The sequence below is a fragment of the Pseudomonas sp. GL_135 genome (assembly GCF_057834665.1).
The window spans coordinates 1,782,931-1,898,273 of record NZ_CM174408.1 but is presented as its reverse complement, the minus strand read 5'-3'; the positions used below and the strand labels follow the sequence as shown (position 1 = coordinate 1,898,273).

106 protein-coding genes, 1 other RNA gene and 1 pseudogene (2 of these 108 only partly in view) are annotated in these 115,343 nt (G+C 60.9%); 31 read left to right on the top strand and 77 right to left on the bottom strand.

The genetic code is table 11. From position 1 onward, the window contains the following. Nucleotides 1-617, bottom strand: partial view of a DNA polymerase III subunit gamma/tau gene (gene dnaX, locus AC3ISG_RS08645; protein ID WP_489298999.1) — the 5' end (the start) only. 1,531 nt of this gene lie to the left of the window's left edge; the window shows 617 of its 2,148 coding nt (coding positions 1-617); its start codon is at nucleotides 615-617; its stop codon lies off the left edge, out of view. Between the two features lie 222 nt (nucleotides 618-839). Between dnaX and AC3ISG_RS08640 the strand changes: the two genes are divergently transcribed. Together AC3ISG_RS08640 and AC3ISG_RS08635 are read left to right on the top strand one after the other, a co-directional pair. Beyond that, complete coding sequence (locus AC3ISG_RS08640) at nucleotides 840-1,589, top strand: substrate-binding periplasmic protein (protein WP_489298998.1); 750 nt, start codon at nucleotides 840-842, stop codon at nucleotides 1,587-1,589. A gap of 323 nt (nucleotides 1,590-1,912) precedes the next feature. Then, entirely contained in the window at nucleotides 1,913-3,619 is a 1,707-nt protein-coding gene (locus tag AC3ISG_RS08635) for an acid phosphatase (RefSeq protein WP_489298997.1), read from the top strand. A gap of 46 nt (nucleotides 3,620-3,665) precedes the next feature. Here the strand turns inward: AC3ISG_RS08635 and AC3ISG_RS08630 are convergent, their stop codons facing one another. The 3 genes from AC3ISG_RS08630 to coaA all read right to left on the bottom strand — a co-directional run bounded on the left by AC3ISG_RS08630 (nucleotide 3,666) and on the right by coaA (nucleotide 6,257). Continuing rightward, entirely contained in the window at nucleotides 3,666-4,862 is a 1,197-nt protein-coding gene (locus AC3ISG_RS08630; RefSeq protein ID WP_489298996.1) for an MFS transporter, read from the bottom strand. A gap of 100 nt (nucleotides 4,863-4,962) precedes the next feature. Further along, entirely contained in the window at nucleotides 4,963-5,331 is a 369-nt protein-coding gene (locus tag AC3ISG_RS08625; RefSeq protein WP_122537289.1) for a Rap1a/Tai family immunity protein, read from the bottom strand. Further along, nucleotides 5,331-6,257, bottom strand: a complete 927-nt coding sequence (gene coaA / locus AC3ISG_RS08620) for a type I pantothenate kinase (protein ID WP_122537290.1) — start codon at nucleotides 6,255-6,257, stop codon at nucleotides 5,331-5,333. The genes AC3ISG_RS08625 and coaA overlap by 1 nt, the downstream gene beginning before the upstream one ends. Nucleotides 6,258-6,571: 314 nt before the next feature. Between coaA and AC3ISG_RS08615 the strand changes: the two genes are divergently transcribed. The 7 genes from AC3ISG_RS08615 (at nucleotide 6,572) to AC3ISG_RS08585 (ending at nucleotide 11,206) form a co-directional block, all read left to right on the top strand. Further along, on the top strand, nucleotides 6,572-6,787 hold the full coding sequence (locus AC3ISG_RS08615; protein ID WP_489298995.1) for a hypothetical protein: 216 nt from the start codon (nucleotides 6,572-6,574) through the stop codon (nucleotides 6,785-6,787). Nucleotides 6,788-6,827: 40 nt separating this feature from the next. Next, entirely contained in the window at nucleotides 6,828-6,950 is a 123-nt protein-coding gene (locus AC3ISG_RS08610; RefSeq protein ID WP_489298994.1) for a hypothetical protein, read from the top strand. A gap of 3 nt (nucleotides 6,951-6,953) precedes the next feature. Then, nucleotides 6,954-7,550, top strand: a complete 597-nt coding sequence (locus AC3ISG_RS08605) for a recombinase family protein (RefSeq protein WP_489298993.1) — start codon at nucleotides 6,954-6,956, stop codon at nucleotides 7,548-7,550. 379 nt (nucleotides 7,551-7,929) lie between these two features. Continuing rightward, nucleotides 7,930-8,889 carry a DUF2971 domain-containing protein gene (locus tag AC3ISG_RS08600; RefSeq protein ID WP_489298992.1) on the top strand — a complete coding sequence of 320 codons (960 nt, stop codon included), beginning with the start codon at nucleotides 7,930-7,932 and terminating at the stop codon, nucleotides 8,887-8,889. A gap of 27 nt (nucleotides 8,890-8,916) precedes the next feature. After that, nucleotides 8,917-9,693: a hypothetical protein gene (locus tag AC3ISG_RS08595; RefSeq protein ID WP_489298991.1), complete on the top strand. Its 777-nt coding sequence runs from the start codon at nucleotides 8,917-8,919 to the stop codon at nucleotides 9,691-9,693. 1 nt (nucleotide 9,694) lies between these two features. Further along, nucleotides 9,695-10,342, top strand: coding sequence for a hypothetical protein (locus tag AC3ISG_RS08590; RefSeq protein ID WP_489298990.1), 648 nt, complete (start codon nucleotides 9,695-9,697; stop codon nucleotides 10,340-10,342). A gap of 111 nt (nucleotides 10,343-10,453) precedes the next feature. Continuing rightward, the gene (locus tag AC3ISG_RS08585) at nucleotides 10,454-11,206 is read left to right on the top strand and encodes a hypothetical protein (RefSeq protein ID WP_489298989.1); all 753 of its coding nucleotides are present in this window, start codon (nucleotides 10,454-10,456) and stop codon (nucleotides 11,204-11,206) included. A gap of 155 nt (nucleotides 11,207-11,361) precedes the next feature. On the opposite strand, the gene ffs is transcribed toward AC3ISG_RS08585, so the two are convergent. Further along, an RNA gene (gene ffs, locus AC3ISG_RS08580) (signal recognition particle sRNA small type) lies at nucleotides 11,362-11,458 on the bottom strand. A 235-nt stretch (nucleotides 11,459-11,693) separates the two neighbouring features. Here ffs and AC3ISG_RS08575 point away from each other — a divergent pair. Further along, the gene (locus tag AC3ISG_RS08575) at nucleotides 11,694-12,188 is read left to right on the top strand and encodes a GNAT family N-acetyltransferase (RefSeq protein WP_489298988.1); all 495 of its coding nucleotides are present in this window, start codon (nucleotides 11,694-11,696) and stop codon (nucleotides 12,186-12,188) included. Between the two features lie 3 nt (nucleotides 12,189-12,191). Here the strand turns inward: AC3ISG_RS08575 and AC3ISG_RS08570 are convergent, their stop codons facing one another. From AC3ISG_RS08570 to AC3ISG_RS08545, 6 genes are all read right to left on the bottom strand, one after another. Further along, nucleotides 12,192-13,997: a putative bifunctional diguanylate cyclase/phosphodiesterase gene (locus AC3ISG_RS08570; RefSeq protein ID WP_489298987.1), complete on the bottom strand. Its 1,806-nt coding sequence runs from the start codon at nucleotides 13,995-13,997 to the stop codon at nucleotides 12,192-12,194. 172 nt (nucleotides 13,998-14,169) lie between these two features. Continuing rightward, entirely contained in the window at nucleotides 14,170-15,336 is a 1,167-nt protein-coding gene (locus AC3ISG_RS08565) for a putative zinc-binding metallopeptidase (protein ID WP_122622647.1), read from the bottom strand. A gap of 959 nt (nucleotides 15,337-16,295) precedes the next feature. Then, on the bottom strand, nucleotides 16,296-18,644 hold the full coding sequence (ligA, locus tag AC3ISG_RS08560) for an NAD-dependent DNA ligase LigA (protein ID WP_489298986.1): 2,349 nt from the start codon (nucleotides 18,642-18,644) through the stop codon (nucleotides 16,296-16,298). Between the two features lie 74 nt (nucleotides 18,645-18,718). Further along, nucleotides 18,719-19,570, bottom strand: a complete 852-nt coding sequence (gene zipA / locus AC3ISG_RS08555; protein ID WP_122537306.1) for a cell division protein ZipA — start codon at nucleotides 19,568-19,570, stop codon at nucleotides 18,719-18,721. 274 nt (nucleotides 19,571-19,844) lie between these two features. Next, complete coding sequence (smc, locus tag AC3ISG_RS08550; protein WP_489298985.1) at nucleotides 19,845-23,333, bottom strand: chromosome segregation protein SMC; 3,489 nt, start codon at nucleotides 23,331-23,333, stop codon at nucleotides 19,845-19,847. Between the two features lie 3 nt (nucleotides 23,334-23,336). Beyond that, a complete protein-coding gene (locus AC3ISG_RS08545; RefSeq protein WP_122537308.1) occupies nucleotides 23,337-23,996 on the bottom strand; it encodes a GntR family transcriptional regulator in 660 nt (219 codons plus the stop codon). Between the two features lie 317 nt (nucleotides 23,997-24,313). On the opposite strand from AC3ISG_RS08545, the gene xdhA reads away from it, so the two are divergent. From xdhA to guaD, 4 genes are all read left to right on the top strand, one after another. After that, complete coding sequence (gene xdhA / locus AC3ISG_RS08540; RefSeq protein ID WP_489298984.1) at nucleotides 24,314-25,783, top strand: xanthine dehydrogenase small subunit; 1,470 nt, start codon at nucleotides 24,314-24,316, stop codon at nucleotides 25,781-25,783. Continuing rightward, on the top strand, nucleotides 25,776-28,229 hold the full coding sequence (xdhB, locus tag AC3ISG_RS08535) for a xanthine dehydrogenase molybdopterin binding subunit (protein ID WP_489298983.1): 2,454 nt from the start codon (nucleotides 25,776-25,778) through the stop codon (nucleotides 28,227-28,229). Before xdhA ends, xdhB begins: the two co-directional genes overlap by 8 nt. A gap of 70 nt (nucleotides 28,230-28,299) precedes the next feature. After that, nucleotides 28,300-29,139, top strand: a complete 840-nt coding sequence (xdhC, locus tag AC3ISG_RS08530; RefSeq protein WP_489298982.1) for a xanthine dehydrogenase accessory protein XdhC — start codon at nucleotides 28,300-28,302, stop codon at nucleotides 29,137-29,139. A 24-nt stretch (nucleotides 29,140-29,163) separates the two neighbouring features. Beyond that, complete coding sequence (gene guaD, locus AC3ISG_RS08525) at nucleotides 29,164-30,480, top strand: guanine deaminase (RefSeq protein WP_489298981.1); 1,317 nt, start codon at nucleotides 29,164-29,166, stop codon at nucleotides 30,478-30,480. 456 nt (nucleotides 30,481-30,936) lie between these two features. Here the strand turns inward: guaD and AC3ISG_RS08520 are convergent, their stop codons facing one another. Then, entirely contained in the window at nucleotides 30,937-31,701 is a 765-nt protein-coding gene (locus AC3ISG_RS08520) for a GntR family transcriptional regulator (RefSeq protein WP_192174191.1), read from the bottom strand. A 358-nt stretch (nucleotides 31,702-32,059) separates the two neighbouring features. Here AC3ISG_RS08520 and AC3ISG_RS08515 point away from each other — a divergent pair, with 358 nt between their 5' ends. Further along, nucleotides 32,060-33,406, top strand: coding sequence for an NCS2 family permease (locus tag AC3ISG_RS08515; protein ID WP_489298980.1), 1,347 nt, complete (start codon nucleotides 32,060-32,062; stop codon nucleotides 33,404-33,406). A gap of 110 nt (nucleotides 33,407-33,516) precedes the next feature. Then, entirely contained in the window at nucleotides 33,517-34,143 is a 627-nt protein-coding gene (locus AC3ISG_RS08510) for a LysE family translocator (protein WP_122622641.1), read from the top strand. Nucleotides 34,144-34,243: 100 nt separating this feature from the next. Here AC3ISG_RS08510 and uraH read toward each other — a convergent pair whose 3' ends face one another. Next, entirely contained in the window at nucleotides 34,244-34,597 is a 354-nt protein-coding gene (gene uraH, locus AC3ISG_RS08505) for a hydroxyisourate hydrolase (protein WP_272633870.1), read from the bottom strand. A gap of 398 nt (nucleotides 34,598-34,995) precedes the next feature. Between uraH and puuE the strand changes: the two genes are divergently transcribed. The 8 genes from puuE to AC3ISG_RS08465 all read left to right on the top strand — a co-directional run bounded on the left by puuE (nucleotide 34,996) and on the right by AC3ISG_RS08465 (nucleotide 43,123). Beyond that, a complete protein-coding gene (gene puuE, locus AC3ISG_RS08500) occupies nucleotides 34,996-35,922 on the top strand; it encodes an allantoinase PuuE (RefSeq protein ID WP_489298979.1) in 927 nt (308 codons plus the stop codon). Continuing rightward, a complete protein-coding gene (gene uraD / locus AC3ISG_RS08495; protein ID WP_205482748.1) occupies nucleotides 35,919-36,434 on the top strand; it encodes a 2-oxo-4-hydroxy-4-carboxy-5-ureidoimidazoline decarboxylase in 516 nt (171 codons plus the stop codon). The genes puuE and uraD overlap by 4 nt, the downstream gene beginning before the upstream one ends. A 41-nt stretch (nucleotides 36,435-36,475) precedes the next feature. After that, a complete protein-coding gene (gene alc / locus AC3ISG_RS08490; protein ID WP_489298978.1) occupies nucleotides 36,476-37,471 on the top strand; it encodes an allantoicase in 996 nt (331 codons plus the stop codon). A gap of 157 nt (nucleotides 37,472-37,628) precedes the next feature. Beyond that, complete coding sequence (locus AC3ISG_RS08485) at nucleotides 37,629-38,132, top strand: ureidoglycolate lyase (RefSeq protein WP_346626677.1); 504 nt, start codon at nucleotides 37,629-37,631, stop codon at nucleotides 38,130-38,132. A 48-nt stretch (nucleotides 38,133-38,180) separates the two neighbouring features. Beyond that, nucleotides 38,181-39,515 (top strand): urate hydroxylase PuuD, encoded by a 1,335-nt coding sequence (locus tag AC3ISG_RS08480; RefSeq protein ID WP_489298977.1) that lies wholly within the window; start codon nucleotides 38,181-38,183, stop codon nucleotides 39,513-39,515. Between the two features lie 145 nt (nucleotides 39,516-39,660). Next, nucleotides 39,661-41,016 (top strand): nucleobase:cation symporter-2 family protein, encoded by a 1,356-nt coding sequence (locus AC3ISG_RS08475; RefSeq protein ID WP_272633859.1) that lies wholly within the window; start codon nucleotides 39,661-39,663, stop codon nucleotides 41,014-41,016. Nucleotides 41,017-41,365: 349 nt separating this feature from the next. Beyond that, nucleotides 41,366-42,154 carry an outer membrane protein OmpK gene (locus tag AC3ISG_RS08470; protein ID WP_122622634.1) on the top strand — a complete coding sequence of 263 codons (789 nt, stop codon included), beginning with the start codon at nucleotides 41,366-41,368 and terminating at the stop codon, nucleotides 42,152-42,154. Between the two features lie 210 nt (nucleotides 42,155-42,364). After that, nucleotides 42,365-43,123 carry a COG4705 family protein gene (locus tag AC3ISG_RS08465; RefSeq protein WP_489298976.1) on the top strand — a complete coding sequence of 253 codons (759 nt, stop codon included), beginning with the start codon at nucleotides 42,365-42,367 and terminating at the stop codon, nucleotides 43,121-43,123. A gap of 111 nt (nucleotides 43,124-43,234) precedes the next feature. On the opposite strand, the gene AC3ISG_RS08460 is transcribed toward AC3ISG_RS08465, so the two are convergent. After that, the gene (locus AC3ISG_RS08460) at nucleotides 43,235-43,459 is read right to left on the bottom strand and encodes a hypothetical protein (RefSeq protein WP_065988731.1); all 225 of its coding nucleotides are present in this window, start codon (nucleotides 43,457-43,459) and stop codon (nucleotides 43,235-43,237) included. A gap of 224 nt (nucleotides 43,460-43,683) precedes the next feature. Between AC3ISG_RS08460 and AC3ISG_RS08455 the strand changes: the two genes are divergently transcribed. Beyond that, nucleotides 43,684-44,292 (top strand): TetR/AcrR family transcriptional regulator, encoded by a 609-nt coding sequence (locus AC3ISG_RS08455; protein WP_489298975.1) that lies wholly within the window; start codon nucleotides 43,684-43,686, stop codon nucleotides 44,290-44,292. A 2-nt stretch (nucleotides 44,293-44,294) separates the two neighbouring features. On the opposite strand, the gene AC3ISG_RS08450 is transcribed toward AC3ISG_RS08455, so the two are convergent. Beyond that, nucleotides 44,295-44,693, bottom strand: a complete 399-nt coding sequence (locus AC3ISG_RS08450) for a response regulator (protein ID WP_489298974.1) — start codon at nucleotides 44,691-44,693, stop codon at nucleotides 44,295-44,297. Nucleotides 44,694-45,235: 542 nt separating this feature from the next. Between AC3ISG_RS08450 and AC3ISG_RS08445 the strand changes: the two genes are divergently transcribed. The 4 genes from AC3ISG_RS08445 to AC3ISG_RS08430 all read left to right on the top strand — a co-directional run bounded on the left by AC3ISG_RS08445 (nucleotide 45,236) and on the right by AC3ISG_RS08430 (nucleotide 50,064). Further along, complete coding sequence (locus AC3ISG_RS08445) at nucleotides 45,236-46,867, top strand: methyl-accepting chemotaxis protein (protein WP_489298973.1); 1,632 nt, start codon at nucleotides 45,236-45,238, stop codon at nucleotides 46,865-46,867. Between the two features lie 267 nt (nucleotides 46,868-47,134). Next, entirely contained in the window at nucleotides 47,135-48,016 is an 882-nt protein-coding gene (locus tag AC3ISG_RS08440) for an urea transporter (protein ID WP_489298972.1), read from the top strand. A gap of 45 nt (nucleotides 48,017-48,061) precedes the next feature. Further along, a complete protein-coding gene (locus tag AC3ISG_RS08435; protein ID WP_489298971.1) occupies nucleotides 48,062-48,928 on the top strand; it encodes an ion transporter in 867 nt (288 codons plus the stop codon). Between the two features lie 134 nt (nucleotides 48,929-49,062). Continuing rightward, nucleotides 49,063-50,064: a sulfate ABC transporter substrate-binding protein gene (locus tag AC3ISG_RS08430; RefSeq protein ID WP_489298970.1), complete on the top strand. Its 1,002-nt coding sequence runs from the start codon at nucleotides 49,063-49,065 to the stop codon at nucleotides 50,062-50,064. A 1,033-nt stretch (nucleotides 50,065-51,097) separates the two neighbouring features. On the opposite strand, the gene AC3ISG_RS08425 is transcribed toward AC3ISG_RS08430, so the two are convergent. The 10 genes from AC3ISG_RS08425 to ccmA all read right to left on the bottom strand — a co-directional run bounded on the left by AC3ISG_RS08425 (nucleotide 51,098) and on the right by ccmA (nucleotide 58,942). Continuing rightward, nucleotides 51,098-51,526, bottom strand: coding sequence for a hypothetical protein (locus AC3ISG_RS08425; protein ID WP_122622861.1), 429 nt, complete (start codon nucleotides 51,524-51,526; stop codon nucleotides 51,098-51,100). A 30-nt stretch (nucleotides 51,527-51,556) separates the two neighbouring features. After that, complete coding sequence (gene ccmI, locus AC3ISG_RS08420; RefSeq protein WP_489298969.1) at nucleotides 51,557-52,762, bottom strand: c-type cytochrome biogenesis protein CcmI; 1,206 nt, start codon at nucleotides 52,760-52,762, stop codon at nucleotides 51,557-51,559. Further along, entirely contained in the window at nucleotides 52,759-53,229 is a 471-nt protein-coding gene (locus AC3ISG_RS08415) for a cytochrome c-type biogenesis protein (protein ID WP_489299477.1), read from the bottom strand. Before AC3ISG_RS08415 ends, ccmI begins: the two co-directional genes overlap by 4 nt. 296 nt (nucleotides 53,230-53,525) lie before the next feature. Next, a complete protein-coding gene (locus AC3ISG_RS08410; protein ID WP_122536814.1) occupies nucleotides 53,526-54,062 on the bottom strand; it encodes a DsbE family thiol:disulfide interchange protein in 537 nt (178 codons plus the stop codon). Then, nucleotides 54,059-56,032, bottom strand: coding sequence for a heme lyase CcmF/NrfE family subunit (locus AC3ISG_RS08405; protein ID WP_489298968.1), 1,974 nt, complete (start codon nucleotides 56,030-56,032; stop codon nucleotides 54,059-54,061). Before AC3ISG_RS08405 ends, AC3ISG_RS08410 begins: the two co-directional genes overlap by 4 nt. Before the next feature lie 3 nt (nucleotides 56,033-56,035). Then, entirely contained in the window at nucleotides 56,036-56,509 is a 474-nt protein-coding gene (ccmE, locus tag AC3ISG_RS08400) for a cytochrome c maturation protein CcmE (RefSeq protein WP_122622857.1), read from the bottom strand. Beyond that, nucleotides 56,506-56,682 carry a heme exporter protein CcmD gene (ccmD, locus tag AC3ISG_RS08395; RefSeq protein WP_122536811.1) on the bottom strand — a complete coding sequence of 59 codons (177 nt, stop codon included), beginning with the start codon at nucleotides 56,680-56,682 and terminating at the stop codon, nucleotides 56,506-56,508. The genes ccmE and ccmD overlap by 4 nt, the downstream gene beginning before the upstream one ends. Next, nucleotides 56,679-57,458, bottom strand: a complete 780-nt coding sequence (locus AC3ISG_RS08390; RefSeq protein WP_272635130.1) for a heme ABC transporter permease — start codon at nucleotides 57,456-57,458, stop codon at nucleotides 56,679-56,681. The genes ccmD and AC3ISG_RS08390 overlap by 4 nt, the downstream gene beginning before the upstream one ends. Before the next feature lie 180 nt (nucleotides 57,459-57,638). Further along, on the bottom strand, nucleotides 57,639-58,310 hold the full coding sequence (ccmB, locus tag AC3ISG_RS08385; protein ID WP_489298967.1) for a heme exporter protein CcmB: 672 nt from the start codon (nucleotides 58,308-58,310) through the stop codon (nucleotides 57,639-57,641). Further along, the gene (gene ccmA / locus AC3ISG_RS08380; RefSeq protein ID WP_489298965.1) at nucleotides 58,307-58,942 is read right to left on the bottom strand and encodes a cytochrome c biogenesis heme-transporting ATPase CcmA; all 636 of its coding nucleotides are present in this window, start codon (nucleotides 58,940-58,942) and stop codon (nucleotides 58,307-58,309) included. The genes ccmB and ccmA overlap by 4 nt, the downstream gene beginning before the upstream one ends. A gap of 161 nt (nucleotides 58,943-59,103) precedes the next feature. Between ccmA and fliK the strand changes: the two genes are divergently transcribed. After that, nucleotides 59,104-60,723: a flagellar hook-length control protein FliK gene (gene fliK / locus AC3ISG_RS08375; RefSeq protein WP_489298964.1), complete on the top strand. Its 1,620-nt coding sequence runs from the start codon at nucleotides 59,104-59,106 to the stop codon at nucleotides 60,721-60,723. Then, the gene (locus AC3ISG_RS08370; RefSeq protein WP_122536808.1) at nucleotides 60,723-61,043 is read left to right on the top strand and encodes an EscU/YscU/HrcU family type III secretion system export apparatus switch protein; all 321 of its coding nucleotides are present in this window, start codon (nucleotides 60,723-60,725) and stop codon (nucleotides 61,041-61,043) included. The genes fliK and AC3ISG_RS08370 overlap by 1 nt, the downstream gene beginning before the upstream one ends. An 857-nt stretch (nucleotides 61,044-61,900) precedes the next feature. Here AC3ISG_RS08370 and AC3ISG_RS08365 read toward each other — a convergent pair. From AC3ISG_RS08365 to pseG, 52 genes and pseudogenes are all read right to left on the bottom strand, one after another. After that, on the bottom strand, nucleotides 61,901-62,299 hold the full coding sequence (locus AC3ISG_RS08365) for a DUF2802 domain-containing protein (RefSeq protein ID WP_122536806.1): 399 nt from the start codon (nucleotides 62,297-62,299) through the stop codon (nucleotides 61,901-61,903). Next, the gene (locus AC3ISG_RS08360) at nucleotides 62,300-62,779 is read right to left on the bottom strand and encodes a chemotaxis protein CheW (RefSeq protein WP_122536805.1); all 480 of its coding nucleotides are present in this window, start codon (nucleotides 62,777-62,779) and stop codon (nucleotides 62,300-62,302) included. A 72-nt stretch (nucleotides 62,780-62,851) separates the two neighbouring features. Further along, a complete protein-coding gene (locus tag AC3ISG_RS08355) occupies nucleotides 62,852-63,796 on the bottom strand; it encodes a CheW domain-containing protein (RefSeq protein WP_489298963.1) in 945 nt (314 codons plus the stop codon). A 112-nt stretch (nucleotides 63,797-63,908) separates the two neighbouring features. After that, nucleotides 63,909-64,697, bottom strand: coding sequence for a ParA family protein (locus AC3ISG_RS08350; protein WP_122536803.1), 789 nt, complete (start codon nucleotides 64,695-64,697; stop codon nucleotides 63,909-63,911). Nucleotides 64,698-64,734: 37 nt separating this feature from the next. Then, nucleotides 64,735-65,616, bottom strand: a complete 882-nt coding sequence (gene motD, locus AC3ISG_RS08345) for a flagellar motor protein MotD (RefSeq protein WP_122536802.1) — start codon at nucleotides 65,614-65,616, stop codon at nucleotides 64,735-64,737. Between the two features lie 7 nt (nucleotides 65,617-65,623). Beyond that, nucleotides 65,624-66,364 carry a flagellar motor protein gene (locus tag AC3ISG_RS08340; protein WP_122536801.1) on the bottom strand — a complete coding sequence of 247 codons (741 nt, stop codon included), beginning with the start codon at nucleotides 66,362-66,364 and terminating at the stop codon, nucleotides 65,624-65,626. Further along, nucleotides 66,364-67,521: a protein-glutamate methylesterase/protein-glutamine glutaminase gene (locus AC3ISG_RS08335; RefSeq protein WP_489298962.1), complete on the bottom strand. Its 1,158-nt coding sequence runs from the start codon at nucleotides 67,519-67,521 to the stop codon at nucleotides 66,364-66,366. The genes AC3ISG_RS08340 and AC3ISG_RS08335 overlap by 1 nt, the downstream gene beginning before the upstream one ends. A 389-nt stretch (nucleotides 67,522-67,910) precedes the next feature. Continuing rightward, nucleotides 67,911-70,229, bottom strand: a complete 2,319-nt coding sequence (locus tag AC3ISG_RS08330; protein ID WP_489298961.1) for a chemotaxis protein CheA — start codon at nucleotides 70,227-70,229, stop codon at nucleotides 67,911-67,913. Nucleotides 70,230-70,373: 144 nt separating this feature from the next. After that, entirely contained in the window at nucleotides 70,374-71,162 is a 789-nt protein-coding gene (locus AC3ISG_RS08325; protein WP_122536798.1) for a protein phosphatase CheZ, read from the bottom strand. 19 nt (nucleotides 71,163-71,181) lie between these two features. Next, entirely contained in the window at nucleotides 71,182-71,556 is a 375-nt protein-coding gene (locus AC3ISG_RS08320; RefSeq protein WP_172612850.1) for a chemotaxis response regulator CheY, read from the bottom strand. A 240-nt stretch (nucleotides 71,557-71,796) separates the two neighbouring features. Continuing rightward, a complete protein-coding gene (gene fliA, locus AC3ISG_RS08315; protein ID WP_122536797.1) occupies nucleotides 71,797-72,540 on the bottom strand; it encodes an RNA polymerase sigma factor FliA in 744 nt (247 codons plus the stop codon). After that, nucleotides 72,537-73,370: a flagellar synthesis regulator FleN gene (gene fleN, locus AC3ISG_RS08310; RefSeq protein WP_062385964.1), complete on the bottom strand. Its 834-nt coding sequence runs from the start codon at nucleotides 73,368-73,370 to the stop codon at nucleotides 72,537-72,539. Before fleN ends, fliA begins: the two co-directional genes overlap by 4 nt. A gap of 118 nt (nucleotides 73,371-73,488) precedes the next feature. Continuing rightward, a complete protein-coding gene (gene flhF, locus AC3ISG_RS08305; protein WP_122536796.1) occupies nucleotides 73,489-74,832 on the bottom strand; it encodes a flagellar biosynthesis GTPase FlhF in 1,344 nt (447 codons plus the stop codon). 11 nt (nucleotides 74,833-74,843) lie between these two features. Next, complete coding sequence (gene flhA / locus AC3ISG_RS08300; protein ID WP_065987309.1) at nucleotides 74,844-76,973, bottom strand: flagellar biosynthesis protein FlhA; 2,130 nt, start codon at nucleotides 76,971-76,973, stop codon at nucleotides 74,844-74,846. A 1,064-nt stretch (nucleotides 76,974-78,037) separates the two neighbouring features. After that, nucleotides 78,038-78,769, bottom strand: a complete 732-nt coding sequence (locus AC3ISG_RS08295; RefSeq protein ID WP_489298960.1) for an anti-sigma factor — start codon at nucleotides 78,767-78,769, stop codon at nucleotides 78,038-78,040. Next, the gene (locus AC3ISG_RS08290; RefSeq protein ID WP_489298959.1) at nucleotides 78,766-79,329 is read right to left on the bottom strand and encodes a sigma-70 family RNA polymerase sigma factor; all 564 of its coding nucleotides are present in this window, start codon (nucleotides 79,327-79,329) and stop codon (nucleotides 78,766-78,768) included. The genes AC3ISG_RS08295 and AC3ISG_RS08290 overlap by 4 nt, the downstream gene beginning before the upstream one ends. Before the next feature lie 111 nt (nucleotides 79,330-79,440). Beyond that, nucleotides 79,441-79,983, bottom strand: a complete 543-nt coding sequence (locus tag AC3ISG_RS08285; RefSeq protein ID WP_489298958.1) for a DUF3455 domain-containing protein — start codon at nucleotides 79,981-79,983, stop codon at nucleotides 79,441-79,443. A gap of 257 nt (nucleotides 79,984-80,240) precedes the next feature. Continuing rightward, complete coding sequence (locus tag AC3ISG_RS08280; RefSeq protein WP_122536792.1) at nucleotides 80,241-80,798, bottom strand: fasciclin domain-containing protein; 558 nt, start codon at nucleotides 80,796-80,798, stop codon at nucleotides 80,241-80,243. Between the two features lie 74 nt (nucleotides 80,799-80,872). Then, a complete protein-coding gene (locus tag AC3ISG_RS08275; protein ID WP_489298957.1) occupies nucleotides 80,873-81,571 on the bottom strand; it encodes an anti-sigma factor in 699 nt (232 codons plus the stop codon). 11 nt (nucleotides 81,572-81,582) lie between these two features. After that, nucleotides 81,583-82,161, bottom strand: a complete 579-nt coding sequence (locus AC3ISG_RS08270) for a sigma-70 family RNA polymerase sigma factor (RefSeq protein ID WP_205902647.1) — start codon at nucleotides 82,159-82,161, stop codon at nucleotides 81,583-81,585. 1,458 nt (nucleotides 82,162-83,619) lie between these two features. Next, a complete protein-coding gene (gene flhB / locus AC3ISG_RS08265) occupies nucleotides 83,620-84,759 on the bottom strand; it encodes a flagellar biosynthesis protein FlhB (protein WP_172612856.1) in 1,140 nt (379 codons plus the stop codon). Nucleotide 84,760: 1 nt separating this feature from the next. Then, nucleotides 84,761-85,546: a flagellar biosynthetic protein FliR gene (fliR, locus tag AC3ISG_RS08260; protein WP_489298956.1), complete on the bottom strand. Its 786-nt coding sequence runs from the start codon at nucleotides 85,544-85,546 to the stop codon at nucleotides 84,761-84,763. 7 nt (nucleotides 85,547-85,553) lie between these two features. Then, on the bottom strand, nucleotides 85,554-85,823 hold the full coding sequence (gene fliQ, locus AC3ISG_RS08255; protein ID WP_065987304.1) for a flagellar biosynthesis protein FliQ: 270 nt from the start codon (nucleotides 85,821-85,823) through the stop codon (nucleotides 85,554-85,556). Nucleotides 85,824-85,848: 25 nt separating this feature from the next. Then, nucleotides 85,849-86,592: a flagellar type III secretion system pore protein FliP gene (gene fliP / locus AC3ISG_RS08250; RefSeq protein WP_489298955.1), complete on the bottom strand. Its 744-nt coding sequence runs from the start codon at nucleotides 86,590-86,592 to the stop codon at nucleotides 85,849-85,851. A gap of 119 nt (nucleotides 86,593-86,711) precedes the next feature. Beyond that, nucleotides 86,712-87,194: pseudogene (fliO, locus tag AC3ISG_RS08245) on the bottom strand (flagellar biosynthetic protein FliO); the annotation flags it as partial. After that, nucleotides 87,195-87,653, bottom strand: coding sequence for a flagellar motor switch protein FliN (gene fliN, locus AC3ISG_RS08240; RefSeq protein ID WP_122534885.1), 459 nt, complete (start codon nucleotides 87,651-87,653; stop codon nucleotides 87,195-87,197). Between the two features lie 62 nt (nucleotides 87,654-87,715). Beyond that, nucleotides 87,716-88,684, bottom strand: a complete 969-nt coding sequence (gene fliM, locus AC3ISG_RS08235; protein WP_074892976.1) for a flagellar motor switch protein FliM — start codon at nucleotides 88,682-88,684, stop codon at nucleotides 87,716-87,718. 9 nt (nucleotides 88,685-88,693) lie between these two features. After that, a complete protein-coding gene (gene fliL / locus AC3ISG_RS08230; protein ID WP_122534884.1) occupies nucleotides 88,694-89,200 on the bottom strand; it encodes a flagellar basal body-associated protein FliL in 507 nt (168 codons plus the stop codon). Nucleotides 89,201-89,437: 237 nt separating this feature from the next. Then, nucleotides 89,438-90,862, bottom strand: coding sequence for a flagellar hook-length control protein FliK (locus AC3ISG_RS08225; RefSeq protein ID WP_489298954.1), 1,425 nt, complete (start codon nucleotides 90,860-90,862; stop codon nucleotides 89,438-89,440). 139 nt (nucleotides 90,863-91,001) lie between these two features. Continuing rightward, nucleotides 91,002-91,394 (bottom strand): Hpt domain-containing protein, encoded by a 393-nt coding sequence (locus AC3ISG_RS08220; RefSeq protein ID WP_489298953.1) that lies wholly within the window; start codon nucleotides 91,392-91,394, stop codon nucleotides 91,002-91,004. Between the two features lie 29 nt (nucleotides 91,395-91,423). Beyond that, a complete protein-coding gene (locus AC3ISG_RS08215; protein ID WP_489299476.1) occupies nucleotides 91,424-93,130 on the bottom strand; it encodes an ATP-binding SpoIIE family protein phosphatase in 1,707 nt (568 codons plus the stop codon). A gap of 2 nt (nucleotides 93,131-93,132) precedes the next feature. Beyond that, nucleotides 93,133-93,438: an STAS domain-containing protein gene (locus AC3ISG_RS08210; RefSeq protein ID WP_122534881.1), complete on the bottom strand. Its 306-nt coding sequence runs from the start codon at nucleotides 93,436-93,438 to the stop codon at nucleotides 93,133-93,135. 898 nt (nucleotides 93,439-94,336) lie between these two features. Further along, complete coding sequence (gene fliJ, locus AC3ISG_RS08205) at nucleotides 94,337-94,786, bottom strand: flagellar export protein FliJ (protein ID WP_122624330.1); 450 nt, start codon at nucleotides 94,784-94,786, stop codon at nucleotides 94,337-94,339. A 6-nt stretch (nucleotides 94,787-94,792) separates the two neighbouring features. Beyond that, the gene (gene fliI / locus AC3ISG_RS08200; RefSeq protein ID WP_122534879.1) at nucleotides 94,793-96,151 is read right to left on the bottom strand and encodes a flagellar protein export ATPase FliI; all 1,359 of its coding nucleotides are present in this window, start codon (nucleotides 96,149-96,151) and stop codon (nucleotides 94,793-94,795) included. Next, nucleotides 96,141-96,956, bottom strand: a complete 816-nt coding sequence (gene fliH, locus AC3ISG_RS08195) for a flagellar assembly protein FliH (RefSeq protein WP_122534878.1) — start codon at nucleotides 96,954-96,956, stop codon at nucleotides 96,141-96,143. The genes fliI and fliH overlap by 11 nt, the downstream gene beginning before the upstream one ends. Nucleotides 96,957-96,971: 15 nt before the next feature. Continuing rightward, the gene (gene fliG, locus AC3ISG_RS08190) at nucleotides 96,972-97,988 is read right to left on the bottom strand and encodes a flagellar motor switch protein FliG (RefSeq protein ID WP_122534877.1); all 1,017 of its coding nucleotides are present in this window, start codon (nucleotides 97,986-97,988) and stop codon (nucleotides 96,972-96,974) included. Continuing rightward, nucleotides 97,981-99,759: a flagellar basal-body MS-ring/collar protein FliF gene (fliF, locus tag AC3ISG_RS08185; protein WP_122534876.1), complete on the bottom strand. Its 1,779-nt coding sequence runs from the start codon at nucleotides 99,757-99,759 to the stop codon at nucleotides 97,981-97,983. Before fliF ends, fliG begins: the two co-directional genes overlap by 8 nt. A 14-nt stretch (nucleotides 99,760-99,773) precedes the next feature. Continuing rightward, nucleotides 99,774-100,103, bottom strand: a complete 330-nt coding sequence (gene fliE / locus AC3ISG_RS08180; protein WP_065987290.1) for a flagellar hook-basal body complex protein FliE — start codon at nucleotides 100,101-100,103, stop codon at nucleotides 99,774-99,776. 317 nt (nucleotides 100,104-100,420) lie between these two features. Beyond that, entirely contained in the window at nucleotides 100,421-101,827 is a 1,407-nt protein-coding gene (locus AC3ISG_RS08175; protein ID WP_489298952.1) for a sigma-54-dependent transcriptional regulator, read from the bottom strand. After that, on the bottom strand, nucleotides 101,824-103,077 hold the full coding sequence (locus AC3ISG_RS08170) for a sensor histidine kinase (RefSeq protein ID WP_489298951.1): 1,254 nt from the start codon (nucleotides 103,075-103,077) through the stop codon (nucleotides 101,824-101,826). Before AC3ISG_RS08170 ends, AC3ISG_RS08175 begins: the two co-directional genes overlap by 4 nt. Nucleotides 103,078-103,198: 121 nt before the next feature. Beyond that, nucleotides 103,199-104,674, bottom strand: a complete 1,476-nt coding sequence (fleQ, locus tag AC3ISG_RS08165) for a transcriptional regulator FleQ (protein ID WP_122534873.1) — start codon at nucleotides 104,672-104,674, stop codon at nucleotides 103,199-103,201. A 169-nt stretch (nucleotides 104,675-104,843) separates the two neighbouring features. Beyond that, nucleotides 104,844-105,140, bottom strand: coding sequence for a flagellar protein FliT (gene fliT / locus AC3ISG_RS08160; protein WP_122624327.1), 297 nt, complete (start codon nucleotides 105,138-105,140; stop codon nucleotides 104,844-104,846). An 11-nt stretch (nucleotides 105,141-105,151) separates the two neighbouring features. Further along, nucleotides 105,152-105,547, bottom strand: coding sequence for a flagellar export chaperone FliS (gene fliS / locus AC3ISG_RS08155; RefSeq protein WP_122534871.1), 396 nt, complete (start codon nucleotides 105,545-105,547; stop codon nucleotides 105,152-105,154). Between the two features lie 121 nt (nucleotides 105,548-105,668). Further along, nucleotides 105,669-107,108, bottom strand: a complete 1,440-nt coding sequence (gene fliD / locus AC3ISG_RS08150; RefSeq protein ID WP_122534870.1) for a flagellar filament capping protein FliD — start codon at nucleotides 107,106-107,108, stop codon at nucleotides 105,669-105,671. A gap of 77 nt (nucleotides 107,109-107,185) precedes the next feature. After that, on the bottom strand, nucleotides 107,186-107,575 hold the full coding sequence (locus AC3ISG_RS08145; RefSeq protein ID WP_122534869.1) for a flagellar protein FlaG: 390 nt from the start codon (nucleotides 107,573-107,575) through the stop codon (nucleotides 107,186-107,188). Nucleotides 107,576-107,647: 72 nt separating this feature from the next. Further along, nucleotides 107,648-108,496, bottom strand: a complete 849-nt coding sequence (locus tag AC3ISG_RS08140) for a flagellin domain-containing protein (RefSeq protein WP_037011586.1) — start codon at nucleotides 108,494-108,496, stop codon at nucleotides 107,648-107,650. A 295-nt stretch (nucleotides 108,497-108,791) separates the two neighbouring features. Further along, nucleotides 108,792-109,802 carry a flagellin N-terminal helical domain-containing protein gene (locus AC3ISG_RS08135; RefSeq protein WP_122624325.1) on the bottom strand — a complete coding sequence of 337 codons (1,011 nt, stop codon included), beginning with the start codon at nucleotides 109,800-109,802 and terminating at the stop codon, nucleotides 108,792-108,794. A gap of 288 nt (nucleotides 109,803-110,090) precedes the next feature. After that, nucleotides 110,091-110,339 (bottom strand): hypothetical protein, encoded by a 249-nt coding sequence (locus AC3ISG_RS08130; protein WP_485620469.1) that lies wholly within the window; start codon nucleotides 110,337-110,339, stop codon nucleotides 110,091-110,093. After that, nucleotides 110,336-111,631 (bottom strand): motility associated factor glycosyltransferase family protein, encoded by a 1,296-nt coding sequence (locus AC3ISG_RS08125; protein ID WP_489298950.1) that lies wholly within the window; start codon nucleotides 111,629-111,631, stop codon nucleotides 110,336-110,338. Before AC3ISG_RS08125 ends, AC3ISG_RS08130 begins: the two co-directional genes overlap by 4 nt. A 101-nt stretch (nucleotides 111,632-111,732) precedes the next feature. Then, nucleotides 111,733-112,665 (bottom strand): ketoacyl-ACP synthase III, encoded by a 933-nt coding sequence (locus AC3ISG_RS08120; protein ID WP_489299475.1) that lies wholly within the window; start codon nucleotides 112,663-112,665, stop codon nucleotides 111,733-111,735. A 599-nt stretch (nucleotides 112,666-113,264) separates the two neighbouring features. After that, entirely contained in the window at nucleotides 113,265-114,317 is a 1,053-nt protein-coding gene (pseI, locus tag AC3ISG_RS08115) for a pseudaminic acid synthase (protein ID WP_489298949.1), read from the bottom strand. Between the two features lie 70 nt (nucleotides 114,318-114,387). Continuing rightward, a protein-coding gene (pseG, locus tag AC3ISG_RS08110) for a UDP-2,4-diacetamido-2,4,6-trideoxy-beta-L-altropyranose hydrolase (protein WP_489298948.1) crosses the window boundary here: on the bottom strand, nucleotides 114,388-115,343 show its 3' portion. The gene runs 133 nt beyond the window's last position; only the last 956 of its 1,089 coding nucleotides appear in the window; its start codon lies off the right edge, out of view; its stop codon occupies nucleotides 114,388-114,390.

Below are 115,343 nucleotides of genomic sequence, written 5' to 3'. Positions count from 1 at the left end.
AGCAGCCACAGCGCGTCGTCTTCGAACGGGACGTTTTCCACGCCAAGGACGTGGGTCAAGTGCTCGACCACACGCTCAGGCGTCATGTTTTTCAGGGAGAACTGCAGACAGCGCGACAGAATGGTCGCGGGCAGTTTCTGCGGATCGGTGGTCGCCAGGATGAATTTGACGTAGGGCGGCGGCTCTTCCAGCGTTTTGAGCAACGCATTGAACGAGTGGCTGGAGAGCATGTGCACTTCGTCGATCAGGTAGACCTTGAAGCGGCCGCGACTGGGCGCGTATTGCACGTTGTCGAGCAGCTCGCGGGTGTCTTCGACCTTGGTGCGGCTGGCGGCGTCGATCTCGATCAGGTCGACAAAGCGGCCTTCGTCGATTTCGCGGCACACCGAGCATTCGCCGCAGGGCGTTGACGTGATGCCGGTTTCACAATTAAGGCACTTGGCGATGATCCGCGCGATGGTGGTCTTGCCGACCCCCCGCGTGCCGGTGAATAAATAGGCGTGGTGCAGGCGCTGACTGTCCAGCGCGTTGATCAAGGCCTTGAGCACATGGGTCTGGCCGACCATTTCGCGGAACGAGCGCGGACGCCATTTACGTGCAAGAACCTGATAACTCATTGAAAACCGTCGCGACTGGGTTGCGGAAGACCGCCAATGCTAGCGGAGCAGGGGCAAAATTGCATCTGATGTCCGCTGCTTTCGCTTTATGATGGCTGGCCTGGCTCCGCAAAACGGTCCTAAGTAAGGTCTCCACCACGGGAACCCTGACCGGACGTCGCGAAGCGACAGCAGGCCTTGATCGTCGCGCTGTTATTTCGAGGGATCCGGATGCGAGTGTGGATGATGAGTGCCGTGGGCTTGTTGAGCGCGTCTGCGGCGGCAGATGGTCCGCCGCTGCGTTTTGCGGTGGCCGACAGCTGGTCGATGCCGCTGATGCAGGTGGGCCCCAACGGACCCGAGGCCGGTATCCTTTTCGAGATCATGGAAAGCCTGGCCCGGCAGATCGGCCAGACTGCCCAATACCGCGTCTATCCGCGCCTGCGTGTGCAGGCGGCCACCGAGCGCGGTGAAGTCGATGTGCGCTGTTACGCCGCGCAATCCTGGTTGCCGGACATGTCGGGCGACTACACCTGGAGCCTGCCACTTCTGACCCAGCGCAACGTGCTGGTCGCCAGCGCCTACGACACCGCGCCTTTTCAGTTGAGCGCGATTCTCGGCGACCACATCGGCACCGTGCTGGGCTATGCCTATCCGGTGCTGGACCCGCTGTTCGCCACCCGCGACCTGATCCGCGAAGACGCCAGGCTGCAGGAGCAGGTGCTGCCCAAGCTTTCGGCCCACCGCTACCGTTACGCCGTGGACACCCAGTGGTCGCTGGACTGGTACAACCGCGACCGGAAAGCCGACGAGAAACTCAAGGCCGTCTGGGTCATCGATGAGCAGCCGGTGGGATGCGTCGCCCGTAACGACCCGAGCGTGCCGGCGCAACGCATCATGCGCACGCTGCTGAGGATGAAGATGTCCGGGGAAATCGAGCGGATCACCGAGCGTTATCAGGCGCATTCGGGTAATGCAGCAGACCCGTATTGAGCCTGTGCCGTTTTCCTATCGTGGGACCGGCTGCGACTTCCTATGTGGGACCGGCTTTAGCCGGGAAGGCGTCATGCGCAACGCCGCAAGACTGATGGCGTTCCCACTGGCCTCTTCCCGGCTAAAGCCGGTCCCACTAATTAGATCGCGCACACTCAATGGGCCCGGCTGCGACTTCCTGTGTGGGACCGGCTTTAGCCGGGAAAGCGTCATGCGCAACACCGGAAGTTTCAAGTCGAATCGCACTGTAGCCATCCCGTCATATTCCCTCGCTAGGCTCCGGCGACACATGTTGTAACAATTCGACCTGCGAGCGCCCCGCCATGAGCAAAAAACCGGAAGATCCCGCACAGGCTTCGGCCCCACAGGCGCCTGTGGACGGCAGCCGTCGACGCTTTCTGGGCGGCGTTGCGGTACTGGGCGCAGGTGCGACCCTGAGCGGCGTGGTAGGCGCGGCCGAAGCAGCCGTTGAAGGCAAGCCAGCGGCTGACACGATGCTGACCGGCCCGGCGCTGGACCAGGCGCTGAAAGACAACGTCAAAACCATCGTGGTCATCTATGGCGAAAACCGCAGCTTCAATAACCTGTTCGCCAACTTCCCCGGCGTCGAGCATCCGCTTTCCGCCGTGAAAGCCGACCAATATCGCCAGCGCGACCGCGACGGCAAGGTCCTCGACAGCCTGCCGCAGTGCTGGGGTGGCGTCTGCCAGATTGGCCCGCAAAGCGTCGACGGCGTGACCTACGCCACGGGCGTGCAGTACCAGGAAAACCTGCCCAACGCGCCTTTCCCCCTCAAAGGCCCGGGCGGTGAAGACCTGCCATTGAGCGTCGTCACCCGTGACCTGTGGCACGTGTTTTATCAAAACCAGATGCAGATCAACGGCGGCAAGAACGACGCTTTCGTAGCGTGGGCGGATTCCGGCCGCCTGACCATGGGCTACTACGCCCAGACCCAATATTCCCTGCGCTTGTGGGACGTCGCCAGGGAGTTCGTGCTCTGTGACAACTTCTTCCAGGGCGCATTTGGCGGCTCGTTCCTCAATCATCAATACCTGATCTCGGCCCGAGCGCCCTTCTACCCGGACGCGGCAAACTCCCCGGCGAAGTCGCAGATCGCCGTGCTGGAGAGCAGCGATCCTCTGGACTATCGCCTCAAACCCCTGGAGAAATCACCGGCCAGCGCCATGACCGGCCCGCCACAATTCGGCCCGAGCGCGCTGACGCCGGACGGCTACGGCGTCAACACCATGGCCCCGCCCTACTGGCCGACCTGGCTCCGTGACAAGGAAAAGCCGGACTATTCGCAGCCGGGGCTGGCCAACGTGCTGGTGCCGCAGACCCATGACCACATTGGCGACAAGCTGTCGAAGAAGAACGTCGACTGGGCCTGGTACGCCGGCGCCTGGCAGGTGACGCTGGACGAGTACAAGGACTCGACCGGCATCCCGAAAATCCCGAATTTCCAGTATCACCATCAGCCGTTCAATTACTTCAAGCAGCAAGGCCCGGAGAACCCGGGCGAGCGCCACAAGCGTTTGCGTGACGGCGGGCTGGGGGATGAGTCGAGCACCAATAAATTCCTGGCCGACGCCGAGGCCGGCAAGTTGCCGGCGGTGACCTTCTACAAACCCCAAGGCAACCTAAACATGCACGCCGGGTATGCCGACGTGGCTGCGGGGGATCGACACATCGATCGCGCGATCAAAGTGCTGCGCAACAGCCCGCAGTGGAAGAACATGGTGATTGTGATCACGGTCGATGAAAACGGCGGCTGGTGGGACCACGTTGCGCCGCCGAAGGGCGACCGCTGGGGACCGGGCACGCGGGTGCCGGCGATCGTGATCTCACCCTTCGCGCGCAAGGGCACGGTCGACCACACGGTGTACGACACCGCCTCGATCCTGCGTCTGATTACGCGGGTGCATGGTCTGGAGAAGCTGGACGGATTGACCGAGCGCGACAACGCCATGGCCGCGCGCGGGCAGACGCCGATGGGGGATCTGAGCAACGCGTTGCAGTTTCCGGCGTAGCCAGGCGCGCAACCATCGCGGGCAGGTGAGCTGATCTTATGTGTAATCAAGCCGCCTGCCGACCGCCGCGTTCGTTGGGCAAGCAAACCGTCAACACCGCCAGCACCACCGCGACCCCCGCAATCACCCCATACACCGCAACGAACGAACCGCTGACGCTCGCCAATAGCCCGGCGCAGTAATTGCCGAGCATGCCGCCCACGCCCTGCATGATGTTGGCGATGCCGAAGATGGTCACGGCCAGCGCCGCGCCCCTTGCCATTTTCGACACGTAGGCAGGGATCAGTCCGAAGATCGGGTAGAACGCCACGGCGAACACGACCCCTGCCACCATCGGCCAATAGCCGGTCGGCGCGATGACCAGAATCACCGCTGCCGTTGCCACGCAGACGTACACCATCAGCATCGCCCCACGCAGGCCGATGCGGTCCGATAGCGCGCCAAGCGCCAGGCCGCTGAACATCCCGACGAAGCCGATGCTGGCCCAGATCTGCGCGGTGTACTCGACACCGAAATGCAGCTCCGTGCGCAGGTAGGACGACAGGTAGTTTTGAAACGGAAAGGTCGAGAAGCCGATCAGAAAATTCATCGACCAGACGGTGTACACCCAACCCTGTAGCGCCTCACGCAGTACGCCTTTGCGTGGTGCGCCATCACTGTCGTCCTCGGGTTCGCGAACAAGCAACCGCGCGCGCTTGAATACCAGAAAGACCCCGGCCACCAGCACCAGGGTGATCACCCCGACGATCCACCACACCGTGCGCCACTCGCCTTGTGGCGCATAAAAAGGCACCAGCAGGCTGTTGATGAACACCCCATAACTGGTGCCGCTCGACACCAACCCCATGGCCATGCCGCGGTATTTGTAAGGCACGGCGCGGGCGATCACGTCGACCATCGGCACGAACACGGTCGCCGCCGTGCCTGCCAGAATCGTCAGCAGCAGACCGATCAGCACCACGTTCTGCGCCAGGGGCATAAGCAGCAAGGCCAGCGCGCAGACGGCGCCCGACCCGAAGATCACCCAGCCGCCGCCAACACGAGGCGTCAGCCATGCCGCCAGTAACGCGCTGGCGAGAAACCCGGCCTGCCCCGCTGCGGTAATGGTGCCCACATAGGCGATGTCGAAGCCCAGGCTGGCACGCATGTCCGGCACCAATTGGGCAAAAAGGTAGATTCCGAAACCGTAAGTGGCGGCCACGAGTCCGGTGAGCAGCAGCACAATCAGTGCATTGACACGCATTGTCGGCATCCTTGCTGATGGCCGTCGCGGGCGCGGCGGCGCAGGTCGCCCCCTAGAATCACTTCTGGGTCAAGCAACAGGCTAGCTGAGAACTCGAGGGTTACTGGCAGGGAAAGGCGTTTTTCAACGCCGCGACGACCAGCACTGATTCGTTCAGATGCAAGCTCTCGGGATGAGCCTGCAGGGACTGCACAATGATGCGCATCGACTGAATCATCGGAATGCCGCCTTCGGGCACGCACACCAGCCGGGGCAGTCCGCCCGCTTCGTGGAACAGGTCCAGGGTGTCCATCGTCGCTTGCAGCACCCCGACGCAATGCCCGACACCCACGCCATTCTGCGCCACGCCGCCGCTCATGCTGTTGATGCCGTCCTGGCATTCGAGCAGCAACTTGTTGCCGTCCGCCAGAGCGCCAGCGCTGACGCACAGCGCGAATAACGCCGACGCGCCCGCGATCGATTTACCCATCAGCGTAGCCACAATTCCTTCACCGAATGGTCCGACGCTTTCCGCACCACTAGGCTGGCGCGCTCGCGGGTCGGCAGGATGTTTTCCAGCAGATTGGGCCGGTTGATGTCGTGCCAGATCTTGCGCGCCGCGTCAGGGGATTTCTCCGGCGGCAGGTCGGCCAGTTCGCGGAAGTAGGCGCCTCGCGCGCGGAACGCGGTGCGTTGCAGCATCAGAAAGCGCTCGACGTACCAGCGCTCGATGTCGCCTTCTTCGGCGTCCAGATAGATTGAAAAATCGAAGAAGTCCGAGACGATGCTGCCCGGCTTCTGCCCGTCATTGCCCTCGGTCTGCAACACGTTCAGCCCTTCGAATATCAGGATGTCCGGCTGGCTGACCTTGAGGAACTGGTCGGGAACGATGTCGTAGCTGATGTGGGAATAGACCGGGGCGCTGATTTCCGGCGTGCCGGCTTTGAGGTCGGAAAGAAACTTGACCATGCGCTTGCGATCGTAGCTTTCCGGAAAGCCCTTGCGGTGCATGATGCCGTCGGCGACAAGCCGGGCATTGGGGTGCAAAAAGCCGTCGGTGGTGATCAGGTCGACCCGGGGATGATCCGGCCAGCGCGCCATCAGCGCCTGCAGCACCCGGGCAAAAGTGCTCTTGCCGACCGCGACGCTGCCCGCCACCGCGACCACGTAGGTCTGACGTTTGGCGGGGCGCCCGAGAAAGGTGTCCTTGATGCTGTCCAGATTGCGCGCCGCGCTCACGTGCAGATTGATCAGGCGCGACAACGGCAGGTAGATGTTGGCGACATCCTCCAGCGAAATGTCCTCGTTCACCCCGCGCAACGCGGCGAGGTCTTCTTCGGACAACGTCAATGGCGTACTGGCGCGCAGCCCCGCCCACTCCGCGCTGCTCATTACCAGATAGTCATCAGGGGCCATCAATCGCGTTCCAGTCAGGTGTCCATATCGACAATGGTGCGAAGACTATCGTATTGATCCAAATGGAGGGCAGATTTATTTGGGGCTGCCGGGGCGATTGAGTGACCTCCCCGTGTCCAAAGCCAGACGATACGCTGCCGGGTCCGGTTTGCAGAATCCGGCTACAACGTCCGAAATCGCTTTAGAAACACTTAATGGCGTTCCCCACCGCAGACCATGACGTCAGCGCCGGCAGGTTCCTTGAATTCGTCCCGGAAAACCTGCCTCAGGCTAGGCTGTACGATGAGATTTCCAACTCAAGAGGAGAAAACCGTATGAAATTGCTATCAGCTGAAATCAAGCTTCTGCTCGCCATTCAAGCAGGACAGTCTGTGGTCAAGGGTGACGAGGCGCACACACTTCGCCAGTTGATCACTAAGGGGTATGCAGCGGGCAAGGACGCTTCTGATGAAAACGGGGACGCGTTCATCGAAGTGCGTTTGTCGCCATCAGGCCGGGAGATTGTGAGCGACCTTTATACAGACGAATAAAAGTCCAGTGGACTAAGCGCACAGGGCGGAGCCACCGACCATGACCCAGCCGCTGAAAGTCGTCGCCTACTACCGAGTAAGCTCGAAAGCTCAGGGTGCGTCAGGTCTGGGTATCACGGCACAGGTCGAGTACATGACTCGTGCAGCCAAAGCGAGTAACTAGGAAGTGATTGCATCATTCGAGGACATCACGTCCGGCAAGATCGCCACTGAGGACCGTCCAGAAGGTGCGAAGGCTTTGGCACTGTGCAAGGAGACTGGTGCTGTATTGGCGGTAGCCAAGCTGGACAGGCTTTCTCGTTCGGTTGCCCACATTGCAGCACTCATGGAACGAACCAGCTTCAAAGTCTGCACCACGCCAGATGCAACACCTTTCCAGCTTCACTTGTTCGCAGCACTCGCCCAACAGGAACGTGAGTTCATCAGCCAGCGTACAAAAGACACGTTGGCCGCTCTGAAAGCGAATGCTGCCGAGGGCAATGCAAAGGCTATCCGCAGTGTCGCAGCACGTGCAGAAATATTGGCACGGGGCCGTACAGAGGCCAACAGGGCGAAGGCTACAGCTGCGGTCAAGGAAAGTGTAGCGTCATGGTCTGAGACAGTACGTGACCCAATCGACTTGTGCGTTCGAAAGGGTGCTAAGTCACTGCAACAGGTTGCCGATTGCTTGAACGACAAGAAGATTGCCACGGCCCGTGGCGGTGAATGGTCACCAATGCAGGTATCTCGTGTGATGAAGACTCTAGGACTCGTATTCGCCTGATACAGCGCTCGCATCGGGCCTTCGTGCTCACCTTCGCCACTCGTTGTTCCCTGCCCCGAGTGTCACCACGCCCACGCAATCACCACGCCACCAGCAAGCCCAGCAGAGCCGTCAGGACTTATTTTCGTTTTAAGGCGAAAGCCATCAGCCCCCTACGCGCTGCGTTAAGACGATAGGATGAAAATCTGTCACCAGCGTTGGTGCATGCCCCGGTACTTATTCTCGCCAGCCATGCAGAGAACGACCCCCATCCCTTGCAAAGTCGATTTCGATGGGCAGGGTTTTGACTAAACCAAGCTGACTAAGTGACCGCTGCCGATCGCTAGTTTTTACTGGCCGATTAGTGTATTTGTGACCTTTTCGACAAGGACGATTTGAAATGAGTTTTGATGAACAGATTCAGTCAGTGATGTGGGGAGACTTAGATTCAGAAGATGATTTTCCAGCCCAGCGTCCGTTGCTTGCTCACTACACTTCGGTAGGAGTGCTTGATGCAATGATGGGTAATAACGAAATATGGTTTTCTAATCCGCTATACATGAATGATTTGGAGGAACTTCGTTTTGGCATGGTAGAGGGGGCCAATGCATTTCGTAACAATCAAGAACTGAGAGCAGCGCTTCACAACGATCATGCATTCGAAACCATGATGGGGCATTTCAACAACCTGTTTGAAGCGTTCGAAACAAAGCACGCCTTTGACACCTACATCATGTGCTTAGCTAAACATGCACCGGAAAATAACGACGGTCTTTTATCGATGTGGCGCGGGTATGGTGCAGGTGGTAGCGGTGTAGCCATCGTGTTCGATACGAAGAAGATTGCCGTTTCGGAGTCTTCTCCTTTTATTATTGGCGCCGTGAAATACGGTACACGTGAAGACCGTCTGAACTGGATAACAACCAAGATAAATGGATTGGCTAAAATATTAGCTGAACCAACATTAAATGACGAAGAGCTGTTCAGTGTTGCATATCAATGGATCGAGCGTCTGAAGATTTTTGCAGTCTTCACAAAACACAATGGCTTTCACGAAGAGCAAGAGTGGCGTATTGTATACATGAGTGAGCGGGATAGGCATGATAAACTTAAGAGCATGCTCGGGTACACGATCACGCCACTCGGAGCCGTCGAGCCCAAGCTGAAGTTTCAGGTGGAACCTCTGGATGGGTTATTTGGTGAGCACCTTTCACTAGAGAGCATTATAGACAGGATTATTCTCGGGCCAACTACCTCGACGGCGCTAGCCGAGACTGCCGTAAAAAGAATGTTGAGTCACCGGGGAAAAAATGCACTGACTGAGAAGATCGTAGCTTCATCCATTCCATTCCGATCTTAACTACCAGCAGACACGGGGAATAGCGTGATGCCTGAAATTCCTAAATGGACAAACTGCTTAGCTGATGTTTATACCTATCGATATGGGCCGATTGCCCAAGAATTCTTAACTCTAGTTATCAATCCTTCATTGGACGCTCTTGATGTTCAGGTAAAGCATTGGGAAAAGTCAGACGACCCTGTATCTCACTTTATGCTATCTGACTTGAGCGAGCTGATTTACAAGACACGAATGGCATTCTGTTTGGCTATCCAGTCTCTATGGGAGCAGCAGATACGAACATACCTAGCAGGTTGTCTACAGCAATTGAGCATAAATCCATTTCCTGTATCTAATCGCAGGGGTGCCCACTCTGTTCAGACTGTATTTTGGGGTGATGAACTAAATACTGTATTTGAGAGATTGCGAGGTATCCCTTTACCTTCATTCGCATCATTTGAATCGCTCGACCTACTAATGTTGGTAGGTAATGTGTGTCGCCATGGTGATGGTTGCTCAAGTGTTAGATTGTGGGGTATCCGCCGCGATCTCTGGCCCGCTTACCACAATGCTGATAACGAGTTCCTACGATCAACAATGACAGGTGAAGCACCTCCAGTGCAATCAATGCAAATCCCTAGAGAGATGCTGGAAGATTTCGTGGACAAGATTTGCCACTTCTGGGAAGACACTAATTACATCTATGAAGAAAGCATTGAGCCAAAACATCCATCCCTAGAGGCAAGATTAGCTATAAGGCGAACTGAACGCGCTGAGGGTGTTCGCTACAACGGGTTTACCACAGCTACTACGCGAGGAATATAAGATGGATATGATGCTTCCGCTGTACCTTCAGTATGACTCGGGTTTTGGTGCTGTTGCTAATTCTTTCAAATCCTCAGCGGATGCACTTAAATCAAATCCTTCCGCTGGCGGTCTACAGTCGCACCTACCGATAAGTTTCCTGTACCGTCATTCAATCGAGCTATATCTTAAGTCGTGCATAGTAATCTTTCATCTTAGATTTAATATTGCTTATCAACAGACTGGTAACGATGAGGCCGCGATTCTTGTAGGCACTATACCCAAGCTGTTAAAGGACATTCACGCACTAATGCCACTTTACACGCATCTAAAGTCGCTCATAGATATAAACATCGACTTCTTGACTACACTCGAAAAAACGGATTGGATATTGACATCGGAACTGGATGCCCGCGTAAACCTGATTGACGACACAGATTCGTCAAGCACTTTTTTCAGATACCCAGTTACTAAGGACAAACCAAAAGACAAGCAAAAATCAATTGTCCAGCCTACGGACTGGGAGAACATGGTGGCAAACATGAACACCGGCCCAAAACCAGTAAAAGCGTTTGTGTTTGTGGACGCTGATCACAATGTAGTTCAAGCGTTCAGTCATGATGATCAAAAAGTGAAGACACTCATCAATACATTGCGGGAGACCGCTTAGGATTTTTGTAGTCTTCAGATGATGACGGTGTGGAAACTCGTCGAGCAGCGTTGATAATTTTTTGCTGCACAAAGCTAATCTACGCGCCCCTATAATTGAAAGATTCAGTGGGTGGCAGTCTTGATCGCGATATTGAGGCAGGTGCAGGAAAAAAATATGACACGAAAATGGGATTTGTCAGTGCTGAAGGAGCACATTCGCACCCTCAAGCCGAACAAGGACTGGCTACTGAGCACGGTGGACTCGGTGAGCCACTCCCTGCTTATCTACCAATATCACAAGAGTCTAGCTCGTGACGCATTTGCCGCCTATCAAGTCGAGCATGACCCTGATGGAATAAAAATGTTCACTGGGGCAATGATGATGGGAAACGATGAAGAGTTCGAGGATGCAAAACTCGCCAGCGAAGCTAATCTGATTGCTGCTATCAATATCACACGGAATACATTCGATATCTTTGCTCAGCTTCTGAATGCCCTAGCCCTCCCCCACCCCTTGAGCATAGAGCACTGCACCATCAGCAAAGTGAGGGATGGCCTTCCTGAAGGCACCTTAAGAGCGGAGGTTACACGGGTCACTCGACTTCCTTGGTTTCGGTATCTCTCAGGTTTCAGCAACACCATCAAACACCGACAACTCGTATCACATGAACCATCGTCGAAGCACCATGAAAGCACTGGTGAGTATCTAGGAGGCGGAGCAGAGGTCGCATCCTTCGAGCATCAGGGAAGGAAATTCAAGAGCTACTGGGTACAAGAAGTGCTAGAAGGCACGGTCGAAATTCACAACGAAATCGTCATGCTAGGCATCACTCTTAACAAATGGTGCCTACATCCGGCTCACGCTATAAATACTAACCGATGAAAATGCAACCTAAACGGCTTTGATGGCGAGAGAAAAAATGATCAATGTAAGATCGTCAGCACAGTGCGCCACCTAGGTGTACTACACGCTGTCACACTTCGAGATTTTAGACTGAGAAAGCCTTGAGAATTCAACGGCTTGCGTTATGGAGGCAACCCCACCAGCCACACCCCGGCACACAATGTTCCCGCTGTGGCTGCTGCCTTCCGGCTCTGACCAGGTTCACGGGTAATCGTTGCGGGGGGACCGATGGGGTCACCATAACGACGCTCGCCAGTGGCGAGCCGCGCCATTGTACCGGTCTCGCGAGAAGTTACAACCTCTTGTTTCAGATTAAGATTTTGAGCGTATCCAAGCGCTCGCGGTGTGCACGACGCAGCCAACAAACCGCGGGATGCGGCACAATGGGGCCTGAATTTTCACCGCCGGCAAGCCAGTGGCTTCCCCCTGCCCGAGCCCACCAGGGCGCAAGACCCAGGAATCACCGATGCAGTTCGTGCTCACCCGCTACGAATCCCTCTCCCCCACCCAGCAGCGCCAGTTGCTGGAGATCGCGCTGCTCCCCGAGCAGGTCCGCCACGTCGGCGACATCCATGGCGGTTTGCACACTCTGACCGCCCGTCCCGTCGCCGACCGGCAAGGCTTCGTACTGCTGATCAACGACACCCCCCGGGGCTTTTTCGTACTCAAGCGCAGGTCGCTGCTGCCGGACTGGGCACGTGACCGCCCGCGCATCACCACCACATTGCACGCGCTGATGATTGATAAAGGGTTTCAGGGGTTAGGACTGGGCAAGCAGTGCCTGCGCGCGCTGCCCGAATTGACGCAGGCGTTATGGCCAGACACCGAGCAATTGATGCTGGCGGTGGAGGCCGGCAATCACCCGGCGCGCCAGCTGTACCTGGCACTGGGTTGGCAGGAATTGCCCGAAAGCAATCCGGATCACGCCGGCGTTGAGCGGTTGATGCTTCTCACGCTGTAACGCTCAATGGGCCAGCGAACGCAACTGCCGGACCTTGCGGCTGCGCTCGACGTTCATCCAGTGCTCGAGGGCGGTGACGCCCATGGGCCGCGCGACAAGGAAGCCTTGCACTTCGTGGCAACCCAGTTCGCAGAGGATTTCATACACGCCTTCGGTTTCCGCACCTTCAGCGACCACGCGATAACCAAGGCGCTTTGCCAGGTCGACGATGGCTTCCACCAGGCCACGATCCTTGTCATTGCTGTCGATGTTTTCCACCAGCGACTTGTCGAGCTTGACCGTGGTGGCCGGCAGTTGTCGCAGGTAGGTCCAGTTGCTGTAGCCGGTGCCGAAGTCATCGATGGCGATGTCGATGTTCAATCCACGCAGGCGCTCCAGCTGCAAGCGGGTCACTTCAGGGTTATCGCACAGCGCGCTTTCGGTGAACTCAAGTTCGAAGCCGCTCGGATCAAGATCGCTGACCGACAGCTGCTCAAACAGGGCATCGCTGAACGATGAATTCGCCAGGTCGATGGCCGATACGTTCATCGCCACTTTGAAGGCGTAGCCCTGCGCCTGCCAGATCGCCGCCTGGGCGACGGCCTTTCTCAACACCCAAAGACTGAGCGAGCGAATCAGCGCGGTCTTTTCCGCCAGCGGGATGAACTCCGCCGGACTGATCGGGCCCAGCACCGGGTGCTGCCATCGCAACAGCGCTTCGACGGTCACAATGCGCCCGGTCGCCACTTCCAGCCGTGGTTGGTAGACCAGCGACAGTTGATCCGGGCTGCGGACGGCCTCGGCCAACGCCGCCAATAGCAGAAAGGCCCGTTGCTGGGCGAAGTCCAGATGGGGCTCGTACCAGCGCCAACCCGTGGACTTGCCTCGGGCTTCGTCCGCGGCGCTGACCACCAGCCGAATCCAGTCGCGCTCATCGCAGCGGTCCAGGCCCAACGGCAGCACGCCGATGCCGACATCCATTTGAATGGGAATGTTGCGGCAGATCAGCGGCCGCCGAAAATGCTCGAGCAACTGCCGAAACAGCAGCTCGGCCTGCTCTGGGCGCGCGTTTCGGGTGATCAGCGCGATGCGCGTGGGGCTGACCTTGTACAGCGCGGTATCGGCAGGCAACTGGCTGCGGCAGTTCTCGATCATGCAGCGCACCAGCTCCTGGGCGAAGCTGTAACCCAGCGCTTTGACGATGCTGTCGAGAAACGCGGGCGCCACCATGTCCAGCGCGACCAGCGCGTATTTGCGTCGATCCGCCAGAGCGCCGAGGTCTTCTTCCAGGCGCAGGCGGTTGAACAGGCCGGTGGGCTGATCGACGTAGCTGGCGTGGCGCAGGTTGTTGAGCCGCTTCATGACTAGCTGGCCATACATCTCCAGCATCGCCAGGTCGCGCGGGCCCAGTGGCGGCCGAGGTGTGCTGTCGATGATGCACAGCGTGCCCAGGGACAGGCCGTCGGCAGTCACCAGCGGCACGCCGGCGTAGAAGCGGATGTGAGGCTCGCCGGTCACAAGTGGGTTGTCGCTGAAACGCGGGTCAAGCATCGCGTCCGGGACCTGAAACGTCTGGTGGCCAAGGATGGTGTACGCGCAGAAGGCGATTTCGCGGGGCGTCTCGCGCTCATCAAGACCTGCCCGTGCCCGAAACCACTGGCGGTGCTCACTGACGATGGAAACGAGGGCGATGGGGACCTCGAAATAATGGGTCACCATCGAGACAATGTGATCGAGCACATCGTCGGCCGTCGCATCGATGAGCCCCATGTGGGTGATGCGCGAAAGCCGGGAACGCTCGTTTTTGGGCAATGGAGCACGGGTGGCCATAACTGAAATCCCTTTTAGACCGCTTCGCAAACCGCTTCGCCAGTAGTATCAAAACGATATGTATAGGGAAAATACCACCGCTTTTTGTGCGATGCAGGCGTCGCGGACAAGCGGCGATTCCCTTTCACCGCTTCGTACCAGAGGACTGTTTGCAGTCACCCACCTGGGTGATTTATTGCACGTGAAGGACCTCATCCGCCTTGCCGCCCGCACCCTGTATGACCAAATGGATGAAATGCAGTTTGGTGATGACGGCCGGCGGCAGCACGAACGGATAGAAATCCGCCTGGCCCATGGCGCGGGACAATTCGTTGAGCATGCCGGCCAGTTCGATCCACGCGTTGACGAACGAGAGGAACGCCGGCCCGCCTGGATGCTGAGGGTCGTACAAGGTTTCCAGCGGGAACGGCTGGTAGTCGAGGTCCATGTCCCGGGCGCTCATGCCCAGGCTCAGGGCGGTGTCGACGGCGTCCATCATGTGCAGGTAGTGCGCCCATGTTTCGGCCCAGTCTTCCCACGGGTGCATGGTCGCGTAGGCGCTGACGAAACTCTGTTGCCAGTCGGCGGGTGCGCCGTTCTGGTAGTGGTGATCAAGGGCGTCGGCGTAGCTGGCGCGGTCGTCGCCGAACAGGTGGCGGAATCCGTCTTGCCAGTAAGTGTCGGCGATCAGACGATCCCAGTAGTAATGCCCCACCTCATGACGGAAATGCCCGAGCAGCGTGCGGTAGGGTTCGTGCATCTGCACGCGAACCTTCTCGCGAATCGCATCGTCGGCTTCTTCGACGTTGAGGGTGATCAGGCCACTGGCGTGCCCCGTGGTGGGCAGGTTGCCTTCCAGGTCGACGCCCAAAAATTCGAAGGCCAGCCCACGCTCTTCATCCACGCTTTTCGGAATGACTTGAAGCCCGAGGGTGATCAATTGCGCAACCAGCCGGCGCTTGGCGGTCTCGATCTTGCCCCAGCGCTCGGGGTTCTCCGGCACGGACAGGTCGGGGATGGTCTTGTTGAGGCTACAGGCGATGCAGAAATCTCCGGCATTCGGCGCCGGAAACACCCAGTTGCAGGCGGCTGCCGTGTCGAGGTTGGCGCAACGGCGGTAGAGCCCGGCCTGGGGCTCGTCGGTCAGACGCCAGGTCTGCGCCTCGGAGCCCGGTTCCAGCGCGGCAATCTTGCTCTGCTCGGGGAGATACCCCAGCGCAGACGAACAGGCCAGGCACTGACTGTTGCGGAAAAACACCGACTGCCCGCAATGGCATTGCCAGACTTTGCTGTTGCGCTTGCTCTCACCGGCGAACGGCGCCGCGATCCGTGTGCTGAGTTGTTCGAAGAACTGGAACATGGCGATATCCTGATGGGGCTGCAAGCACTAGATTCCCCAAGGTGGCGGGGGTTCCGTGGGATTTTCTTACTCTTGGGTCCCGCTTATCGGCGGAACTACTTCACTCAGGTCCAGATCCGGGGACCCGCCTAACGGCGGGCATTTCGCCTTCGGCGAGTTACTTGGAAAAGCACCCCAAGTAACCAAGGGTGCTTGCTCTCGGTTTGGCCCTTCCTTCGTCAGGGTTCCCTCACTCCGGCCTTGCTCCGTGGGCCCGCGCCGAACGGACATCCATGTCCTGACGGCGCTCTCGCCGCATCCATGCGGCTCGACCCACTCCGCAAGACCTGCGTTCAGCCTGCACCAAAGTCGCGTTTGGCGGTGTCTGGACTTGCTTCGTAGGAAAGATCAAAAGCAAAGCAAGGCAGATCAAGATCAGATCGAGGGCAGATCAATCGCTACGGACTTGTGGGAGTGAGCTTGCTCACGAAGGGGTTGGTACATCCATCAAATATCTGGTGTTTGGAATACAGCATTCGCGAGCAGCTCGCTCCCACAGGGAGGGGGTGCTATCAGCAAAAATGTCGGTGCCTGAGCTGGCCTCTTCCCGGCTGAAGCCGGTCCTACAAGGACACCATATGTCGTCAGTGGGACCAGCTCCGACTGTAGGACCGGCTTTAGCCGGGAAGCTTTTGATCTTGATCTTCTTACGCGAGAGCTCAGACGACACCTATCGCGACTTGGGTGCAGGCTGAACGCAGGTCTCGCGGAGTGGGCCGAGCGGCATGGATGCCGCGAGAGCCGCCCCCCGCCATGGATGGCGGATGGCGGCGGGCCCACGGAGCGAGACCGGAGTGAAGGAACCCTGAGGAACGAAGGGCCAAGCCAGGAGCAAGCACCCTTGGTTACTTGGGGTGCTTTTCCAAGTAACTCGCCGAAGGCGAAACTGAGGCCGTTAGGCCGACGCCTTTGATCTTGATCTAGCTGACTTCAACGCCATGTTGCTTAAGAAACGCCAAGAACGCCGCTTCGTCCAAAACCGTAAGCCCCAGCTCATTGGCCTTGGTCAACTTCGAGCCCGCCCCCGGCCCGGCCACCACCGTGTGGGTCTTCGCCGACACCGAACCGGACACCTTCGCACCCAGCCCTTCCAGCTTCTCCTTCGCCACATCCCGGCTCATCAGCTCAAGCGACCCGGTCAGGACCCACGTCTGCCCGGCCAGCGGCAAACCCTCCACCACCTTCTTCTCGCTCTGCCAGTGCATGCCGAAATCCTTCAGCTGCAGCTCGATCGCCAAGGCCCGCTGCGCGTGCTCCGGGACATCGAAAAACGCCCGCACAGCCTGCGCCTGCTTCTCCGGCAGCGTCTGCCGCATATCCAGCCAGTCCGCCTTGACGACCGCCTCAAGGGTGCCGAACTTGTCCGCCAGCTTCTGCGCCGCACCCGGCCCCACCGACGGAATATTCAACTTATCCAGCAGGCCGCCCAACGTCGCGCTCGCCGCAAACTCGGCGCCCAGATCGCCCGTGTCCTGCAGCTGCATCTGGCATTCGCCCAGCAATGCCCCGATCACGTTCTGGTTGTGCTCGTCCTCGAAGAAACTGTGAATCTCATGGGCCACTTCCAGACCCACGTCCGGCAGATACGTCAGCACCTCCGGCAGCGCCACAATCACCCGATCCAGGGAACCCAGCGAGCGCGCCAGCACCTTGGCCGTCTCCTCGCCCACGTCCGGAATGCCCAAGGCATAGATGAAGCGCGCCAGCGTCGGCTTCTTGCTGTCGTCGATGGCCTTGAGCAGCTTCTTGCTGGAGATGTCGGCAAAACCCTCCAGATCAATGATTTGCTCGTACGTCAGCTTGTACAGATCGGCCGGCGAGCCGATGAGCTTTTCGTCCACCAGTTGCTCGATGGTTTTGTCGCCCAAGCCTTCGATGTCCATCGCGCGACGAGACACGTAATGGATGATCGCCTGTTTCAGCTGCGCGCCGCAGGCCAGCCGGCCGACGCAGCGATACACCGCGCCTTCGCTGATGGTTTCCTTGCCCTTGCTGCGCTTGATCAGCTGCGTGCGCTCGACCAGCGAGCCGCACACCGGGCAGGTCTGCGGGATCTCGACGGCGCGGGCGTCTGTCGGGCGGCGCTCTTGCACGACCTGCACCACCTGGGGAATCACGTCCCCGGCGCGGCGGATGATCACCGTGTCGCCGATCATCAGGCCCAGACGCGCCACTTCGTCCATGTTATGCAGCGTTGCGTTGGCGACGGTGACACCGGCGACTTTCACCGGCTTCAAACGGGCCACCGGGGTGACGGCGCCGGTGCGGCCGACCTGGAATTCCACGTCGAGCAGCTCGGTGAGTTCTTCCATGGCCGGGAATTTGTGGGCGATCGCCCAGCGCGGCTCGCGGGCGCGGAAACCCAGCTCGCGCTGGGCGGCGATGCTGTTCACCTTGAACACCACGCCGTCGATTTCGTACGGCAACGACAGACGTTTCTCGCCGATGTCGTGGTAGTACTTCAGGCAATCTTCGATGCCGTGGGCGATCTTCATTTCGCGGCTGATCGGCATGCCCCACTCTTTCAACTTCTGCAGGTTGCCGGTGTGGGTGTCGGCGATGTCATGGGACACCTGACCGATGCCGTAGCAGCAGAATTCCAGCGGGCGATTGGCGGTGATTTTCGAATCCAGCTGGCGCAGGCTGCCGGCGGCCGCGTTGCGCGGGTTGGCGAAGGTCTTGCCGCCCACTTCAAGCTGGCTGGCGTTCAGACGCTCGAAGCCGGCCTTGGACATGAACACTTCGCCGCGCACTTCGAGGGTGTCCGGCCAGCCTTTGCCGTGCAGCTTCAGCGGGATATTGCGCACGGTGCGCACGTTGACGCTGATGTCTTCGCCGGTGGTGCCGTCGCCGCGGGTGGCGCCACGCACCAGGGCGCCGTTCTGATACAGCAGGCTGACTGCCAGGCCGTCGAGTTTCGGCTCGCAGCTGTATTCCACCTGCTTCGACGCAGCCGGCAGATCCAGCCCTTCGTTGACCCGACGATCGAACTCGAGCATGTCGGTTTCTTCGAAGGCGTTGCCCAGGCTGAGCATGGGGATTTCGTGGCGCACCTGGGTGAACGCCGACAGGGCCGCGCTGCCGACACGCTGGGTCGGCGAGTCCGGGGTCACCAGATGCGGGTTCTCCGCTTCCAGCGCCTTGAGCTCGTGGAACAGCCGATCGTATTCGACGTCCGGGATGCTCGGCTCGTCGAGGACGTGATAGCGGTAGTTGTGCTGATCCAGCTCAGCGCGCAATTCAAGGATGCGGGTTTCGGCGGCTTTCATAAATGTGGTCTCGAAATGCAAAAGAGCAGCCGAAGCTGCTCAATTGGTGATGCTTGACTCTGTGGGAGCACCAATCAGCGACGCTGGGTCAGGGCGCGACGTTCGAACTCGACGATGCGCTGACGGTAATGCTCGATGGTCTGCGCGGTCATCACGCTGCGCTGGTCATCTTTCAACTCACCGTTCAACTCATGGGCCAGCTTGCGAGCCGCTGCGACCATGACATCAAACGCCTGCTTCGGATGACGCGGCCCTGGCAGACCCAGGAAGAAGCTCACGGCGCGAGTGCTGAAATGGTCGATGTCGTCCAGATCGAACACGCCCGGCTTGACCGCATTGGCCATCGAGAACAGCACTTCGCCGTTGCCGGCCATGCTTTCGTGACGGTGGAAAATGTCCATTTCGCCGAAGCGCAGACCGCTTTCCAGAATGTTCTGCAACAGCGCCGGTCCCTTGAAGCCGCTTTCGTCGCGGGAGATCACGCTGATCACCAGCACTTCCTCAACCGGGGGCAGGTCCTTGTCTTCGGTGATGCGCTGGTTCGGCTTGTCGTCCGGGAAATCGTCGTCGCGGGCGCTAAACAGATCCGGGCCATTGGCGCCGAGGTTCAGATCACCCTGGTGCGGCTCGTCCTTGCGCTTGCCGCGTCGCGGTTCACGTTCGGCGCGCTCGCGGGGCGCTGCACTCATCGTTGGCAGGTCATGCTCGTCGAGCTTCGGTTCTTTATGGGTGTCGAGAACGCGCGCAGGGCCCAACACTTCAGCGGACGTCGGTTCGTCGTCGTCCGGCAGGTTGGACAAGTTACGGTCCAGCCTGAATTTCAATTTGCCCTTGCCACCACGCATCCGGCGCCAGCCGTCAAACAGAATACCGGCGATGACAATAATGCCGATGACGATCAGCCACTCTCGCAGACCGATTTCCATGTAGTCCCGTGCCTCTAATTAAATTCTGAAAATTAAGGGCGCAAACCCCTTTAAAACGTGGAGCCAACTCTATGTTCTGAATGGCCTTTTACCCACGCGAAATGGAAAAGTGGACATTAAGCTAGCACGACCAAAGGCAACTTTACACCGTCTGTTACATCTGGCAGGTCACAAGCATCTGTCACGCTGCGGCGGTGGTTCCTGTACTGGACGCCCGTGCACCACTTTTCCCTGCAAATCTGCATGATCGCCACGCGATCAACTGCGCATCCTGCTACGACTCCACCAGCGCCATCGCCTCCTCTACATCGACCGCCACCAGCCTTGAACAGCCTGGCTCGTGCATGGTGACGCCCATCAACTGGTCAGCCATTTCCATGGCGATCTTGTTGTGGGTGATGTAGATGAACTGCACGGTCTGCGACATCTCCTTGACCAACCGGGCGTAGCGCCCCACGTTGGCGTCGTCCAGCGGCGCATCGACTTCGTCGAGCATGCAGAACGGCGCCGGGTTGAGTTTGAAGATGGCGAAAACCAGCGCCAGCGCGGTCAGGGCTTTCTCACCCCCGGACAGCAAATGGATCGTGCTGTTTTTCTTGCCGGGAGGACGCGCCATGATCGTCACCCCTGTATCGAGTAAATCTTCGCCCGTCAGTTCCAAGTAAGCGCTGCCACCACCGAAAACTTTTGGAAAAAGTGCCTGAATTCCGCTGTTTATCTGATCAAAGGTCTCTTTGAAACGGTTGCGCGTTTCTTTGTCGATCTTGCGGATCACGCTTTCCAGCGTGTCCAGTGCTTCGACCAGATCGGCGTCCTGGGCGTCCAGATAGCGTTTGCGTTCGGACTGCTGCTGATACTCGTCGATGGCGGCGAGGTTGATCGCGCCCAGGCGCTGAATCCGCGCGGCGATGCGTTCCAGCTCTTCTTCGGCGTCTTTCTCGTTGGCTTCGGCGGTCAGGGTCGCCAGCACGCCATCCAGGTCGTAGCCGTCTTCGTGCAGTTGCTCCTGAAGCGCCTTGCGTCTGACGGTCAGCGATTGCCACTCCAGGCGCTGCTGTTCCAGTTGCCCACGCAACAGCGCTGATTGCTGCTCGGCCTGGTTGCGACGTTTCTCGGCCTCACGCAGTTCGCGGTCGGCGTCTTCCAGGGCGTTCTTGGCGGTGCGCATCTCTTCGTCGACCACCATGCGCTTTTCCAGCAGCTCTTCGAGCTTCATGCGCAGTTCTTCCAGCGGCGCGGCGCCCTCCTCCAGATTCAGGCTCAGTTGCTCGCGCTTCTCGGTCAGGCGCTCGGACTGCATCTCCAGACGTTCCAGGGCCTGGCGCGTGGAATCATGCTGCGCGCGCAGCGAACCCAGGCGCACGGCCAACTGGTTGGCGTGATCCTTATGCTGGCGGGCTTCCTGACGCACCCGGTCCAGACGCTCGCGCAGGCTGTCGCGCTGTGCCAGCAGCAACTCGCGCTGTTCAGTGTCCAGCGCCATGCTGTCGAGGGCGTCCTGCAACTGCAGGCGGGATTCGCCGAGGGTTTCCTGCTCCATGGCCCGCTGTTCGGCGAGCTCGGTCAATTCTTCGTCGAGCCGCGTGCGGCGCAGGGTCAGTTGCTCGACCTTGGCTTTGGCGGCCGACAACTGGGCTTTAAGCTCGCTCTGCTGACGGGCTTCGTCCTGCAAGCGGCGGCGCAATTGCTCGCGGTTGTCTTCCTGGATACGCTGCTGCTCGCCCTGGGTCGACAGCTGCTCGTCCAGCGCGGCCAACGTCGCTTCGCGCTCTTCGCGCTCGCCTTCCAGACGCTGCAATTCCTGACCCCGCGCCAGCACGCCGCTCTCGGCCTCGCTGGCACGGCGCACACGGAGAAAATCCCGACCGACCCAGTAGCCGTCGCGGCTGATCAGGCTCTCGCCGGCGCCCAGTTGGCCGCGCAGCGCCAGCGCATCGTCCAGGGTTTCAACGGGTTTGACCTGGCCCAGCCAGTGGGTCAGATCGACCTGCGTGTCGACCTTGTCCAGCAAGCTGCCAGGGATCCGCGTGACGTCAGCGCCGGGACTTACCAGGCGCAAGTCGCCCTGACTGAATCCGGCCAGATCGAGACCGGCGAAATCATCCACCAGCACCGCATTCAGGTCGGCGCCCAGCACGGTCTCCACGGCCATTTCCCAGCCCGCCTCGACCCGCAGCCCTTCGGCCAGACGCGGACGCTCGCTCAACTGATGATCACGCAGCCATTCGGCGGTGCCGGTGCCGGGGTCGAGTGCCGCCTGTTGCAGCGCCTCCAGCGACGCAAGCCGGCCGTTCAAGCGTTGCAGATCGCCTTGGGCCTGCTGTTGCGCCTGGGTGGCCTGTTGCAGATCGACGCGGAGTTGCTCAAGGCGCTCGATCAGGTGTTCTTCTTCAGCGGTCAATTCTTCGAAAGCCATTTCCCGGGCGGCGAGGTCTTCGCTGAGTTCGAGAATTGCCGCGTCTTCAGGGTCCGCCGCGAGCAATTGACGCTCTTCGCCCAGACGCCGCTGGCGCTCGGCCAGACGCTCCAGGCTGGTTTCCAGCTGTTGAATGCGCGACTGCTGCACTTCTGCCTGACGCCGGGGTTCGGCGGACGTGAGGTTGAAGGCGTCCCACTGTTCCTGCCAGACGTGCATGGCGGTTTCGGCGTCTTCCAGCGCGGCGGCGGATTCTTCGGCGGCGGCGAGGGTGATCTCCTGCTCCGGCTCAAGCATTTCCAGCTCTTCGCCGAGGGTCGCCAGCAGCGTGCGGTCGTGGCCCAGGTGGGATTCGGTTTCCAGGCGCGCGCGCTCGGCTTCGCGCAAATCGTCCTGCAACTGCCGCAAACGTTGCTGACCGTGCTGAATGCTCTGCTCGACCCGGGCGATGTCGCCGCCCACCGAATAGAAACGCCCCTGCACCAGATTGAATCGCTCGGACAGGTCGTGATGACCGTCCCGCAGACGCTCGATGGCAGCGTCAGCGCTGCGCTGATCGGCGACCAGTGACTCGAAGCCGACTTCCTGATTGCCAATCACCGATTCACGCTGGGCCACTTGCTCGTTCAGCGCCTGCCAGCGCAACGCCGACAATTGCGCCTTGAGCTGACGCTCTTCGGCTTTGTATTCCTGATACTTCTCGGCCGCCTGGGCCTGACGCTGCAGACGCTCCAGCTGACGACCCAGTTCTTCGCGCAAATCGGTCAGGCGCGCGAGGTTCTCGTGGGTGCGGCGAATGCGGTTTTCGGTGTCGCGGCGGCGCTCCTTGTACTTGGAGATGCCAGCGGCTTCTTCGATGAAATTGCGCAGGTCTTCGGGCTTGGCTTCGATCAGCTTGGAGATCATGCCCTGTTCGATGATCGAGTAGCTGCGGGGGCCCAGGCCGGTGCCGAGGAAGATGTCGGTGATGTCGCGGCGACGGCATTTGGTGCCGTTGAGGTAGTAGCTGTTCTGGCTGTCGCGGGTCACTTTGCGGCGAATGGAGATTTCCGCGTAGCTGGCGTATTCGCCCACCAGGGTGCCGTCGGAGTTATCGAAAACCAGCTCGATGCTGGCCTGGCTCACCGGTTTGCGGCTGGTGGAGCCGTTGAAGATCACGTCGGTCATCGACTCGCCGCGCAGGTTCTTGGCCGAGCTTTCGCCCATGACCCAGCGCACCGCGTCGATGATGTTGGATTTGCCGCATCCATTGGGGCCGACCACGGCCGCCATGTTGCTGGGGAAGTTCACCGTCGTCGGGTCGACGAACGATTTGAACCCCGCAAGCCTGATGCACTTGAGGCGCATGAATCAGCTGGCCGCCAGGGCAGACAACACCGATTGGCAGCTGCGCTCGGCGTAGCAGGTCAGTACGTCGCGGATCCGCACCAGATCCCGCGCCACCACCGCTTCGAGCAACTGGCCGAAGAGGGTCAGGTACTCGCTCATTTCCGCCTGGCGTTGATCCAGGGCGAGGAAATAGAAGCGGCTCATGGACGGCTGCAGGTTCTCGACGGTCTCTTCCAGGTACGGGTTGTTGGCGAACGGATAGGCCGCGCGCATCACATTGAAACTCTCTTCGACGAAGCCTTTGACGTCTTGGCGTTCGCAACTGGCGATGAGCCGCTGTTGAATCTGCTGGAACGCCGCCAGGTCAACCGGCTCTTTCCAGCTGCGCGCCACGGCCAGACCGAGGAGGATGTACATCTCGCTCATCAGGGCGCAGAGGCTGGTGATGTTGTGCGGGGTCAGCACCGAGACCTGCGCGCCGCGACGGGGAAGGATCACGATCAGATGGCGGCGCTCGAGGATCAACAATGCCTCGCGCACCGAGCCTCGGCTCACGTTCAGCGCGGCCGTGACCTTCTGCTCCTGAATCCGCTCCCCTGGCTTGAGCTCGCCGCGGATGATGCGCTCGGCCAGGTGATGAGCGATCTGCTCGGCGAGGCTGTCAGGTGCCTTGAACGTCATTTCTTACCTTCAACTTCTTTGGTCGCAAACAAGCGGCGGAGTGTATCGCACTGCAGGTCTGTGGCGCAGGGCCATACTGTGGAAACTGGCACGAATTAAGCAGAAACACGGACATGTTCTGCTCACGAGCACTCAGTCTTTAGACGTTATCGTCTTGTGGGTTATCGGCCATTTCTAGAAATAATGAATTTCTTGACCTTTGAGTCAGAAATTAATTGACCCGATAGTTAGAGCTGATAGATTCATCGACATGTTCGATGACCCATCCGCCGGCAGCTGTGACCAGTGCTTTTAATGACAAGAACGAGGCGCGACCCGTGATCCAGTTTCTCCTGAACCAAGAGCTGAAAACCGAGCAGGCTCTGGACCCCAATGTGACGGTGCTCAACTATCTACGCGAGCATCTGCACAAATCCGGCACTAAAGAAGGCTGCGCCAGCGGCGATTGCGGCGCGTGCACCGTGGTTGTCGGCGAGCTGACCACCGACGCGGCGGGCCGGGAGCAATTGAGTTATCGCAGCCTCAATTCGTGCCTGACCTTCGTGGCATCGCTGCACGGCAAGCAGCTGATCAGCGTCGAAGACCTCAAGCATCAGGGCCGCTTGCACAGCGTTCAGCAGGCGATGGTCGACTGCCATGGTTCCCAGTGCGGCTTCTGCACGCCGGGCTTTGTCATGTCGCTGTTCGCGCTGCAAAAGAACAGCGCCGAATCCGCCTCCTCCGAAACAAGACACGCCCAGGCCCACGAAGCCCTGGCCGGCAATCTGTGCCGCTGCACCGGGTATCGACCGATCCTCGCGGCGGCCGAGCAAAGCTGCAGCCAGCCGTCTGCGGACCAGTTCGATACCCTGAAAGCTCAGACCATCGCCCGCCTCAAGGCCATCGCGCCAACGCAAACCGGCGAGCTGAACAGCGGCGACAAGCGCTGCCTGGTGCCGCTGACCGTGGCGGATCTGGCCGAACTCTACGAGGCCAATCCCCAGGCCCGGCTCTTGGCCGGCGGCACCGACCTGGCCCTTGAAGTGACGCAATTCCATCGCCCGCTGCCGGTGATGATCTACGTCGGCAACGTCGCGGCGATGAAGAAAGTCGAGCACTTCGAAGACCGCATCGAGATCGGCGCGGCAACGGCCCTCACTGATTGCTACGAAGCCTTGAGCCGCGAGTACCCGGATTTCGGTGAATTGCTGCACCGTTTTGCATCGCTGCAGATCCGCAATCAGGGCACCCTCGGTGGCAACATCGGCAACGCCTCGCCGATTGGCGACTCCCCGCCCCTGCTCATCGCACTGGGCGCGAAGATCGTGCTGCGCAAGGGCGAGCAGACCCGCACCCTGGCGCTGGAGGATTACTTCATCGATTACCGGGTGACGGTGCGCCAGGAAAGCGAGTTCATCGAGCGCATCATCGTGCCCCGCGCCAATGCCCGGCAGACGTTTCGTGCCTACAAGGTTTCAAAGCGGCTGGACGACGACATCTCGGCGGTCTGCGCGGCGTTCCGCGTACACGTCGAAAACGGCGCCATCGTTGACGCCCGCGCGGCCTTCGGCGGCATGGCGGCGATCCCCAAACGCGCGGCCCATTGCGAGCAGGCGTTGATCGGCCAGCCGTGGACATCGGCCACCATCGAGCGCGCCTGCGCCGCACTGGCCGAGGATTTCACCCCGCTGACGGACTTCCGCGCGAGCAAGGAATACCGCCTGCTCAGCGCTCAGAACCTGCTGCGCAAATACTTCATTGAAGTGCAAACGCCTCACATCCAGACGCGGGTGACAGCTTATGTCTAATCATCATTCAGCCAGGTCCCAGGAAGAAATGGTCGCCCTGTTTCAACAGGACCTGACCACCGGCGTGGGCCGCAGCGTCAAGCATGACAGCGCCGACAAGCACGTCTCCGGCGAAGCGATCTACATCGACGACCGTCTCGAATTCCCCAATCAGCTGCATGTGTATGCGCGGCTGTCCGACCGTGCCCACGCGCGCATCGTGCGCGTTGACGTGTCGCCCTGCTACGCCTTCGACGGCGTGCGCATCGCCATCACCCACGAAGACATTCCGGGCCTCAAGGATATCGGCCCGCTGCTGCCCGGCGACCCGTTGCTGGCCATCGACACGGTCGAATTCGTCGGTCAGCCGGTGATTGCCGTGGCCGCCCGGGATCTGGAAACCGCGCGCAAGGCGGCGATGGCCGCGATCATCGAATACGAAGACCTGGAACCGGTGCTCGATGTGGTTCAGGCCTACCGCAACAAGCACTTCGTGCTCGACAGCCACACCCACCAGCGCGGTGATTCGGCGGCGGCGCTGGCCTCCGCTCCCCACCGGATTCAGGGCACGCTGCACATCGGCGGTCAGGAACACTTCTACCTGGAGACGCAGATTTCGTCGGTCATGCCCACGGAAGACGGCGGCATGATCGTTTACTGCTCGACGCAGAACCCGACCGAAGTGCAGAAGCTCGTTGCCGAAGTGCTGGACGTGTCGATGAACAAGATCGTCGTCGACATGCGCCGAATGGGTGGCGGCTTCGGCGGCAAGGAAACCCAGGCCGCGAGTCCCGCGTGCCTGTGTGCGGTGGTGGCGCGCCTGACCGGCCAGCCGACCAAAATGCGCCTGCCGCGCATGGAAGACATGATCATGACCGGCAAGCGCCACCCGTTTTACGTCGAGTACGACGTGGGCTTTGACAACGACGGGCGCCTGCACGGCATTCAGCTGGAGCTGGCCGGCAACTGCGGCTACTCGCCAGACCTGTCAGCGTCCATCGTCGACCGGGCGATGTTTCATGCCGACAATTCTTATTACCTGGGCGGCGCCACTATCAACGGCCATCGCTGCAAGACCAACACCGCGTCGAACACGGCCTACCGCGGCTTCGGCGGCCCTCAAGGGATGGTCGCCATTGAAGAAGTGATGGACGTCATCGCCCGGCATCTGGGCAAGGACCCGCTGGCAGTGCGCAAGGCCAACTACTACGGCAAGACCGAGCGCAACGTCACCCATTACTACCAGACGGTCGAGCACAACATGCTCGAAGAAATGACCGCCGAGCTTGAGGAAAGCAGTGACTACGCGGAGCGGCGCAAGGCGATCAAGGCTTACAACGCCAACAGCCCGATTCTGAAGAAAGGCCTGGCCCTGGTTCCGGTGAAATTCGGCATTTCCTTCACCGCCAGCTTCCTCAATCAGGCCGGCGCGCTGATCCACATCTACACCGACGGCAGCATCCACCTCAATCACGGCGGCACCGAGATGGGCCAGGGTTTGAACGTCAAGGTGGCGCAGGTGGTGGCCGAGGTGTTCCAGGTCGACATCGACCGCGTGCAGATCACCGCGACCAATACCGACAAGGTGCCGAACACGTCGCCAACCGCAGCCTCAAGCGGCGCCGACCTGAACGGCAAGGCGGCGCAGAACGCTGCAGAAATCCTCAAGCAGCGGCTGGTGGAATTCGCGGCCAAGCATTACCAGTGCGATGAGTCGCGGGTCGAGTTTCGCAACGGCCATGTGCGCGTCGGCGAGCAAGTCATCAGCTTTGATACCCTCGCGCAGCAGGCGTGGATGGGCCAGGTGTCGCTGTCGAGCACCGGCTATTACAAGACGCCCAAGATCTTTTACGACCGCAGCCAGGCGCGCGGTCGGCCGTTCTATTACTTTGCCTTCGGCGCGGCCTGTACCGAAGTGCTGGTCGACACCCTGACCGGCGAGTACAAAATGCTGCGCACGGACATTCTTCACGACGTCGGCGCCTCGCTGAATCCGGCCATCGACATCGGTCAGGTCGAGGGCGGCTACATTCAAGGGATGGGCTGGCTAACGACCGAGGAACTGGTCTGGAACGACAAGGGCAAGCTGATGACCAACGGCCCGGCCGGCTACAAGATTCCGGCCGTGGCGGACATGCCGGCGGACCTGCGGGTGAAGCTGGTGGAGAACCGCAAGAACCCGGAAGACACGGTGTTTCATTCCAAAGCCGTGGGTGAGCCACCGTTCATGCTGGGCATCGCCGCGTGGTGCGCGATCAAGGACGCCGTGGCGAGTCTGGGCGATTACCGGCATCAACCGAAGATCGATGCACCGGCGACCCCGGAGCGGGTGTTGTGGGGGTGTGAGCAGATGCGGGCGTTGCGTCGCGATGCGGAATTAGTTGCCGAGAACGCTGCCGAGATCGTTTCAGAACCTGCTCCGGGGCTCCGTGTGGGAATGCAGCCCGAGACGCTTCGCGTCGACTAGGCGACGCGAAGCGTCAGAGGGTCCGTGCCCACGCAGAGCGTGGGTACGATCGATGCTTGAGGAGAATCACATGAATAACTGGATCAGCGCCCTCGCCGACTTGCAGCAGCAGGGCGAGGCCTGCGTGCTGGTGACCATCATCGAGGAGCGTGGCTCGACGCCGCGCAATGCCGGCTCGAAAATGGTCGTCAGCGCCGGGCGGATCTTCGACACCATCGGCGGCGGGCACCTGGAATACAAGGCCATGGAAATCGCACGGAACATGCTCGCCAGCGGCAGCCAGCAAACCCGTCTGGAGCGCTTCAGCCTCGGCGCCAGCCTGGGTCAGTGCTGCGGCGGCGTGAATGTGTTGCTGTTCGAACCCATGGGCCAGCCCCAGGCGCATATCGCCGTTTTCGGCGCCGGCCACGTCGGTCGGGCGCTGGTCCCGTTGCTCGCCAGCCTGCCCTGCCGCGTGCGCTGGATCGATTCCCGCGAGGCCGAATTTCCTGCGCAGTTGCCGGAAGGCGTGACGCAGATCCTCAGCGAGGACGTCATCGAAGAAGTCGACAACCTCCCCGCTGGAAGCTATTGCATCGTCATGACCCACAACCATCAGCTGGATCTGGAGCTTACCGAGGCGATTCTCAAGCGCGGCGATTTCAGCTATTTCGGCCTGATCGGCTCGAAAACCAAACGGGTGAAATTCGAGCATCGCCTGCGTGATCGTGGCTTCGATGCCGCTGTGGTGCAGCGCATGCGGTGCCCGATGGGCCTGACCGAAGTTAAAGGCAAACTGCCCATGGAAATCGCCGTGTCCATCGCCGGCGAAGTGATCGCCACCTACAACGCTCATTTCGGTGAGCAAAGCACCACCGCCGAACCTGTCGCCAAGCTGCTGCCGGTGTCCCGCCGCAGCCAGGCCCAATGAATCCCGGAAGAACGATCAACTGACATGACCCCTGATATCAGCACCACCCAAAAAGCCTACCGCGCCGCCATCATTCACAGCATCGCCGACCCTGCCGAAGTGGCGGTGGAAGCATCGTACGAGTATTTCGAAGACGGCCTGATGGTGGTCGAAAACGGCAAGATCATTGCCCTCGGCAATGCCGAAGACCTGCTCGGCACGCTCGCCACCGACGTCGAAATCGTCAGCTATCAGGACGCCCTGATCACCGCCGGTTTCATCGACACCCACATCCATTTGCCACAGACCGGCATGGTCGGTTCCTACGGCGAGCAGTTACTCGACTGGCTGAATACCTACGTGTTTCCCTGCGAGAGACAGTTCGAAGACCCCGAGCATTCGGCGCAGGTGGCTGACATCTTTCTCAAGGAATTGCTGCGCAATGGCACCACCACCGCGCTGGTGTTCGGCAGTCGTCACAAGGAGTCGGTGGAGGCACTGTTCAGTGCCGCCGAGAAGCTCAATCTGCGCCTGATCGCCGGCAAGGTGATGATGGACCGTAACGCGCCTGATTATCTGGTGGACACCGCTGAGTCCAGCTATGTCGACAGCAAGGCGCTGATCGAGCGCTGGCATGGCAAGGGCCGGCTGCATTACGCCGTCACCCCGCGCTTCGCCCCGACCAGCACGCCTGAGCAATTGACCCTCGCCGGCCAGTTACTGACTGAATACCCCGACCTGTACATGCAGACCCACATCAGTGAAAACCTGAAGGAGGTCGAGTGGGTCAAGGCGCTGTTCCCGGAGCGCAAGAATTACCTGGACGTGTACGACCATTTCAACCTGCTCGGCGAGCGCTCGGTCTTCGCCCACGGCGTGCATCTGTGTGACGAAGAGTGTGAGCGCCTGGCGGAAACCGGGTCAGCCATCGCCTTCTGCCCGACCTCCAACTTCTTCCTCGGCAGTGGGCTGTTCAACTTGCCGATGGCCGAAAAGCACAAGGTCAATGTAGGACTCGGAACAGACGTCGGCGCTGGCACCAGTTTCTCGCTGCTGCACACGCTGAACGAGGCGTACAAAGTGATGCAGCTGCAAGGCGCCAGGTTGAGCCCGTTCAAATCGCTTTATCTGGCGACGCTGGGCGGCGCAAGGGCGCTGCGGCTGGAAGACAAGATCGGCAATCTGCAGCCGGGCAGCGAAGCGGACTTTGTCGTGCTGGATTTCAACGCCACCTCGTTGCTCTCCTACCGCATGAGTCAGGCGACGAGCATCGAAGAGCAGCTGTTTGTGTTGATGACCCTGGGGGATGACCGGACCGTGAGCGAAACGTATTCGGCGGGGGCGCTGGTGCATAAGCGTTAGGGGCTTGGTCGGGAATGCATTTTGCCAGTCAGGCCAGATGTGGCTGACCCCCCGCATTCGTGAGCAAGCTCACTCCCACAGGTCCTCGGTCCGACCAGAGTTACCAGAGTCAGCACACAACTGGTGGGAGCGACCGGGGTGGCGCTCCACCTTGCTCGCGAAGACTGAGGTACATCCAACACTAATCCGTCAGCTAAGCCACCGCATTCGTGAGCAAGCTCACTCCCACAGGTCCTCGGTCCGACCAGAGTTACCAGAGTCAGCACAGAACTGGTGGGAGCGACCGGGGTGGCGCTCCACCTTGCTCGCGAAGACTGAGGTACATCCAACACCAATCCGTCAGCTGTGCCGCAGCATTCGTGAGCAAGCCCACTCCCACAAGTGATGTGCTTGCCCAGAATGCTGTGCTTCCTCCAAAGGTATATTCGCCACAGGTTGTGCGGCGAACTGGCGGGGTTAGACCGCGGTGCTGCGCCCTGCTTTTTTCTTCGGCAGCATCAGGTGCGAGAACACAGCATGGAGGTCGTCGGAGGCGCTGTCTTCGTCGAGGTTGAGCTTGCTGTCGATGTGATCCATGTGATGCATCATCAGGTTCACCGCCAGGGTAGCGTCGCGGGCTTCGATGGCGTCGATCAACTGGGTGTGTTCATCGTACGAGCAGTGCGAGCGGTTGCCGCTTTCGTACTGGGCGATGATCAGCGAGGTCTGCGAGACCAGGCTGCGCTGGAAGCTGATCAGCGGGGCGTTTTTCGCCGCTTCCGCCAGCTTCAGATGGAATTCCCCCGACAGACGAATACCCGCCCCGCGATCCCCTTTCGAAAAACTGTCGCGCTCGTCGCTGACCATCTGGCGCAACTCGCTGAGCTGTTCCGCCGTGGCGTGCTCGACCGCCAGTTCGGTGATTGCCTTCTCCACCAGACGCCGGGCGAAGAACACCTGTCGTGCCTCTTCGACGCTCGGGCTGGCCACCACCGCGCCACGATTCGGACGCAGCAGCACCACGCCTTCGTGGGCCAGACGCGACAATGCGCGACGAATGATGGTGCGGCTGACGCCGAATATCTCACCGAGGGCTTCTTCGCTCAGCTTGGTGCCGGGCGCCAGACGCTGTTCGAGAATCGCCTCGAAAATGTGCGCGTAGACGATGTCGTCCTGGGTGCCGCTACGGCCGGACTTGGCCGTGCGTGAGTGTTTCTTGAGGGGTTGCAACTGATCGTTCATGGGCACTCGTGGTAACAGAATCCGGCGCGGGGCCTTGCCGTGATCAGGGCGGGTACGACCACTGTTGGCGCAACCAATAGCAGATATCCCGGCAAAGTCACAGTAAAAGTAATGGCGCATTGTACACAGCGGGCACCGTCTGCACAGGCCCGGAAATGACGGGGCGTTATGCACACAATCCGCCAAATATTCCGTACACGATCGAAAACATTATTTGCATTATTTGTATACAAAAGCATAATCCCTTCGTGCACGTTTCTGACCTTTCAGTCAACAAATCAACCTGACAGGTCCACACGCCTCCTGGAGCCCGCAACCGGCTTTGTCATAACAACAAAAACGTCCCGAGGATTTCACTGTGGAAAGTCGCAAAACCGAAGCCACGCCGCTGGATCTCACGCTGCCGCGCAAAGGCCTGCTTGAACGCCTCTTCAAGCTCAGCCTGCACGGCACGACCGTCCGAACCGAGCTGCTGGCAGGGCTCACGACCTTCATCACCATGGCCTACATCATCTTCGTCAACCCCAACATCATGGCCGACGCCGGCATTGATCATGGCGCGGCGTTCGTGGCGACTTGCATCGCCGCCGCGCTGGGTTGTCTGTTGATGGGGCTGTACGCCAACTGGCCGGTGGGCCTGGCGCCGGGGATGGGCCTGAACGCGTTCTTCACCTACACCGTCGTCGGGACCATGGGCTACAGCTGGGAAACGGCATTGGGCGCGGTGTTCGTGTCGGGCGTGATCTTCATGGTCCTGACCCTGTCGCGGATCCGCGAATGGTTGCTCAACAGCATCCCGGTCAGCCTGCGTTACGCCATGGGCGCAGGGGTCGGTATGTTTCTCGGGCTGATCGGCCTGAAGACCGCCGGCATCGTGGTCGACAGCCCGGCGACGCTGATCAAACTTGGTTCGTTGCGCGAGCCCGGTCCGCTGCTCGCCGCCATCTGCTTTCTGATGATTGCCGTGCTCAGTTATCACCGGGTGTTCGGCGCGATCCTCATCAGCATCATCACGGTGACGCTGGCCGGTTGGGGCCTGGGGCTGGTGCATTACAACGGCATCTTTTCCATGCCGCCGAGCCTGGCGCCGACCTGGATGGCCATGGACCTGGCGGGCGTGTTCAACGTCAGCATGATCAGCGTGGTGCTGGCGTTTTTGTTCGTGCACATGTTCGACACCGCCGGCACGCTCATGGGTGTCGCACAGCGCGCCGGTTTGGTGCGCGAAGACGGTCGCATTGAGAACCTGTCGCGGGCCTTGAAGGCGGACAGCGCATCCAGCGTGTTCGGTGCGATGGTCGGTGTGCCGCCGGTCACCAGCTACGTGGAAAGCGCTTCGGGCGTGGCGGCCGGGGGTCGGACTGGTCTGACCGCCGTGACCGTGGGCGTGCTGTTCGTGGCGGCGATGTTCTTCGCCCCGCTGGCTGGCATGATTCCCGCTTACGCGACCGCAGGTGCATTGATTTACGTGGCGATGCTGATGATGGGCGGCATGGCGCACATCGATTGGGACGAAGCCACCGACAGCATTCCGGCGATCGTCACGGCGATCATGATGCCGCTGACGTTTTCGGTGGCGGACGGGATTGCGCTGGGGTTCATCACCTACGTGGTGCTCAAGGCCGGCACAGGCCGCCACCGGGAAATCTCCATCAGCCTGTGGGTGCTTTGCGCGATCTTCATCGCCAAGTTCGTGTTTTTGTAACGCTGTCCGGCTGCCGCACTGCTGATGGATGGCAGTCGTAACCGCTCATGACCTGAAGCGCCGCGCAGCCCGCGGCGTTTGCGCTTTCGAATAAACAAGGAGAACACCCCATGACACTGGAGACCTGGCTGCTGTTCAGCGGCGCGGCGTTGGTGGTCATTCTGATTCCGGGCCCGCTGTCACTGCTGATGATCGGCAACAGCCTGAATTACGGCCTGCTGCGCTCCTACCCCGCCTTCCTCGGCGGCGTCTGCGCATCGATCTGCCTGCTCAGCGCTTCAGCCCTGGGACTGGGCGCCTTGCTATTGGCGTCCGAGCAGTTGTTCAGCGCCTTGAAAATCGTCGGCGGCCTGTACCTGTTTTACCTCGCCTGGCAGAGCTGGAAACAGTCGCGCCGGCCCGCCACCGCCGCCGAAGTGCCCGAGGCGTCCAGCAAACCGGCGTTTGGCTCGCTGTTCTGGCGCGCCTTCGTGCTGGGCGGCAGCAACCCGAAAGACATCCTGTTTTTCGCTGCCTTTCTGCCGCAGTTTCTCAAGGCCGATGAGCCGTTTTTCGGCCAGTTGATCACCATGATCATCACCTGGACCGTCCTCGACCTGAGCTGCAAATTGTTCTACGGCCTCAGCGCCCAAGGCGCGGCCCGCTATCTGCGTACGGGCAAGGGCCAGACCTGGTTCAACCGCATCAGCGCCGGCCTGTTCGGCACTGCGGGCACCGTCGCCCTGATCAGCCGCTGACGTCTTAAAAGCCACAAACTCGGGGCAGAAACCGAGGGCAAAAAAAAGCCCGCAGTGTGGGCGGGCAAGAGGAACAGGGGGAGCAGCAAACGGCAGCAATCTAGCTGCCGCGATAGGTCGAATAGCTGTAAGGCGAAATCAGCAGTGGCACGTGGTAATGGTCTTGCCCGGCGTCGATGCCGAAGCGCAGCACCACTTCATCGAGAAACGCCTGCGTGCCGGACTGCACGCCTTTGCCGCGAAAGTACTCGCCGGCCTGAAACTGCAATTGATAGACGCCAGACCGGTAGTCATCGCCCTGCAACAGCGGTGCGTCGCAGCGGCCGTCGCTATTGGTGACCGCCTCGGCGACTTTCTCCAGCCGGTCACCCTCGACCCGATAAAGCAAAACGCGGATGGAGCTGCCGGGGCAGCCATGTGCAGCGTCCAGCACGTGCGTGGTGAGTCGTCCCATGGCGTGTCGTTGCCTCATTCAGTGAGAGATTAAGAGATGGCCTGCACCCTAAAAGGGCATCAGCGGTAAGACATGGGCAGGATTAAGACAGTTCGAGCGCAGATTGTACACAATTAAAATCGCCTAAATTTTCACTGATCACCCGCCGCGGCCCCGTACCCCGGATAGCGACACAAGCCAGATGAATACGCGATAACAAGCGCCATATCTGACCACTCAGGCAGGTTTCTTGCACAGTGATCCCATGAGGCCGAGAGTGGCGGGAAGTGAAAAAACAGGGTTACAAGTTGTAAATAAAGTTGTATACAATCTCACCATCGCAACGACCGTCGCGGCACCTTGATGCATCGCCCTGACGACCACCGCCACAGAACACAGGCTAGATAAGGAAGATTGCAGTGAGCGCCGACTACCCACGCGACCTGATCGGTTACGGCAGTAACCCGCCCCATCCCCGCTGGCCAGGCAATGCCCGTATCGCGCTGTCGTTCGTGCTCAATTACGAGGAAGGCGGCGAGCGCAACATTCTGCATGGCGACAAGGAGTCCGAAGCGTTCCTCTCCGAAATGGTCGCCGCGCAACCGCTGCAGGGCCAGCGCAACATGAGCATGGAATCGCTCTATGAATACGGCAGCCGCGCCGGCGTGTGGCGCGTGCTCAAGCTGTTCAAGCAATTCGACATCCCGCTCACCATTTTCGCTGTGGCCATGGCCGCCCAGCGTCATCCGGACGTGATCCGCGCCATGGTCGACGCCGGCCATGAGATCTGCAGCCACGGCTATCGCTGGATCGACTACCAGAACATGGACGAGGCCCAGGAGCGCGAGCACATGCTCGAAGCGATCCGCATCCTCACCGAACTCACCGGTGAACGTCCACTGGGCTGGTACACCGGGCGCACCGGCCCCAACACCCGGCGGCTGGTGATGGAGGAAGGCGGGTTTCTCTACGACTGCGACACCTACGACGACGACCTGCCCTACTGGGAGCCGAACACCCCCACCGGCAAGCCGCATCTGGTGATCCCCTACACCCTGGACACCAACGACATGCGTTTCACCCAGGTGCAGGGTTTCAATAAGGGCGATGACTTTTTCGATTACCTGAAAGACGCCTTCGACGTGCTCTACGCCGAAGGGGCCGAGGCGCCGAAAATGCTCTCGATCGGCCTGCACTGCCGGTTGATCGGCCGCCCTGCCCGACTGGCGTCGCTGCGACGTTTTCTTGAGTACGTCAAAGGTCACGAGCAGGTCTGGTTCGCCCGTCGCGTCGAGATCGCGCAGCATTGGCACCAGGTTCATCCCTTCAACGGAGCTGCCGAATGAGCCGTTTTCAGACCCTGACGCCCTCTTCCCTCAGCCGCGACGAATTCGTTCACGCTTTTGCTGACATCTACGAACACTCGCCCTGGGTTGCCGAACAGGCGTACGACCGGGGCCAGCTGCACGAGCTCGATGAGATCGAGACGCTGCACGCACGCATGAGCGACATCCTGTTGAGTGCCGATCACGCCGCGCAACTGGCGCTGATCAACGCTCACCCGGACCTTGCCGGCAAAGCCGCCGTGCAAGGCCAACTGACCGAAGCCAGTACCTCTGAACAGGCTGGCGCCGGTATCCACCAATGCACGGCCGAAGAGTTTCAGCGCTTCACCGAGCTGAACGACGCCTACAAGGCCAAGTTCGCGTTCCCCTTCATCATGGCGGTAAAAGGCAGCAACCGGCATCAGATCCTCGCGGCCTTCGAGACGCGCATTCACAACACGGCCGACGCCGAGTTCGCCTGCGCCCTCGCCGAGATCAACAAGATCGCGATGTTCCGCCTGCAAGCCCTCTGACCGACCGATCCCACGCCCACTACCAAAGGCAGACAAAAAGAATGAAAGCTTACGCCGCACCCTTCGAGAAGTTCGTCAACCTGGCCGATGCGCGTCTGGGGACGAAGATCCTTTCCGTCACCGATGACTGGTTCGCCGACGCCAACCGCCTGTTCCAGCCGACCCCGGCGGTCTGGAAAGAAGGCGTGTTCGACGACAACGGCAAGTGGATGGACGGCTGGGAGTCGCGCCGCAAGCGCTTCGAAGGTTACGACAGTGCAGTGATCCGTCTGGGCGTTGCCGGTTCGATCAAGGGCGTGGACATCGACACCTCGTTCTTCACCGGCAACTACCCGCCATCGGCCTCGCTGGAAGCGTGCTTCCTGGCGTCGGGCGAGCCGGACGAAAACACCGTGTGGACGGAAGTGTTGCCGGCCGTGGAGCTCAAGGGCGACAGCCACCATTACCACGAGATCGGTGACGCCAAGGCTTATAGCCATTTGCGTTTCAACATCTACCCGGACGGCGGCGTGGCGCGTCTGCGGGTGTACGGCGTGCCCCATCGGGACTGGTCGGCGGTGGGTGACAACGAGCAGATCGATCTGGCCGCTGCGTTGAATGGTGGTCGTGCACTGGCCTGCTCCGACGAGCATTTCGGGCGCATGAGCAACATCCTTAACCCGGGCCGTGGCGTGAACATGGGCGACGGCTGGGAAACCGCCCGTCGCCGCACCCCTGGCAATGACTGGGTGATCGTGGCGCTGGGGCATCCCGGTGAAGTGGAGCAGATCGTCGTCGACACCCTGCACTTCAAGGGCAACTACCCGGACAGCTGCTCGATTCAGGCCGCCTTCGTCAAAGGCGGCACCGACAGCCAGATTGAAACCCAGAGCCTGTTCTGGCGCGAACTGCTGCCGAGCCAGAAGCTGGAAATGCACGCCGAACACACCTTCGTCGAGCAGATCAAGGCGCTGGGGCCGATTACCCATATCCGCCTGAACGTGTTCCCGGATGGCGGCGTGAGCCGGTTGCGGGTGTTGGGCAAGGTTGCGAAGTAAACGCTTGGCCCCTCATGACTGATGGTTCCCACGCTCCGCGTGGTAACCCCTTTGCGGACGCTCCGCGTCCAGGGTGACGCAGAGCGTCAGGGGATGCATTCCCACGCGGAGCGTGGGAACGATCACCAATCCACCAAACATGAACAGAAGACCCCGCATGCGCACACTGATCATCGAGCCGTTGACCAAGGCAGCCTTCGCCCCGTTTGGCGATGTCATCGAAACCGACGGCAGCGATCATTTCATGATCAACAACGGCTCGACCATGCGCTTCCATCGTCTGGCCGAGGTTGAAACGGCGACGCCGGACGACAAGGCGATCATCAGCATCTTCCGCGCCGAGGCGCTGGAGATGCCGTTGACCATCAGCATGCTGGAGCGCCACCCGCTGGGCAGCCAGGCGTTCATTCCGCTGCTCGGCCATCCTTTTCTGGTCGTGGTCGCGCCACTTGGCGATGCACCTGAACCCGAGTTGACCCGCGCCTTCATCACCAATGGCAGGCAGGGTGTTAATTACCATCGCGGCGTCTGGCACCACCCGGTGCTGACGATCGAAAAGCGGGATGACTTCCTGGTGGTTGATCGCAGTGGCAGTGGCAATAACTGCGATGAGCATTTCTTCGAAGAGAGTCAGAAGATGGTTCTCGATCCCCAACTATAAGAAGGGCCCGACCACCCGTTAAGCGGTGGAAGGCAAAGGGTAAAGACTGTGGCTGCACATCTGATGGAATGGCTGAATCTGGGCGTGCGCTGGATTCACATGATCGTCGGGATCGCCTGGATCGGCGCGTCCTTTTATTTCGTCTGGCTGGAGAACAACCTCAACCGCGCCAACCCCCGTGACGGTCTGTCGGGCGACCTCTGGGCGATTCACGGCGGCGGTATCTACCACCTGGAAAAGTACAAACTGGCGCCGCCGACCATGCCGGACGACCTGCACTGGTTCAAATGGGAAGCCTACTGGACCTGGATGTCGGGCGTCGCGCTGCTGTGCATCGTGTTCTATTCCAACCCCACCCTTTACCTGCTGGCACCCGGCAGCACGCTGAGCGGTGGCGCAGGCATCGCCATTGGCGTCGGCTCATTGATCGCCAGCTGGACGATCTACGACATCCTCTGCGATTCGCCGCTGGGCAAGCGTCCTGCCCTGCTGGGCCTGGTGCTGTTCGTGCTGGTCATCGCGGCCTGCTTCGGCTTCAGCCAGGTGTTCAGCGGGCGGGCGGCTTACCTGCACACCGGTGCGATCATCGGCACCATCATGGTCGGCAACGTGCTGCGCATCATTATGCCGGCCCAGCGCGCGCTGGTCGCCGCCATCGCCGAGAACCGCACGCCGGACCCGTCGCTGCCTGCCAAAGGCCTGCTGCGTTCACGGCACAACAACTACTTCACCCTGCCGGTGCTGTTCATCATGATCAGCAACCACTTCCCGAGCACCTATGGCAGTCAGTACAACTGGCTGATTCTGGCCGGGATCGCGGTGTGTGCGGTGCTGGTGCGTCACTTCTTCAACACCCGTCACAACAGCCACAAATACGCCTGGGCCTTGCCGGTCGGGGCATTGGGAATGATTTGCCTGGCCTACGTCACCGGCCCGGCGCAAATGACCCGTGGCCCGGACGTGGCGGAGAAAATTCAGTACCAGCCGCTGCCGGGTACGGCCATTGGCGGTCATCGCGCTGATGAGCCGAAGCCTGAGGTCGCGCCAGCGCCAGCCCCTGCAGCCGCCCCGGCACCTACCGCAGAGGTCACAGCCCAACCGGCGCAAGCCAGCAGCGGCGGCGTGGATTTCGAGAAGGTCCACAGCGTGATTCAGGAACGCTGCACCGTCTGCCACTCTGCCAAACCCACCAGCCCGCTGTTCAGCAGCGCGCCGGCCGGGATCATGTTCGATACGCCGCAACAGATCCAGCAACTGGCCCCGCGCATTCAGGCCCAGGCGGTGACCGCGCAGATCATGCCGCTGGGCAACATCACCCAGATGACCCAACAGGAACGTGACCTGCTGGGGCAATGGATCGATAAAGGGGCACAGACGAACTAAGCAGCTGTAAGTAGCAAGCTGCAAGCAGCAAGCTACAAGCCAAGGCAGTACGCGATCCGCTTTAGCTTGAGGCTTGCCGCTTGAAGCTTGCTGCTTCAGCCGATTCAAAGCTTCAACCCCAAAATAAAAACAAATGAGGTGTTGCATGTCCGAGTCAACTCACGCGCGCATCCCTGCCGCGCCGCCACGACAGCCCCTGCCATTGCTGCAACTGATTCTGGTGGGCCTGCAACACGTTCTGTTGATGTACGGCGGTGCCGTTGCGGTGCCGCTGATCATCGGCCAGGCCGCCGGGCTTTCCCGGGAAGAAATCGCCTTTCTGATCAACGCCGACCTGCTGGTCGCCGGCATTGCCACGGTGGTGCAATCCCTGGGCATCGGTCCGCTGGGCATCCGCATGCCGATCATGATGGGCGCCAGTTTCGCCGCCGTCGGCAGCATGGTGGCGATGGCCGGGATGAGCGGCGTCGGCCTGCCGGGGATCTTCGGCGCGACCATCGCAGCAGGCTTCTTCGGCATGCTGATCGCCCCGTTCATGTCGAAAATCGTGCGCTTCTTCCCGCCGCTGGTGACCGGCACGGTGATCACCTCGATTGGCCTGTCGCTGTTTCCGGTGGCGGTCAACTGGGCGGGCGGCGGCAGCAAGGCGGTGAGCTTCGGCGACCCGATCTACCTCGGCGTCGCCGCGCTGGTGTTGCTGACGATTTTGCTGATCAACCGCTTCATGCGCGGCTTCTGGGTGAACATCTCGGTGCTGATCGGTATGGGCCTGGGCTACATCCTCTCCGGCTTCATCGGCATGGTCGACCTCAGTGGTCTGGGTCAGGCCGAATGGCTGAAGGTGGTCACGCCCCTGCACTTCGGCCTGCCGCAGTTCAGCCTCGCGCCGATCCTGTCGATGTGCCTGGTGGTGGTGATTATCTTTGTCGAATCCACAGGAATGTTCCTCGCGCTCGGCAAGATCACCGACCGCGAAGTCACGCCCGGCATGCTGCGTCGGGGCCTGCTCTGCGACGCGGCGGCCTCGTTTCTTGCGGGCTTTCTCAACACCTTCACCCACTCCTCGTTTGCGCAGAACATCGGCTTGGTGCAGATGACCGGCGTGCGCTGCCGCTCGGTGACTATCGTCGCGGGCGGGTTTCTCATCCTCCTCAGCCTGCTGCCGAAAGCGGCCTATCTTGTGGCCTCGATTCCGCCCGCCGTACTGGGCGGCGCGGCCATCGCCATGTTCGGGATGGTCGCCGCCACCGGGATCAAGATCCTCCAGGAGGCGGACATCGCCGATCGGCGTAATCAGCTGCTGGTGGCGGTGAGCATCGGCATGGGCCTGATCCCCGTGGTGCGGCCGGAGTTCTTCAGCCAGTTGCCACAGTGGATGGGGCCGATCACCCACAGCGGCATCGCCATGGCGACATTGAGCGCCGTGCTGCTGAACCTGCTGTTCAACGTGCTGGGCGGTGCCGAGCGTGCAGCGATGGCCGGGCCGCTGCATTCACACTGAGGGGTTGCCCTGTTTTCGACGGGAGTGCGCTGTCACAGAGCACTTGAGCACGGCTGCGCGAGTCAGTATCCTCCGCCGCCGCTCGAATTCAGTCCAATAACAACACTGCAACTAACCTGACTGACCGGACAACTCTCCGATCAGCCCGTGCATCTTCCAAACGGCATCGATAAATCGACTGTTCTTTAAACAGCCGGCAGGACTTTTTTGTCTTTTTTCAAGGTGTTGGCTCAGCTCTTGCTATTCACTCAAAGCTGACCAAACAGACAACTTAGTTAATTAAACCCAAGGCGCCATAACAGAGCGTCCGTTCGAAAAAAACCACGACGTCAATCCAAGGGAGTCTTACATGAACCGCACGCTTTCCAGCCTGATGGCCGCCAGTAGCCTGCTGGCCGCCGCGCCTGCCATGTCGGGTGATCTGCTGCAGTGGCAGAGCAACAGCCTGACTTACCTTTACGGCAAGAACTTCGCCGTGAACCCTGAGAACCAGCAGACGTTCACCTACGAACATGCCGATGGCTGGAAATACGGCGATAACTTCGTCTTCCTCGATTACATCAGCTACAACGGCAAAAAAGACGGCAGCCTGGGCAATGCATCGACGTACGGGGAGATTTCCCCTCGCCTGTCCCTGGGCAAGATCTTCGATCAGACGTTTCAGCTGGGGCCGATCACTGACGTGTTGTTGGCGACGACGTACGAGTTTGGCGAAGGCGATGTCGAGTCGTACCTCATCGGCCCGGGTTTTGACTTGAAGATCCCCGGCTTCGATTATTTCCAGCTGAACTTCTACAAGCGTTACAACGACGGCCACCGCGCCGGTTACGGTGCCTGGCAGATCACCCCGGTGTGGTCTTACACGATTCCGGTGGGCAAGTCCGACATTCTCATCGACGGTTTCATGGACTGGGTCGTGGACAACAAACAGTCCAACAGCAAAGGCGATTACCACTCCAACCTGCACTTCAACCCGCAGATCAAATACGACCTGGGCAAGGCGCTTAATCTTCCGGACCGGCAGTTGTATGTGGGCGTCGAATACGATTACTGGAGCAACAAGTACGGCATCAACGACACGCGCTCTTTCGATACCGACCAGAACACCGCCAGTTTGCTGGTGAAAGTGTTTTTCTGATTGCCGCGACGCGGGGCTGGCGGGAGACCTCGCAGGCCCTTGGCACGAGGCGTCCACTGCAGAATGTCCGGGGCATTGCGCTCCGGGCAATTCATGCGCTTTTCATTTTGATACGACCGATTTTTAACTTCCGCTCCGGGATCATGGGCACCGTCGGCCACTGTCGGGCAGACACTCGAACCTCCCTGTCTGAACCACCCGGTAACTACAATGAACAAACTTCCGCAGATCACGCTCGCGTTCTGGGTCATGAAAATCTGTGCCACCACGTTAGGCGAAACAGCAGGTGACTTGCTGTCGATGACGCTCGACGTGGGTTATCTGATCAGCTCCCTTATCTTGATCAGCGTGTTTGTCGTCACGCTCATCACACAACTGGCCTCCAAACGCTATAACCCGGCGCTGTACTGGTTGGTGATTCTCTCCACCAGCACGGCGGGCACCACCATGTCCGACTTCATGGACCGCACACTGGGCCTGGGTTATGCGGCAGGTTCGGCCATTCTCGTGGCGATCCTGCTGGCGATCTTCACGGCCTGGTACTGGAGCGAAAGATCTTTGTCGGTCAGCCGTGTCACCACGCTGAAAGCCGAGCTGTTCTACTGGTTCGCGATCCTGTTCTCGAACACCCTGGGCACTGCGCTGGGCGACTTCCTGGCGGATGACTCGGGGTTGGGCTTCATGGGCGGGGCACTGCTGATCGGTTCGGCGATTGCCGTGGTCGTGGTGCTTCACTACACCACCCGGTTGTCTTCGGTGGCGTTGTTCTGGATCGCCTTCGTGCTGACTCGCCCGTTCGGCGCAACGTTGGGCGACGTGCTGACCAAACCCCATGAAAAAGGCGGGCTGGACTTCGGCACGGTGGGTTCTTCGATGGTACTGCTGGGCATTCTGGTGCTGCTGGTGGGCGCCGCCATGTATTACAACCGCAAGCCCGCGACGGCCTATGCGGTAATCAGCGACAAGTAAGGACACGCTCCATCGAAGTAAGGCGCGCTTGCCTGGGACCGAAGCACTTCAACCCTCGCTACACAGGCTGAGGTTCAACGGGCACAGGCAAATGCGGCCAGGGTCACCCCCTCAGGAATGCCCTTCCCACGGCAGCGGCTTGCCCGCTCGCACCCTCGCGTTCAGCGAGCGCAACAGGTCGAGGGGATCCCGGTCTTTCATCGCATGACTCTGCTCGTCGACCCAGGTCATGACCTGCTGCCGGTCGAGCGTCGGCCGGCGGTGCAAAATTTCAACCAGCTGCCGCTCGCAATGCTGGGCATACGCAACGACGCTGGAAAACAATGGGCTGTTCATGCTGCCGACACCTCGCCACCGAATACGCGTTCAGCCTTGATAAGGCGCCAGTTCTGCTAATGCTCCCGGTACAACCCGCCACACAATACCACTGGCGCGCCATTGAAACAGCGGCAAGCCGGTGCGGGAAAGGGACGGGGTCGGGTGGCAGTGACAATGTTGAGCCTGCCGCGAGGCCGGTGCTAACATTCGCCACCGCCGAGCAGGCAAGGACAGACCGGTTTATGAGCAGCATCCGCGAGCGCAACAAAGAACTGATCCTGCGCGCAGCCAGCGAGGAATTTGCCGACAAGGGGTTCGCCGCCAGCAAGACCAGCGACATCGCCGCCAAGGCGGGTGTGCCCAAGCCCAACGTGTATTACTACTTCAAGTCCAAGGACAACCTGTATCGCGAGGTGCTCGAAAGCATCATCGAGCCGATCATGCAGGCGTCGACGCCGTTCAATCGTGAGGGCGTGCCGGCCGAGGTGTTGACGAGCTACATCCGCTCGAAGATCCGCATCTCTCGCGACCTGCCCTTCGCCTCAAAGGTGTTCGCCAGCGAGATCATGCACGGCGCGCCGCATTTGACACCCGAGCAAGTGGAGCAACTGAATGGACAGGCTCGACACAACATCGAATGCATTCAGGGCTGGATCGATGACGGCCTTATTGCGCCGATCGACCCCCATCACCTGATGTTCAGCATTTGGGCCGCAACCCAGACCTATGCCGACTTCGACTGGCAGATTTCCACGGTGACAGGCAAAGCGAGTCTGGACGACGCTGATTACGAAGATGCCGCCCAGACCATCATCCGGCTGGTGCTTAAAGGGTGTGAGCCAGACCGCTAAGGTCAGTAGCTTTCCTCCTTGTCATAGCCCAAGGCCTTGTTCACGCCTTGTAACAGCTGGCCGAAGCTCCAGGGCTTGCGAATAAACACGACCGGATGGACGACGCCAGAGCTTTCGGGCGTCTCGTGGCCTGACATGATCAGGATCGGGATGTTCGGATACTTGTCGCCTGACAGGTTCGCAAGGTCGGCACCGTTCAAGGTACCCGGCATGAGGATATCGGTGAGGAGAAGCGCCACCTCGCCGGAGTTGCTTTCGAGGTACTTCGCCGCCTCATCTGCAGTCTCCAGCGCACGGGTGGTAAAGCCTTCATCCTCGAGGATCTCGCACACAAACTCGCGAATGATTTCCTCGTCCTCAACCACCAGAATGAGTCCCATGTTTGGTACGTCTGCTGCCATTTGCGCCACATCCACAATAATTATTTCCCATGCCTGCCCGGCCGGCCCTGTCCTGGACTCGGGTGTAGTCCGTACTGTGAGCGGCGCAAGCGCCGGAAATTCCATCGGGAAGCAACATTTGGTCGAAACGTTGTACAGATTTCGCAAATGAATGGGTACACAAGGGTGTTCGCCAAATCGCAGGCAATAAAAAACCCGCCGAAGCGGGTTTGTGCAACACCGTCCAACTTCCTGTTGGCCGCCAATGCCTGGCAACGGTCGATCGTCCTTGATCCTGCAGCGGTCCGTTGCTGCAGTTGATGGATCCAATGTACCGCGAGCACGTGTCACAACCTAGAGCCAAGTTCCTCAGGTCGTGTAAGCCTTTCGCTATACCTGTGTCAGTCCCCTGCGTCCTTGCTCAGGTTTATACCGGTCAGGCCGAGATGCTTAATGACACCGTGGCTTCCCTTCGTTAAAGGGCGCCGGTCAATGCGCTGTCGTGCAAGCGTTAAGAGGGCAGCCTGCCCGAACAAGAAGAATAAAGAAGCGGAGTGACGATCATGAATATGCGCAATCTCTCGATCAGCCGGCGTTTGTGGCTGATTCTCATCGTCGCCGTGGTGATGCTGTTTACACTGGCGGCGGCGATGCTCAAGCAGATCCACGACGATTTGTACGAAGCCAAAACCATCAAGACCATGCACGTGGTGCAGACCGCCAGCGGCCTGCTCGATTTCTACCATGGCCTGGAAACCGCCGGGACCCTCACCCGCGAACAAGCGCAGCAGCAGGCGATGGATGCCATTCGCGGGCTGCGCTACAACCAGACCGACTACTTCTGGATCAACGACCTGCGCCCGGTGATGATCATGCACCCGGCCAACCCCAAACTGGTGGGCCAGGACCTTTCGGGCATCAAGGACCCGGACGGCTTTCAGGTCTTCAACGAGATGGTGACCCTGGCCAAGGCCAAAGGCGCCGGCATGGTCAACTACCGCTGGCCCAAGCCCGGCGCCACTGACGCGGTCGGCAAGACCTCCTATATTTCGCTGTTCGCGCCGTGGGGCTGGATCATCGGCTCCGGCGTGTACATCGATGACGTGCAGGCCGAGTTCTACAAGCAGGTGGTCAAGGCGCTGTCGATCAGTGCCGGGATCATTCTGATCATGGCGCTGCTGTTGATTCTGATCGCGCGCAGCATCGCCGGCCCGCTCAAGGCCACCGTCGAGGCGATGGCCAACATTGCCAGTGGGGAAAGCGACCTGACCCGCACCCTGGCAACCCAGGGCAATGACGAAGTCACCCAACTGGCCCGGCACTTCAATGCGTTTACCGCCAAGTTGCGTGGCGTCGTCAGCGAGTTGCAATCCTCGGCCGTCGGCCTTGGTCAGGCGTCCAGTGAGCTGGGCAGCAATGCGATACAAGCCCAGGAACGCAGCCAGCAGCAGTCGTTGCAGATGGAGCAGGTGGCCACGGCGGTCAATGAGGTCACCTATGGCGTGCAGGACGTGGCGAAGAACGCCGAGCACGCCGCCAGCGAGATGCGCAACGCCGAGTCCCAGGCGCAGCAGGGTCAGGCCAACATCGACAGCAGCCTGAAGCAGATCGGGCACCTGTCCGGGACGATCGATCAGGCCGTGGAAGTGATCCGCACGCTGGCCAGCGAAAGCACGCAGATCGGCGGCGTGCTGGAGGTGATCAGTTCGATTGCCGAGCAGACCAACCTGCTGGCGCTCAACGCCGCCATCGAAGCAGCCCGCGCCGGTGATCAGGGCCGTGGTTTCGCCGTGGTGGCAGACGAAGTCCGCCTGCTGGCCCAGCGCACGCAGAAATCCACGGCGGAAATCCAGGCGATGATCGAGCGCCTGCAAGCCCATTCGGACGCTGCGGTAAAAGTAATCGCCGACAGCAGTCGTTCTTCGCAGCTGACGATTGAACAGGCCAACCTGGCCGGCCAGAGCCTGACCTCGATCAGCCAGGCACTGCGCAACCTCAACGGCCTCAACGCCTCCATTGCTAGCGCGACCCTTGAGCAATCCCATGTGGTGGAAGACATCAACCAGAACGTCACCCAGGCGGCGCAGTTGTCCCAGAGCACGGCGGTGGCGGCGGAACAATCCAGCGCGGCGAGCCATCAGCTCAAGGGGTTGAGTGAACAGCTGAATGGGTTGTTGCGGCAGTTTCGGGTTTGAGCGCCTGACGCTTTCCCGGCTGAAGCCGGTCCCACAGGGGCATGCGGCGTTTTCGTAGGACTGGCTTTAGCCGGGAAGAGGCCCGTTTCGACGCGATCAATTTTGCGGTGTGGCGCCTGACGCCTTCCCGGCTGAAGCCGGTCCTACAGGGATATGCGGTGTGTCAGCGAGAGTGGCGATGAAGCGGATGTAGCTTGCCTACAACCTTGCTGAACTACGTACCTCAAGTCATTATGTATACAATAAATACAGTTATTGAATACATATATGCCAACCATTCCCACCGCATCGCCCCACCATTGCCCTGACTGGGCCGAAGCCTTACTCAACGGTTTCAGTCAGGTGCTGCTGCAACGCAGCCCCGTCTGCGGGGTTTTCTGTCTGTTGGCGATTCTGATCAGCGCGCCCTCCTCCCTGGGCGGCGCGCTGCTGGGTGCCGTCGCCGGTTTGCTCACGGCGCAACGTCGCGGCTACTTAAAAAGCAGGCGCCAGGACGGGCTCTATAGCTACAACGGCATTTTGCTCGGGCTGTTAATCGGTTCCCAGGTCGAATGGTCGCCACTGGTGCCGCTGCTGACCATTGCCTGCGGCGGACTCAGCGCGATGCTCATGCACGCCTGGCTGGAACGCACGCCGCGCGCTACGTGCCTCAACGCCTACACTGCGCCCTTCGTGCTGTTTGGTTGGTTGTTATTGATGTTTATCGAGCCGACTTCAGCCGGCGTCGCAGACGTAAGTCCGATCCACGCGCTGCCGCTGGGTTTTGGTCAGGTGTTTCTGCTTGATCATCCGCTGGCTGGGCTGCTGATCGGTGTCGGGCTGCTGATCGCCAATCGGCGCGCCGCGCTCTGGGCATTTATCGGCTGCATCAGCGGCGTCGCCTTCGTGCTGTGGCAGTCGCAGCACGATTTGCCGCTGCCCGGCCTGTCCGGCTATAACCCGGCGCTGGCCGGACTGGCCTTCAGTCAGGCGCGGCACAAACCCTGGCTCCCGGCGAGCGCCATCGCGCTGTCCATTCTGCTGCAGCCGGGGTTTTCAGCCATGGGGCTTGAGACCCTCACCGCGCCGTTCATTCTGGCCTGCTGGCTGGTGCAGGCCAGCACCCGGCTGCTGCGTCAGGCTATCGGTGATGACAGGTTGCGCTCCTGAGCGCTTTGTCCCACGCTCTGCCGACCTTGCACGCGGAACGACCCCATGGACAGCAACATCAGCTGGCGCGAACAGCTACGCATCATCGTTTTTCAGAGTGACACCAAACCCGGTCGACGCTTCGACAAGATCCTGCTGGTGCTCATCCTTTGCAGCCTGCTCGTGGCGATCATCGACAGCATCGAAGCCGTCCACCGCAACTACGCGACGCCGCTGGCCTGGATCGAGTGGACCTTCACCTTCATCTTCGCGGTCGAGTACCTGGTGCGCCTGTACTGCTCGCCCAAGCCCCTCAAGTACGCGTTCAGCTTCTACGGCCTGATCGATTTGCTGGCGATCGTGCCGGGCATCCTGGCGATCTATTACAGCGACGCGCAGTACCTGCTAATCGTGCGCGTAGTGCGGATGCTGCGGATCTTCCGCGTGCTCAAGCTCAGCCCTTATCTGAAACAGGCCAACTATTTGCTGGCGGCCCTGCGGGGCAGCAAACAGAAGATCATTGTGTTTCTCGCCACCGTGTCGACGCTGGTGACGGTGTTCGGCACGCTGATGTACGTCGTCGAAGGGCCGGAGCACGGCTTCACCAGCATTCCAAAGGGCATCTATTGGGCGATCGTCACGCTGACCACGGTGGGCTTTGGCGACATCGTGCCAAAGACGCCGATCGGGCAGATTCTGTCGTCGCTGGTGATGATCACCGGTTACTCGATCATCGCCGTGCCCACGGGGATTTTCACTGCCGAGCTGGCCAATGCCATGCGCGGCGATCAGCTGCAGCACGACTGCCCGGTCTGCGCCAAGAACGCCCATGAACCCAACGCGGCGTTCTGTTCGCGCTGCGGCAATGCGCTGTTTCCCAAGCTCGGCGCGATGCCTGCACCGGCAGACGTGCAACGGGACATAAGCACATGAGTTTTTGATCTATTGGGCCGCTGGGGACTTTGGTTATAGTCGCCAGCCATTGGCCATCTTGCCTGGTTATAACAACGGCTCTTCCAAGAGCGAATCACTAAACGCCCCCTGCTCAACGCCACAAGGAATTCACAGTGAAAAAAATCTTCGCCGCTTCCCTGCTCGCCGCAGGACTGGCTCTGGGCAGCGCTGCACAGGCCGCCGCGCCGTCGTTGCTCAACGTGTCGTATGACGTGATGCGCGATTTCTACAAGGACTACAACGCTGCATTCCAGAAACACTGGAGCGCCGAGCATCAGGAAAACGCGACGATTCAGATGTCCTTCGGCGGGTCGAGCAAGCAGGCGCGCTCGGTGATCGACGGCCTGCCTGCCGATGTCATCACCATGAACATGGCCACCGACATCAACGCGCTGGCCGACAATGGCGAGCTGGTGCCGAAGGACTGGGTCACTCGCCTGCCGAACAACAGCGCGCCGTTCACCTCGGCGACGGTGTTCATCGTGCGCAAGGGCAACCCGAAGGCGCTGAAAGACTGGCCGGACCTGGTCAAGGATGGCGTTGAGGTGGTGGTGCCCAACCCGAAAACCTCCGGCAACGGCCGCTACACCTACCTCTCGGCGTGGGGCTACACGTTGAAGAACGGCGGCGATGAAGCGGCCGCGAAGAAGTTCGTCGGCGAGCTGTTTAGCCACGTGCCCGTGCTCGACACCGGCGGCCGTGGCGCGACCACCACGTTCATGACCAACCACATCGGCGACGTGCTGGTGACCTTTGAGAACGAAGCGGAAATGATCGCCCGCGAGTTTGGTCGCGATCAGTTCGAAGTGGTCTATCCGAGCGTGTCCGCCGAAGCCGAACCGCCCGTCAGCGTCGTGGACAAAGTGGTCGACAAGAAAGGCACCCGCGCGGTGGCCGAGGAATACCTGAAGTACCTGTGGTCCCCTGAAGGACAGGAAATCGCGGCCGCCAACTACTTGCGTCCCCGCGACCCGGCGGTGCTGGCCAAGTACAACGACCGCTTCCCGAAAGTGGATTTCCTGTCAGTGGAAAAAACCTTCGGCGACTGGCGCACCGTGCAGAAGACCCACTTCAATGATGGTGGGGTGTTTGATCAGATCTATCCGGCGAAATAAGGCCCTCGGCTTAGTACGCCAAGATCAAGAGCGTCTGCCTAACGGCAGACTGTTTCGCCTTCGGCGACTTACTTTTGAAAAGCACCAAAAGTAAGCAAAAGTGCCTGCTCCTGGTTGGGCCCCTCGTCCCTCGGGGTTCCTTCACTCCGGTCTCGCTCCGTGGGCCCGCGCCGAACGGACATCCATGTCCTGACGGCGCTCTCGCCGCATCCCTGCGGCTCGGCCCACTCCGCAAAACCTGCGTTCAGCCTGCACCCAAGTCGCGATGGGTGTCGTCTGGGCGTTATGCGCATGAAGATCAAAAGCGAAGGCAGATCAACGGCTTCCCGGCTAAAGCCGGTCCTACAAGTATGCGCGGTCAGTAGGACCGGCTTTAGCCGGGAAAGCGTCAGCAGGCACGCCGCGAAATTGATGATTGTTGATCGTTCCCACGCTCTGCGTGGGAATGCATCCCGTGACGCTCCGCGTCACCTTACCCGGCTTGAATGCGCGTCGTCAGCGGGACGCGGAGCGTGCGGGGCGGCGTTACCACGCGGAGCGTGGGAACGATCAGAATTGATGGTGAGCAAACCGGCCTCTTCCCGGCTAAAGCCGGTCCCACAAAAAAGCACCGCGTGCAGCCAGTGAGACCGGTGACGCGGAGCTCAGGGGGTGCATTCCCACGCGGAGCGTGGGGACGATCAAGATCAAAGGCTTCCCGGCTAAAGCCGGTCCTACTAAGCGCTTTTGATCTTCATACACATAACGTTCAGACGACACCAAACGCGACTTGGGTGCAGGCTGAACGCAGGTCTCGCGGAGTGGGCCGAGCGGCATGGATGCCGCGAGAGCCGCCCCCCGCCATGGATGGCGGATGGCGGCGGGCCCACGGAGCGAGACCGGAGTGAAGGTACTCCGACGAAGGAGGAGCCCAACCAGGAGCAGGCACTTTTGCTTACTTTTGGTGCTTTTCAAAAGTAAGTCGCCGAAGGCGAAACAGTCTGCCCCCAGGCAGACGCTCTTGATCTTGATCTTGATCTCGCCGCAGCAAGACTCAATTACCGAACTGTTTGCTCAACCCCGGCGGCACACCGCTGGCATCAGTCTCCTGCCAGGGCCCGCTTGGCGAGGTCGACCAGGTCCAGCCGTTGTTCCAGCGGTAATAGGTGCGCTGGCGGTAGAACGTATTCGGCACGTTATCCAGCACATGCACACCCAGGCGCGCATCCCAGTGGCTGTTGCCACCCGGCGGCGGGGCGAAGTGTGAAGAAGTTTTCGGACCTGGTGCGGGAATCGGCGTCGACGGCGGTGTCTGCGGCGCCGTGCGCGGGGTGCCGGGCTGCGGGGTCGGCGACGGGCCGGGCATGGTCGGGATCGGCTCGGAACTCTGTTCGGAGCTCCGGGACCCCGGATGTTGCACCGCACAGGCTGCGGTCAATCCCACCACCAGAGTCAACAAGGCAAAACGGGCGACGCGATACATAAGGACTCTCTACTCGCTGCGTTAACGGGATTACTGATCGGGGCTGTCGATGGTCAGGGCCTGCAGCGCCGTCACGTTGCTCGGCAACGGCTGGCTACGACCGACCCATTCGCCCGCTGTGGGCTGACCGACACGGGACACCCGAGCCACGAGTTGGACTTCGGCAAAGTTCGACAGTTTCAGCTGCGGCATCATCGCGTCGGCGTCAGTCAGCTCGACTTCCACCGGCAAGTCAGCCACAGTCACGCGCTTGACCGCCAGCGGCGCCGGCGGCCCTGACACTGCACGGGCAAACACAAACACCGTGTCGCCTGGCTGCACTTTGGCTTTCAATGTCTCCGAAAGCGTGACACGCACTTTCAGACGCGCGCCCTGCACCGCCACCGGCGGGGTGTTTTCCAGCGTGCCGCCGGTTTGCACGAGCTTGTCACTGGCGCGTTTGATCCCGCCTTCCAGCGCCCCGCGGGAGGGATCGTCCGGCGGCAATACCGCCAGCAACCGCGTCCAGTAGCTCACCGCCTGATCAAACTGCTGGCTTTCGAAGGCGTTGATCCCCATCAGGCCCAGGCTGGTGACTTCTTTGGGATTCAGCTTCAGCGCCTCTTCGGCAATCCCCTGAATCTGCGGGCTCCAGGCCTTGTTGCCGGCGAAATACAGCGCCTGGGCCCATTGCCCCAGCAGTTCGGGCTGACGGCCGGCCAGCTTGGCCGCGCGCTCGAACATCCGCGCTGCGTCGGCCGGGCGATCCTGGGCCATGTAAGTCCTGGCGAGGAAATAAGCGCTCTCGGCGGAATCCGGCTGTGCCTTGACCGCGCGCTCCAGGCGCTCGGTCATCTGCGCCAGCGAACCCGGTGGCTGGGAAAATTCCCGGGTCAGCTCGACCTTGTCCGACGCGCCGAAGTGCAGATACAGGCCCAACGCCAATACAGGGACCAGAATCGCGGCGAGCAACGGCAGCGGCTTGCCCAGGCGGGACACCCGCTCGGGACCCACGCCTTCGGTGTCGGCGAGCAATTCACGGGCAGCCTCGGCACGGCCGCCGTCCAGTTGCGCCGCCGAGAGCACGCCCTCCTCCTGCTGCGTCTGCAGCTCGGTGATGCGTTCCTGATACAAGGCGACGTTGAGGGCGGTGCGATCTTCTTCAGTCTGCGCGCGACGGCCGCGCAACACCGGGATCAGCAGGAAACTCAGGGCCACCAGCAACAACAGGCCGGCGGCCATCCAGAAATCGATCATTCGCGGTTTTTATCCAGCAAGTGGGCGAGGCGCTGACGCTCCTCGTCGGAAAGCACGTCGGCGTCTTCGCGGTCTGAGCGGCGACGGCGCACGACAATCACACCAATCAACACCGCGCCAACCAGCAGCAGCCCGGCCGGACCGAACCAGAGCAGCCAGGTGTGGGCATTGAGCTCGGGCTTGTAACGCACGAACTCGCCATAGCGATCGACCATGAAATCGATAATCTGTTGATTGCTTTGGCCTTCGCCAAGCATGCGGTAGATTTCTTTGCGCAGGTCGGCCGCGATGGGCGCGTTGGAATCGGCGATGTCCTGATTCTGGCATTTCGGGCAGCGCAGCTCGCGAGTCAGTTCGGTGTAGCGAGCCCGCTCGGCGTCGTCCTTGAAGGTGTACGCATCAATCGCCGCCTGGGCCACCCCTGCAAAGCCCAACGCCAATACCGCAGCAGCCGCCAGCCGCTGAATCCAACGCAGCCCAACCTGTGGGAGCGAGCTTGCTCGCGAAGAGGCCTTAACATTCACCACATCTCCATGGGCTGAACTCACGCCTTCGCGAGCAAGCTCGGCTCCCACGAAAGCTCCATCGCCATCAGCAGGCACACCGCGCAAACCCTGTGGGAGCGAGCTTGCTCGCGAAGAGGCCCTAACGTTCAACACATCTCCATGGGCTGAACTTAAGCCTTCGCGAGCAAGGTGGATCGCCACCCCGGTCGCTCCCACAGAAGCTCCATCGCCTTCAGCCGCCACATCATGCCGGCTGATCATTCTGAGCCCTCATCCACCAGCGCCTGATACTGCCCTGCCAGCTTCTGGCGCCAGACAGCTTCGTCGATCACGCCGACATGCTTGTAACGAATGACGCCCTTCCCATCGATCAGAAAGGTCTCCGGCGCGCCATACACACCCAGATTCAGACCCAGGCTGCCGGCCTCATCATTGATGTTCAGCTGATACGGGTCGTGAAAGTCCTTCAGCCACTTCTGCGCTTCGGCGTTCACATCCTTGTAATTGACGCCATAGATCACCACGCCCTGCTGGGCCAGTTTGGTCAGCACCGGGTGCTCGACGCGGCAGGCCACGCACCAGGTGCCCCAGACGTTGACCAATGCCGGTTTGCCAAGCAGGTCGGCGCGAGTCAGGGGCTTGCCATCCTGCACCGCAGGCAAACTGAATTCAGGGAACGGCTTGCCGATCAGCGCCGACGGCAATTCCGACGGATCCAGATACAAGCCTCGATACAGTAACCCCGCCATGCCAAGGAACAGCACCAGCGGACCGAGCAACATCCAGCGCTTCATACCGCCGCTCCCGTCAGGCCCAATGCGTCACGCACCTTCGTACGGACTTTGACGCGGTAACGTTTGTCCAGCGCTGCCAGCAGCCCCCCCAGCGCGGTGATGAGCCCGCCGAACCAGATCCAGCGCACGAATGGCTTGACGTGGACACGTACCGCCCACGCGCCGTTTTCCAGCGGTTCGCCCAGCGCCACGTACAGATCGCGGGTGAAACCAGCGTCGATGCCGGCCTCGGTCATCATCGAACGCTGCACCGTGTACAGGCGTTTTTCCGGGTGCAGCACGGTGATTTCCTTGCCGTCTTCCAGCACGCGAAGGGTGCCGCGGTCGGAGGTGAAGTTCGGGCCCTGGTAATGCTGTGCGCCCTCGAACACAAACATATAGCCACCGAGCTCCACCGATTCGCCGGGGGCCATGCGCAGGTCGCGCTCAGCGCTGTTCTGGCTCGACAACACCACGCCCAGCGCCAGCACCGAAATGCCGAGGTGCGCCACCTGCATGCCCCAGTAACTGCGGGTCAGCGAGCGCGCGCCCTTGAGCAGGCCTTTGTGGCGAGTCTTGTCGAACAGGTCGCGCACGCCGGCCAGCAACACCCAGGCCGCCAGCAAACAGGTGGCAAGCACCGCCCAATGGAAGTCGGCCATGGCAAAACCGGCGATGACCGCCAACACCGCGCTGCCGACCAACACCGGCGCGAGCATACTCAACAGCCACTTAACCGGCGTGTCCTTCCAGCGCACCAGCACACCCACCGCCATGACTGCCATGAGCAGCCCCATCAGCGGCACGAACAACGCATTGAAATACGGCGGGCCGACCGACATCTTCGCCCCGCTCAACGCATCCAGCACCAACGGGTACAGCGTGCCGAGCAGAATCATCGACGCCGCCACCACCAACACCAGGTTATTGCCCAGCAGCAAGGTTTCCCGGGACCACAGGCCAAAGCCCACATGGCTTTTCACCACCGGCGCGCGGATGGCGAACAGGGTCAGTGAGCCGCCCACCACCATCAGCAGGAAGATCAGAATAAACACGCCACGGGCCGGGTCAGACGCGAAGGCATGCACCGACGTCAGTACGCCGGAGCGCACAAGGAAGGTACCCAGCAGGCTCAACGAAAACGCCGCGATGGCCAAAAGCACGGTCCAGCTTTTGAACACGCCGCGCTTTTCCGTGACCGCCAGGGAGTGAATCAGCGCCGTGCCCACCAGCCATGGCATGAACGAGGCGTTTTCCACCGGGTCCCAGAACCACCAGCCGCCCCAGCCGAGTTCGTAATAGGCCCACCACGAACCCAGGGTGATGCCGATGCCGAGGAAGGCCCAGGCAACGATGGTCCACGGCCGCGACCAGCGCGCCCATGCCGCATCAAGCCGACCGCCAAGCAAGGCGGCGATGGCGAAGGCGAAGGCCACGGAGAACCCGACGTAACCCATGTACAGCATCGGCGGGTGGACGATCAGGCCGATGTCCTGGAGCAACGGGTTGAGGTCGCGGCCGTCCTGGGGAATCTGCGGCAGGATGCGGCTGAAGGGGTTGGAGGTGAGGATCAGAAACAGCAGAAAGCCAACGCTGATCATGCCCATCACCGCCAGTACGCGGGCGAGCATGACCTGGGGCAATTGCCGGGAGAAGATAGACACGGCGAAGGTCCAGCCGCCGAGGATCAGCGCCCAGAGCAGCAACGACCCTTCGTGTGCGCCCCAGACAGCACTGAATTTGTAGTACCACGGCAACGCGCTGTTGGAGTTTTCAGCCACGTAGGCCACGGAAAAATCGTCGACCATGAACGAATGGGTCAGGCAGCCGAACGCAAACACCAGAAATGCAAACTGCCCCCAGGCGGCAGGCTGGGCGAGGCTCATCCACAGACGGTCGCCGCGCCAAGCGCCCAGCAGCGGCACGCTGGCCTGCACGATGGCGAAACACAGGGCCAAAATCATGGCCAGATGGCCGAGTTCGGGAATCATCGTTTACCCCTGTTTGTCCGGGAGAGCGGCGGGCGTCGTGGCGGGCGCGAGCTGGCCGCTGTCTTTCAGCGCTTTGGCGACTTCCGGCGGCATGTATTTCTCATCGTGTTTGGCCAGTACTTCATCGGCGACGACCACGCCGTCGGCATTGAGCTTGCCGAGCGCAACGATGCCCTGCCCTTCGCGGAACAGGTCAGGCAGGATGCCGCGATAGGTGATGGGCACCGACTTGTTGAAATCGGTGACGGCAAAGGTGACGTCCAGGGAATCCGGCGAGCGCTGCAGCGAGCCCTGAACCACCATGCCACCGGCGCGAATTCGCGTATCACGGGGCGCTTCGCCGCCGGCGATCTGGGTCGGGGTGTAGAACAGGTTGATGTTTTCCTTCAGCGCGCTGAGTGCAAGGCTGACCGCAATGCCGACCCCGGCGAGGATCGCCAGGATGATCAACAGGCGCTTTTTTCGCAGCGGATTCACGTAATGCTCTCCCGGCGCAGACGACGCGCCTCTTGTTGCAGGTAACGCCGACGCGCGACAACCGGTGCCAGGACGTTGATCGCCAGCACGGTGAAACAGATGCCATAAGCCGACCAGACATACAGACCGTGCTTGCCCATGGCGAGAAAATCGCTGAAAGACTCGAAGCTCATCGTTCGGCTCCATGGCGAGGTGACGCTGGGCGGCCTGAGTGCTTCATCAACTCATCCTTGACCCACCCGGCGCGGGCCTCGCGCTTGAGCACTTCCAGGCGCATGCGCATCAGCAGCACCGCACCGAAGAAGCTGTAAAACCCCAGGACGGTGAACAGCAGCGGCAGCCACATTTCGGCAGGCATGGCGGGTTTTTCCGTCAAGCTGAAGGTCGCGCCCTGGTGCAGCGTGCTCCACCATTCCACCGAGTATTTGATGATCGGGATGTTGATCACGCCAACGATAGCCAGCACGGCGCAGGCCTTGGCGGCGCTGTCGCGGTTGGTAATGGCGTTGCCCAGCGCGATCAGGCCGAAGTACAGAAACAGCAGGATCAGCATCGACGTCAGCCGCGCGTCCCAGACCCACCACGAGCCCCACGTCGGCTTGCCCCAGATCGCGCCGGTGACCAGCGCCAATGCAGTCATCCACGCGCCGATGGGCGCCGCACATTGCAGGGCGACGTCGGCCATCTTCATTTTCCAGACCAGCCCGACTACGCCGCACACGGCCATCATCACGTAGCAGGACTGGGCCAGCATCGCCGCCGGCACGTGGATATAAATGATGCGAAAGCTGTTGCCTTGCTGGTAGTCGGGCGGCGCGAACGCCAGGCCCCAGACCACGCCGATGCCGATCAACAGCGCGGCAGCAATGCTCAGCCACGGCAGCAGACGGCCGCTGATGCCGTAAAACCATTTGGGCGAACCGAGTTTGTGGAACCAGGCCCAACTCATGCCGCCTTTAGCCTTGGCGCTTGTGTTCATCATGCTGCCTTTTCATCACGGTGCTTTTCATCACGGTGCTCGTTATCACAATGCGTCTCCGCCAGAGGCGCTGTCAGGGCAAGGCGCTTCTTATGACTGAAGCGTCCAGGACCTGCCGACGGAAAAACTGTCCGCGCGGTCAGGGTGCGATTATTCGCCAACGCTGATCTTCAAACCAGCGGCAATTGCAAAAGGCGTCAGGGTTATCGCCAGTGCGGTCAGGCTGCCAAGCCAAAGCAGATAACCGGTCGCGGGCATGCCCTCAAGTGCAGCCTGCAACGCGCCGCTGCCCAGAATCAGTACCGGGATGTACAGCGGCAGGATCAACAACGCCAACAGCAGACCGCCGCGCTTGAGCCCTACGGTCAACGCCGCGCCCACCGCGCCAAGCAGGCTCAGCACCGGCGTGCCCAGCAGCAGCGACAGCAGCAGCACCGGCAGACACGCGGTGGGCAGGCCCAGCATCAGCGCCAGCAGCGGGGACAGCAAGACCAGTGCCAGCCCGGAAAACGCCCAGTGCGCCAGCACTTTCGCCAGCACCAGCAGCGCCAGCGGTTGCGACGACAGCACCCATTGTTCGAGGGAGCCGTCTTCGAAATCGCTGCGAAACAGGCCGTCCAGCGACAGCAGAACGGACAACAGCGCCGCCACCCACACCAACCCCGGCGACAGGCGTTGCAGCAGCTGCGTGTCAGGGCCGACAGCCAGGGGAAACAGCGCGATGACGATGGCGAAGAACACCAGCGGGTTCAGCAGCTCGGCCGGACGCCGGAACAGCAGGCGCGCTTCCCGGGCAATCAACAGGGTAAACACGTGACTCATGCCGCCCACTGCCCCAGGTCCAGATCGCGATAGCCTGAAGGCGTGCGGCTCAGGGTGTGGTGGGTGGTCAGCACCACGGCGCCGCCGTTTTCACAGTGCTCCGCCAGGTGCGCTTCGAGTTGCGCGACGCCCTGTTTGTCCAGCGCCGTGAAGGGCTCGTCGAGCATCCACAGGCCGGGTCCCGGCAAATACAAGCGGGCCAGCGCCACGCGACGGCGCTGGCCCGCCGACAAGGTGTGGCACGGGACGTCTTCAAAGCCGCGCAGGCCGACCGCTTCGAGGGCGCGCCAGATGTCGGCGGCTTCCACGGGCGTGTGCAGCGCGCAGAGCCAGGCGAGGTTTTCCAGGGGGGTGAGTAAATCTTTGATCCCGGCGGCGTGGCCGATCCACAGCAGGTGACGGGTCAACTCGCTGCGCTGACTGGCGAGGGGCTTGCCATCCAGAAGCACACTGCCGGCGGTGGGCTGCATCAGCCCGCACAACAGGCGCAGCAGGCTGGTTTTGCCGCTGCCGTTGGGGCCGCTGATCTGCACCATGTCGCCTGCGCTCAGCCGCAATTCGAGGTGCTCGAACAGCAGGCGCCAGTCACGCTCGCAAGTCAGCGCCACGGCTTCAAGAACGGGGATCGGCATGGGGACCTTCTTTTCAGTAGCAGCGGCACGGCGGTTCAAGTCGGGATCATGACGGCCGTTATACTGATGCAGCTTAACGGTGGACCGCCGACGCAGTCGGTGCCGGATTATACATACCCGGACCCGCCACCCAGAGCGCAAATTTACCGAGTCGGGATCTGATGACAGGCGATATACCCAATCTTTCTCCAGTAACAGTGGCCACAGCCTTGCTCCGGGCAGGCGTGCCGGCGGGCGAAGTGCTCAAGCTGATGGAGCCGCGTGAAGGGCTGTTGACCTCGGGTCAGGTGGCCAGCGCTGAAGTGGTGAGCCTCAAGCAACTGGGGCAGGACTTTCAGCTGCTGCTCAAACTGACCATGGACAACGGCCGGCAAACCACCCTCCCCGTCAGCAGTTCACTGCCGCTGACCCCCGGCACCAACGTCAACGTCGCCCAGGGTTCGGCGGATACCCTGACCATCAGCGTGCAGGACCTGCAGAAAGCCGCCGCCAACAGCCTGACCAGCATCGACACGCGGCAACTGCCCGCGGGCACACTGTTACAGGGCAAGGTACTGACCACCCAAGTGGCGGCGCAGAATGTCGCGCAATTAAGCGGCCAGTCCTCTGCCAGCACGGTGCCAACCAGTTACCGTTCCATCGTCATCCTGCTCAACACGGCCCTCGCCGGAACCAGCCTGACCGTCGACAGCCCGCAGCCGCTGCGAGTTGGCAGTCTGCTCAGCGCCCAGGTGCAGAACAGTCAGGCGCTGAATTTCGTCGCCTTGCCCAATCGCCTTGATGAACTGGCCCTGGCCCAGCAGTTATCGACCCAGCAAAGCCGTCAGGGCTCGCTGCAGGGCCTGATCGCCGCACTGCAAAACATGCCGCCGCCGGCTGCCGATGGCGACAATCTTTCGCCGTCGCTGCGGGCCACCATCGAGCAACTGCTGGCCGATCTGCCGGATGTCCCGCAGATGACCACCGCCAAGGGCGTGGCCCAGGCGCTGAATGCCAGCGGGCTGTTCATGGAATCGCGCTTGCTCGCCGGGCAAAACCCGACGCTGGTGCCGGACATGAAAGCCAACCTGCTGCGGCTTGTCACACAGATCATGCCGGGGCTGCCGGGCAACGTCAGTTATGACGCTGCAGCGGCCGGCAACACCTTGGCGCGGGCCATGCCCAGCGTGTTGCGCAGCGCCTTCGGCACGTTGGGGCTGGTGGCGCCGCCGAGCGATCCGATCAACTTTCCATTGCCACCGCGCACCCTCGGGCACCCAGGCAGCAAGGACGATCTGGAGATGCTGTTGAAGCTCGCGGCGGGGGCGATTTCGCGCCTGCAGAGCCATCAGCTGGGCGGGCTGGAGCAAACGCGCACCCATGCTGATGGCACCCAGGTCACCACATGGCAGCTGGAGATCCCGATGCGCAACGCCCACGACATCGTGCCGTTGCAGGTCAAGGTTCAGCGCGAAGAGACGCCCGAGCGTGAGGAGCAATCTGATGCGCCGACGCAGGAAGCCAAGGAGCGAGAAAAGCTCTGGCGGGTGGAGCTGGCATTCGATCTGGAGCCCCTCGGCCCGCTGCACGTGCAGGCGCAACTGATGGCCGGCAGCATCGCCAGCCAGTTGTGGGCGGAACGCGAAGGCAGCGCTGAGTTGATTTCCGGCGAGCTGGACACTCTGCGTGCGCGATTGGTGGCGTGCGGTTTGAACGTCAAGGCGCTGGAATGCAACCGAGGCGTGCCGCCCCAAGGCCCACGTACCGTGCTCGAACAACGCTGGATCGACGAGAACGCCTGATGAGCACACCTGAGCAGAACCCGCGTCAGGCCATTGCCCTGAGCTACGACGGCCACCAGGCCCCGACGCTGACCGCCAAGGGCGACGACGCCCTGGCGGAAGCAATACTGGCGATCGCCCGAGAGTACAAAGTCCCGATCTATGAAAACGCCGAACTGGTGAAAATGCTCGCCCGCCTGGAGCTGGGCGACAGCATTCCCCAGGAGCTGTACCTGACCATCGCCGAAATCATCGCCTTTGCCTGGCGCCTGAAAGGCAAATTCCCGGTGGGATTCGACCCGGACGCCGGGCCGGTGGAGCGGGATATCACACCGCGTTGAAGGTGTGTGGCGCATGACCGGACGCCTTCGCGAGCAAGGTGGAGCGCCACCCCGGTCGCTTCTACGGGAGGGTGGCTCGGCTCGGGATCTCCGGTTGCAGGAGGACCTGTGGGAGTGAGCTTGCTCACGAAAAGGCCGGAACATTCAGCCACTTTCTCGGGGGCTGAAAGTAAGTCTTCGCGAGCAAGCTCGGCTCCCACGGGAGGGTGATTCGACTCGGGATTCCCGGTTGGCGCAAGACCTGTGGGAGTGACCGGGGTGGCGCTCCACCTTGCTCACGAAGAGGCCGGGACATTCAGCCACTTTCTCGGGGGCTGAAAGTAAGTCTTCGCGAGCAAGCTCGCTCCCACATGACGGTGGACTGACTCAAAATCGCCGGTCATTGCAGGACCTGCGGGAGTGAGCTTGCTCACGAAGAGGCCGGGGCATTCAGCCACTTTCTCTGGGGCTGAAAGTAAGTCTTCGCGAGCAAGCTCGACTCCCACGGGAGGGTGATTCGGCTCGGGATTCCCGGTTGGCGCATGACCTGTGGGAGTGAGCTTGCTCACGAAGAGGCCGGGGCATTCAGCCACTTTCTCGGGGGCTGAAAGTAAGTCTTCGCGAGCAAGCTCGGCTCCCACGGGAGGGTGATTCGGCTCGGGATTCCCGGTTGGCGCAAGACCTGTGGGAGTGACCGGGGTGGCGCTCCACCTTGCTCACGAAGAGGCCGGGACATCCGCTAAAAATGCAGCGGTTGAAAGGCCCCATTCGCGAGCAAGCTCGGCTCCCACACTGCATCCCTCGGCAGCTACTTCCGCGGCGCCGTCATGGCTGATGACAGTAAGCGTGCTCGCAAGGCAGCAGCGCCCCCCCCTCACCTATCGATTATGCCCATGCACCTTGGTCATCAACTGCGCTTCGGCCTGGGTCAGGCCGCAGGATTGAGTCAGTTCGTCGATGCTGGCGCCCATGCCGACCAGGCGTGCGGCCTGGGCGAAGGACAGGGTCGAGGGATCGCGCTGCTCAAGGGCAGTGATCTTGTCTGGCAGCAGCGCGATGATGGAACGCAGCTCGTGCAGTTCCTCACCCATTCTCACCGTCCCGCTCTGGTAATTTTCCAGGCGCCGGGCCAGCTCGCGGATGCGCTGATCACGCAGCGAATCCGCCTCCAGCTGCTGGGTGGCCTGGATGCGCAAGCGCTTGGTGTGGGCCATGAACATCGCGACGCTCGCGACCCACAACACCGCCAGAAAAATCACCGCCACATCGAGAATCAATCAGATGCTCTCCAGCTCGGACCACTCTTCCTCGGACATCATCTTGTCCAGTTCCACCAGGATCAGCAGTTCGCCGTTCTTGTTGCAGACGCCCTGGATGAACTTGGCGGACTCGTCGTTGCCCACGTTCGGCGCGGTTTCGACTTCCGACTGACGCAGGTAAACGACTTCAGCGACGCTGTCGACCAGGATACCGACCACTTGCTTGTCGGCCTCAATGATCACCACTCGCGTGTTGTCGCTGACTTCAACCGGGGCCAGACCAAAGCGCTGACGGGTGTCGATCACGGTGACGACGTTACCGCGCAGGTTGATGATCCCCAGCACGTAGCTTGGCGCGCCCGGGACCGGAGCGATCTCGGTGTAGCGCAGCACTTCCTGAACCTGCATCACGTTGATGCCATACGACTCGTTGTCCAGGCGGAAGGTGACCCATTGCAGAATCGGATCTTCGGAACCCTGTGCTGACGACTTCTTCATACCCCTAACCCCTTGCGTGTTGTGCGGTGCGGTCGACGTTTCGTACGCCGCCCTGTGTTGATCTGACGATGTTTATTGATGCGTTTTCATCTGCTTGACCGCGCCACTGGCAATCAGCTCGGCCAGCTCGGAAACGTCCAGCAACGCACACATGTGTTCGATCACCGTCCCGGCAAGCCAGGGCCGCTGACCACGATGGGTGCGCCATTTGATTTCGTTGGGGTCCAGGCGCAACGAGCGGCTGACCTGATGCACCGCCAGCCCCCACTCATAGCCCTGAACCGAGATCACGTATTGCAGGCCCTGACGAAAATCGTCGCGGTACCGGTCCGGCATGATCCAGCGCGCGGTGTCCAGCACCTTCAGGTTGCCGGCCTGGCTTGGCAGGATCCCGAGGAACCAGTCCGGCTGACCGAACAGCGGCGTCAATTCATGGCCCGCCAACGGGTAAATCGAACCCAGGCACACCAGCGGCACCGCGAGGGTCAGACCGGCAACGTCGAACAACAGGCATTCGAACGGCTCGGCCGCCCAGGCCGGGCGCTCGTCGCCAGTGGGCGGCGGCGTTGGCGTGCGTTGAGCGGACAGATGCACGTCAACAACCGGCTCGACCAGCGCTGTTGGCGGCTCTCCCACCACCAGAGCCTCAACCACAGGCGCTTCAACAGCCGGCTCAACCAGCGGAACGATGGCGGGCGGCAGAATGACCGGAGGCATGACCACTGGCCGTTCCATCACCCGCGCGACGGCGGGTTCCGGCTGAGCCGAATACGCCAGCGAAACAGGCGCAGGCCGGCTCATCGGCGCGGGCTGTGGCACCGGCAAAGCGGCAGCCACCGCAGCGGCTACTGCAGAACGCATGCGTGCGTCATGGGCCTGCTCTTCGAGCACGGCCGCTTGAAATTCATCGACGGACTCGACGACCTGCAGCTCCTCAGTCGCGTCATAGAGCAACGCGTCCAGGTAGTTCTGCAGCGCCAGTTGTGGTCGTGAAGCAATGTCCAGGGGGCGGTTCATACGGGAGCCCGAAAAGTAGTGATGCGATTACCGCCTGATACAGATATCGGCTGCATAGCCGATGGACTTGAGCGTGCAGGCGCGCCGCTCGAAAAATAACGATCAGCGGACACTAGGCCACCTGCCCGACAAGCTGTTCGGTGAGCAGGTGCTTGAGCAACGCGCGGTACGCCAGCACGCCACGGCTCTTGTTGTCGAACTGTGAAGGGGTCAGACCCGCGCGGCTGGCATCGCGCAGTCGCGTGTCCACCGGAATGAAGGCATTCCAGACGTGTTCCGGGTAACTGTCGCGCAGCAGCTTGAGGGTGCTCATCGAGGCCTGGGTGCGGCGATCAAACAGCGTCGGCACGATGGTGTAAGGCAGCGGCACTTTGCGCGAGCGATTGATCATCGCCAGCGTGTTGACCATGCGTTCCAGGCCCTTCACCGCGAGAAATTCAGTCTGCACCGGAATCGCCAGTTGCTGGCTCGCCGCTAGGGCGTTGACCATCAGCACACCAAGCAACGGCGGGCTGTCGATGATCGCGTAATCAAAGTCCTGCCACAGCTGGGCCAGACTTCTGGCAATCACCAGCCCCAGGCCGCTCTGCCCTGGCGACTGGCGCTCTAGGGTGGCCAGCGCGGTGCTCGATGGCAGCAGCGAAATGCGCTTGTCACTGGTGGGCAGCAGCAGTTGGCCCGGCAAACCGTCCGGCACCACGCCTTTGTTGAGGAACAGGTCGAAGCTGCTGTGTTCCAGCGTATCGGGATCTTGCCCGAAATAGCTGGTCATCGAGCCATGGGGATCGAGATCCACCACGACCACGCGCTTGCCCGCCTCTGCCAGCAAGCCGGCTAAAGCGATGGAGGTGGTGGTCTTGCCGACCCCGCCTTTCTGATTGGCTACTGCCCAGACTCTCATGTACTCGTTTTCCCCCCGACCAAAGCGACGACCGGGTTTAAGGGGCAGATGACGAAGATTTGACGCCTTGCGGCGGCTTGGCGGGGACTGGTGCAGTTTGTGTGCCAGCACGACGAAGGGCGGCATCGGGTTTTGCGTTGGCGGTAGTGCCTGAGCCGGTGAGGCTGCGGCGCACGTCCAGGTTGCGCGAGATCACCAGCACCACGCGACGGTTGCGCGCGCGGCCGTCGGCGGTGGCGTTGGAGGCCAGGGGCTGGAATTCGCCGTAGCCCACCGAAGCCAGCCGCGCCGGGTTGATCCCGTCCATGGCCAGCATCCGCACGATGCTCGAGGAGCGTGCTGAAGACAGTTCCCAGTTGGTCGGGAATTGGCCGGTGTTGATCGGCTGGTTATCGGTGAAGCCTTCGACGTGGATCGGGTTATCGAACGGCTTGATGATCTTCGCGACCTTGTCGATCAGGTCGAAGGCCTGATTACTCGGCATTGCGTCGCCGCTGCCGAACAGCAGGCTGGAATTGAGCTCGATCTCGATCCACAGCTCGTTGCCGCGCACCGTCATCTGCTTGGAAGCGATCAGGTCGCCGAACGCCGCGTTGACGTCATCGGCAATCGACTTCAGCGGGTCGTCCGCGGCCTGGCCCAGCGCCGCGTCGGTCTGCTCGCTGTCCTGAACCAGCGGATCGGCAGGCCGCACGGTTTGCGGCTTCTGCTCGCCGATGGGGATCGGCTTGATGCTGCGCTCGGGCTCGTTGAAGACCCCGACCAGCGCTTCGGACAGCACCTTGTATTTGCCTTCGTTCAGCGACGAGATGGAGTACATGACCACGAAAAAAGCGAACAGCAAGGTGATGAAGTCCGCGTAGGACACCAGCCAGCGTTCGTGATTTTCGTGCTCTTCATGGCGACGTCGGCGGGCCATCAGTCCATCACTCCATGAAGCCTTGCAGCTTCAGTTCGATCGAGCGCGGGTTCTCGCCCTCGGCAATCGACAGCAGCCCTTCGAGGAGCATCTCCCGATAGCGCGACTGGCGGATCGCCACGGCCTTGAGCTTGTTCGCCACGGGCAGAAGAAACAGGTTGGCGGACGCCACGCCATAAATGGTGGCAATGAAGGCGACGGCGATACCGCTGCCCAGCTGATTGGGGTCGGCCAGGTTGCCCATGACATGGATCAGGCCCATGACCGCACCGATGATGCCGATCGTGGGCGCGTAGCCACCCATGCTTTCGTAGACCTTGGCGGCCTGGATATCGCGGCTCTCCTGGGTGAGGAAATCGACTTCCAGAATGCCCCGTATGGCCGCCGGCTCAGCGCCGTCGACCAGCAGCTGCAGGCCTTTTCGCGAATAGGCATCCGGTTCCGAGTCCGCCACGGCTTCGAGGCCGAGCAGGCCCTCCTTGCGCGCGGTGAGGCTCCAGGACACGACGCGATCAATGCCGCCGGCGAGATCGATGCGCGGCGGAAACAGAATCCAGATGAAGATCTGCATCGCCCGCTTGAACGCGCTCATGGGCGTCTGCACCAGGCAGGCCGCCAGCGTACCGCCGAGGACGATCAGCGCGGCGGGGCCGTTGAGCAGCGCGCCCAGGTGCCCGCCTTCGAGGAAGTTGCCGCCGATGATCGCGACGAACGCCAGAATGATCCCGATAAGCGTCAAGACATCCATCAGCTGCAGGCCTCAACCAGGTGGCGACCGATATCGTCGAGGCTGTAAACGGCGTCGGCCAGCTCGGCTTTGACGATCGCCATGGGCATCCCATAAATCACGCAACTGGCTTCGTCCTGCGCCCAGATCTGGCTGCCGCTCTGCTTGAGCAGGCGCGCGCCTTCACGGCCGTCAGCGCCCATCCCGGTGAGAACGACGGCGAGGACTTTGTCGCCGTAGGATTTTGCCGCCGAGCCAAAGGTGATGTCGACGCAGGGCTTGTAATTGAGGCGCTCGTCACCGGGCAGGATTTTCACCGCGCCGCGACCGTCGACCATCATCTGTTTGCCGCCAGGCGCCAGCAGTGCCAGACCGGGACGCAGGATGTCGCCGTCTTCGGCTTCCTTGACGCTGATGCGGCAAAGCTTGTCGAGACGCTCAGCGAAGGCTTTGGTAAAGGCGGCCGGCATGTGCTGGATCAGCACGATGGGGGCCGGGAAGTTGGCGGGCAGCTGGGTCAACACCCGCTGCAAGGCAACCGGGCCACCGGTGGACGTGCCGATCGCCACCAGTTTGTAGGCCTTGCGCTTGGGCGCACCTGAGGTTGGCGCGTGGTGGTGAGAAGCCGGGGCCGCTGCACGGGCAGGCGCGGGCGCAGGGGCGGGCGCCGGACGCGACGGTCGCGCTTCGGGAGCCGTGCTGCGCGGTGCAGCGGGCGCAGCAGATGGCGCCGGTGCCGACGTGGCAGAAGGCGTGCTGCCGTAACCGCTGAAACGACGGTTGCTGCGGGAGATGCTGTGGACTTTCTCGCACAGCATCTGTTTGACCTTCTCGGGGTTGCGCGAGATGTCTTCGAAGTTTTTCGGCAGGAAATCCACCGCGCCAGCGTCCAGCGCATCGAGGGTCACTCGGGCGCCTTCGTGGGTCAGTGAGGAAAACATCAATACCGGGGTCGGGCAGCGTTGCATGATGTGACGGACCGCGGTAATGCCATCCATCATCGGCATTTCGTAGTCCATGGTGATCACGTCGGGCTTGAGGGCCAGGGCTTGTTCAATGGCTTCCTTGCCATTGGTGGCAGTACCGACCACCTGGATCGTGGGATCCGAAGAGAGAATTTCCGAGACACGACGTCGGAAAAAACCCGAATCGTCCACGACGAGAACCTTGACTGCCATAAACACTCCAAAGAGCGCGCGTCACCCTGAAGGTCGGCGCGCCCTGAATCACGTAGCTTGGGTCACATTGGCGAGACGAGACAGGCCAGTGAGACCGTTTTTCGCGCTTGAAACGAGACCGGGTCTATTTGTAGGACCGGCTTTAGCCGGGAAGGCGTCAGATGTCACACCCCATAATCAAGGGTGTTCACCCTGCCCTCTTCCCGGCTGAAGCCGGTCCCACTAAAAAACCTCGCAAGGCGCCCTCCGCATGCCGTTAGTGGGACCGGCTTTAGCCGGGAAGGCGTCGGGTGTCACACCGAAAAATCCAGAGTATCCCCACCGGCCCCTTCCCGGCTAAAACCGGTCCTACAGAACATCGCAAGCCGCCCTGCTGAAGCCGATCCTGCTTAACCGATCCGGCGTGCCGCGTAGCGCTTGAGCATGCTTGGCACATCGAGAATCAGAGCGATGCGGCCGTCACCGGTGATGGTAGCGCCCGACATGCCCGGCGTGCCTTGCAGCATCTTGCCCAGCGGCTTGATCACCACTTCTTCCTGGCCGACCAACTGATCGACCACAAAGCCGATGCGTTGGGTGCCGACCGACAAGATCACCACGTGGCCTTCGCGTTGCTCCTCGTGGGCCGCCGAACTGACCAGCCAGCGCTTGAGGTAAAACAGCGGCAGCGCCTTGTCGCGGACGATCACCACTTCCTGACCATCGACGACGTTGGTGGTCGACAGGTCCAGGTGGAAGATCTCGTTGACGTTGACCAGCGGGAAAGCGAAGGCTTGATTGCCGAGCATGACCATCAGCGTCGGCATGATCGCCAGGGTCAGCGGCACTTTGATGATGATCTTCGAGCCCAGACCTTTGGTGGAATCGATGCTGATCGAGCCGTTGAGCTGGGCGATCTTGGTTTTCACCACGTCCATGCCCACGCCACGGCCGGACACGTCGGAAATTTCGGTCTTGGTCGAGAAGCCCGGCGCGAAGATCAAGTTGTAGCAATCGGTGTCGCTGAGGCGATCCGCTGCGTCCTTGTCCATCACGCCACGCTTGACCGCGATCGCGCGCAGGACCGCAGGGTCCATGCCTTTGCCGTCATCGGAAATCGACAGCAGGATGTGATCGCCTTCCTGTTCGGCCGCCAGAATCACACGACCGTTGCGGGGCTTGCCCGAGGCCTCGCGCTCTTCCGGCGACTCGATACCGTGATCGACCGCGTTGCGCACCAAGTGGACCAGCGGGTCGGCCAGGGCCTCGACGAGGTTCTTGTCCAGGTCGGTTTCTTCACCCACCAGTTCAAGGCTGATTTCTTTCTTCAGCTGACGTGCCAGATCGCGGACCAGTCGCGGGAAGCGGCCGAACACTTTCTTGATCGGCTGCATACGGGTCTTCATGACCGCGGTCTGCAGGTCAGCGGTGACCACGTCCAGGTTGGACACGGCCTTGGACATGGCTTCGTCAGCGCTGTTTGCGCCCAGGCGCACGAGGCGGTTACGCACCAGCACCAGCTCGCCGACCATGTTCATGATTTCGTCCAGCCGCGCGGTGTCGACGCGCACGGTGGTTTCCGCTTCAGACGGCGGTTTTTCGCTAGGCGCGGGAGCGGCAGCGCGAGCCGGGGCAGGCGCAGCGGCAGGAGCCGCTTTCGCCGGAGCGGCGGCAGCAGGCGTCGCTTTCGCCGGTTCAGCTTTGGCAGCGGGTTCTGGCTTAGTGGCCGGTGCAGCCGCAGGTGCTGCGGCAGCGACGGCAGGTTCAAACTTGCCTTTGCCGTGCAACTGATCCAGCAGGTCTTCAAATTCGTTGTCGGTGATTTCGTCCGACGCTGCAGCTTTCGACGCTGCAGCTGGCGCAACCGATGCGACAGGTGCAGCGGCAGCATTAGCAGCGGCACCCACGGCATCCGGCGAGAACGAACCCTTGCCGTGCAACTGATCCAGCAGCGACTCGAATTCGTCGTCAGTGATTTCATCACTGGCCGGTGCGGCAGACGGCGCTACAGCGGCCGGCGGTTGCACCGCATCGACGGCGAACTGGCCTTTACCATGCAGCTGATCGAGGAGCGATTCGAATTCGGCGTCGGTGATTTCATCGCTGGCCGCATTACCGGTGGGCGCAGCAGCCGGTGCCGCAGGTGCTGCTGCAACGGGCGCTGCTGCCACGGGCGCTGCTGGTGCAGGTGCAGCCGGCGCAGGCGCCCCTGCCGCCTGGGCCTTGACAGCATTCAGCGAATCCAGAAGCTGTTCGAACTCAAAATCGGTAATGTCTTCGGACGGCGCTTCAGCGACCGGCTCTTCAACCACCGGTGCTGCAGCGATTTCTTCGGCCGAGGCCGGCTCCGCCAGGCGGGCCAACGCGGCCAGCAATTCAGGCGTGGCCGGGGTGACGGCGGAACGCTCGCGCACCTGACCGAACATGCTGTTGACGGTGTCGAGTGCTTCGAGCACCACGTCCATGAGCTCCGAGTCAACGCGACGTTCACCCTTGCGCAGGATGTCGAACACGTTCTCGGCGATGTGACAGCATTCAACCAGCTCGTTGAGCTGGAGGAAGCCGGCGCCCCCTTTTACAGTGTGAAAACCGCGAAAAATTGCATTGAGCAGGTCCGCATCATCTGGCCGGCTTTCCAGCTCGACCAACTGCTCTGACAACAGCTCGAGAATCTCGCCGGCCTCTACCAGAAAATCCTGAAGGATTTCTTCATCGGCGCCGAAGCTCATTGGGGGGTGCTCCTAAAATTAACCGTCAAACCGATCCGGAGGCTGCACTGACGGCCTGCGCGCATTGCTTTCGTCGAAGCATTGGCGCGCGGGTCCAGCAGCCACTTTCACAGAAAACCTGAAGTCCGAAACAGAGTGACCGAATCAGAATCCGAGGCTGGATAGCAGATCGTCAACATCATCCTGTCCGGATACAACGTCTTCACGTTTATCGGCATGAATCTGCGGACCTTCACCCTTGGAGTGAAGTTTTTCTTGTTCTTTTTGCTGACGGAACACTTCCTGGTCGTGCTCGATGCCCGCGAAGCGGTCCACCTGGCTCGCCATGAGCACCAGCTTGAGCAGATTGCGCTCGACTTCGGTGACCAGCGTGGTCACGCGCTTGATCACCTGACCGGTAAGGTCCTGGTAATCCTGGGCCAGCAGAATGTCGTTCAGGTGCGCAGAGACCTCGGTGGTCTCCTTCTCGCTGCGGGTCAGGAACACATCGACGCGGCGGGCCAGATCACGAAACTCTTCGGCGCTGATCTCGCGGCGCATGAAGCGTCCCCAATCGGCGCTCAACGACTTGGCGTCGTCAGTCAGCCCGTGCATCAGCGGCGTGCTCAGCTCCACCAGGTCCATCGTCCGGTTGGCGGCGTTTTCGGTCAGCCTGACCACGTACGACAGCCGCTCGGTGGCGTCGGTGATCTGGGAGACCTCCTCGGCCTGCGGCATGTTCGGGTCGATCTGGAAGTTGACGATCGCGCTGTGCAGCTCGCGCGTCAATTTGCCGACTTCCTGATACAGGCCACGGTCGCGGGTCTGGTTAAGCTCATGGATCAGTTGCACGGCGTCGCCGAACTTGCCTTTTTCAAGGCTCGCGACCAGCTCTTGTGCGTGTTTCTTCAGGGTTGACTCAAAGTCACCCATTGTCGAATCTTTGGAATCCATAGCGCCCTCGCAGCGGACATCAGCTATTGACGCGCTCGAATATCTTTTCGATTTTCTCTTTGAGCACTTGCGCGGTGAACGGCTTCACCACGTAGCCGTTCACACCGGCCTGAGCGGCTTCGATGATCTGCTCGCGCTTGGCTTCGGCAGTGACCATCAGCACCGGCAGGCTGCGCAGACGCTCGTCGGCACGCACCTGACGCAACAGGTCGATGCCGGACATGCCCGGCATGTTCCAGTCAGTGACGAGGAAGTCAAAGGCGCCGCTTTGCAGCATCGGCAATGCGGTGAGTCCGTCATCTGCTTCGGCCGTGTTGGTGAACCCAAGGTCACGCAACAGGTTTTTTATGATCCGCCGCATCGTTGAGAAGTCATCAACGATGAGGATTTTCATGTTCTTGTCCAATTCGACCTCCAAGCAGTCTTTAACGCGTTCAGCACCTGAACGCGCATTCAATCAATACCGGCTGCGCCGAACATGAAAAGGGGTGGAATCGACCGGGACGAGCGCAGCGAAACCGGATCATCCACGACCCGGTTCGACCGACTCCTGCCATGTCTCTTTTGCTTCCCGCTCACGTCCTGCACAGCCGGTCTTACAAGCAACACGCAGGCCTCGCGGCCCGCGCCTGATTCAGGAACGTGCGCGCCACTCGCCAAGGCGACCGCGCAACCGCGCCGCGCATTGACTGTGCAGCTGGCTGACCCGCGACTCGCTGACACCCAGAACCTCACCGATTTCCTTGAGGTTCAGCTCTTCGTCGTAATACAGCGACAACACCAGGCGTTCACGTTCCGGCAAGTTGGCAATGGCCTCGGCCAGCGCAGCCTGGAAGCGCTCGTCTTCCAGATCCCGCGACGGTTCCAGGGACTGGCTCGCGCCGTCCTCGTGCAGCCCTTCGTGTTCGCCGTCCTGCAACAGGTCGTCGAAACTGAACAGGCGGCTGCCCAGGGTATCGTTCAGAATCCCGTAATAATCGTCGAGACTCATTTCAAGTTCGGCAGCAACCTCGTGATCTTTAGCGTCACGGCCGGTTTTTGCTTCGATTGAACGAATCGCGTCACTGACCATGCGCGTATTGCGGTGGACCGAGCGCGGTGCCCAGTCCCCCTTGCGCACTTCGTCGAGCATCGCGCCACGGATACGAATACCCGCGTACGTCTCGAAACTGGCCCCTTTGGTGGAGTCGTATTTGGTCGAGACCTCGAGCAAGCCAATCATGCCCGCCTGGATCAAATCCTCGACCTGCACGCTGGCCGGCAGACGCGCCAGCAAGTGGTAGGCGATTCGTTTGACCAGCGGGGCATAACGCTCGATCAGCTCATACTGGGAGTCTTTGGACGATTTGCTGTACATGCGATAGCCACTTGCTGTCATGAGACGGGCCCTGCGCTGGTTTGATGCACGAGGCGTTCTACGAAAAATTCCAGGTGACCGCGCGGGTTCGCCGGCAGCGGCCAGGTGTCGACTTTCTGTGCGATCGCCTTGAACGCCAGCGCACATTTGGAACGCGGAAACGCTTCGTACACGGCGCGCTGTTTCTGCACGGCCTTGCGTACGCATTCGTCGTACGGCACGGCGCCTACATATTGCAGGGCCACGTCGAGAAAGCGGTCGGTGACTTTGGTCAGCTTGGCGAAGAGGTTGCGCCCTTCCTGCGGGCTCTGGGCCATGTTGGCCAGGACGCGGAAGCGGTTCATGCCGTAATCGCGGTTGAGCAGTTTGATCAGGGCGTAGGCGTCGGTGATCGACGTAGGCTCGTCGCACACCACCAGCAGCACTTCCTGGGCGGCGCGCACGAAGCTCACCACCGACTCGCCGATGCCGGCGGCGGTATCGATGACCAGCACATCGAGGTTGTCGCCGATGTCACTGAACGCCTGAATCAGCCCGGCATGTTGCGCCGGGGTCAGGTGGACCATGCTCTGGGTGCCCGACGCCGCCGGCACGATGCGGACGCCGCCCGGGCCTTGCAGCAGGACATCGCGCAGCTCGCACCGCCCTTCGATGACATCAGCCAGGGTGCGTTTGGGGGTCAGCCCCAACAATACGTCGACGTTGGCCAGACCCAGATCGGCGTCCAGCAACATGACGCGACGTCCCAGCTCGGCCAGCGCCAGTGAAAGATTCACTGAAACGTTGGTCTTGCCTACGCCACCTTTGCCACCGGTCACCGCGATAACCTGTACGGGATGCATGCTGCCCATGTTAATTGTTTACCTTGTCTTGCTTAGACCTAAGCCACATGTCGGGCTGCACGTTCAGTGTCTGAACAATGCCTGGCAGACCATCGATGCAGGAAAATTCCACTGTCATTTTCTTCACCTAGCCCGCGCGCTTGCCGGTGCTGTGATAAAGATCCGCAAACATATCCGCCATCGCTTCCTCGCTTGGCTCCTCCTGCATCTGCACACTGACAGCCCGGCTCACCAACTGGTGCCGACGCGGCAAATGCAGATCATCCGGTATCCGTGGGCCATCGGTCAGATAGGCCACAGGCAGTTCGTGTGTCACGGCCAGGCTGAGCACTTCGCCCAGGTTGGCCGTCTCGTCGAGCTTGGTCAGGATGCACCCGGCCAGGCCGCAACGTTTATAACTGTGGTAAGCCGCCGACAGCACCTGCTTCTGGCTGGTTGTCGCCAGCACCAGGTAGTTGCGCGCCTTGATGCCACGGCCGGCGAGGGTTTCCAGTTGCAGACGCAGGGCCGGATCGCTGGCTTGCAGGCCGGCGGTGTCGATCAACACCACGCGCTTGCGCAACAGCGGCTCCAGCGCCTGAGCCAGGGACTGGCCCGGGTCGACGTGGGTAACCGGTACATTGAGGATCCGGCCCAGGGTTTTCAGCTGTTCCTGAGCGCCAATGCGGAAACTGTCCATGCTCACCAGCGCGATATTTTGCGCGCCGTATTTCAACACATATCGGGCTGCCAGTTTAGCCAGCGTGGTGGTTTTGCCCATGCCGGCAGGACCGACCATGGCAATCACACCGCCCTCTTCCAGTGGCTCCACATCGGGCGTGGCAATCATCCGGGCCAGGTGGGCCAACAGCATGCGCCAGGTGTGGGCCTGATCATTCGAGTCCGGCACCATCGCCAGCAGATCGCGGGACAGCGGGCCGGAGAGGCCGACGCGTTGCAGACGGCGCCACAGATTGGCCTGCTGCGGACGGCTGCCTTGCAGCTGGTTCCAGGCCAGCGATCCCAGCTGGACTTCCAGCAGTTCGCGCAGGCCGTTCAATTCAGAGCGCATCGCTTCGTAGGCGCGGTCGCCCACGGCCGGCTCGGCGTTGCGCTCGGCGCGTTCGGCGGCCACAGCGGCGTGGATCGACGGGCGAAACGGTTCTTCCAGCGTCGGTTCGATCTGCTTGCTGTCATCCATCGCAAGGCCGGCGAACAACTGACGATTGGCGACAGTGTCCAGCTCGCTGCGGTGGGTCAGCTCAGCTTGAGCGGTGACGATGCGCGACTGGGTCTTGCGCAATTCTTCTTCGAGTTCGACGTTCGGCACACGCGGCGCCAGTGCAGACAACTTGTAATCCAGAGCGGCGGTCAGTTCCACGCCGCCGGCGATCCGCCGGTTCCCGATGATGGCAGCTTCAGCGCCCAGCTCATCGCGAACCAGTTTCATGGCTTGTCGCATATCGGCGGCGAAAAAACGCTTAACTTGCATGACTCACTACCTCAGCCGTTGGGCCCGACAGTCGCTACGATGGTGACTTGCTTATTGTCAGGAATTTCCTGATAAGCCAAAACATGCATATTCGGTACAGCCAACCGTCCAAAGCGGGACAACATGGCGCGAACCGGACCTGCGACCAACAAAATAACCGGCTGCCCCTGCATCTCCTGACGCTGCGCCGCTTCGATCAACGAGCGCTGAAGTTTCTCAGCCATGCTCGGTTCGAGGAGAACGCCTTCTTCCTGACCCTGACCTGCCTTCTGCAGACTATTTAGCAAGATCTGTTCCAACCTTGGCTCAAGGGTGATCACAGGCAGCTCCGGCTCAATGCCGACAATGCTTTGGACGATTGCGCGGGACAATCCGACCCGTACCGCAGCCACCAGCGCGGCGGTATCTTGACTACGCGCGGCGTTGTTGGCGATGGCTTCAGCGATGGAGCGGATGTCACGAACCGGCACCTGTTCGGCAAGCAGCGCCTGCAGCACCTTCAGCAGGGCCGACAGGGACAGCACGCCCGGCACCAGTTCTTCCGCCAGTTTTGGCGATCCCTTGGCCAGCAGGGTCATCAATTGCTGGACTTCCTCGTGGCCAATCAATTCATGAGAGTGCTTGTAGAGAATCTGGTTCAAGTGGGTTGCCACCACCGTGCTGGCGTCCACCACGGTGTAACCGAGGGATTGCGCCTGAGCCCGCTGGCTGATTTCAATCCAGACGGCTTCCAGACCAAACGCCGGGTCCTTGGCAGTGATGCCGTTGAGGCTGCCAAATACCTGACCGGGGTTGATCGCCAGTTCGCGGTCTGGGTAGATCTCGGCTTCGGCCAGGGTCACGCCCATGAGGGTCAGGCGATAGGCGCTGGGCGCCAGGTCGAGGTTGTCGCGGATGTGCACGGTCGGCATGAGGAAACCCAGCTCCTGGGAGAGCTTCTTGCGCACGCCCTTGATCCGCGCCAGCAGCTGACCACCCTGATTGCGGTCCACCAGCGGAATCAGGCGGTAGCCCACTTCCAGGCCAATCATGTCGATCGGGGTGACGTCGTCCCAGCCCAGTTCCTTGGATTCCTGCGCCCGGGTCGGCGACGGCAGCAGCTCTTGTTGACGCTTGACCTCTTGCACCGCGGCGAGCTTGACCTGGTTCTCTTTCTTCCACAGCAGGTAAGCGCCGCCAGCAGCCACCAGCCCGAGGCTGATGAAGGAGAAGTGCGGCATGCCCGGAACCAGGCCCATGACGATCATGATCCCGGCAGAGACAGCGAGTGCCTTGTGGGAGGCGAACATCTGGCGCCCGACCAGTTTGCCCATTTCTTCCGAACCGGACGCACGGGTCACCATGATCGCGGCGGCAGTAGACAGCAGCAGAGAAGGCAACTGCGCCACCAAACCGTCACCGATGGTCAGCAGCGCGTAAACCTTGCCGGCGTCGCCGAAGGTCATGCCGTGTTGCAGGATGCCCACCAGCATGCCGCCGATGAGGTTGATGAAGAGGATCAGCAGGCCGGCGATGGCGTCACCGCGGACGAATTTGCTGGCACCGTCCATGGAGCCGTAGAACTCGGCTTCCTGGGCGACTTCGAGGCGACGACGCTTGGCTTCAGGCTGGTCGATGAGGCCGGCGTTGAGGTCGGCGTCGATGGCCATCTGTTTGCCGGGCATGGCGTCGAGGGTGAAGCGCGCGCTCACTTCGGAGATGCGCCCGGCACCTTTGGTGACGACGACGAAGTTGATGATCATGAGGATGGCGAAGACGACGATACCGACGACGTAGTTGCCGCCGATGACGACTTCACCGAACGCCTGGATGACTTTACCGGCGGCGGCGTGGCCGTCCTGGCCGTGGAGCATGACGACGCGGGTGGAGGCGACGTTGAGGGCCAGTCGCAGCAGGGTGGCGACGAGGAGGATGGTCGGGAATACGGAGAAGTCGAGGGGTCGCAGGGCGTAGATACAGACGAGCAGGACGACGATGGACAGGGCGATGTTGAAGGTGAAGAAGACGTCCAGCAGGAACGGCGGCATGGGCAGCATCATCATGGCGAGCATGACGAGGAGCAGTAGCGGGACGCCAAGTTGTCCACGGCCCAGGCCGATCAATCCGGTTCTGGCGTGGGAGATGAGTTGTGAGCGTTCCACCGATGGGCACCTGCGCGTTAAATCAATCTTTTGACGCCGAAGCGTTGTATCGGGGTTATTGCAAGAAGGGGTCCAACATTTGGGAGTGGACTGAAAATATCAGAGTGCCAGTATTTAGAATTGGGATTTGCGTCGTGGCTTAGCGCGCCAAGATCACAAGCGTCGGCCTAACGGCCTCGGTTTCGCCTTCGGCGAGTTACTTGGAAAAGCACCCCAAGTAACCAAGGGTGCCTGCTCCTGGCTAGGTCCCTCCTCCGTCGGGATTCCCTCACTCCGACGACGCTCCGTGGGCCCGCGCCGAACGGACATCCATGTCCTGACGGCGCTCTCGCCGCATCCATGCGGCTCGGCCCACTCCGCGTCGTCTGCGTTCGGCCTGCACCCAAGTCGCGTTTTGTGGTGTCTGGACCTTTTGTGCATGAAGATCAAAAGCGCGCTTACGCTTGGTAGGACCGGCTTTAGCCGGGAAGAGGCCTGTGTGACCACCAGCCATTTCACTGAATGCACGCGCTGCTTTTTTGTGGGACCGGCTTTAGCCGGGAAGAGGCCTGTGTGACCACCAGCCATTTCACTGAATGCACGCGCTGCTTTTTTGTGGGACCGGCTTTAGCCGGGAAGAGGCCAGTGTGGCCACCACCCATTTCACTGAATGCACGCGCTGCTTTTTGTGGGACCGGCTTTAGCCGGGAAGAGGCCGGTGTGACCACCACCCATTTCACTGAATGCACGCGCTGCTTTTTGTGGGACCGGCTTCAGCCGGGAAGAGGCCGGTGTGACCACCACCCATTTCACTGAATGCACGCACTGCTTTTTGTGGGACCGGCTTCAGCCGGGAAGAGGCCAGTGTGGCCACCACCCATTTCACTGAATGCACGCACTGCTTTTTGTGGGACCGGCTTCAGCCGGGAAGCGTCAGATGTGACACCGCTAATCATCAAGGGCAAACGACGCTCATGTGGGAGTGAGCTTGCTCACGAAAGCGGCCTTCCAGACGCTAGATGATTGGCCGATCGTTCCCCCGCTCCGCGTGGGAACGCCGCCCTAGACGCCCCGCGTCTTCTGGCTCAGATCACTTTCACCGCCCGCCCAATAAATTGAATCGGGCCGGTCGGCTTGCCGGTCGGGGAGCCGTTGGGGTTTTCGAGGGTGAGTTCGAAGAGTTGGTTGGCCTGCAGCGGCGGCAGTTTGTTTACGGGGATGGAGAGGGTCTGGCCGGGTTTGACCAGGCCCAGGGACACGGGGCCCTGCCAGCCGTCGGCCTTGGTCCAGAACTGGAGGGCTTTGTCGGCGGGGACTGGGGTGGCGCCCAGGGGTATCAGCTGGATCTCTTCCGGGTTATTGGCCTGGATCACCCAGCCGGGAGCCTGGTTTTGTGGAGCGACCAGCACCACGAGGTAAGTTGTGGGGTTCACCGGCGCTGTCCGGGTCACCAGCATTGTGGCGAGCAGCAGCGTCGCGACGAGTCCTGCGCCCGCCAGCCCGCGCCACAACGGCAGCAGATCCCACCATGAACGCGACTTCACGGCGGGCGCCTGTAAGAGGGCTCGGCGGTCATCGCTGCTGACGCTGCGCTCAATCCGGCTCCACAACTGCGGGCCTGGGGTCTGCGGTTCGGCAAGTTCGGTCAACGCCAGCAAGCGCCCTTCCCATGCGTCCACGGCTGCGCGCAAGTCAGCGTCCGTGCCGAGGCGGTTCTGGACGTCGAGCCGTTGCTCGGCCGGCAGTGTGCCCAACACGTACTCGCTGGCCAGCGCGTCCAGCTCGTCGGCACTGTCTGTTGACGGATACCTTGTCATTCCATGCACTCCCGCAATGCCACCAGACTGCGTTTGATCCAGGCCTTAATGGTGCCCAGCGGCGCGCCCACTTTCTGCGCTATTTCCGAGTGCGAGTAGCCGTCGACGTACGCATGAAGAATGCAGTTGCGCCGCGCCGGTTCCAGCTGTTCAAGGCATCCGTAAATACGACCCGAGCGGGCGCTGTATTCGAAGGTGTCGGCGTCGGTTGCGCACCCCAGTGCAGCCTCGGCCAGCAGTGCGTTTTCGCTCTGCTCGCTGACCTGAAGGGTGTTCGCATTATCCCGCATGAAGTTCAGCGCCAGATGCCGTGTCAGGCTGAAGATCCAGCCACGGGCAGAGCCTCGCGTCGGGTCGAAACTACCCGCGCGGGTCCAGATTTTAATGAAGGCGTCATGCACGATGTCCTCCGCCAGCGCGTCGCTGCGGGCGATGCGCTTGGCGACGCCGATCAGACGTGCGCTTTCCTGGGTGTAGAGGTCGTGCAAGGCCCGTCGCTCGCCCTTGGCACAGGCGGCCAGACAGGCTTCGTAGTCAAAACAGTCTTCAGGTAAGGACAAAATGTTCAACCGCCAACGAAAAGAAATACCCCGACCCAAAGGCCGGGGTTGCGTCGGTGCAGCGTAGATGAATTTGTGCATCAGCGACGCGGCATGACGTGGGACGTTGGTCTACTTGGCGGCCCAGAAAATATAGTCCGCCTGGTATTTCACAATTTCCTGCTTACCCTTGGTCGCCATCGAACACTCCATCTTCGGCGCGACACCGCCTTTGGTCGCCACGCGCTGGATGTAGCTGACGTTGCTCATCGCGCCCTTGCCTTCCGCAGGGTTGGCTTTGACCAGCTGATACGGAATATCGCCCGTCCCGGCAGGTGCGACAGCGAGCTGGGTGCCGGTGATCTTCGAACCGTCAGCGGCCTGCCACGTCGCCGGTGGCCCAAAATAGGTGCCGACCTGCTTGCCGTCGCGGTCATTCAACACCGCTTTCGGGCCGACGAACGTCCATTCGGTCTGACCCGCAGCGTTGGGCTTGTCGCGGCACTCATAGGTGATCTCGCCCACGCCCACCGTTTCCATCGCGATCTTGTGACCGTCCGGCACCTTCACTGCATCAGGCAACACCATCTGCGCATAAGCCGCTGGCGCCGTGGCCAACAGGCAAGTAGCTGCCAACGAAACACCGAACGAGCCCAGTAATTTTTTAGCGTTCATGCCATCTCTCCATTAGATAAACAGGTCAGCAGCCATCGCTACTTCTTGTACTACCCGGGGGAGAACGAACTGGATGCAGCGAATTGAAAATAAATCTGCGGGGTGATCGAGGGGGGATTACGCGGGTCTGGCAGCAAGATCAGTAAAATGGCATGCGCCCGTGTCGGGGCCAGGCCGGCGCCCCGGGTGGACACACTCGATGTCCACCGGGGGCCACTGCCGTTACTTCAGAAATGAGGCAGCCATTGCATCAGCGGTTACGGCATCAGCACCGAGTCAACGACGTGGATGACGCCGTTCGACTGCATTACGTCAGCGATGCTGACCGCGCTTTTGCCGCCTTTGGCGTCCATCACCCACAGCTTGCCGTCATGGGGCATCACGGTGAGGGATTCGCCTTGTACGGTTTTCAGCATCACTTTGCCGCCGTTCATTTTGGCGTCCGCCATCAATTGTTTGGCGGTGTGGGTACCGGCGACGACGTGGTACGTCAAGATTTTGGTCAGGTCCGCTTTGTTCTCAGGCTTGACCAAGGTATCGACAGTACCGGCAGGCAGTTTGGCGAAAGCTTCGTTGGTGGGGGCGAACACGGTGAACGGGCCTTTGCCGTTGAGGGTGTCCACGAGACCTGCAGCTTTGACCGCCGCCACCAGGGTCGTGTGGTCCTTGGAGTTGACGGCGTTCTCGACGATGGTCTTGGTGGGGTACATGGCAGCGCCCCCCACCATGACGGTGTCGGCGGCAAAGCCTGGCGATGCAGCAAGGCAGAGGGCAGCGAAAGAGACAGCGGCGATGCGTTTGGCGAGGGTCAACATGGTAGTTCTCCCGGATTCTTCGGTCCTTCGGATGAAGGTGAGAGAGATACGAAGCAGACGCGGGAACGGATGCATCAAAGTGAAGATATTTTCCCCTGGGCGACGACTGGTCCGGTCGGCAGCCCGCTCGGTGATCCGTTCAACGGCTCAAGGGTGACGGCAAGTACCGCGCCGGTGGCGAGCAGATCAGCCAGTGGCGGCGTTACGTTCAACGTCGCGGAAGCATTGGCCGGCAACAGGCCCAGCGAGCGAGGCTTGCCATCGGCGGGGATTACCCACGCCTCGGCACTTTTGCCCGACCAGTCGGCGTGTTGCGTGTTAACGAACAGCACGCCTCGCCGGTCAGTATGGATCGTGGCGGCAAACAGCGTCGTGCCGTCCGGTTGTTCAAGACGTGCCAACAAAGCCGGCCCCGGGGTAGGTGCCGGAAGAGGCTGTTGAAGGACCAGCACCGATGCCAGCAACCCGGCAGCCAGTGCAGCGGTCGTCCAGCGCCAGAGCCCAAGGTTGTTCCACCAGCCTGACGCCCGCGACGGCGAATGGCTGGCATCCGCAAACAAGCGCTGCTCAATCCTCGCCCACGTACCCCCCGGAGCAGTTGACGCCGGCAATTGCCCGAGCCACTCGGCGAACTGCGCCTGCCATTGCACCAGCGCGCGTTGATGGCGAGGGTCCAGCGCAATCATCGCCTCCACCCGCTCACGCTCTTCGCGGCTGAGCACGCCCAGCACGTACTCTGCGATCAGCAGGTCCGGGGTCTCGTCGGGAGGCACAGGAGGCTCGTTCATAGGCCGAGGCACAGACGCAGTCGAAGCAGCCCGCGACGAATCCAGCTTTTCATCGTCCCCAGCGCGATGCCGTGGCGCTCGGCCAGCTCGGCATAGGAGCAACCCTCGAAGAACGCCACGCGGATATAGCGTTGCTGTGCTTCTTCAAGGGTTTCCAGACAGCGGTCCAGCTGACTCCCCTGCTGCTCGCGCTCCAGGGAGTCCGGGATGGAGTCGTCTTGGGTGGGTAATTCGGGGATCGTTTCGAGGGGGGCGTGAGGCCGATGGGCCCTGCGCCGGTCAATCGCTTTGTTGCGGGCGATGGTCGCAAGCCAGGTCATGGCGCTGGCCAGTTGAGGATCGAACCGGGGTGCCTTCAGCCACGCCATGATGTACACCTCCTGGAGCACCTCTTCGGCCTCGGCCCGGTTGCCGGAATAGTGCAGGCAGATGCCGAACAGCCTGGCCGATGTCGCGTGATACATCGCCTCAAACGCCAACCGGCTACCTTTACCACAGGCTTGCATCAAGACATTCAACGCCTCGGCACTGGACTGAGCGTCGGGTGACTGGGCTGCATTCGATCGAATGGTCAAGTGGCGAGCCTTGAGGAGGAATGCGGTCACTCTAGACGGTTTCTGTTCGGGCTGTAATCCCCGGCTACGCGAGCGACCCTTTAAGTACGAAGATCAGGGGCGTCTGCCTGGGGGCAGACCGTTTCGCCTTCGGCGAGTTACCTGGAAAAGTCGAAAGTCGCACCATCCCCAAGTAACCAAGGGTGCTTGCTCTTGGTTTGGCCATCCTTCGTCGGGTTCCCTCACTCCGACGACGCTTCGTGGGCCCGCGCCGAACGGACATCCATGTCCTTGCGGCTCGACCCACTCCGCGTCGTCTGCGTTCGGCCTGCGCCCAAGTCGCGTCTTGCGGTGTTTGAATTTGCTTCGTAGGAAAAATCAAAAGCGGAGCAAAGCAGATCAAGAGCAGATCGAGGGCAGATCAGTCGCCAAGGACTTGTGGGAGTGAGCTTGCTCACGAAGGGGTTGGTACATCCCCCGAAGTTCTGGTGTTTGAAATGCAGCATTCGCGAGCAAGCTCGCTCCCACAGGGAGGGCGTCCGGTCAGCAAAATCGCCAGCGCCCCGACCGGCCCCTTCCCGGCTAAAGCCGGTCCCACTAAAGGCACCGCGTACACACTGTGGGACCGGCTTTAGCCGGGAAGCTTTGCTTTTGATCTTCATACACAAAAGGTTCAGTCACCGCCAATCGCGACTTGGGTGCAGGCTGAACGGAGGTTTCGCGCAGTGGGCCGAGCCGCAGGGATGCGGCGAGAGCGCCGTCAGGGCATGGATGCCCGTTCGGCGCGGGCCCACGGAGCGAGACCAGAGTGAAGGAACCCGACGAAGTCGGGCCCAACCAGGAGCAAGCACCCTTGGTTACTTGGGGATGGTGCGACTTTCGACTTTTCCAAGTAACTCGCCGAAGGCGAAATGTCTGCCGTTAGGCAGACCTCTCCCAGCCGCCCAGCGCAATCGGGGACAGATTAATTTACGGTGAAGCGCTGTAAATAAAATCAGTCCCCTTTACGCTTCTGAAATGCAGCATTCGCGAGCAAGCTCGCTCCCACAGGGAGGGCGTCCGGTCAACAAAATCGCCAGCGCCCCGACCGGCCCCTTTCCGGCTAAAGCCGGTCCCACTAAAGGCACCGCGTACACACTGTGGGACCGGCTTTAGCCGGGAAGCTTTGCTTTTGATCTTCATACACAAAAGGTTCAGTCACCGCCAATCGCGACTTGGGTGCAGGCTGAACGGAGGTTTCGCGCAGTGGGCCGAGCCGCATGGATGCGGCGAGAGCCGCCCCCCGCCATGGATGGCGGATGGCGGCGGGCCCACGGAGCGGGACCGGAGTGAAGGAACCCTGACGAAGGAAGGGCCCAACCGAGAGCAGGCACTTTTGCTTACTTTTGGTGCTTTTCAAAAGTAAGTCGCCGAAGGCGAAACAGTCTGCCCCCAGGCAGACGCTGTTGATCTTGATCTTGATCTCAACGATCTAACGCCCTACGAATCCCGCCTCAAATCCGGCGGAATCGGCAGATTATCCCTGAGCGGATCAGGCCGCTTGCCACGCCCCGCCTGATACTGCCGAATCTGATACACATACGCCAACACCTGCGCCACCGCCAGATACAACCCCGCCGGAATCTCCTGATCCAACTCCGTGCTGTAATAAATCGACCGCGCCAGCGCCGGCGACTGCAACAACAGAATCTCATGCTGCGCCGCAATCTCCCGAATCTTCAACGCCATGAAATCACTGCCCTTGGCCAACAGAATCGGCGCGCCGCCCCGCTCCGCGTCATACTTCAACGCCACCGCATAATGCGTCGGGTTCGTGATAATCACATCCGCCTCCGGAATCGCCGCCATCATCCGCCGCTGCGACATATCCCGCTGCAACTGACGAATCCGCTGCTTGACCTCCGGCCGCCCCTCACTGTCCTTGTGCTCATCGCGCACCTCCTGCTTGGTCATCAGCAGCTTCTTGTGAGACTCCCACAACTGCACCGGCACATCGATTGCCGCGATGATCAAAAGGCCCATCGCCATCCACAGCGTGCTCCAGCCCACCAACTGCAAACTGTGCACCACCGCCATCTCCAGCGGCTCCTTAGAGATGGCAACCAGGTCGGCCTGGTCCTTCATCAGCACCACCAGCGCCACCGCCAGCACGATCAAAAACTTCGCAAACGACTTCAGCAGCTCAATCAGCGCCTTGGGCGAGAACATCCGCTTGATGCCCGCAGCCGGGTTCATGCGGCTGAACTTGGGCGCCAGGGAGCCGGCGGCAAACAACCAGCCGCCAAGGGAAATGGGACCGACGAACGCCGCTACCGTCAACGCCAGCAGGATCGGCTGCACCGACAACAGCGCCGCCTTGCCCGACGCCATCAGCATGATCGCCATGCTGCGCTCGTCGAGAATCGCCTCGCGGGTGATGGTGAAATTGTCGCGCATCAACTGCATCATCATTTCCGCCATGGAGCCGCCAAACGCCAGCAATCCCGCAGCACCCACGATCATCACAACAACCGTGTTGAGCTCCTTGGAACGGGCAATCTCGCCCTTCTCCCGGGCGTCGCGTTTGCGTTTGTCCGTGGGGTCTTCTGTCTTGTCCTGACCACTCTCGCTTTCGGCCATGTCAGCGCGCCTTGACCAGGTCTCTGAGCAACTGCAGGGCGTCGACCGCCAGCGGTTGATATTGGTTGAGAATGTCGCCGAGGGTGACCCACAGAATCACCATGCCCAGCACCAGCGTCAGCGGAAAACCGATCGAGAAGATGTTCAGCTGCGGTGCCGCGCGGGTCATCACGCCCATGGCGATGTTCACCACCAGCAGCGCAGCGATGGCCGGCAGCACCAACAGCAGTGCCGCGCCGAGCACCCAGCCCAGACGCATCACCAGCAGCCAGATGTCCGTCGTACTGATGCCCTGCCCCACCGGCAAGGTGGTGAAGCTCTCGATGAGGATCTCGAAGACCAGCAAGTGTGCGTTCATGGCCAGGAACAGTAGGGTCACGAGCATCGTCAGGAACTGCCCGATGGTTGCCACGGACACGCCGTTGACCGGGTCGACCATGGACGCGAAGCCCATGCCCATCTGAATCCCGATGATCTGCCCTGCGATGACGAAGGCCTGGAAAAACAGCTGCAACGACAGGCCCATGCCGGCGCCGATGAGGATCTGCTGCGCGATCAGCAGCAGCCCGCTGAGGTCCAGCGCCTGCACGGCGGGCATGGGCGGCAGGCTCGGCGCGACGACGACGGTGATCGCCAGCGCGAAATACAGCCGCACCCGCTTGGGCACCAGCGTGGTTCCAATGATCGGCATGGTCATCAGCAGCGCGCCGATGCGGAACAGCGGCAGCATGAACGCCGCCACCCAGGTGCTGATCTGGGTATCGGTCAACGCCAGCACAGGATCCATCGCGGGGTCAGCCGATCACTTGAGGAATGCTGGTGTACAGATTCGTGATGTACTCCATGAAAGTGCGCACCATCCACGGGCCGACCACGATCAGCGTGACCAGCATGACCAGCAGGCGTGGCAGGAAGCTCAGGGTCTGTTCGTTGATCTGCGTCGCGGCCTGGAACATCGAAACGATCAGGCCGACGATCAAACTCGGTACGACCAGAATGGCAACCATGGTCGTGGTCAGCCACAGCGCTTCGCGAAACAGGTCGACGGCTACTTCCGGGGTCATGCTGCGCACTCCACATCAGACGAATTCATACGCCACCAAAACTGCCGGCCAGGGTGCCGATGATCAGCGCCCAGCCATCCACCAGCACGAACAGCATGATTTTGAACGGCAAAGAGATGATCAGCGGCGACAGCATCATCATGCCCATGGCCATCAGGATGCTCGCCACCACCAGATCGATGATCAGGAAGGGGATGAAAATCATGAAGCCGATCTGGAACGCTGTTTTCAGTTCGGAGGTGACGAACGCCGGTACCAGAATCGTCAGCGGCGCCGCATCAGGGGTCGCAATGTCGGTGCGCTTGGACAGGCGCATGAACAGTTCAAGATCGCTGGAGCGGGTCTGCGCCAGCATGAAATCCTTGATCGGCACTTCGGCCTTGGCCACGGCGTCCTGGGCGGTGAGTTTTTCCGCCAGGTACGGCTGCAAGGCGTCGTTGTTCACCCGGTCGAACACCGGCGCCATGATGAACAGGGTCAGGAACAGCGCCATGCCGGTGAGAATCTGGTTGGACGGCGTTTGTTGCAGGCCGAGGGCCTGACGCAGAATCGAGAAGACAATGATGATCCGCGTGAAACTGGTCATCAGCATGACGAACGCCGGGATGAAGCTCAGCGCCGTCATGATCAGCAGGATCTGCAGGCTGACCGAGTATTCCTGTTGACCGTTGGGGCCGGTGCCCAGCGTGATCGCGGGGATCGACAACGGATCGGCGCCGAACGCCAGCGGCGCTGCAAGCAACAGCAGCAGCGTCAAAACAATGCGCATCAGTTCGTGTCCTTCTGATCCGGAGTCTCTGTCAAACCCGTCTTGCCTGGCGTAGCTGTCTTCTTCCCTGCCGCACCGAAAATATTCAGGCCTGTGCGTTGCCCCGGCGCGCCCTTGTTGCCCAGCGCTTCAAGCAGGCGCCTGGCGAATTCCGGCTGCGCGTTTTGCGCGTCTGGAACCTCGACCGGCTCATTCATGACGTGCAGCGCGGTGATGCTGCCGGGTGAGACGCCAAGCAACACCTGTTCGTTGCCGACCTGCACCAGCACCAGCCGATCGCGAGTCCCCAACGCGCGCGAGCCCACCAGCTTGATGACCTGATTGCCAGCCGGCCCCGCGCGCTGCACCCGGCGCATCAGCCAGGCCAGGACGAAGATCAGCCCGATCACGAGCAGCAGGCCGAGCACCAGTTGCAGCAACTGGCCGGCCATCCCGCCATTCACCGTGCCGGCCACCGGCGCGGCGACGGCAGGCGCCGTGTTGGCAGCCGTCGTCGCCGTGGTTGCGGCTGGCGTGGCAGGCATCGCCGGATCGGCCGCCATCACCGCCCAGGACACTGCCAGCAGCGGCAAGCTCGCCAGGGTTCTGATCACGCGGCGCACTTAACGCAGCTTCTTGATACGTTCGCTCGGGCTGATCACGTCGGTCAGACGGATGCCGAACTTTTCGTTCACCACCACCACTTCGCCGTGGGCGATCAGGGTGCCGTTGACCAAAACGTCCAGCGGCTCGCCAGCCAGACGGTCCAGCTCGATCACCGAGCCCTGGTTGAGCTGCAGCAGGTTGCGAATGTTGATGTCGGTGCTGCCCACTTCCATGGAAATCGACACCGGGATATCCAGAATCACGTCCAGGTTCGGGCCGTCCAGAGTGACAGCGCCGTTGCTTTTCGCCACGCCGCCAAACTCTTCCATCGTCATGCGATTGGCGGCGTTGCCCGCGTCGGCCGCCAGCAGCGCGTCGATGTCCGCTTGCCCGTCCCCGGATTCACCCAGTGCCGCCGCCCATTCATCGGCCAGCGCCTGGTCGTCTGCGGAAGTCATTTCGTTGTCATTAGCCATGGTTGTCCTCGGGGAACTCTGATTCGTTTACGCAGCACATTCGGTTTGCCAACGACGGAGCGTCAGCGGCGTTCTATGGGTTCGACCACTTGCAGGGCCAGATTGCCCTTGTGCGAACCCAGTTTGACCTTGAAGGACGGCACGCCGTTGGCGCGCATGACCAGGTGTTCCGGCAGCTCGACCGGGATCACGTCACCCGGCTGCATGTGCAGGATGTCGCGCAGCTTGAGCTGGCGCGTGGCGACCGCGACGCGCAACGGCACCGACACGTCGAGCACGTCCTGCTTGAGGGCATTGACCCAGCGTTCGTCCTGATCGTCGACATCCGACTGGAAGCCGGCGTCGAGCATTTCGCGCACCGGCTCGATCATCGAATACGGCATGGTCACGTGAAGATCGCCGCCGCCGCCATCCAGTTCGATATGGAAAGTGGACACCACGATCGCTTCGCTCGGGCCGACGATGTTGGCCATGGCCGGGTTCACTTCCGAGTTGATGTACTCGAAATTGACTTCCATGATCGCCTGCCAGGCTTCCTTCAAATCAATGAAGGCCTGATCCAGCACGATGCGCACCACGCGCAGCTCGGTCGGGGTGAATTCCCGTCCTTCGATCTTGGCGTGACGGCCGTCACCGCCGAAGAAGTTGTCCACCAGCTTGAACACCAGCTTGGCGTCAAGAATGAACAGCGCGGTGCCGCGCAGGGGCTTGATCTTGACCAGGTTGAGACTGGTCGGCACGTACAGCGAGTGCACGTATTCGCCGAACTTCATCACCTGCACGCCACCCACGGCCACGTCAGCGGAGCGGCGCAGCAGGTTGAACATGCTGATGCGGGTGTAACGGGCGAAACGCTCGTTGATCATTTCCAGGGTCGGCATGCGTCCGCGGACGATGCGATCCTGACTGGTCAGGTCGTAACTCTTTACGCTGCCGGGGTCGGCAACGCTATCGGTCTGTACCAGACCGTCGTCGACGCCATGCAACAGCGCGTCGATCTCATCCTGGGACAGCAGGTCTTGCACGGCCATGTCGTGGTCCTACTGCAGTACGTAGTTAGTGAAAAGTACCTGTTCGATCACGCTCTTGCTCAGCTCTTTCTGGCCCACTTCCTGGACCACGGCTGCCGCCTTCTGGCGCAGCATTTCCATGCCCACCGGCGTTGCGATGGTATCGAATGGCTGACCGGAGAACATCATTACCAGGTTATTACGGATGACCGGCATGTGCGCTTTCAATGCCTCAAGATCAGCCTTGTCACGGGCGAGCAACGTGATGCTGACCTGCATGTAGCGCTGACGGCCATTGACGTTGTAGTTGACGACGAACGGCGGCGTCAGCGGTTCGAAGATCGCCTCTTTTTTGGCATTCGCCGCTTCCGCCACGGCAGCCGGGTCCGGCTTGCTCTCGGCCTTGTGCATGATGAACCAGGTCGCGCCTACCGACACACCAATGGCCAGCAGAAGCCCCACCACAATGAGGATGATGACTTTCAACTTGCCCTTTTTTGCGGGGTCCGCCACTGCTGCGTCGTCGCTCTTCGCCATGCCAATAATCCGTCACTATCCAAAGGGTTCGGTGTTGCGTGACAGAGGAAGAGCAAGGGTTGTGCCAGAACGGCAGCCGCAAGCTGCAAGGGGTGAACGGCAAGTAAAAGCAAAAGGCGGCAGAGCCCGAGAAACCGAGGTCTCCCATGCACTGCCGCCCTTGATCCTGCTTTTACTTGCCGCTTGCAGCTAGCCACTTGCCGCTACTGAAAACGCCCCAGCGTTGGCAGGGCGTTTTCAGGCGTAATAATCGACCGCGCTGGAACCCACGACGGTCAGCGGCGCCTGGGCGGCGGCCGAGGCGGCGTCCACCGGAGCACCGTCGGCGATGAGGTCGCTGCCGCCGACACCATTGGCAGCGTTGCTGCCGCCGCTGCGTTGGCCGTCGCCGCCCGACTGCTGTTGCGCCTGTTGCTGCCAGCCACGGGACTGGTCGGAGACGTTGACGTCGACCTGGCCCATGCCCTGCTGAACGAAGGACTCACGCAGGCGCGCCATCTGGCTTTCCAGCGCTTCACGCACGCCGACGTGGGCGCTCATGAACGTGACCTGGGTCTGCTGGTCCGCCGCCATATTGACGCGAATGTCCAGACGGCCCAGTTCAGCGGGCTCCAGCTGGATATCCGCCTGCTTGAGGTTCTGGCTCGACAGGTACATCACGCGGTTGACCACGCCTTCTGTCCACCCTCCCTGATTCATCGCCAGCGGCTGATTGAGCAGCGGGGCGGCCGGGGCCGAGGTGTTTTTTGCTTGAGCGGCCTGTGACAACGCAGCCAGACGATCGGCAAAGTTGTCCATGCGCGTATCGCTGGCGGCACCTTTCACGTCTTTCAGGCCGTCAGCCAGCAGGCCACTGAACGCTTTGTCGCCGCCGCCTTCGGTGGTGCTCTTGTCCACGGGCTGGTCACCCAGCGCCGCCAGGTTATTGGCCAGCAACTGCGAAGGGTCGGCGTTCGGGTCTTGCTTGGCGCCCCCCTTGCCGTCTTTGCCGTCGCCATGCACACCGTTGTTCTGCGCTGTCTGCTGCGCCTTGTTTTCCAGGGCGACTTGCACGGCGGTCAAGCCTTCCAGCGGATCGGCGGAAGGATCGAAACCGTCGTCTGCAACGTCGGTTGCATCCGTCGGCGCCTGCACAGCCGGCGGCGGAATCACCGGCAACGGCAGCGTGCCCGCGAGCAGCGTCGGATCAACCGCGGGTTCCACAGTCACGGGCTCTTGCACAGGCGCTGTGACCGCCAATGTCGGGTCCGCTACAGGGTCTACCGGCGGTGCGTCGGCCAGCGTCGGGTCGTGCGCGTCGTCAGTGCCGTCATTCTTGTCGTCAGCCTGACCCTGGCCCGTGCCCGCGTCGTCATCAGCCTTGCCGTTCACCGCTTTGGCAGGCAAGCCATTGCCGTTATCGGCAACGGTCTTGTCGGCGGCGGCAGACGTATGGCTGGCGGCGGGCTTGTCGTCGGCTGCCGAACTCTTGGCGCTTGCCGGCTTCGGCGCCGGGTTATCCGCGCTGAGGGACTTGGACGGCGCCTGCCTGGCGAACACGTCGGAGAAGCTGGAAGTGGTGTGCTTGACGGGGTCCGGCGCCTTAACCGGGGCGTTGTTCCCGGCTTTCTGGGCTTTGGCCGCTGTCAAAGCCGTCAATAAGGGGTTGGTGGCGAGGGCCATGTGAATCTCCGCAAGAGCACAATTGCAGAGAGACAAAGCAAATGGCGGGCCAAGTACTGTGAGAGGTTGGATGGAGGACGCGCTTCAGACCAGCGGGCAAGCCAGGGCGTCGGGCCTGGAGCCCCGCCAGGGAACCAACTCAGTGATTGGCATGGCAGCGTTCAAGCTCACGTTCGAAAATCGCCCGGACCACGAAAAACTCGTCCCTGATCTGGGACACCAGCGAACGGATCTGCGCGTCATCCGCTGCCACCATGCCGCGCCCCTGCTCTTCGAGTTGCAGACACAGCTCGGACAAATAGGTAGCGCCCATGTTGCCGGTGCTGCCTTTGAAGCTGTGGGCCATCAGGCCAAGGCGTTGCAAAGACGCCGTGGCAGACGTCGTGAAGGTAGGGTCGCGCAGCAGCAGGGTCATGTCGTTGACGCGAAGGGTGGAATCGGAAATGAACACCTTCAGCAGCGCCGGGTATTCAGCTTCCATCACGTCACGCAGCGTGCTGAGCACGTTGAAGTCCACAGGGTTATTCGACACTTGTTCACTCCTTGATCAAGACGCGCGGATTATGCCAGACCCTCCCAGACAAATTCCACGCTGGCCGTCCGGCCATCATCGGACCACTGACAGCGATCGCTGAGCTGCCGAACCAGCGCAAGGCCGCGCCCGGACAACTGGGTGACCGCAGGCGGCAGCGCCAGCACGCGATCGGAATCAAAACCCGCACCACTGTCCTGCACCCGCACCGTCAGGCGACCGCCCTCGCCATTCGGGACGATCTGGAAATCAATGCGAATGAAGCCGTCCTGCAGACGATCGAGGCGTTCGGCGCGTTGCTGGTAGTAATGCCCGAAACCTTCGGCATCGCGTTTCAACGCCGAGTCCAGCCCGAGCACGCCATGTTCCAGCGCATTGCTGTACAGCTCCGACAGCACGATATACAGCTCGCTGCTCTGCATACGCAAGCCGTGCACTTCTTGCAGCAGTTGCAGCAGATACGGCAGCGGGTTGAAGCGCTTGAGTGTTGCCGCGCGGTACTCGAATGAAGCGGACCAATCCAGCGGACTGGAATCGCCGCTGTCGGTGTAAATGACCGAGGGTGGGCCGAGCAAGTCAGGCTCGGTGAAGGCCACTTCGACCATGCTCACATCGTCCCGCGCCTGCCCGCGAAACCGCGCCAGGGCCCACTGCACTTCTTCGATCAGCAGCGCCGGGTTGCGGTTGCTCACCAGCACATTCTGCAGGCGCCGGGCGCCGAACAGTTCGCCGTCCTGGCCGGTGCTGTCAACAACGCCGTCGGATAGCAGAAACACCCGGTCCCCCGGCCCGAAGGGATACACCTGGGTATTGTCGTCAAAGCTGCCGGCGCTCAGCACACCGAGGGGCACGTTCGCCGAAATCAGCGGCGTATGCGGCCGGCCGTCACCATGCAGCAGGTAACCATCCGGCAGGCCGCCGTTCCAGACCTCGACCAGTTGCTGTTTGAAGTTCAGGCACAGCAGCGCCGCGCAGCAGAACATGTCCACCGGCAGGATGCGTTTGAGTTTGGCATTCATTTCTCGCAGGGTTTCGGACAAGCCGTATCCCTTGGCGGTCATGCCGTAAAACACCTCAGCCAGCGGCATCGCCCCCACCGCTGCCGGCAGACCGTGGCCGGTGAAGTCCCCCAGCAGCAGGTGCATGTTGCCGGACGGCGACCACGCGGCCAGCAGCAGGTCGCCGTTAAACAGCGCGTAAGGCGACTGCAGGTAACGGATGTTGCGCGAACTCAGGCACCCGGAGTGGGCGATCTGGTCGAACACCGCCTTGGCCACACGTTGCTCGTTGAGCAGGTATTTATGGTGGCGAGTGATCAGGTCGCGTTGGTGCAGGACGGTTTCCTGCAGCACGCGCAGCCGGTTCATGGCGTTGATCTTGGCGGCCAGCACCACTTGGTTATAGGGCTTGGCAATGAAGTCGTCGCCCCCGGCGTCGAGGCAACGGGCGAGGTCTTCGCCTTCGGTCAGCGACGTCAGGAAGATGATCGGCACGAGCGCGTCACCGGCGAGGGTCTTGATCTGGCGCGCGGCTTCGAAGCCGTCCATGACCGGCATCATGGCGTCCATCAGCACCAGTTGCGGCCGCCGCCGGTCGAACAGCCCGACGGCTTCGGCGCCGTCGCTGGCGGTCAGAACGTCATGGCCCTGCCGGCTGACGATGGCGGACAGGAGCATGCGGTCGCTGACGTTGTCATCGGCGATGAGCACCGTCAGGCGATCGGAGGCAGATGGCATCATCAGGCGATTTTGAAGAGTTTGGAGAAATTGGAGATGCTGAGGATTTTGTGTACATCGGCGTTGCAGTTGACCAGTTGGATATCGGCTCTGTCGCCGCCGGCGTGGTCACGGAGCAGCAAGAGCATGCCGAGCGCGGAGCTGTCGAGGTAGTGGGTGTCTTTCAGGTCGACCTTGTAGCGGCTGGCCTGTTTTTCTTTCGGTTCGTAGGCGCCGCGAAAATCCTGGTGCGTCGAAAAGTCGAAGCGTCCTTTGATGGTGATGGTCAGTTCTTGGCCATCGGCGGAGCGTTCGGAGGTTACTGACATTGGCAAATTCCTTGTATGAAACAGCGCCAGACGCTTGAGTTTTAGCAGCCCTTGTGAGGCGTGGCAAATCGTTAGCTTTTACTTGGCTTTCAGGAGCTCTCAAGATCAAGAGCGTCTGCCTGGGGGCAGACGTTTCGCCTTCGGCGAGTTACTTGGAAAAGCACCCCAAGTAACCAAGGGTGCTTGCTCTCGGTTGGGCCCTTCGTTCCTCAGGGTCCCTTCACTCCGGTCTCGCTCCGTGGGCCCGCTGCCATCCGCCATCCATGGCGGGGGGCAGCTCTCGCCGCATCCATGCGGCTCGGCCCACTCCACGAGACCTCCGTTCAGCCTGCACCCAAGTCGCGATTGGCGGTGTTTGGGCTTTCTATGTACGAAAATCAAAAACAGATCAAAAACAGATCAAAAACAGATCAAAAACAGATCAAGAGCTTCCCGGCTAAAGCCAGTCCTACGGTCAGAGCCACAGCCAATCCGGCGGGATGCATGCAATGCCTTAGTGGGACCGGCTTCAGACGGGAAGAGGCCGGTTTGGTCGCCATCAGTTTTGCAGTGTGTCTTCCGACGCCTTCCCGGCTAAAGCCGGTCCCACTATGTAGTCGTCCTCACCATTTTCGTTGCCGTTGCTTTTGCTCTTCAAACGCATAAGGTTCAAACACCGCAAAACGCGACTTGGGTGCAGGCCGAGCGCAGGTTTTGCGCAGTGGGCCGAGCCGCATGGATGCGGCGAGAGCGCCGTTGCGGACATGGATGTCCGTTCGGCGCGGGCCCACGGAGCAAGACCGGAGCGAGGGAACCCGACGAAGTCGGGCCAAACCAGGAGCAGGCACCCTTGGTTACTTGGGGTGCTTTTCCAAGTAACTCGCCGAAGGTGAAACAATCTGCCCCCAGGCAGATGCTTTTAAAACTGCTCGGTCCTGGGCAACCTCTGCACCAACTCATCCAGCAATTTCTGCTCGCGTTTATCTTCCAGCGCACGCGCCTCATCGATATACCGCTGCACCAGCTTGCGCAGCCCCTCCACCCGCGCATAGGCCTTCTGCCACTCATCGCGCGCCTTGTTCAAATTATTCTGATGCCACGCCAGACTCTGACGCTGCTGCGCCACCGCCGTCTCCAACTGATTGAGAAAGCGCTGATAATTCATCAGCCACTGACCCGACACCCCATGGGCGCCCTTGTCGATCCACTGCTGCTGATAATCAGACCGAAACTTATCCAGCTCACCCAACTTGGTTTCGGCCAGCCGCACCTGACCCTGAAAATGCCCCAGGCGCTGCACCGCGGCCTTCTCGACCTTCTCGGCCATCTCGACCACCGGCGCGAGACGGCCTGCGCGACTGACTGCCATGACCGATTAACCGCCGGCCTGAGGATTGAAGATCTTCGCCAACTGCTCCTCGCTGCTCTGCATGCTCTCGTTCTCCTGCAAGCCCTGGCGCAGATACTTCACCAACTGCGGCTGCAGCGAAATTGCCAGGTCAGTCTCGCGATCCCCGCCGGCCACGTACGCGCCGACGCTGATCAGATCACGGCTCTGCTGGTACCGCGACCACAACTGTTTGAAATACTGGGCCTGAACCATGTGCTGCGGATCGACCACGGACGGCATCACCCGGCTGATCGACGCTTCGATATCAATAGCCGGGTAATGCCCCTCTTCCGCCAGTCGCCGCGACAGCACGATGTGGCCGTCGAGCACGCCCCGGGCCGAGTCGGCGATCGGGTCCTGCTGGTCGTCGCCTTCGGACAAAACCGTGTAGAACGCCGTGATCGAGCCACCGCCCGCCTCGGCATTACCGGCGCGCTCCACCAGCTTGGGCAGCTTGGCGAACACGGACGGCGGATACCCCTTGGTCGCCGGCGGCTCGCCGATGGCCAGGGCGATTTCCCGCTGAGCCTGGGCGAAACGTGTCAGCGAATCCATCAGCAACAGGACGTTCTTGCCCTTGTCGCGAAAATACTCGGCGATGCGCGTGCAATACATCGCGGCGCGCAGCCGCATCAACGGCGCGTCGTCCGCCGGAGAGGCCACGACGACCGAACGCTTGAGGCCCTCCTCGCCCAGGCTGTGCTCAATGAATTCCTTCACCTCGCGGCCCCGTTCGCCGATCAGCCCGACGACAATGATGTCGGCCTCGGTGAAGCGGGTCATCATCCCCAGCAGGACGCTCTTGCCGACGCCGGTACCGGCAAACAGACCCAGACGCTGACCGCGTCCGACCGTCAATAAACCGTTGATGCAACGAATCCCCACGTCCAGCGGCTGGCTGATCGGGTTGCGTTTGAGGGGGTTGATGGTCGGGCCGTCCATCGGCACCCAGTCTTCGGCTTTCATGCCGCCCTTGCCGTCGAGGGGGCGACCGGCGCCGTCGAGAACGCGGCCGAGCATGGTCATGCCCATCGGCAGGCGACCGGTGTCCGGGAGTGGCACGACCCGGGCGCCCGGCGCGATACCGGAGACGCTGCCGACCGGCATCAGGAACACCTTGCCGCCGGAGAAGCCCATGACCTCGGCTTCAACCTCGACCGGGTGATGACTGCCGTCGTTGATCACCATGCAACGGCTGCCCATGGCCGCGCGCAGGCCTTCGGCTTCGAGGGTCAGGCCCACCATGCGCAGCAGCCGTCCTTCGACGATTGGCTGCGCCGGCAACGAGATCGCGTCGGGATAGGTGCTCAAGCGTTTGGCGAAACTGGTGCGTTCAAGGCGCATCGACAGCACCCAGCGGGTAAGTGGTTTTCTCGGCGCTCTGGAGCGCCTCTTCCAGTTCGATGGTCACATCGGGCGGCGCCGGGTGCAGGGCCTGCTCGTGCAGCTGATCGAACATTTTGCCAAGGGCCTGACTGATCCGCGCCTCGACGGTGGCGTCGATGCGGCTGTGCTCGCTCTCGACCCGGCAACCACCCGGCTGCAGCGTTTCGTCCTCGAGAATGCGCCAGGTTTCCTCGTGACGCTCACGCATGGCTTTGACCAGCGCAAAGTCCTGCGGGTTGACCAGAATGCGCACGTTGGCCGCGCCCATCGGCAGCAGCCGCAAGGCTTCGCGCAGCACCGTGCCGATCTGGCTGGAGTCGGTTTTCAATTCGCGCTGGATGACCTGGCGGACCACATGTTCGACCAGTGACACCATCGATTTCTCGATCTGTGCGTCCTGGTCGGCGATCGGTTCGAACAGATGCCCCATCAGGACTTCCATGCTATCGAGCTTGGCCGCCAGCGCCACTTCCGCTTCCTGACGAACCTTGAGCTGGGTGCTGTGGAAACCCTCTTTTTCACCGATGGCAAACCCCTCGTTGTAGGCGTCCTGACGGATGCTTTCCAACTCTTCCAGGGTCATGGGCTGGACTTCTTCCAGCGGCACTTCTTCGCTCTCGGCGAGCTCGGCCTCCTCGACCACCGGTTCCGGCTCGGGCACTTCCACGTGCGGGTCAAAGCTGGGCAAGGCCCAGACGTCGATCCCGCGCAAATCCTGTGCCCGGATGAGCTCACTGGGTGCTGCTTTATCGGAGCTGGACATCAACGGCACCTACGCTTAAATCATTTCCTCGCCACCCTTGCCGCCAAGAACGATCTCCCCGGCCTCCGCCATACGACGGGCAATGGTGAGAATTTCCTTCTGGGCGCCTTCGACATCGCTGACGCGAACCGGGCCTTTGGCTTCCAGGTCGTCGCGCAGCAGTTCGGCGGCACGTTTGGACATATTCTTGAAAATCTTCTCTTTGATGGCGTCGTCCGAGCCCTTCAGTGCCAGTACCAGCACGTCGGAGGAGACTTCGCGCAGCAAGGCCTGGATACCACGGTCGTCGACATCGGACAGGTTGTTGAAGACAAACATGAGGTCTTCGATCTGCGTCGACAGGTCTTCGTCCACTTCGCGGATCGAGTCCATGAGCTGGCCTTCGATCGAGCTGTCGAGGAAGTTCATGATATCCGCCGCACGCTTGATACCACCCAGGGTAGTACGCGACGTGTTGGCGTTGCCCGAGAACTGCTTCTCGAGAATCTGGTTCAGTTCTTTCAGCGCCGCCGGCTGTACGGTGTTCAGCGACGACACGCGCAGGATGATGTCCAGGCGCACCTTGTGGTCGAAATGGCTCAGCACTTCACCGGCCTGATCGGCGTCCAGGTACGCGACGACGATGGCCTGGATCTGCGGGTGCTCGAAACGGATGACGTCGGCCACTGCGCGCGGTTCCATCCACTTCAGGCTGTCGAGACCGCTGGTGTTGCCGCCCAGCAGAATCCGGTCGATCAGGCCGTTGGCCTTGTCCTCGCCCAGTGCCTGGGTGAGCATCTTGCGGATGTAGCCGTCCGAGCCGATGCCGACGCCGGTCTGATCGCCGACCACGTCGACGAACTCGCTCATCACCTGTTCAACCTGCTCGCGGTGCACGTTGCGCATCTGCGCCATGGCCACGCCGACCCGTTGAACCTCTTTGGGGCCCATGTGGCGCAATACCTGAGCGGCGTCCGTCTCACCCAGGGTGAGGAGCAGAATCGCGGCTTTATCCACGCGGGTCAGTTTGACTGCAGCAGCTCTATCACTCATCAGCGTTGATCCACTCTTTGACGACCTGGGCTACACGCGCCGGGTCCTCGGCCACAAGGCTCTTGATTGCGTTGAGCTGTGCGTCATAGCCCTCGGTAGGGCTCGGCAACAGAATACTTTGCGGACCGCCCAGACTGACGCGGTCGTTTGCCAATTCACCGTCCATCCCGATCATGCCGCCCAGCTCGGAGTCGCTGTCGCCGGCCTTGCCCTGAGGATTGGTGATGCCCTTCAACACCGGACGCAGTACACCAAACACCAGCACCAGGATAAAGAGCACGCCCATGGCCTGTTTGACGATGTCCCAGAACCACGGCTGCGAGTAGAACGGAATGTCCGGGATCACTTCGCCGCGATCGGTGGAGAACGGCACGTTGATCACGCTGACGCTGTCACCACGGCTGGCATCGAAGCCGACGGCGTCCTGCACCAGACGGGTGAAGCGCGCCAGTTGATCAGCGGTCCACGGGACCATCGTCGTTTCGCCGTTGGCCGGGTTGACCTTGACCTGATCATCGACCACCACCGCAACCGACAGGCGATTGACCTTGCCCTGCTGCTGCTTGGTGTGGCTGATGGAACGGTCGAGCTCGAAGTTCTTGGTCGACTGGTTACGCTTGTCGGCCGGGTACGGCGCCAGCATCGGCTGACCGGTCGCCGGGTCCATGATCTGCTGACCGTTGGCGTCCAGCAGCGGTTGGCCCGGTGCGATGGCGCCTGCGGCACCGGCAGCACCCGCGGCGGCGTTCTGTGGCGCAGTTGCCGGGCCTGGCGGCTGGTTACTCAGCGCACCGGGTACACCTTGCGGACCGCTGCCGCTGGAGCGTTGTTCGTTGACCGTCTGCTCGCTGCGCAGAGCAGGCGTGTCCGGGTTGAAGCTTTCGGCGGTGGATTCAACAGCGCTGAAATCAACGTCTGCCGACACTTCGGCCTTGTAGCGGTCATTGCCCAGCACAGGCTGCAGGATGTTCTGCACACGCTGGGTCAGCATGCTTTCCATGCGGCGGGTGTAATCAAATTGCTTGCCGGCCATGGACAGTTCGGAGTTCTCGGCCTGATCGGACAGCAGGTTGCCCTTCTGATCGACGACGGAAATCTGCGACTTGTTCAGCTCAGGAACACTGGTAGCGACCAGGTTCATGATGGCCAGCACCTGACCGGGCTCCAGCGAACGACCGGCATACAGCTCGACCAGAATGGAAGCGCTGGGCTTGCGATCGTCACGCACAAACACCGAGCTCTTCGGAATCGCCAGGTGAACGCGAGCGCCCTTGACGTTATTGAGGCTGGAGATCGTCCGCGCCAGTTCGCCTTCCAGGCCACGACGATAACGAGTGGCCTCCATGAACTGGCTGGTGCCCAGGCCTTGATCCTTGTCGAGGATTTCGAAGCCGACGTTGCCGTCGGTCTGCGCAATGCCGGCACCGGCCAGCTTGATGCGGGCGCGGGACAGGTCATCGGACTTCACCAGCAGCGCGCCGGAGTTAGGCTCAACAGTGTAGGGAATGTCGGCCTGGGCCAGCGTGTCCATCACCTGCTTGGTGTCAACGCCCGACAGGCTGCCATAGAGCGGCTTGTAATCGGGCTGTTGTGACCAAAGCACCACGGCGAAACCAATCGCCACGCTGGCAGCCAGACCGACCATGAGGCCGACCTGACGCAGCATGGTCATCTCGGAGAGATTTTGCAGGAAGGCCAGCCCGAACATCGGCGGCTTGCTTCCTGGCGTACCCGTTTTGGCGGGTACGTTATCGACGACGGCTTCGGCCATGACTTAAATCGTCCTCAAACCGGCATTTGCATGATGTCTTGGTACGCCTGAACCAGCTTGTTGCGTACCTGGGTCAGCGCTTGAAACGAAACGCTGGCTTTCTGCGATGAGATCATCACGTCGGTGAGGTCCACGCCGCTCTTGCCCATTTCGAAAGCGGTCGACAACTGATTCGACGCCTGCTGGGTGTCGTTTACCTTGTTCACCGCCATGCCGAGCATGTCAGCAAAACTGCTCGCACCCGCCTGTTCTGGCGCTGCGATTGCCTTTGGCTGAGCCATGGCATCCATCTGCATGGAGCGCATGTCCAACATCAAGCGATTAAATTCAACACCTTGGGTCATGACGTTTCTCTCAAAAGGGCCGCAAATTTTTGACACGGATTCAGCGGTTACCTAAGCATTAGCAACAAGGGTGCCAGACCAATAGCGGCAATGTGCCACGTTTGGTGAAAGTCTTCGGATGGGTATTTGAACGGACACATAAACGCAGAGGCGCTTCACGCGTTGACACCGCGCGATGCCCTATCAGACGCAGTTCCTGCGGGAGTCAGCTTGCTCACGAAGACGGCATCACACTCACTGAAAAATCAGCGGGTTGTCGGATATCTGTCGTCAGCGCCAGTCAGGCAGTCATCCACTTCACCGACACGCGTGCCTGCTCAGGATGCAAACAGAAACCCTTCGACATCCATGCCCGCGTCACGCATCTGCGCCAGCTTGTAGCGCAGCGTACGCGGGCTGATACCCAGGCGTTCGGCGGCCTCTTTGCGGCGGCCGCGCTCAGCCCGCAGGGTGTCGATAATCATCTGGAACTCCCGGCGACGCAGGTCTTCACCAAGGGCGCCGGCCCCTTCCCCTCCGGTGGAATCGGGCGACGCTTCCATGGCGCCGGTTGCGATGGCGGGCACCTGAGGCACCGGCGCGGCGGCGAATGTCACCGGCCCGGCAAGACAGAAGTCCTCGGCCTGAATCACGCCGCCCTGCTGCAGAATCAACGCCCGCTGCACCGCGTTGTCCAGCTCTCGGACATTGCCGGGCCAGGCGTAGCTGATCAGGCACTTCTGCGCCTCGGCCGACAGCCGCACCGGCCCGTGCTTCATTTTATTGACGTGCTTGGCCAGCAGACGCTCGGCCAGCGGCAGAATGTCGGCGGGACGCTGACGCAAGGATTGCCACGCGAGCGGGAACACCGACAGCCGATAAAACAGGTCCTCGCGGAAACGCCCTGCCGCCACTTCACCGACCAGGTCGCGGTTGGTCGTCGCCACTACGCGAATGTCCAGGGCGATGGGCTTGCGCGCGCCGACTCGCTCCACTTCCCGCTCCTGCAGCACACGCAACAGCTTGGCCTGAAGGCCCATGGGCATTTCGGAAATCTCGTCCAGCAGAAGGGTGCCGCCTTCAGCCTGTTCAAACTTGCCAGGCTGAGAGGCAATGGCCCCGGTGAACGACCCCTTCTCGTGGCCGAACAGCGTGGCTTCGAGCATGTTGTCCGGGATCGCCGCGCAGTTGATTGCGATGAACGGCTTGTCGGCGCGGGGCGATTGCTGATGAATGAAACGCGCCAGCACTTCTTTACCGGTGCCGGACTCGCCTGAAATCAGTACCGTCGAATCACTTTTCGCCACGCGGCTGGCCAGGCTCAGCAACTGCACGCTGGCGGGCTCGACCGCAATGGGCCCCTCGCCATCGGCCGGCCCGAGCTGACCCAACGCATGACGGGCAACCAGTGCCAACAGGGCCTTCGGCTCGAAGGGTTTAACCAGATAATCGGCCGCGCCCTGACGCATCGCATCCACCGCGCGGTCGACCGTGCCATGGGCCGTCATCAGCAGCACCGGCAACTGCGGGTAGCGACTGCGCAACTGACCCAGCAATTGATGGCCGTCCATGCCGGGCATATTGACGTCGCTGACCACCAGGCTGAACGACGAATTGGCAGCGACTATCAAGGCCTCTTCCGCCGACCCGACCGCTTCATAGGCATGGCCTGCGAGCGCCAGGGTTTCGCCCAGTGCTTCACGCAGAGAAGGGTCATCCTCAACCAGCAGCACGTTGAGGGTCATGAGCGCTCACCTGAAGAAATGGTCAACGCAACCGCCCCAGGCACGAGGGGCAACGACACGATAGCGCAAGTGCCACGGCCCGGACGCGAGCGGAATTCGACACGCCCCTGATGCGCCCGCGCCACCGCGGTCACCACCGCCAGACCGAGGCCGGTGCCCGTGGTCTTGGTGGTGAAGAATGGCTCGCCGATGCGGGCCAGCGCCGCTGGCTCGATGCCGCTGCCACTGTCGCTCACACACAACCGCAACGTGTTGCCGCGGTTATACGCATGAATCTTGATACGGCGCCGCGCGTCGCTCTGGCCGGCACTGGCCTGGACAGCGTTTTCAATGAGGTTGAGCAGCGCGCCGACCAGCGTGTCACGGTTGCACAGCAATTCGCCCGTCGGGCTGTCGCATTGCCAGCGCACTGCCACGTCACGCACATGGGTCTGGGCGGCGGATTCGAGGGCGGCGACCAACGCGGTCGGCGTCACTCGGTCAGTCAGCGGCAGCTCGCCACGGGCGAATACCAGCATGTCCCGGACCTGATGCTCGAGCTCGTGCAAACGCTCTTTCAAACGTCCGGCGAAGCGCTGTTGGGTTTCGACGCTCAAGGCCTGATCCGCCAGGTGGCTGGCGTAGATCATTGCTGCCGACAGCGGCGTGCGGATCTGATGGGCCAGGGACGCGACCATCCGGCCCAAGGACGACAAACGCTCATGACGCGCCAGCTGACTTTGCAGATGGCGGGTTTCGGTCAGGTCGTTGAGCAACACCAGTTGGCCCGGCTCGGCGTCCAGGGAACGGGTGGCAATGGACAGGCGGCGCCCGTCCTTCAGGGAGATTTCATGGCCGTCATCTTCGCGCGGCGCGAAGCAGCGGGCGATGACGTGGCGCCAGAGCATGCCGATCAATGGCTCGCCCAGCAGATCCAGCGCGGCGGGATTGGCCTCGCGGACCATGCCGGTGCCGTCGATGACAATGACGCCGCCGGGCAGCAGATCCAGCAGGTTCTGCAGGCGGTTCGCCAGGCGTTCTTTCTCTGCCAGCTCCTGCATGCGCTGGGCGCTGACCACGGCCAGCTCGCCCTTGAGCTCAGTGACCCGTGCTTCCAGCAGGCCGTAGGAGTCAGTCAGTTGAGTCGACATCTGGCTGAACAATGCGAAGGCCTGCTCAAGCCCTTGCCTGCTTGCCACTTCCGGGGACTGCTGCACTAACGAACCCATGGCTAAAGCTGGTTCGGAAGACATCTGAGCGGCCTGGGGCATAGTTGATCTCTCGGGTAGCGAACCGTCAGTAAACGGTATGTTCCCAGAGACATAGCAATCCTCGTGCCGAAAAAAAACCGCTGAAAAATCAGCGGTTTATTTTTGGCGCGTCAATCGACAGTCAGTCTTCGACCTGCTCGTCGCCTTCGCGACGGCTCATGCCGTACTTGCGCATTTTCTCCACCAGCGTGGTGCGGCGGATGCGCAGACGTTCGGCGGCCCGTGCCACGATTCCGTTTGCGTCATCCAGCGCCTGCTGGATCAAGCCCTGTTCCAGGCCACCGAGGTAGTCCTTCAAGTCCAGGCCTTCAGGCGGCAGCAGCGCGCTGCTGGCGAAGTTCGGCGTATGACCGTTAATGGCCACGCGCTCTTCGAGATCGCTGCGCAGGCTGTCGACCAATTGCTCATCTTCGTCGTCGACGTAGCGGAATTTCTTCGGCAGCTCGGAGACGCCGATGACGCCGTATGGGTGCATGATCGCCATGCGCTCGACGAGGTTGGCGAGTTCACGCACGTTGCCCGGCCAGCCGTGACGGCACAGGGACATGATGGCGGCGGAGTTAAAGCGGATCGACCCACGTTTTTCGTGTTCCATCCGCGAAATCAGCTCGTTCATCAACAGCGGAATGTCTTCCACCCGCTCACGCAACGGCGCCATTTCGATCGGGAACACATTCAGACGGTAGTAAAGATCCTCGCGGAAACTGCCGATCACGATCATGTCTTCAAGATTTTTATGCGTCGCGGCAATGATCCGCACGTCGACGCTTTGGGTCTTGTTGCTGCCCACGCGCTCGAAGGTGCGTTCCTGCAGGACGCGCAGCAGCTTGACCTGCATCGGCAGCGGCATGTCGCCGATCTCATCGAGAAACAGCGTGCCACCGTTGGCCAGTTCGAAGCGCCCTGCCCGGCTGGTGATGGCGCCGGTGAAAGCGCCCTTCTCGTGGCCGAACAGTTCGCTTTCGAGCAACTCGGCCGGGATCGCGCCGCAGTTGACCGGCACGAACGGCGCATCGCGGCGCTTAGAGTGGTAATGCAGATTACGGGCAACGACTTCCTTGCCGGTCCCGGACTCACCGAGGATCAGCACGCTGGCGTCGGTGTCGGCGACCTGCTGCATCATCTGGCGCACATGCTGAATCGCACGACTGGTGCCGACGAGGCTGCGGAAAAGATTGGGTTCGCGCTGGCGCCCACGTTCACGGGCCTGGTCGTACATCTCGCGATAGACCTGGGCGCGGTGAAGGGAGTCCAGCAGTTTGCTGTAGCTGGGCGGCATCTCGACGGTGGAGAGGACCCGGCGGCGCAGATCGTCCGCCAGTTCGGTCGAGGAGTTCTCGCCCATCAGCAGGACCGGGAGAAACTCGTCCCACGCGGCCACGGTTTTGAGCAGGCCCTGAAGGCTGCCCGGGGCGTTCACGCTGCCGACCAGCACGCAGAGCACTTCTCGGGTGGAGGTCAACGAACCCACGACTTGCTGCCAGTCTGTGCTGGAGCAGGACAGGTTCTCATCACCCAGAAAATTCAGAATCACCGCCATGTCACGGCGGCGCTGGCTATCGTCATCGATCAGCAGGATTTTGATTTCACGCCACATGCAATAGCAACTTCCCTAGTCAACTCGATGCCCGATCACGGGCAAGCTTGGCTTTCGTTTCGTCCGTTGAGACGCGTCAATCACCGAAATTAGTGAACTTCACTAGTTAAGTCAAAAAACCGTACACAGTCAATTATTTGGCGTACATATTTTGGCTATGGACCAAGTGTCAACCGAACAGATGGTAAACCTTTGCCGCGCTTTTCGCTCGCTGGATCTGCGACATTTCGTCGACGATCGCTTGACGTTCGCCCACAGCTACGTCAATAAGCTTGCGATAGACGCCTAGCAGCTCTTCCAGATTGTTTCGCAATTCAGGCTCATCGTTGCTCGCCTGGTTGATGACTTCGTCGACGCAGGCCCGGCAGGCCATATCGAGCTGGCCGATTGCCTCCCAGTCACGCTGCTCGAGGGCATCGACCAAGGCTTCACGGGTTTCTTCGATTCGCTTGAGTGCAACGCTCATGGGTGTCTCCTTCAGAGCACGGGCTGTTGTTCGCCGATCCCGTCCCAGCCTTCCTTGACCGTGGTCAGCAGGCCGCTGACTTCATCAAGGATCTTCGGATCGGATTTGATGTTCGCTTCTGCCAGACGCTTCATCAGGTACACGTACAGATTGTCGACATGGGCCAGGGCTTCCGCCTGCTTTTCCATGTCCAGACCTTCACGCAGACCGCCGATGATTTCAATCGCCTTGCCAATCAACAGCCCTTTGGCGGGGATGTCCTTGCGCTCGATGGCGCCCTTGGCCTGGGCGATACGGTCAAGGCCGGCTTCCATCAGCATCTGTACCAGACGGTGTGGCGTGGCCACTGCAGTCTGGGCATGTGAGTTGACCTTCTGATACTGACGAAGGGCTGCCATACGGTTCATTGTCTTACCTCGCAAAACTCGAAGTTTCTATAGTGAGGGTATCGACACGGCCTGAAAAAACTTTAAGGCCAGATGCCAAAAACCCGGCACCAGGGCCGGGTCATCTTCAGCGCGCCAACGTTTACGCGTTTTTCTGCGCGTTGAGCGAGTCGAAGAACGAGGTGATGCTCGTCGCCGAGGCTTTCAACTGCCCCACCAGCAAGTCCATCGCGTTGTATTTGGCGGTCAGGGTGGCCGTCAGGGTCGTGACGCGCAAATCGAGTGCGGCTTGCTGATCCTGAAGGTTGCTCTGCTGTTTGTTCAGGCTGGTCTTGCGGGTGTCGAAAATGCCGCCAGTCTGGGTGTAAGGCGTGACAGCCGCATTCATCCGGGCCAGCAAACCGTTCTTGCCGTCTCCGGTACCGGTGAACAACTGCTGAACGTCACCCGCCAGCCCCGCATCCATCGCGGCGGTGAATTTCTTGTCGTCCAGTGTCAGCTTGCCGTCGCTCTGACCGGTCGTGATGCCCAACTGAGCCAATACCGACAGCTCGCCCGGCGCACCCGTGGTGACCAACTCTTTGCGCAACGCCGAAATGATCGCACGGGGCATTGCGTCGCCGGTCAGCGAGGCCGGCGTGACCGTAGCGCCGGTTGTTTTGTCCGGGGTGTCACTGACCGAAGCTTTCGTCACCGTGGTCACGGCACTGAGCACCGCGTTGTAGGAATCGACAAAGGCCTGCAGTGACGCCTTCAGGTTGTCGGTGTTGGTGCTCACCGTCACCGTGGTGGTGGTTTTGTCACTGCCGGGCAACAGTTTCATCGTTACCCCGCCAAGGGTCTTGTCGACCGTGTTGCTTTTGCTGGTGACCTGCAGTCCGTTGATCGTCAAAGAAGCGCTGACTGGCGGCGTGCCAATGTAACCGGCCGACGAAGCGGAGGTCGCATCAAGCTTGTCGGTTTTACCGATGGTGAAACCGGCAATGCTGCTGCTGGTGGTGATCTCGGAATCAGCACCAGTCACTGTCGAGCCAAAAACCAGGCGCGTGCCCTTGTCGTCCGTGATGATGTTGGCACTGATGTTGGTGGTTTTCGTGTCTTTATTGATCTGCGCCGCGACCGAGGCCAGGGTGGCCCCCTCCGGAATGGTGTAAGCCTTGGAAATGCCATTTTGAGTGAGGGTAAGGTCCCCACTCGGAATGGCACTGGTACCACCGCCGGCAAATGCAGCCGTCGCAACGCTCGAACTGGTGGCGATGTTATTGACGTTGATCGAATAGGTGCCGGGCACTGCGGTGTTATCCGAGCTCACGGTCATCTTGGTTTCGTCGGAGGACTTCGCCGCGTAGCCGGTGAATTGCAGTTTACTGGTGGTGCCGGACGGCGGATTGACCAGCGCCTGAAACGCCGACATCGCCGATTGCAGCGTGCCGATGCCCGACAGCTTGGTGGTGACCAGCTTGGTCTGGGTGGTGATCTGGGTTTGCTTGGCGGTTTTGTCGGAATTGACCAATGCGGTCACGATTTCACCGATTGCCAAACCCGAGCCGAGGCCCGTAGCAGGTGTAATTGGACTAGCCATGTGAATCTCCTTTCAGTTGTAGTCAGCATGTTGACGAGCACGCTACGCCCAAAGGCAGCGTTCACGTTTTGTGCCATTTAAACTTTCGCGTCGAATAACAGGCTGTTTGCGTTCTTCAGACTGTCGGCGAGTTTCAACGCTTCAGCGGACGGCAATTGCCGCACCACTTCACCTGTTTCCGTGGCGATCACTTTCACTACCACTTTCCCCGACTTGTCGTCGATGGAGAATTCCAGGTTGCGATGAACCGACTGAAAGAACTGTTCCATTTGCTTGACGGCCGCTTCCAGTTCTTCTGACTTCTTGCCTGGGTCTGAGTCTTTACTTGTCGACGTCTCGGACTGCGCAGAAGCAGCCGGAGCAGAAACGACTTGAGGCGCCACGGCTGGCTTGTCAGCAACCACAGGCACCGCGGGCAACGACTGGACCATCGAATAAGACAAATTGAGCCTGCTACTTATGTCCATGTCCACTCACCTCTTGAACGTAAAAAGCGGGAGAGCACGCAAGCATACTCCCCCGCCAAACTCTAACCGTTATTACTGAAGCAGTTTCAGAACAGCGGATGGCAGCTGGTTAGCCTGGGCCAGAACAGAGGTGGAAGCTTGTTGCAGAGTCTGTTGTTTGGTCAGGTTAGCGGTTTCAGCGGCGAAGTCGGTGTCTTGAATACGGCCCAGTGCAGCGGTGGCGTTTTCGTTAACGTTTTGCAGGTTGGAAATGGTGCTGGTCAGACGGCTTTGCGAAGCACCGAGGTTTGCACGAGTGCTGTTGATCGTTGCCAGAGCAGCGTCAATTGCAGTGATTGCGTTGTCGATGTTGGTGCTGGCGGTGGCGCTGGTGCCAGTGATCGCAACAGAACCGCTTGCAACCGACAGGGAAGTAGCGTCGAACTTGGAGCTCAGAACCAGGTCGATGCGGTTAGCCGAGCCAGTGCTCGAGCCTACTTGCAGGGTCATGGTGCCAGCCGAACCGTCCAGCAGGTTTTTGCCGTTGAGGTTGGTCGAAGACGAGATACGAGTCAGTTCGTCGGACATCTGACCGAATTCAGCGTTCAGAGCGGTACGGTCAGCCGTGCCGTTAGTGTCGTTTCGCGACTGAACAGCCAGTTCACGCATACGCTGCAGAATGTTGGTGGACTCTTGCAGAGCGCCTTCAGCGGTTTGAGCCATCGAGATGCCGTCGTTGGCGTTCTTGATTGCTACGGTCTGGCCGCGGATTTGCGACGTTTCGCGGGTTGCGATCTGCAGGCCGGCTGCGTCGTCTTTAGCGCTGTTGATTTTCAGACCGGAAGACAGACGAGTCATCGAAGTCGACAGTGCATCGGAAGCTTTGGACAGGTTCTTCTGAACAGCCAGGGAAGCTACGTTGGTGTTTACGCCTAAAGCCATGATGAATTCCTCGTGAGTTGTTTGCTGCGGCTATCCGGCCCTGGCAAGCGCCGGGTGTGGCCTAGAGAACCTACGTAATGTTTATCGTCGCGGTTGCCAGGAGCTTGAGGGCTTTTTCAAATTTATTTGCCACCAGAGCGCCACCCCCGCATTTTGTTGTCCGGGGATACACAACGTTTCGGCGCACTCCCCGGAAGCTTTAACCTGACCCGGCGATTTGTTAACCAGTTCTCAAAAGACGGACGCCCCCTGCGGCGCGCCCGGTGTGGTAGCGCTCTCTATAGAGAGGCTTGGGTTATTGCAGGAGCTTCAGCACGGCGGCTGGTAGCTGGTTGGCTTGGGACAGGATGGCGGTGGAGGCTTGTTGAAGGGTTTGCTGTTTGGTGAGCTCGGCGGTTTCTGCGGCGAAGTCGACGTCTTCAATTCGGCCGCGTGACGCCGTCACGTTTTCCACGATATTGGAAATGTTGGAAATAGTAGAGGTCAGCCGGTTTTGCTTGGCCCCCAATTCAGCAGTGGCTGCTGAAACTGTCGCCAATGCCTTGTCGATCTGAATGATCGCATCATCGATGTTCTTAGCTGTTACAGCCGACTCCAACTCAAGTTCTGCCTTAGTGGGCTGCAATGGGTTCGCTCGCGCTATACCTTCATAGATGCCGGTCCCATCAATTTTGGGGGTGATGTTATCGCCAATTTTTACATCCCTGTTACCCACGACCAAAGCAGTGTTAGTAGCAGGATCTGGGAGCACTGCGGTGACCGCTGGAATATCTGCTTTTGCAGTGAATAGCGCTTTGCCGGAAAAGTCTTCTGTAAGCGCGATATCAATCTGCTCATCAGGACCTGTGTTCGCGCCCACATGGAAGGTAAGGATACCTGCACTTCCATCCAGCAGCTTCAAGTCCTGGCCAAACTTCGTACTGCCGGCAAGACGATTGAGCTCGGCAACTTTCTCGTCAAATTCCTTGTTGGATGCAGCACGATCGCTCGAACTGTTGGTGCCATTTTTCGCTTGAACAGCGAGTTCACGCATACGTTGCAAGATACCAATCGACTCTTGCAATGCCCCCTCGGTTGTTTGAATCACAGAGATCGCATCGTTGGCATTTCTCGCTGCGACGGTGAGCCCTCGAATCTGCGTGGTAAGCCGGGTGGCAATCTGCATGCCAGCTGCGTCATCTTTGGCACTGTTGATACGCAAACCGGAGGAAAGCCTCGTCATGGCGGTGCTTAGGGAGTCGGAAGAGCGGCCCAGATTCCGCTGAACAGACAGCGACGCAATATTGGTGTTCACAGTTAAAGCCATTTTTAATTCCCTCGTTGATAGAAACGGAGGGTTCTCTGATGTCGGGGAAGTCCATTTCTCCCGGAGAACCTACAATCCCGGTATCGACGATCTGCACATTGGCTTTAACAACAAACACTTCCCGAAGGCTGCGCCACCACTACACTTGAAGGGTAATAAAACAGCTAAGTTATTCACTGGACTGGATATAAAAAAAACTGAAAAAAAAGGCCCTTACGGTCCACTCAATTCAGACTGAACTGAAACTAACGTAGGAACTTTCTCTGACTTTCCTGCACCCGGAAAGGGTCAAATCTCAACAAACTCCACTTCCAGCCAATCCGCCACTCCCAACCAATCCTGCCGCTCCTGGCAGGCCAGAATCGCACTCAACACCCTCCCCCATTCAGCCTGTCTCTCGGCGCAGACCCCTTCCATCAGCGGCATAGACCGGTCGATCAGCTCGACCATCTTAAGCGCGCCTTCGATATCGCGGCCCAGGCGAAACAGCTTCGCGCAGTCGCGGGCTTCTTCTATGACGTCTGCAGGCAAGGTCATGGCGCGGTCCAGTCGGGGTCGAAGTGGGCGCCGGCGATCAACGCACCGTCGCGGCTGGTGTTGAGGAACGTGACCTGCGGGTGGCGGGCAATGAAGCGTTCGAGTTCGATCAGATAGCTGCGGAAATTGAGCTGGGTCTTGACCTTGTTGCCGCGGCCGTCGCGCACCCAGTGTTTGGCGACGCTCAGGGCAGGCCCCAGGTCGCCGTCCTCCCAGCCGGTGTGGGTCTTGCCGCCGGGGAAGGCGAAGTCGGCGCCGAACAGGGTGATCCGTGAAGCGCCCAATTTGACCGCGAGGTCTACCGCCGGGTGAATGACGCTGCCGGCGACATGCAACGTAGCTCTGGGAATTTCTTCACGCAGCCGGGCGTACAGGGGGCTGGTTGAATAGCCTACGTAGCGCGGGCCTTGCCATGCCTCCAGCATTTCGGCGTCCTGTCCCGGCACGTAGACCAGCGCGATGTGTGCAGAACCCTCGGCGGGCAGATGTCGCGGGGTGATGCGGTGGTCGATGCTCACCACCACATCCGGCGTGATGCCCTGATTGCGCAGCGGCACGTAGGCCGTGTCGACGCAAATGATCAGCGGGCGGTTCGTGCTGTTTGACGTGATCAAGAGGCGCGGCAAATGCTGTTGCAGACTCGGTCCCGTGGCGATAACGAACACGTCGCGCCCGGGTTGAGTGCCGAACAGTGCAGCGACGTCGGTGTCCCCTTGCAGCAGTGCCCTGCCCTGTTCCAGCAGGCGCGCGTTGTCGGGGGTATCGGCGGCGAAGGCCTGGTTGTTGAAGGCGACGTGCACTTCGCTGACCAGCCGATCGCGGATCCGTGCGCTGCTGTCGTCGGCCAGCACCAGCTCGGCTGGCAGCGCAAAGAACGGCAGTTGAATCTCGCTGCGGGCATCGGCGTACGCGAGGTTCACGCGGGGGTCGGACAGCCAGTCATCCTGTTCCAGCAGTTGCAGCACCAATGAGAACAGCGCGCCATTGAGGATATGGACGTGCAGCGCTTGCAGAGAGTGTTCGGCGAGCAAAACCCTCTGCAGATCGCCGAGGCCGGTGCCATAAAGGTGCACGGCGGGGCTGTCGGTGGGGAGGCTTTTTGCCTGGGTTTGCGCTTCGCCGAGGCGATCATGGCGGCTGGTGAGCTGGATGCCGCCAATGCTGAGGGTCGATTGTCGACCTTCGATCAACTGCGCAGGAATGAATTCGGTATTTTCGGCGCTCAACCGCTGGGCCACGTCGGGCCAGCGCTGTTCGATCACGGCGAGGTTGCGCTGGAGAATCTCGCTCATGACGGCAGTCCTTTTCCGATGGGAGGTGCAGAAAGCAAAACGGCGACCTGAGTTATCAGCGTCGCCGTCGTACAGGCTGGAGGCAGCCCGGTGATTCGCTGTCAGGGACGATAAAGGATCGCTGAGCCCCACGACAAGCCCACGCCGAAACCACTGACCGCGATGCGCTTCCACGTAGCGTTCATGACGTGTTTTTCCAGCAGCAGCGGAATGCTGGAAGACACCGTGTTGCCGGTCTCGAGCATATCCTTGACGAACTTCTCCGGCGACGTGCCGTCCTCGAACCGACGGGCGACCGCATCGACGATGGCCGCACTACCCTGGTGAATGCAGAACGCATCAACGTCGGAGGATTGCAGGCCGGAGTCTTCGAGCAATTCATTGAGGTGCGCAGGCACTTTGACCAGCGCGAAGTTGAACACCTGACGCCCGTTCATGTAGAACGCGCCGTCGGTGGTCTTGAGAAACTCTGCGCCCGAGCCGTCGGTGCCGAACTTGGATTTGCCCAACTGCCACGGGGCGTCGTCGCTCATCCAGGTCGCGGTGGCGGCATCGCCGAAGAGCATGGTGGTGTTGCGGTCTTCCGGGTTGACGATCTTGGAATACGGGTCGGCGGTGACCAGCAGGCCGTTTTTCAGGCCGGTCGCCTCCATGAAGCCTTTCAGCGCATAGATGCCGTAGACGTAGCCCGAGCACCCCAGGGAAATGTCGAACGCGGCGACATGGGTCGGCAGGCCGAGTTTGTGTTGAACGATGGCGGCCGTGTGCGGCAAGCCTTCTTCGTCGCCGTTCTGGGTGACGACGATCAGGGCGTCGATGGCGTCCCGCGACAGCCCGGGGTTGTTGGCGAACAGCTGGTTGACCGCTTCGACGCACAGGTCCGAGGTTTCCTGGTTGTCGTCTTTGCGCGGCAGAAAAGCGGAACCGATCTTGCCAAGGATGAAGTCTTCATCCTTTCCGAATTTGGCACCCTGGGCGTAATTGTCGACGCCGGCTGTGGGCACATAACTCGCTATGCTCTTGATGCCAATCATCATGGCTTCCCAATAAAAAACTGCTGAACATCACCCGGCGCGGTTAAGCGGGGCGTTGAAAATCCGGGGCTTGCGGCTTGAAAAAAGGCGACGTACACGCCAAAGCGATACCAGAATCGCTCTGAAATCGGCCCGACGACGTCACGGCCCGCCAACACGATACAGTGAAGATGCCCGTTATGACCCACAGGTCACCAAAAGTTTTACAAGCTTTTAGCTGACCGACGGGTGCTGCGCAACCTCAGATCGCCGCTCAGACAGCCAATTGACATGAAGATGTCACGGGATTGTGGCGGGTCGGCGAACACCCGGGTGGCTTTAGTGGGACAAGCTTCAGCCGGGACGAGGCCCTGATGTACAGCCTCATTTTTGCGGTGTGACGCCTGCCGTCTTCCCGGCTAAAGCCGGTCCTACACTGGCGTTCACAGCCAATCTCACTGACTGCACGCATTGGTTTAGTGGGACCGGCTTCAGCCGGGAAGAGGCCCAAATATGCACCCGCGATTCTGAGGTGTGGCGAATGCCGTCTTCCCGGCTAAAGCCGGTCCTACATTCGTGTTCACAGCGCAATTCCCAAGTGATGCCGGTCCTGCCTTCACTCAACCCACCACATCCCAGCTCAACGCAGTCCTGCGTTTCAGCGGGTGCCGGGCTTTGCGCCCCAGCACGGCATCGATGTGTTTGGGCGCGAGGCCGAGGCCGGGGCGAATGGCGCGGATATTGTCCGGGGTGAAGGCCTCGCCCTCGGCGATGTCCCGCACCACGTACAACGAGCGGCGGTATTGCAGCGATTTCTGTTCGGCTTCGGTAGCGCCGTATTGCACGTGGCCCATGCCTTGCCACGCGCGTTCGGTTTCGATGACCAGGCTGGCCATTTCCGCCGGTTCCAGGGAAAAACTGGCGTCGACCCCGCCATCGGCGCGGTCCAGGGTGAAGTGCTTTTCGATGACCGTCGCGCCCATGGCCACCGCAGCAACCGACACGCCAACGCCCATGGTGTGATCGGACAAGCCCACCTGGCAGCCGAACAACCCGGCCATATGCGGAATCGTGCGGACGTGGCTGTTGGCCGGTGTGGCCGGGTAGGTGCTGGTGCATTTCAGCAGCACCAGATCCTTGCAGCCCGCGGCCCGGGCCGCGCGCACGCTGTGGTCCAGCTCGGCGATGCTGGCCATGCCGGTGGAAATGATCATCGGTTTACCGGTGGCCGCCACTTTGCGAATCAGCGGGATGTCGGTGTTTTCAAAGCTGGCGATCTTGTAGGCCGGCACGTCGAGGCTCTCGAGAAAGTCCACGGCGGTCTCGTCGAAGGGCGTGGAGAACGCCAGCAGCCCCAACTCTTTAGCCCGGGCGAAGATCGGCGCGTGCCATTCCCACGGCGTATGCGCCTGCTCGTACAGCGCATACAGCGAGGTCCCGGCCCACAAACTGTTGGGATCTTTGATGAAGAACTCGCCCTCGGCGATGTCCAGGGTCATGGTGTCGGCGGTATAGGTTTGCAGTTTGAGGGCATGGGCCCCGGCTTTGGCGGCCGCCTCGACGATACGCAATGCCTGATCCAGCGACTGATTATGGTTGCCGCTCATCTCGGCAATGATGAACGGCGGCGCGTCGGGGCCGATGGTTCGCGAACCGATCTTGAAAGACTTCATCGTTGCTCACTCGCTGCATTGACGTCGGCCGGCACTGGCTCCGACGCTAGAAATAAGAACGGGCAGCGGCTCATGCGCCCTGCCCCTTTGCCGCGTTATCGGCCACCTTCGCCAATGCATCAGCGATACGCCGGGCGCCAAGGCCATCGACCAACAACCTCGATTGCTCGGCGAGCGTCCGGCGTAAGGCTGCATCCCCGCAAAGCTGCTCGACGGCGGCGCGCAAAAGGCCGGGCTCAAGCTGCACATGGGGCCCGAGATACACATGCACGCCGGCCTCGGCCAGCAATTGCGCATTGAGCTGCTGGTTGTTCGCCACCGAAATACAGATCGTCGGCAACCCCAGCGCCGCGCGCTCCCACGTGGTGCCGCCACCGGCACCGATAAACAGATCAGCCGCCTGCATCCGCGCAAAAAAATCTCCGGTCAGGCTGTGCAAATGCCACTCAGGTCTAGAAGCAGCGAGATCGCTCATCGCCTGCCAGTGGGGGTTATGCAAACCGGCGACGAAATCCACCTGCAAGTCATCTAACCCCTGAAGCGCCTGCATCGTAGCGTAGACCTGCCCGGCCGCATCGAAGCCACCGAAGTTGACCAGCACCCGCTTCACACGCGGCTTGATCGCGATGGGCTCGCATTGAAACTCGTCGCGGAGCAGAGCAAATCGCGGCCCCAGAAAGGTCTGGCAATCAGGCCCGACCCAGGCGGCATAAGGCTGATCCAGCGCTTGAGCGCTGTAATTCTGGTCCAGCAGCACATCCACCGCGTGGGGCCGATTGGCCAGATCATCAATGGCCATCACCCGATCGGCGAGACCGCGCGCCGCCTTTTCCCATCGCGCATCCAGGCCGTAATGGTCGACGATCAGCCAGTCAAAGGGCGGCTCATGCTCAATCTCTTCGGCCAAGGCAGACAGGTCAGCCTGCCACGGCAACGCCGCTTCGATGTCCTGATCTTCTTCAGCGCCATAGCGTGCCGGCAGCGCATAGGTGGCATAACCGTGATCCGCCAGCCGCTGGAGCAAAT

Coding starts and splice junctions, on each gene's coding strand:
- AC3ISG_RS08640 (WP_489298998.1), top strand. CDS start 840: ATGATGAGTGCCGTGGGCTTGTTGAGCGCGTCTGCGGCGGCAGATGGT.
- AC3ISG_RS08635 (WP_489298997.1), top strand. CDS start 1,913: ATGAGCAAAAAACCGGAAGATCCCGCACAGGCTTCGGCCCCACAGGCG.
- AC3ISG_RS08630 (WP_489298996.1), bottom strand. CDS start 4,862: ATGCGTGTCAATGCACTGATTGTGCTGCTGCTCACCGGACTCGTGGCC.
- AC3ISG_RS08625 (WP_122537289.1), bottom strand. CDS start 5,331: ATGGGTAAATCGATCGCGGGCGCGTCGGCGTTATTCGCGCTGTGCGTC.
- coaA (WP_122537290.1), bottom strand. CDS start 6,257: ATGGCCCCTGATGACTATCTGGTAATGAGCAGCGCGGAGTGGGCGGGG.
- AC3ISG_RS08615 (WP_489298995.1), top strand. CDS start 6,572: ATGAAATTGCTATCAGCTGAAATCAAGCTTCTGCTCGCCATTCAAGCA.
- AC3ISG_RS08610 (WP_489298994.1), top strand. CDS start 6,828: ATGACCCAGCCGCTGAAAGTCGTCGCCTACTACCGAGTAAGCTCGAAA.
- AC3ISG_RS08600 (WP_489298992.1), top strand. CDS start 7,930: ATGAGTTTTGATGAACAGATTCAGTCAGTGATGTGGGGAGACTTAGAT.
- AC3ISG_RS08595 (WP_489298991.1), top strand. CDS start 8,917: ATGCCTGAAATTCCTAAATGGACAAACTGCTTAGCTGATGTTTATACC.
- AC3ISG_RS08590 (WP_489298990.1), top strand. CDS start 9,695: ATGGATATGATGCTTCCGCTGTACCTTCAGTATGACTCGGGTTTTGGT.
- AC3ISG_RS08575 (WP_489298988.1), top strand. CDS start 11,694: ATGCAGTTCGTGCTCACCCGCTACGAATCCCTCTCCCCCACCCAGCAG.
- AC3ISG_RS08570 (WP_489298987.1), bottom strand. CDS start 13,997: ATGGCCACCCGTGCTCCATTGCCCAAAAACGAGCGTTCCCGGCTTTCG.
- AC3ISG_RS08565 (WP_122622647.1), bottom strand. CDS start 15,336: ATGTTCCAGTTCTTCGAACAACTCAGCACACGGATCGCGGCGCCGTTC.
- ligA (WP_489298986.1), bottom strand. CDS start 18,644: ATGAAAGCCGCCGAAACCCGCATCCTTGAATTGCGCGCTGAGCTGGAT.
- zipA (WP_122537306.1), bottom strand. CDS start 19,570: ATGGAAATCGGTCTGCGAGAGTGGCTGATCGTCATCGGCATTATTGTC.
- smc (WP_489298985.1), bottom strand. CDS start 23,333: ATGCGCCTCAAGTGCATCAGGCTTGCGGGGTTCAAATCGTTCGTCGAC.
- AC3ISG_RS08545 (WP_122537308.1), bottom strand. CDS start 23,996: ATGACGTTCAAGGCACCTGACAGCCTCGCCGAGCAGATCGCTCATCAC.
- xdhB (WP_489298983.1), top strand. CDS start 25,776: ATGTCTAATCATCATTCAGCCAGGTCCCAGGAAGAAATGGTCGCCCTG.
- xdhC (WP_489298982.1), top strand. CDS start 28,300: ATGAATAACTGGATCAGCGCCCTCGCCGACTTGCAGCAGCAGGGCGAG.
- guaD (WP_489298981.1), top strand. CDS start 29,164: ATGACCCCTGATATCAGCACCACCCAAAAAGCCTACCGCGCCGCCATC.
- AC3ISG_RS08520 (WP_192174191.1), bottom strand. CDS start 31,701: ATGAACGATCAGTTGCAACCCCTCAAGAAACACTCACGCACGGCCAAG.
- AC3ISG_RS08510 (WP_122622641.1), top strand. CDS start 33,517: ATGACACTGGAGACCTGGCTGCTGTTCAGCGGCGCGGCGTTGGTGGTC.
- uraH (WP_272633870.1), bottom strand. CDS start 34,597: ATGGGACGACTCACCACGCACGTGCTGGACGCTGCACATGGCTGCCCC.
- uraD (WP_205482748.1), top strand. CDS start 35,919: ATGAGCCGTTTTCAGACCCTGACGCCCTCTTCCCTCAGCCGCGACGAA.
- alc (WP_489298978.1), top strand. CDS start 36,476: ATGAAAGCTTACGCCGCACCCTTCGAGAAGTTCGTCAACCTGGCCGAT.
- AC3ISG_RS08485 (WP_346626677.1), top strand. CDS start 37,629: ATGCGCACACTGATCATCGAGCCGTTGACCAAGGCAGCCTTCGCCCCG.
- AC3ISG_RS08475 (WP_272633859.1), top strand. CDS start 39,661: ATGTCCGAGTCAACTCACGCGCGCATCCCTGCCGCGCCGCCACGACAG.
- AC3ISG_RS08470 (WP_122622634.1), top strand. CDS start 41,366: ATGAACCGCACGCTTTCCAGCCTGATGGCCGCCAGTAGCCTGCTGGCC.
- AC3ISG_RS08465 (WP_489298976.1), top strand. CDS start 42,365: ATGAACAAACTTCCGCAGATCACGCTCGCGTTCTGGGTCATGAAAATC.
- AC3ISG_RS08460 (WP_065988731.1), bottom strand. CDS start 43,459: ATGAACAGCCCATTGTTTTCCAGCGTCGTTGCGTATGCCCAGCATTGC.
- AC3ISG_RS08455 (WP_489298975.1), top strand. CDS start 43,684: ATGAGCAGCATCCGCGAGCGCAACAAAGAACTGATCCTGCGCGCAGCC.
- AC3ISG_RS08450 (WP_489298974.1), bottom strand. CDS start 44,693: ATGGCAGCAGACGTACCAAACATGGGACTCATTCTGGTGGTTGAGGAC.
- AC3ISG_RS08445 (WP_489298973.1), top strand. CDS start 45,236: ATGAATATGCGCAATCTCTCGATCAGCCGGCGTTTGTGGCTGATTCTC.
- AC3ISG_RS08440 (WP_489298972.1), top strand. CDS start 47,135: ATGCCAACCATTCCCACCGCATCGCCCCACCATTGCCCTGACTGGGCC.
- AC3ISG_RS08435 (WP_489298971.1), top strand. CDS start 48,062: ATGGACAGCAACATCAGCTGGCGCGAACAGCTACGCATCATCGTTTTT.
- AC3ISG_RS08425 (WP_122622861.1), bottom strand. CDS start 51,526: ATGTATCGCGTCGCCCGTTTTGCCTTGTTGACTCTGGTGGTGGGATTG.
- ccmI (WP_489298969.1), bottom strand. CDS start 52,762: ATGATCGATTTCTGGATGGCCGCCGGCCTGTTGTTGCTGGTGGCCCTG.
- AC3ISG_RS08410 (WP_122536814.1), bottom strand. CDS start 54,062: ATGAAGCGCTGGATGTTGCTCGGTCCGCTGGTGCTGTTCCTTGGCATG.
- AC3ISG_RS08405 (WP_489298968.1), bottom strand. CDS start 56,032: ATGATTCCCGAACTCGGCCATCTGGCCATGATTTTGGCCCTGTGTTTC.
- ccmD (WP_122536811.1), bottom strand. CDS start 56,682: ATGAGCTTCGAGTCTTTCAGCGATTTTCTCGCCATGGGCAAGCACGGT.
- AC3ISG_RS08390 (WP_272635130.1), bottom strand. CDS start 57,458: ATGAGTTGGGCCTGGTTCCACAAACTCGGTTCGCCCAAATGGTTTTAC.
- ccmB (WP_489298967.1), bottom strand. CDS start 58,310: ATGAGTCACGTGTTTACCCTGTTGATTGCCCGGGAAGCGCGCCTGCTG.
- ccmA (WP_489298965.1), bottom strand. CDS start 58,942: ATGCCGATCCCCGTTCTTGAAGCCGTGGCGCTGACTTGCGAGCGTGAC.
- fliK (WP_489298964.1), top strand. CDS start 59,104: ATGACAGGCGATATACCCAATCTTTCTCCAGTAACAGTGGCCACAGCC.
- AC3ISG_RS08370 (WP_122536808.1), top strand. CDS start 60,723: ATGAGCACACCTGAGCAGAACCCGCGTCAGGCCATTGCCCTGAGCTAC.
- AC3ISG_RS08360 (WP_122536805.1), bottom strand. CDS start 62,779: ATGAAGAAGTCGTCAGCACAGGGTTCCGAAGATCCGATTCTGCAATGG.
- AC3ISG_RS08355 (WP_489298963.1), bottom strand. CDS start 63,796: ATGAACCGCCCCCTGGACATTGCTTCACGACCACAACTGGCGCTGCAG.
- AC3ISG_RS08350 (WP_122536803.1), bottom strand. CDS start 64,697: ATGAGAGTCTGGGCAGTAGCCAATCAGAAAGGCGGGGTCGGCAAGACC.
- motD (WP_122536802.1), bottom strand. CDS start 65,616: ATGGCCCGCCGACGTCGCCATGAAGAGCACGAAAATCACGAACGCTGG.
- AC3ISG_RS08340 (WP_122536801.1), bottom strand. CDS start 66,364: ATGGATGTCTTGACGCTTATCGGGATCATTCTGGCGTTCGTCGCGATC.
- AC3ISG_RS08335 (WP_489298962.1), bottom strand. CDS start 67,521: ATGGCAGTCAAGGTTCTCGTCGTGGACGATTCGGGTTTTTTCCGACGT.
- AC3ISG_RS08330 (WP_489298961.1), bottom strand. CDS start 70,229: ATGAGCTTCGGCGCCGATGAAGAAATCCTTCAGGATTTTCTGGTAGAG.
- AC3ISG_RS08325 (WP_122536798.1), bottom strand. CDS start 71,162: ATGGATTCCAAAGATTCGACAATGGGTGACTTTGAGTCAACCCTGAAG.
- AC3ISG_RS08320 (WP_172612850.1), bottom strand. CDS start 71,556: ATGAAAATCCTCATCGTTGATGACTTCTCAACGATGCGGCGGATCATA.
- fliA (WP_122536797.1), bottom strand. CDS start 72,540: ATGACAGCAAGTGGCTATCGCATGTACAGCAAATCGTCCAAAGACTCC.
- fleN (WP_062385964.1), bottom strand. CDS start 73,370: ATGGGCAGCATGCATCCCGTACAGGTTATCGCGGTGACCGGTGGCAAA.
- flhF (WP_122536796.1), bottom strand. CDS start 74,832: ATGCAAGTTAAGCGTTTTTTCGCCGCCGATATGCGACAAGCCATGAAA.
- AC3ISG_RS08295 (WP_489298960.1), bottom strand. CDS start 78,769: ATGACAAGGTATCCGTCAACAGACAGTGCCGACGAGCTGGACGCGCTG.
- AC3ISG_RS08285 (WP_489298958.1), bottom strand. CDS start 79,983: ATGAACGCTAAAAAATTACTGGGCTCGTTCGGTGTTTCGTTGGCAGCT.
- AC3ISG_RS08280 (WP_122536792.1), bottom strand. CDS start 80,798: ATGTTGACCCTCGCCAAACGCATCGCCGCTGTCTCTTTCGCTGCCCTC.
- flhB (WP_172612856.1), bottom strand. CDS start 84,759: ATGGCCGAAAGCGAGAGTGGTCAGGACAAGACAGAAGACCCCACGGAC.
- fliR (WP_489298956.1), bottom strand. CDS start 85,546: ATGGATCCTGTGCTGGCGTTGACCGATACCCAGATCAGCACCTGGGTG.
- fliQ (WP_065987304.1), bottom strand. CDS start 85,823: ATGACCCCGGAAGTAGCCGTCGACCTGTTTCGCGAAGCGCTGTGGCTG.
- fliP (WP_489298955.1), bottom strand. CDS start 86,592: ATGCGCATTGTTTTGACGCTGCTGCTGTTGCTTGCAGCGCCGCTGGCG.
- fliN (WP_122534885.1), bottom strand. CDS start 87,653: ATGGCTAATGACAACGAAATGACTTCCGCAGACGACCAGGCGCTGGCC.
- fliM (WP_074892976.1), bottom strand. CDS start 88,684: ATGGCCGTGCAAGACCTGCTGTCCCAGGATGAGATCGACGCGCTGTTG.
- fliL (WP_122534884.1), bottom strand. CDS start 89,200: ATGGCGAAGAGCGACGACGCAGCAGTGGCGGACCCCGCAAAAAAGGGC.
- AC3ISG_RS08225 (WP_489298954.1), bottom strand. CDS start 90,862: ATGGCCCTCGCCACCAACCCCTTATTGACGGCTTTGACAGCGGCCAAA.
- AC3ISG_RS08215 (WP_489299476.1), bottom strand. CDS start 93,130: ATGCCATCTGCCTCCGATCGCCTGACGGTGCTCATCGCCGATGACAAC.
- AC3ISG_RS08210 (WP_122534881.1), bottom strand. CDS start 93,438: ATGTCAGTAACCTCCGAACGCTCCGCCGATGGCCAAGAACTGACCATC.
- fliJ (WP_122624330.1), bottom strand. CDS start 94,786: ATGGCAGTCAGTCGCGCAGGCCGTCTCGCGCCGGTGGTCGAGATGGCC.
- fliI (WP_122534879.1), bottom strand. CDS start 96,151: ATGCGCCTTGAACGCACCAGTTTCGCCAAACGCTTGAGCACCTATCCC.
- fliH (WP_122534878.1), bottom strand. CDS start 96,956: ATGTCCAGCTCCGATAAAGCAGCACCCAGTGAGCTCATCCGGGCACAG.
- fliG (WP_122534877.1), bottom strand. CDS start 97,988: ATGAGTGATAGAGCTGCTGCAGTCAAACTGACCCGCGTGGATAAAGCC.
- fliF (WP_122534876.1), bottom strand. CDS start 99,759: ATGGCCGAAGCCGTCGTCGATAACGTACCCGCCAAAACGGGTACGCCA.
- fliE (WP_065987290.1), bottom strand. CDS start 100,103: ATGACCCAAGGTGTTGAATTTAATCGCTTGATGTTGGACATGCGCTCC.
- AC3ISG_RS08175 (WP_489298952.1), bottom strand. CDS start 101,827: ATGACCCTCAACGTGCTGCTGGTTGAGGATGACCCTTCTCTGCGTGAA.
- AC3ISG_RS08170 (WP_489298951.1), bottom strand. CDS start 103,077: ATGCCCCAGGCCGCTCAGATGTCTTCCGAACCAGCTTTAGCCATGGGT.
- fleQ (WP_122534873.1), bottom strand. CDS start 104,674: ATGTGGCGTGAAATCAAAATCCTGCTGATCGATGACGATAGCCAGCGC.
- fliT (WP_122624327.1), bottom strand. CDS start 105,140: ATGAGCGTTGCACTCAAGCGAATCGAAGAAACCCGTGAAGCCTTGGTC.
- fliS (WP_122534871.1), bottom strand. CDS start 105,547: ATGAACCGTATGGCAGCCCTTCGTCAGTATCAGAAGGTCAACTCACAT.
- fliD (WP_122534870.1), bottom strand. CDS start 107,108: ATGGCTAGTCCAATTACACCTGCTACGGGCCTCGGCTCGGGTTTGGCA.
- AC3ISG_RS08145 (WP_122534869.1), bottom strand. CDS start 107,575: ATGGACATAAGTAGCAGGCTCAATTTGTCTTATTCGATGGTCCAGTCG.
- AC3ISG_RS08140 (WP_037011586.1), bottom strand. CDS start 108,496: ATGGCTTTAGGCGTAAACACCAACGTAGCTTCCCTGGCTGTTCAGAAG.
- AC3ISG_RS08135 (WP_122624325.1), bottom strand. CDS start 109,802: ATGGCTTTAACTGTGAACACCAATATTGCGTCGCTGTCTGTTCAGCGG.
- AC3ISG_RS08130 (WP_485620469.1), bottom strand. CDS start 110,339: ATGACCTTGCCTGCAGACGTCATAGAAGAAGCCCGCGACTGCGCGAAG.
- AC3ISG_RS08125 (WP_489298950.1), bottom strand. CDS start 111,631: ATGAGCGAGATTCTCCAGCGCAACCTCGCCGTGATCGAACAGCGCTGG.
- AC3ISG_RS08120 (WP_489299475.1), bottom strand. CDS start 112,665: ATGATTGGCATCAAGAGCATAGCGAGTTATGTGCCCACAGCCGGCGTC.
- pseI (WP_489298949.1), bottom strand. CDS start 114,317: ATGAAGTCTTTCAAGATCGGTTCGCGAACCATCGGCCCCGACGCGCCG.